Consider the following 115,343-nt stretch of genomic DNA (forward strand, 5'->3'; position numbering starts at 1 on the left):
GGATGCAAGTCCAGTCGAAAACGAGCAGCCGGTCCAAGATGCTAAAGACAAGCTCCAGAACACCGTTGATGATCCAAACAGCACCACGGAGGACATCAAGAAGGCAGCCGAGGATTACACCAAGGCTATCGATGATGCCAAGGATGCACGTGACGATGCTAAGGATGCCGGCAACACGGCTCTGAACCAGGATGCAAGTCCAGTCGAAAACGAGCAGCCGGTCCAAGATGCTAAAGACAAGCTCCAGAACACCGTTGATGATCCAAGCAGCACCACGGAGGACATCAACAAGGCAGCTGAGGATTACAGCAAGGCCATTGACGATGCCAAGCAGGCTCGCGATGATGCGAAGGATGCCGGTAATACGGCTCTGAACACCGATGCCAACCCGGTATCTAACGAGCAGCCAGTTCAGAACGCCAAGACTGCGCTCGAAAATGTTGTTAATAATGCAACCAGCACGACTGCAGACGTTAACAAGGCGGCTGAGGACTACACCAAGGCCATTGCCGATGCTAAGCAGGCCCGCGAAGAAGCTAAAACTGCCGGTGACGAGGTGGTTGCCAGTGCCGGAAATGTTGCCCAAAATGCAACCGTGGCCCAGGCAATCGCGGATTACCACGCTACCACGACCGCAGCTGATAACAGTACCAAGACTACTGCCGACATTAAGGCAGCTGCCGACAAGGTCGCTGCTGCGATTAAAGCCGCTAACGAAGCGGGTAACCAGACTGACAACGGCAACACTGACAACACTGGTAATACCGGTAATGGTGGCAATACGAACACTGGCACCGATACCGATACAGGCACCAACACCACTCCTGACGGTCTGCCGGACACGAACACGCCAGGCACCCTGCCAGACACAAATGGCAACAGCACCAACCAAGGGGATACGGATGATGGCAGCGAAAACATTAACCTGCCGGACACCTTTGGCCCAGATGATGGCGATGCAACACTGCCAGACACCAACGCTGACGGTTCTACAATCAGCAACGGTCAGCACAAGGACGGCAAGAAGCTTGTCGCTGCGGGCAAGGCTCAAAGCAATACCCGGATTGCCGCGGCGCAGCAAGCAGCTGGCACAACCAGCAGATCTGCTAACCAGCAGGCTGACCTGCCGCAAACCGGTGACGGCGATGCAACCCGGACCAGTATGATCGGTCTTGCCCTCGCAACGCTGCTCGGTCTGTTCGGACTGGGAGCTAAGCGCAAGCGCGATGATGAATAGTAGTCAGTCCCCAATTTTGTGAGCAAAAGTAGTAGGGCCTCTCGCCAACACGGTGAGGGGCCCTACTTTTGCATTTCTCGCCTGAGAGCAGAATAAGTGAATCCTTGCTGCAGGCCTTAATTAAAATGAGAAGTGCACAAACTATTATGTCACTTTCGACTGCAAACGGCCCGTGTAAGCGGGTGCTGTGACAGATAATATTAGAAAAATGCTTAGATGTGTGAAATCTACGCACATTTACGCGGAATGGGCTAAAAAGTCGGTACGAATGCCGATAAGACGGGCTTTTGGCGTGGAACCATGAATGCGACAAATTCGGTTAATACGCCGTACAATGAACACCAGTCATGTCATCATGAACAAATTGTGACGAAAATTGTGGGAAAATTGCAAAAATTAGTATACATCTTGGTAAATGTGAGGTATTCTAATCCTATCAAATATTCCTAAGGGGGAAATTCTCATGAAGAAGAAACCATTGTGGCTTGGCGTCATGGCGACGTCACTGACACTGGTCCTCGCCGCTTGCGGCAGCTCCAGTTCAAGTGCAAGCAAGACCCAAACCATTAACCGTATGTCTAAAGATGTTATCGCAACCATGGATCCACAGATGGCGACCGATGCTATTTCCGGACAGGTTCTGCAGGATACTGGCGCGGGGCTGCTTCGCTATGACGGTAAAAAGCTTCAGGCTGATGTTGCTAAATCATTGCCTAAGGTTTCTAAAGACAAGAAGACCTATACATATACCCTTCGTCCGGGTACTAAGTGGTCTGACGGTAAGACCGTTACTGCAAAGGATTTTGTTTACTCATGGCGGCGTCTGGTCGACCCTAAGACCAAGTCCGAATATGCCTACATTGCTAGTGGGATCAAGAATGCCGATGCCATCACGGCCGGCAAGAAGGCTCCATCAACTCTGGGCGTAAAGGCAACCGGCAAGTACACATTCCAGGTTACCTTGGAACGCGTAATGCCATACTTCAACAAGATGATTACTCTGCAAGTATTCAACCCTGTTGAAAAGTCTACTGTTGATAAGTACGGCAAGAAGTTCGCAACGAGCTCCAAGACCTTGACCTTCAACGGACCTTACACTTTGAGCAAATGGAACGGTTCATCTAACACTTGGACCGAAACCAAGAACCCTAAGTACTGGAACGCTAAGAACGTTCACGTTGGTAAGATCAAGACCCAGGTTGTTAAGGACACCACTACTGCCCTTAACCTTTACCAGGATGGCAAGCTCGATGACGCTGTTATCTCCGGTGACACAGCTAGCCAGATGCGTAACAACGCTGACTACAACACCGTTGAACAGGGCCGGACAACTTACCTCGAAATGAACGCTAAGCGGGTTCCAGCTCTCGGCAACGAGAAGATCCGTGAAGCTATGTCCCTGGCCATCAACCGTAAGGAATTCATCAAGAAGGTCCTCGGTGATGGTTCTAAGCCAATCAGCCAGGTTGTTCCTGAAGGTCTCTTCAGCAACGACAAGACCGGCGAAGACTTTGCTACAGCCGCATCCAAGAAGTACGCTTCTGAATCCGACTACGATGTGAAGAAGGCCACCAAGCTTTACAAGGAAGGTCTCAAGGAACTTGGGACTGACCACGTTCAGTTCACACTTCTCGGCGACGACACTGACGTTGCTAAGAAGACCAGTGAATACCTGATCGGTGCATGGACCAAGGCTCTTCCTGGCATCAAGGTTACTAACAAGTCTGTACCATTCAAGACTCGTGTTCAGCTTTCTCTTGACCACCAGGCTGACGTCGTTGTTTCCTCATGGCAGGCTGACTTCCCAGACGCAATCAGCTTCCTCGACCTGTTCACAACTGGCAACAGCTACAACATGGGTGAATGGAGCAGCGCTAAGTACGATGCTGACATCAAGGCTTCCAAGACAACTGATGCCGCTGACGTTCAAAAGCGTTGGGATGACCTCAAGGATGCTGACGAAACTCTTGCTGGCCAGCAGGGTGTCATCGGTCTCTACCAGACAGGTGAAGCTCACCTGACCAAGAAGACCATCAAGCACATGCCTTACAGCCCAGGCAACATGATCAACTTTGTCGGCACAACCAACAAAGCTAAGTAATCATTGAAATAGGACTAGCAGGAGACCTCCGAAGTGATTCGGGGGTCTTTTTGCGCGGTCAAAAAAAGGCCCGGCTGCGTGAGCCGGACCGTAATTATTGCCGATTATTTTGTCGTCCACCGTTTCATATACTTGCTATTGCTCTGCTTACCCATTTTGACCAGCAGGCGGTCACGGTGGTCGGGCTTGCCGAGGCGGACAATCAAGATTGCCGCCGCAGTTTCAACCACGACCAGCACGAGGAGGAAGACAATTTGTGCGATCGACAAGGTGGCGTTGCTGTGGCCACCCGGCATGCCGATTCCGATTGTGATGTAATCATAGGAAAAATGGTAGGCCATTGCCGCCAGCAGGTTGCCGCTGCGCTCGTAAATCGCGGCCATCAGGAAGCCGCTACCCAGTGCGCTGATCATCTGGATGAGGACCGCGGTGAAGTTTTCGCCGGTCAGGTTGATCAGGTGCAGGAGGGCGAAGAGAACCGCCGAGATGATGAAGGCGTTAATCTGGGCGTGTTGCCCCTTGAGCCGATTCAGCAATGCGCCGAAAACGACGCCACGCATCCCCAGCTCCTCAACGAAGCCGGGAATCAGCGCCATGGTGATGGCCCATGGCAAGTGGCCAATGCCGTGGATCTGCGTCAGCAGCGCGCTCTCCGCGAGCCACAGCACCACCAGCAGCACCCAAGTTAGCAGGTGGAAGTTGCCAAAATAGATTTTCTGGCCGATAAACAGCCAGTTCATTCCGATAATGAGCAGCACCGCAAAGAATTTGTACACGATCAGGCTCAGCATGCCTGGTGCGATGAAAGTTCCGGGTGCGATGATGGTACGGAAGATGATGCTGAAGCCGAGTTCGCCGATGATTTCGTAGAGAAAGGCGAAGACGATTGCCTGCCAGATCACTGGCATTCTGCGTAACTTTTCCATTATTAATGCCTCCAAAGTAAACGAGCTTTATACATTGTTAACGCTATCACAAATTGCGAAGTAAATCAGTAAAAATAGGCAGCGCTTTCAAAAAATATGGACTTATCCGTTAAGACGCAACTAATATTTGCTTCAGTTGCGGCTATAAAAGCAAATGTTTCACAAACTAGCACTTAGCAAGTCAAAATCACTGTTTGTTGGCCCTTGAATTTTGCATATTTAGCCATTATTGTGCTGCCCGGGCCCATTTGCACGTGCAAAAAATCATAAATTAGTTTAGATATTTAGAATCATAAGCAATTGCCTTCTGCTTTACACTGTGCGTGGAACATAGTTAATCAGGTAATCCGATATGCAAGATATTGCAGGGGGCCGCAATTATGGATGGAGAAGTTAAGAAGCGTTATAAGATGTACAAAGCCGGAAAGCTATGGCTTGTCGGCGCAACTTTGTTTGTGAGCGCGGGCGCAATTGCCATCGCAACACCACCAGGCAACACGGTAGCCGCCGCGGAGGAGAGCCCGGTTCAGGTTGCAACTAGCAATACTACTGCGAGCACTGCGGCGGCTGGGACCGCAAGCGGTGCGCAGACGGATACAGCAGCCACAAGTAGCAAGCCGGTAACGCAGGCGGACATCGACGCTGTTAAGGCCAGCAACATGGCAAAAGGGCAAGCATACCAGCAGGCGGTGCAGCAGTATCAGAGTGACCTTGCGGCGTACAAGGCTGCCCAGGCCGATTACCAGACCAAGCTGGCGGAATACAACGCTGCCATCGCCGCAAACAAAACGGCAACTGAGCAGAACGCCCAGCTGAAGCAGCAGTACGAGGCGGCTAAGGCGGAATACGATGCAAAACATCAGGCTTATCTGGATGCTGAAGCAACCTACGAAACGGCTAAGCAGAATCAGCAGGCGGTGACGGATAGCAACGCAACCAAACAGGCCGCATACGACCAGGCCCAGACGACTTACCAGCAGAAACTGGCTGACTACAATCAGGCCCAGGCAACACATGATGCCGAAGTGGCAGCAGCGGCGCAGCGGAATCAGGAAATCACTAGCGCCAATGCCGAAAACATTGCGAAGGAAGAGCAGTATCAGCAGCAACAGGCCGCTTTTGAAGCCGCAACGACCAAGTACAACGCCGACAAGGCAGCGTATGATGAAGCCAAAGCGGCGCATGACAAGACGGTTGCTGACAACACGAAGAAAACCACTGATTACGTTGCGGACCTGGAAGCGTACAATGCCGCAGAAAAAGCCTACAACACAGCTAAGGACGCATTTGATAAGGCAACGGCTCAGAATGACCAAATTGATAAGGATAATGCGGCCCTAAAAGCCAGTTATGATGCCGACCAGACGGCTTACCAGACCGCACTTGCGGATTACAACACCAAAGAAGCGGCATACGAAACGGCAAAGGCAGCTGCCGACACCGCAGCTACTGATTACGCTGCTGCGCAAACGGCCTACACGCAGGCCATGGAGCAGTACGCAACCAAAATGGCGCAGTACCAAGCTGATGTCGATGCGCGGAACGCGATCATCACGCAAAATACCGCCACACAGAAGGCAAATGATGCCGCAACTGCAGCCTACAACGCGGCCAAGTCAGCTTACAATCAGCAGCTGGCTGACTACAACGCTGCCGTTGCGGACAAGCAGGCTAAGGAGACGGCCGCTGCGGAAGCGACCGCCACGAACGAGAAGCTGGCGGCTGACTACCAGCAGGCACTTGCCGACTACCAGACGGCCAAGGCTGAGTATGACCAGGCTGTTGCGGCTAAGACAGCTGCAGAAGCAGAAAACGCCAAGATTGATGTACTCAACGCAAATGCAACCGCCGCGCATAAGGCTGCCGAAGTGTTGTTTAAGCTGGCTCAGAATCATTACCAACCTGAAAAAACGGCATACGATTCTGCGCGGTACACGTATGAGTCTGCGCAGCATGCATATGATGCTGCCGTTGCGCGGAATGATGCGAAGACGAAAAAATACCAGGATGCGCTTGCCTACCATGAGACTGATGAAGCGAACTACAAGGTGGCCAAGGCGGAGTACGACAGTCTGTTGCCGTTATTTGAAGAAGATAAGACAAACGGCTCCTTTACGACACTGTCGGGCCTGCAGCCCGCTCTTATTTTGGATGAAATCGCGACGAACTTGCTTGATTTCCAGCAAGCAACGACGGATGATGCCGGCAGCACTTCATTTGCTGACTTCCGTGCCGGAAAGCTGGACCAGCTGGATCCAAGCACGCTGGCTACGCTCAAGGACTTGATTACTAAGGTAAGTGCTGTTCGGCAGGATTTCAAGGACCGCATTACCGCTAAGTACGGAGCGTCAACAACAGTCAAAGGTGATACCTGGTACTTAGACCGGGGCTACGATTACGTCAATGACATGTCGGCAACGTATAATACCAATCCTGATCCTAAAACTCCGGCAGTAAATGGGACCCTCAACATTGACTACTCGTATTCTGTAACGGACGCAGACGGCAAGGCTGTCACTACTGATTTAACGAAGAGCAATGTGCCGACAAGTTTGGCAACCGTTACGAAAGCCAACATCGACAAGGCCATTCAAGACTACTTTGCAACCAACGGAACGGATTCGTTTGATGCTAGTGCCGCCGATCCGACTGCAACCGCGCCGGCGACAATCACCGCGGAGATGGTCAAAAACTACGATGATGCACTAACAGCCGCGAAGACGAGCATGACTACCAAAATCAAGCAGACGCTGCAAGATATGAGCACTGCTTTGGATGCTTACAAGGCCGATCCAACTACCAGCAGTACTATGATTGCCCAGCTCAATGCTGATGCTAAGACCTTAGCAGACGTTTTCGCTGAGAGCAGAAGTGGTGCTAATGCGCCAACCAAGGCAGATTTTGTCAATGACTTGCAGAATCAAAGCGGTGAGCAGTTAGTTCAGACATACGGCTACCGGGGCTTAATGGTCCAAATGGATAACGCCATTGCAAATGCCTATGCTGGTCAAACTAAAGCCGATTACCCAGCAGATTACAAGGTATCGCTGACAGCACCGATTCCGGCCAACACAGAAATTAAGCTCGGGGCGTTTACGCCGACAACCATCATTCCAGTACTGCTCCCGCCGTACGAGTCAACAGCGCCAACTGAACCAACCCTAGAGAAACTGCCAACGGTCCCGGAAAAACCGGTTGAACCGACCCCACCAGTTGAACCACTTCTGAAGCTGCAGAAGAAGGCAACTGTGCCAACCGTACCGGACGAACCGACCAAGCCGGATGAACCAAGCTTCGTTGATGTGCCTGAAGTGCCAACGGATGATCCGGTTGCGCCGACTGAACCGGCTCCAGCCCAAACTACACCATTAGCTGCGGTGCCGGACGAACCAATCCCACCGACCGAACCAACTCCACCGACGCCAACCGTGGTTACTGTTCCGACCCCGCCAACCAAGCCGACTGAGCCAACGAAACCTACCTACACAGCCCACGTGGAAGTGCCGGAAGAACCAACTGAACCAACTGCGCCAACCAAGCCAAGTCTGGCTGTGGTTCCAGATGTTCCTAGTGAACCCACTGCACCAAAAGCACCTGCTGCACCAACGTACACTGCGGTGCCAGATCCGATTACAGTTGGCGAAGCTCCAGTCGCGCCTACCGCACCAGATCCACTTGAACTAGACACGGTACCAACTGTTCCCGAAAAGCCGGTTGATGCAACTGCTCCGGTAGCGCCACAGTATGTCAAGCTTTCTACAGTGCCGGACAAGCCAGTTGCACCAGTAGCCCCAACTGCTCCGGAATTTCCACATTTTGAAGAGGTGCCAAGCCTGGCACAGACGCCGGACACGCCAGATACGGATACTGGTGCGGAGGCGCTGCCAGAGCAGACGGTGACCACGCCAGAATTACCCGCTACGGATGGCCCGGAAGCCGCAGCTGATACCGAAACCGCAGATATCCCTGAGCTGCCAGATACTTTTGGCGGGGAGACGGACAGCGCTGCTGATGAACCCGGCCTACCAGATACCTTTGGCGGCGATGAAGTAGTCACAGTCTCTGGCAAGCAAAATGCTGCTACGATTAAGCAGACCGCACTCCGCAACCGGACGAACGGCGCAGCAGGGCGCAAGGCAGATAGCCTGCCGCAGACGGGTGATGGGGATGCGCGCAGCACCAGCATCATCGGGCTCGCAGTTGCCGGCGTGTTCGCACTGCTTGGCCTTGGCGAGCGGAAGCGCGAACAGAATTAGAGACAAAATGGATTGAAGTTGTTACTGGGTTGATAATAAAGGGCAAGAAACGGGTCGTTTCCTGAATGAAGGGGACGGCCCGTTTTCTTGTTAACTGGCGTTTAAGCGAGCATCGTCCCTAAAGATGATGCCTAAGATAAGATTTAAATACGAAACAAACGTTATTCTGATTTAGCGTTGCTTATCTGTAAATTGCCCGTGTGGCGATCATAACGGAGCTACTCAGGTGGATACCAGCTCATTCTTATGGAATGGGTCCGTTTATAGTTCCAAAAAATCATAAATTAGTTTAGTTTTTTTGAACGATAAGTAATTACTGTCTGCTTTACACTATGCGTGGAACTTAGTTAAGGACTTATTTGAACACACAAAATATTGCAGGGGGGCCGCGATGATGATGAATGGTGAAGTAAAGAAACGTTATAAGATGTACAAGGCCGGGAAGCTCTGGCTTGTCGGTGCAACCTTGTTTGTGAGCGCAGGTGCAATTGCGCTCGCAACACCAAGCACCACCGCGGCCGCTGCTGCTGACGAGGGAACCGTTCAGGTAAACACTGATGGTTCGGCGGCCGCTGCAAGCGCGAATACCGCCCAACCGCAGGGTACGAGCGCTGCAGACACGGCGAAGACAAACACGAGTTCAGCTACAGATACCACGACCGCAGACAGTGCCGCAGCTACCGCCAGTGACAGCACCACCGCGGCGACTGATGGAACAGCAGCAATCACAACCGCCGATGCCACTGGGACCACAAACGGTGCCCAGACGGCGGCGGCAGCTACTACGCAAGCGCCAACTGCCGCGAGTGCTTCAACGTCAGCTGCTGCGACCGAAACCCCAACGCAAAGCAAGCCGGTCACGCAGGCAGACATCGACGCCATCCGCGCCAGCAACATGGCGAAGGGCCAGGCTTACCAGCAGGCAGTAGAGCAGTACCAAGCCGATTTTGCTGCGTACAAGACCGCGCAGGCTGACTACCAGACCAAGCTGGCGGCATACAACGCGGCCCTGGCTGCAAACACGGCCGCGACCGCGCAGAATACACAGCTGAAACAACAGTATGAGGCGGCCAAGGCGGAATACGATGCTAAGCACCAGGCGTACCTGACTGCAGAAGCAGCGTACCAAACTGCCCAGCAGAACCAGCAGGCAATCACCGCTAGCAACGCCGCAAAGCAGGCTGCTTACGACCAAGCTGAAGCAACTTACCAGCAGCAACTTGCTGATTATAATCAGGCGCAGGCAGCTTATGATGCCCAAGTCGCCGCAGCGGCAGAGCGTGATCAGGAGATTGCGACGACAACTGCCGCGAACACCGCCAAGGAAGACGAATACCAGCAAGCACAGCACGTCTTCACGGCGGCTACGGCTAAGTACAACGCGGACAAGGCCACTTACGAGCAGGCACAGGCCGACCATGATGCGGCAGTCGCGGCCAATAACCAAGCCAACAGTGATTACCTGGCGCAGCTGGAAGCATACACTACCGCAGAGGCAGACTACAACACGGCTAAGGATGATTACGATGAAGCAACCGCTAAGAATGAGCAAATTGATAGTGACAACGCTGCGCTAAAAGCCAATTATGAAGCCGCACTAACGGATTACCAGACCGCAGTGGCAGATTACAACGCCAAGAAGACTGCATACGATACGGCCAAAACCAACGCGGACAATGCCACGGCAGCCAACACTGAAGCCCAAGCAGCATACGCCCAGGCGCTACTGCAGTATGCACAACAATTGCAGCAGTACTACACGGATTCCGCTGCCCGGCAGGACATTATTGATCAAAACACTGCCAAAAGTCAGGCTAATGCTACGGCGCAGGCCGCATATGACGCTGCTCACGCCAAGTGGGAGCAGGATGAAGCACAGTATGAACAGGATGAGGCCAACTACAAGGCCCAAAAAGCTGCGTATGACGCGGCCGTCAAGGCGCACGATGACGCCGTCCAGCAGAACGCGGATGCGGAGGCTGATTACCAGGCAAAATTGGCCCAGTACAATGCCGATGAGGAAGCATATCACCAAAAGGTCCTCGCGTATGCCAAATTGCTGTTTGAGGCGGCGAAAGACAAGGCTGATGGGCAACTGACCACACTGCAAGGCTGGGATCCAGCTTACGCGATTGATGAAATGGGGATTGCGTTTCTTGATCTGCAGAATGCGCTCGCTGATAATTCCAATGGTAATGTACCCTTTGATGATATCCGAGCTGGTAAGCTGGAACAGCTGGATGCCACAACACTGGCAAATCTAAAGACCTTTCTGAGCAAACTCAGTACAGTTCGAGACGATCTCAGCGACAAGGTGGAGGCAAAGTACGGTGTCGGCGTTCGTGACGGCGACGATCCATACTATCCAGGCGGCGGCTATGATTATGTCAACGGCTCTACTAACAAGGGCGGTTTCGGTGGCACACTCAGCGGTCACCACGGTGGAACAACGGTTGATATCTCCTACACGGCTGTCGATGCGCAGGGTAAGACAGTAACCAAATCCATGGCGGACAGCGGGATTCCCGATGAGCTGAAGGTAGTGAACAAGGAGAATATTGACAAGGCAATTCAGGATTACTTCGCTACTTACAACACGGACACGATTGATGGTACCGCAATGGATGGGACTAAAGAAGCACACCCCATCACGAAGGACATGATTGCCAACTACGACAACGCGCTTGATACCGCCAAAGCAAACATGATGGCAACAATTAATCAAACCCTTCAGGACATGTCGACGGCACTGGATACCTACAAGGCTTCCGCTCAAAATACGGCTGACATCAATGCCTTGCATGATCGGTTGGATGCGGATGTCGATACAATGAACGCCGTCTTCATGGAAAGTACCACTACCACCAAACAGAGTGATTACATGACGCCGGAGTATGACATTGCTTTTGTTCAGAATCTGCAGAACCAGTCTGGTGAGGAACTTGTTAAAACGTATGGTTACCGGGGCCTGATGACGCAAATGGATGTTGTTTTGGCAAATGCATACGCAAGTTCCCACATGGATAAGCAGGAAAATCTTGGCGGTATAGCAACGAATCTTGTCGTATCTCCCACTGACATGATGCTTATTGGTGATAAGTTTACCTTGAACACCTTCATGCCGGACCTCACCGCACCAGTTGCCCCAACCGCACCTACCAAACCTACGCCAGTAACGGTGCCTGACCTTCCAGGCGAAGAGCCGGTTGAACCAACTGCGCCGACCGAGCCGCAACTGACATTGCAGGCGCTGCAAATTGTGCCTGGTGAGCCGACAAAGCCTACCCTGCCGACGCCGCCAAACCCGGTTAGTGTGCCGGCAGTCCCAGACGAACCGGTTGCACCAACTGAACCAGCACAGCCTGATTACACGCCAAACGTACCGGTGCCGGACAAACCAACGGAACCAACTAAACCGGGCGAGCCAATGCTAGAGGTAGTGCCGCAAGTTCCTGCAGAACCTAGTGCACCGACAGCGCCAAAAGCCCCAACGCTGGATCAGGTGCCAGACCCAATTCCAGTCGGCGATGCCCCAACCGCGCCAAAGGAACCGACTGCACCGAGCTTGGAGGTAGTTCCAAGCTTGCCAGAAAAGCCAACTGATGCTGTTGCCCCAAAAGAACCGCATTATGTTGATGTTCCCGAGGTGCCGGATAAACCAGTGCCACCTGTAGCACCAAAAGTACCGGAGTTCCCACACTTTGAAATGGTGCCGAACCTGCCGCAAACTCCTGACACTCCAGAAACCAGTACAACTACGGACGTGCCACCATACACGACACCAGAACTGCCAGATACAGATGGGCCGCAGACACCAAACACTGACGAACCAAATACCGATGAACCTGACGTCCCAGGTCTCCCAGATACTTTTGGCCCGGACACGGATCAGTCCAACACCGATGGGCCTGGCCTGCCTGATACCTTTGGGGGTACTGAGACGGTCGCAAGTAGTGGCAAGCAAGGCGGTACCACAATGAAGGACGCTGCATTCCGCAACCGGACAAATGGCAAGGCTGCCAGCTTGCCGCAGACTGGTGACGGGGATGCCCGCAGCACCAGTATCATCGGGCTCGCGCTTGCTAGTTTGTTCGCACTGCTCGGCCTCGGCGAGCGGAAGCGCAAGCTGAACTAAGTAAAATGAATTGAAGTTGTTCTTGGGTTCAGAATAAAGGACAAAAAACGGGTAGCCTCCTGAAAAATGGAGACTATCCGTTTTGTCGTGCGATTAGTGTTGCACGCTGTCGCTGGGGGGCCAGCTTTCTTCGGGGGGAGGGGATTGTGTTGCTCGATTATCTATAGAGTACGCAGTAGGTCTCGAATCTGCCGAAAAAAGTATAGTCCGGCCCCGGAACCTTGTGTGCAAAAAAAAGAGCGCCAACCAAAGCTCTACAGCCTTGGTCGGTGCTCTTAATTGTTATTACAGCTTGTTAACGTTGGTAGCCTGAGGACCGCGGTCGCTCTGCTCAACATCGTAAGAAACTGCTTGGCCTTCGTCGAGGGTCTTGTAGCCATCGCCCTGGATAGCTGAGAAATGTACGAATACATCTGTGCCATCCTGACCAGTGATGAAGCCGAAGCCCTTGTCAGCGTTAAACCATTTAACTGTACCTTGCTGCATTAGATGAATCTCCTTTATGAAAACAAATGTGACGGTAAACTAGTAAGCTTGAAAAGAAAATTCATTATGCAAAGCAAGACAAATCTCTGTTTAAGTTACGTTGGTGATAGCATACCATGCGCGCCAAGAAATAGCTAGCAAAATGTGAAAGTTTCTCGTAATCGCGATCAGAGCTGCTTGGTGATCATCTTTTGCGTTGCTTAGCTAGCTTTGCAACTCGTATTTGTATTTGTCGCTACGGATAACTTGTCTGGAAATGTGCAGTGGCTTTTTAGCTGGCCCGTATACATAATCCGTAATTTCCATCAGTGGCGTGTTGCGTTCAACTTGGAGCAGGAAAGCTTCGTTTGCTGACGCATATGCGATTGCAAAAGTTTTGTGACCGCCCGCCGGAACAATCTTGTAATCAGTCTTGAGCAACTTGTAGAGAGAGCCACTGAGGTTTTTGTTAATGAGTGACTTATATTGTGAAGTGAAGTAATTGGTCTCAACACAAAAAGGTTCATTGTCTATATAACGCAAGCGGGTCAGCTCCACTAATTGATTGGTAGGCTCAATAGTGAAAAACTCTTGCTGGCTCTTGGTCGGGCTTGTTAACCGTGCATCTACTAATTTAGTTGTCATAGTGACACCCAGTCGCTCGGCATTGCTGGTTAAACTGAGAAATTGTGTTCGCGGAGTATCTGAGCTAACGTTCTCGCGGACAAAAGTTCCTTTGCCGTGAATCTTAACTAGAGTCCCGTCATTAACTAATAGGTCGAGGGCGTGCCGGATAGTGCTACGACTTAAATTAGTCGCTCGTCGTAGTTCAAACTCAGTTGGGAGCTTGGATCCAGAATTGTATTTACCACTTGTTATTTCACTACGGAGCTTATCCGCCAGTTGTCCGTACAACGTATTTGATTTCAAAGATTCTTTGTCTGTAGCCTCAACCATTGTGACTAACCTCCTGGATAGCTAGTATCAGCGTAAGTATACAACAATGAGTGGCTAATATCTTCAATATTTTTCAATTTAAGAAAGGGCTTGCATTTTCTCTGCGCGGTGTATATCATGTAGCTGTTCTCAAAAGTTGTATGGCGTTGTATCTAAAATAGGAGGAAAAATCGTGAAAATTCAGGATGAAGTTCAAGATGTGTTGGGACAAGTCAACTCTACGATAAATGAACCGGTACAGAAGGTTGTCTGGATCGGAGCAGGTGGCTCATTTGGCGGCTTTTATGCGGCACAGTATTTTATGACCCATAATGCGGTTAAAATTTCTTCAGAAATGTTCACCAGTAAAGAGTTTGTACTGGCGGTACCGGCATATGTGGATCAGACAACACTCGCAATCGTTTGCTCGATGCGTGGGACTCCGGAGACATGTGATGCAGCCAAAGCGGCAAAGGATGCTGGAGCAACTGTAATTGCACTTTATGTTGATGAATCTCGGTTAACAGATGTTGCTGATTTCAAAATTAAGTACGAAAGTCTAGCCGTTGACGAGAGCCGTACTGAGCGCTCGAACACCAGCATTGCTTTAATGCTGGCCATGACCTTAGTTCATGAAACTGATGGATATGCAGACTACGAAGTGGCAATGAGCGCCTTTGATAGTGTGGATACAATTTACCGCCGTGCCGTTGAGAATACGACCCCGTTGGCTATTAAGTGGGCAAAGCAAAATGCTGAACGCAAACCAATTTTCGTTCTTGGTAGTGGCCCGGCATACGGTGCAGCATATATTTTCTCCATTTGTAATATCGAAGAGATGCTGCAGATTCCATCACCAACAACGAACAGTGCGGAGTATTTCCACGGTCCGTTTGAGACTTTAGATAAGAATACCTCAATCTTCCAGCTGGTTTCTGTTGGCCGCACCCGGGCAGCAGATGAAAGGGCACTCGATTTTTACCGGCGGTTCGGTGGTGATAAAGTGTATGTCCTTGATGCTAAGGAAATCGGCCTTAATGACATTGACGATCGGGTTTCGGAGTATTTTAATCACGTAATCTTTGCACCAGTCCTAAACAACGTCTACATGCGGGCACTGTCAAGAGAAATCAAGAAGCCGTATACCACTCGGCGGTACATGTGGAAAGTTAGTTACTAGATTATGGTTTAGTATCAGAATATTTGTTTCACCATATCCCCTTATTTGTAAACGGTAAGATCATGTTGTATGGTTGTTTTGAAACCGTTTTATATTTAAGGGGGTTATTTTTATGGCAGTGGACATTCAGGATGCTGTATTGGAAGAGATTGATCGCCTGTGCAGTGGTGATGATCTTCAGGATGTTGTGGTCACTGCCGATGCGATTGCAACGGCGGTGGCCATCAAGAGAAATACGGCCAGTCAATATCTGAATACATTGGTTAAGAGTGGTGCTGCCGTGAAGGTTAACACACGACCAGTTAGATTCTATGGGTACAAAGCCTTAACTCGGGTTCTAGGCGTTAAGCCGAATAAGGGTGAGTATGCATCCATAGAGGAGCTGTTTGCTCAGAAGAGGGCGCCATTAGATCCGTTGGGACAAGTCATTGGCGCCCAGCAATCGCTGTTTTCCCAGATAAAGCGCATGAAGGCGGCGGCTAGGTATCCGGGGGTTGGTTTGCCAATTCTGCTCACAGGGCCAACAGGTTCTGGTAAGTCATTTTTGGCAAAAATGTTCTATAACTACTGTGTGCAACAAGGTTATCTGGGCACCGACAGTCAGTTTGTGCATCTCAATTGTGCCGAATATGCCGATAATCCAGAGTTGTTGGCTAGTATTTTGTTTGGCTATAAACGCGGTGCATACACTGGTGCTGACCGTGATAGTGGTGGCTTGTTTGATCGTGCTGACAAAGGAATGCTGTTTCTTGATGAAGTGCACCGTCTTGGGGCTAAGGGTCAGGAAAAGCTCTTCGAGTACTTAGACAATGGGGTAGTGTCACCACTGGGTGAGACAAGGGCGAGCCATCACGTTCAGGTACGATTAATTTTCGCTACGACAGAAAATGTGCAAAGTACATTTCTACAGACTTTCATTCGCCGTATCCCCGTTCAAGTGGAAATCCCAGGCATTAATGACAGAACCCAGTTTGAACGTGAAGGGTTGACCAAGCTCTTCTTCCTTAACCAGGCTAAACACGTACATCGGACTTTAGCAATCAGTAAGCAAGTGCTTGGAATACTCACAGGTCAGCATTACGACAGCAATGTGGGTCAAATGAAGAACCATATTACGCTGACTGTTGCTAGCGCATTATCCAAAGCGGAGAACCTTGAGAATGACGGTAGGCTGCATATCAACGTTAGTGATCTTCCCGCCGAAATCTGGCGGGGTAGCAATGCTGATAGCGAAGGGACCCGTTTACGGTTGACTGGGGATAGTTCGACGGTCGATGTTTCACCAGATATGGACCTATCCGAACTGATAGACGACGACTCTGATCAAGATAATCAGATTCGGCAAACCTTTAACCGCATCGCTGATAATTATCAACACTTTGGCATGAACGATTCGTTCTTAGATACTAGTGCCGATTTAGTTAATGCTTTAACGGACGAAATGATTTTTAGTGAGGTAATTGACCGGGGTGAGGTCCCACTAAATCTGCTTAAAAAAATTATGAAGGTAAAGCTGGATTCACTGGCGGCGGATTATTCAGTTGAGTTTTCCGGTAACAGTCTGGTGGTCATCGCATACTTTTTCTACTACAGACAATTTTCGTACTGGATGCTTTCTGCTCAAGACCACGCCTTGCTGACAAAAATTAGCGATACATTGGCTGGGGTATCACCCCGAATCGCGAAGTTTACTGATGAAATCACTAAGATGGTCGAGACTTCGCTTTCCCTACCAATTGATGTCGTCGACCGCCTATTCTTGCAGCTATATCTACAAGAAGCAGTTAAGGTTAATCGAGATAATTCGATTCGCTGTATTGTGTTAGCACATGGCTATTCAACGGCAAGCAGTATTGCTAATGTGGTTAACCGGATTGTGGGCAAGCAAATCATTGGCTATATTGACATGCCACTGGACATTGATGTTGAAACTATCGGCCAGCGAATTTCCGATTATATTGCCAGCCACTCCATTTCATCGGGCATGATATTGATGGTGGACATGGGCTCTCTGGAGGGGATTCATAAGTACATTCATGGCACGATTGATTTTCCAATTGGGATTATCACTAACGTATCCACACAGACGGCACTGATTGTTGCTGACCAAGTGATGCACCAAAAGGATATCGCTACAATCGTGAACAGCACGGTGGAGGGCATTAAGAGTGATGGTCGGGTCATTTATCCTGAGAAGGTGAAGAAAAACCTGATTATTACCTGCTGCAATACCGGAATTGGGACTGCTAATCAGATCAAGAACTTACTAGATACGAGTTTCGCGGACAAGCTTGACGTGGTCGTAAATGCGTATGATTATCGAAGGATTCGGCAGGAGAGCCAGATTAAGGTTCTTGAAAAGGCCTATAACGTATTGGCAATTGTCGGAACGGTTAATCCTAAGGTTGATGGCGTTCCGTTCGTGCCGTTGGAAAAATTGATTGTTGGTGAAGATTCAGAGCTCCTTCAAGAGGCCCTGGGAAGTGTCGCTGATTCCAAGCAAATTGATGATGCTATCAAGACAATTCTGCACAACTTTACGATTGAACGCGTAATCAATTCCTTAACGATTCTGGATGCCAGTGGGGTAATGGACACAATTGATGTAGTCATGGAACGCTATGTCGATTTAGCTAAGAAGCCATTAACTAACCCTAAGCGGATGGCGCTGTACGTCCATGTTAGCTGCCTGATCGAGCGGTTGATCCGTAATGAACCAATTATGACTTATGACTGGGAACACAGTCAGTGCGACACTAAAGTTCTAGATAATCTCAAAACAGCGCTTAGTGTCGTGGAAGACAAATATAGTGTCACGATTCCAAAATCGGAGCTCGGCTATATTGACGATATTGTAGAAGGCTAAGCCTGGTGTTATAGGCTTTAATGAATTAAAGAATAATTTTTAAAGGAGCGGGCCGAAAACTGGCACGCTCCTTGCTTATATATAAGTGTAAGGCTGAAGGACATGAAGAAGGCGGCGATAACCACCATGATTCAGTTCGAAATTGAAGAAGGGAGGTCGTTACAATGCGAATCATTCTAGTTAGCCACGGGCGTTTAGCCCTAGGCATGAAAGACACAGTTAAATTCATCATGGGTGATATGCCAAATCTAAGTGCATATGCTGCGTACATTGACAACAACGAAACCGAATATGTTTACAGCATTGAGGCTGAATTGGAGCATTACCCAGATGAACAATTTGTGATTTGCACAGATGTCCTGGGTGGTTCTGTCAACACAACGATGGTGCAATTCCTTAAAGACTACAAGAACGTTGAAATCATCACTGGAATGAACCTACCGCTTGTACTGCAGTTGCTAGCACAAACCAGTGCGCTAGATAAAGAGTCGTTAGCCAACATAATCAAGCAAGCGCAAGGTGGCTTGGTTGATGTAAATCAGCTATTGGTTAATCAGCAAGGAAAGGAGGATTTGTAATGATCAAACTTGTTCGAATTGACCACCGTTTAATGCACGGTCAGGTGATGTTTTCTTGGACTAAGGCTGAAGGAATTGAGCGGATTATTATTATCGATACCGCGTCTGCCGAAGATGAATTTAAGCGGATGTCTCTGAAACTAGCCAAACCACAAGACATGAAAGTCAGCTTGTTCAGCGTGGACCAAGCAATTGAGCGAATTCCTAAGATTAAGAAGCTTAAGGACAACACGATGCTTATCTTTGGTAACGTCGCCGAGACCTACAAGTTCATTAAAGAATTTGGTGCCATACCAGAAATTAATTACGGCGGAATTCTTGATCGTCCCGGTGCAAAACGCTTTAGCAATGCTATTTACCTTACGGATGACGAAGTCGAAAAAAGTCGCGAGTTAGCCAATATGGGAATCACCCTTTACATGCAGCAAGTACCAACGTCCAGTAAAGATATTTTAAACGATAAATTATAAAGCTCGATGTAAGTATTGTCTCTCCGAAAACGGAGAAAGGAGCGTGAACAGAATGTTCTTAAAAGCGCTACTAATTGGCATTATTAGCATTATCGCTATGTTGGATTCGCGTATGTTGGGTCGTTCCAACCTCGAGCGTCCGCTGATTGTAAGTACGCTGGTCGCGATTGTGCTAGGTGATGTCACGAAGGGTTTGATGGTCGGCGCCTCACTGGAATTGATCTCAATGGGTCTTGTGAATGTTGGTGCTGCTGTTGCAACCGACATGGTCCTAGGTTCCATTATCGCAACGTCATTTGCTATCTTGTCTAATACAAATGCCCAGACAGCCTTGACTGTCGCAATTCCAATTGCTGTGTTTGGTCAGCTGCTCGGGATTGTTGTCCGGATGGCGATGTCCACCCTGTCACATATGGCTGAAGCTGATATCAACAAGGGTAAGTTTAACCGGGCACTTAGTTATCATGTTGTCTGGGGAAATGTGTTCTATAGCTTGATGTACTTCGTCCCAACATTCCTCGCGATTTACTTTGGTACCGGTGTTGTTGATCGAATTGTTAAGGTGATTCCTACTTGGCTGACCAACGGATTGACTCTTTCCAGTAAGATTTTGCCTGCCTTTGGGTTCGCGTTACTGATGTCTACCATGTTGAACAAGAAGAACTCAGTTTACTTGTTCTTAGGATTCTTCATTACCGCATACGCAAACCTATCAGTTACCGCTATTGCTATCTTCGCTGTGATTCTGGCTCTCATCGTTAATGAATTTCTGCCTAAAACCGGAAAGAGTGATAAGCCAGTGGTTTCTGCCGCTGAAGCTAATGTTAGCTCTTCAACCGAGAGTAACGATGGCGGAGACGATGACGACGATGATGACCTGGAAGAACTGTGATGAAAGGAGTGATTAGAAATGGCTGATTCAATTAAATCCATGACTCCAGCGCAGAAGAAGGACTTGCGCAAGAAGAGCTGGTCGTTCCTGTGGCGCTCATGGGCTATTCAAGCATCATGGAACTACGAACGGCAGATGAACATGGGTTTCCTGTGGGGAATCGCACCAACTCTAAACAAGCTTTACAGTAAGCCAGAAGATCTGGAAAAGAAAAAGGCAGCTTACCAGCGGCACATGGCTTTCTACAACTGTACCCCGCAGACCAGTTCTTTTGTACTCGGGCTAGCTGCCTCTATGGAAGAGCAGTACGCGAAGGATCCTTCATCGATTGATCCTGAGTCAATTAACGCCGTCAAGTCATCTTTGATGGGTCCATTATCTGGTGTTGGTGATTCATTCTTCCAAGGCACTATCCGGATTTTGGCATTCAGTTTAGGAATTAACCTGGCACGTCAGGGTAGTATTCTTGGCCCGATTCTCGCGATGATCATCTCTATCATTCCATCATTTGCAGTTACTTACTGGGGCGGCCAGTTTGGTTACACCGCTGGTAAGAAGTACTTAAAGGTACTGACGGGTGGCGGACTGATGAGCCGAGTTATGTATCTGGTTAACATCGTTGGGCTGATGGTTATCGGCGCCATGATCGCCAGCATGATTGGCATTACAACGCCAATCAAGATGGGGGCTGCGTTTAACCTGCAGAAGACTCTGGATAGTATCTTTCCCCAGATGATTCCACTGGCCTTTACCTTCCTGATGTACTGGATGCTACGCAAGAAGATCAACACCGGCTGGATTCTCCTGTTCTGCATCGGCGGCGGAATTCTTCTCAGCGTACTGGGTATTTTCAAGTAGTTTCGTTCAATTAATTAGGGTTTACGAATTTTAAAAACCATTATTTATAGCTTAGGAGGCTTTCTTATTATGAGTACATTGTCACCAAAGGAAATTATTGCTGCTATCAAGTCAAAGCACGCGGACATCAAGCAGGTTCTGTTTGTTGGGTGTGGTGCTTCCATGTCCGACCTGTATCCTGCATACTACTTCATTCTTCACGAAGCAAATGACTTGCAGACAGCCATTATCACCGGCAATGAGTTCAATTACGATGCACCAAAGAATGTTGGTCCACAGACGATTGTAATTACTGCATCACTCGGTGGGACTACACCAGAATCTGTTGAAGCGACCAAGAACGCTGTTAAGTGGGGTGCCAACGTGGTTACCCTCAGTCACAACCCAGATGCTCCAATCGTTGCGGCTGCAGAATACTCCATCGTGCACGGATTTGAAGAAAGCTACTCCGCAAAGGTCCAGAAGATGACGCTTGCTCTGAAGTTGGCCGTTGAAATCAAGCAGCAGTTTGAGGGCTACGATTACTACGACGAAGCGCAAAAGGGCTTTGATGGCATTTACGGATTGATCGATGAGCAGGTTCAGCACGTTGGTCCTGAGGCTAAGAAGTTTGGTGAATTGTACAAGAACGATTCAACAATCCATGTATTAGCAAGCGGTGCTACCTGGGGCGCTGGTTACGCAACCGGTAGTTTCCTGTTTGAGGAAATGCAGTGGATCACAGCACCAGTTCACAACTCCGGCGAGTACTTCCACGGCCCATTCGAACTCACCGAAAAGGACGCACCGTACCTGCTATTTGCTAACGATGGTAGCACCCGGCCAATGGACATGCGCGCACTTACCTTCCTGCAACGCTTTGACGCTAAGATTACCTTGGTTGATGCGAAGGACTTCGGTTTGAAGGATGTTGCTGGCCCACACGTCATCGACTACTTCAACCCAATGCTCCTGACTGGTGTATTCCGGGCATACGCTGAAGAACTGGCAGCACAGCGTAACCACCCACTTTCCAAGCGTCGCTACATGTGGAAGCTGACCTACTAATCAAAAAACTTTGCTAAAATTCTGAATAGGGAAACTAATGAAAAGGGGGCTGAGGCCCCTTTTTCTGGTGATATGTCTGATGAGAAAGGAGTAGCGGTGTACCGGAACTTTTTATGGTTGGTACCGCGAGTCTAGCTAATGAAGAAAGCATTGATATTTGACATGGATGGCGTTCTGGTCGATAGTGAACCCTTTTATTTCAAGCGTCGCATGAGGTTCTTTAAAATGCGTGGAATTAAACCAGATTCAACGGACATTCACGATTACTTGGGGATGTCCAACGACCAGGTTTGGGCGGCCTTAGTAAATGATCCAAGCAAAAGGCAGCAGCTTTGGCAGGACTACGCAGCATTTCAGGACGCAAATCCAATTGATTATCGGCAAGTGCTTAATTCTGGTGTTAAGGAGCTACTCCGGTACCTGAAGGACAATGGTTATGGCGTGGCATTGGCCTCAGCGGGAATTCCAGAAGAAATAATGCGAATGGTGAATGAATGCCAGATTAAGCAGTTCTTCGATGTGATTTTGAGTGGTGAAAAGCTACCAGCCAATAAGCCAGCACCCGACATCTACCTAAAAGCAATTGAGCAGTTAGGTGTGAGTCGTGAGGAAAGTCTGGTCATCGAGGATAGCTATAACGGGATTGCTGCAGCCAAAAATGCGGGAATTGAAACGTGGGCAATTGATCAGTCTGACATGGGTGTAGATCAGTCAGCTGCTGACAAAATTGTCGCGGATATTCCCGAAATCCAACAGCTACTTCAGAATTAGGAACCAGTATTGGAGGTGAGAAGTATGGCACTTGAACAGACATTGGGTCAGAAGCAGCGATTGTTGCTTTCCCAGTCAATGCAGCAATCTCTAGAAATACTGCAAAGGGATGGTGTCAGCTTGCATGACTACCTCCAAGAAGCGAGTCTTTCAAATCCGCTGTTCGAAGTTCCGGATACAGTAAGCACAGCTGTTGATAGTTTAGCGGGTGTTCCTGAGACGCAGGGGCCAAATCTATACGAGTATTTAATGAGTCAGATCGAATTGCGGTACACCGACCGACCTCTGCGTAAAGTGGTTGTTGATTTGATTAACAATCTTGATAAAGACGGTTTCTTAAAGCTTGATGTCGAGCGTTACTGTAAGGAGCAGCACGTTACAAAGACTGTATTTGACGATGCGTTGACAATCCTGCAAAGCTTAGATCCCGTTGGCGTGGGAGCACGCACACTGCAGGAAGCTTTAATTTTGCAGGCGCAAGCGGAACCGGATTGTCCGCCACTTGTTATGAATATTCTGCAAGAGCATTATTTAGATTTTCTGCACAATGATGAGCACCGGATTTTGGTGGCAACTGGTGCCACAGTTGGTGAGTATGGGCAAGCAAAAAAGTTCATCGGCACGTTTACTGCCCGCCCTGGAGCCCCATTTAACGGCGATGAAACTCAATATCGAGTTCCCGACTTACGAATCCGTCCTGATGGTTCGGGTTTCAAACTATATCTAACCAAATATGGAAAACCGCAATTGGTCTTCAATGAAAGTGAATTTGATGATTTAAAAGTGCAGGTGGACGCTGACTTAGAACAATATTTGCGAGACAAAGTCAGCGAATATCAGGCATTGGCACATGGTGTTAAAAGGCGGGAAGACACAATTCTGGCGATCGCGAAGTTGGTAGCGACGCATCAATGGCCGTACCTTAGTGGTGAAAAAGCGTTCATTCGGCCGCTAATTCTGCGGGACGTAGCCAACAAACTCAATCTGAGCGAATCAACGGTTAGTCGTGCGATGAGCGGTGAGTATATTGATAGTCCGCGGGGTGTGCTGGCGATGGACAGCTTGTTGACGAAACGAGGCAGTCTTCACAATGATGACGGGGTCGACAACGAAGCCATTGCTTCGATACGTGCGGTTGTGGGAGCTGAGGATAAGCGCAAGCCTCTAAGTGATCAGAAGGTTGCTGATGTTCTTAAGAACAAATTCGGAATAACGATATCGCGACGGACGGTTGCCAAGTATCGTAGCATTGCGGGCATCCCAGATAAGAAGTTACGTCGTGAGCAAAGTTAGCGAGGTAAAATCAGTGAGTTTGATAACGAAAGTATCAAGTTACCAGCAGAGCTGGCGTAAATTGACAGTGGCTATATTCTATGGGATCTGTCTTGGAGTTGCTTTGAACTTATTTTGGATTCCAGGGCGGATATCTGCCGGTGGGGTTACTGGCCTATCCCAAGTCATTGCCATCATCTTTGAGCGGTATCTGAATTTCACATTTTTGGGAATTCATGTGACCAGTATTATGTCGCCTGCCAATCTGATTTTTCTGATCAATGTACCCCTGTTTTGGATAGCGTGGCGTGACATTGGCAGGTCATTCACCATTTTCACCTTTGTCACGGTGCTCATGTCGTCAGTGATGATTAATATGTTGTCGGGGTTAAAGCCGGTGACAACGGATCCGATGATATGTGCTATTTTTGGGGCTGTAATCAACGGAGCCGGAATTGGTTTTGCACTTCGGAACGGTTTATCCAGCGGCGGTACAGATATTGTCGGTTTAGCTTTACACAAGCGGATGGGAATTACCGTTGGCACGGTAAATACAATCATTAACGCCGGCGTGGTCTTGATGACGGGTTTCTTGGAAGGATGGCCGCGGGCACTGTACTCAGTCATCTCAATTTTCATTGCCGGGAAGGTGTTGGATGTTGTCTACATCAAGCAGCAGCGTATTCAGGTAATGATTGTGACAAACAAACAGCAAACTGATTGCGTAGTTAAATCTATCCAAGAAAGCTTGGCACACGGCATCACGGTATTTAAGGATGCTGAGGGTGCTTATGCCCATCAAAGCAAGGTTGTCTTGCTAACCATTATCTCGCGTGCTGAACTAGACCAACTGGAAAATGCTGTTCATAAAGAGGATCGACATGCATTTATTTCTGGTACGCAGGTTGTCCAGTTGGACGGTAAATTTGTAGAACCACAGATTTGATTCATTTAGTATAGAATTACGGATTATAGGTCAAGTAGACGCGGAATGGTTTTTCGAATCTACTTGGCTTTTTTGTGCACGTGGTTAGTGTTATCAAGCTTATACAACTACAATCGCGGTCACAGCCGCTACTAAGCAAACTTTTCAGCAAGACGCTACTCGCGGCCGATTTTGCTATAATAAAGAAACTAGAACAAGCAGAAGGGGTAGCCATGTCAGCAATTACCGTATTAATGTCCGTATACAATGAGACCGAAGCCCAGCTCCGTGCCGCAATCGAGTCCATCTTGCAGCAGACCGAGGCCGATTTTGAGATGCAGATCGTGCTCGACCAGCCGAATGCTAGCGACTTGCTCGCGATTCTGAACGAGTACCAGGACCTGGACCCGCGCGTGCACGTGCTCGTGAACAAGCAAAATTCCGGGCTGCCGTTCTCCTTGAATCGCGGCATCGAGGCTGCGTCCGGGGATTACCTCGCGCGGATGGATGCGGACGACATTGCTAAGCCCCAGCGTTTCGCCACCCAGCTGCACCTGATGCAGCAGCGGCGGCTCGACGTGCTGTCGACCAACGCCCACTTCATTGATGAAAACGGCAAGAGCGTCGGCAACCACAACGCGATTCCCGAGAGCTCTAAGGCGCTAGCCGAACTGCTGCCGTATGGGTCCAACCTGATCCACCCCAGCGTCATGATGAAGACCGCGTCCATCAAGGCGGTGGGCGGTTACCGGCTGCTGCCGACCGCGGAGGATTACGACCTCTGGCTGCGACTCCTGAAGGCCGGCTACAAGATCGGCGCCACCAACGCCCGGTTAATGGATTACCGGTTGCGCGGCAACTCGATGACCCAGGGTGACCGCTACAAGGTCTTCCTCGTCTCCGAGTACCTGCAGCAGACTTTTGCCGCTGGGGACTTCCCCGATGCTGACACCGAGCTCAAGCAGTTGCAGGCTTACCTCGATCAGAATCAGCTCAGCAACAAGCAGCGCGCCGCCCAGTTCACGCGCCGGGTCAAAATGTTGTCGGCGGGCAAAACGGCTTTGCGCGAACGCAAGCCACTGCGGGCGGTCAGCCTGGTCAGCCGCGCGCTCGTCGATCCAGCCGTCCGGCGTTACGCCAAGCAGTCGCAAGCATACAGCAAGGTTTACGCACGCTTGATCGAAGCGGTCGTGCCGGCAACCGGGATCGAGAACGACAACCAGTAGCCGCAACGTAACTAACTGTTCAGGAAGGAACTCACAATGATTCTGATGCTGTCGAACATGTACCCATCCGCCAAGTACCCGAACTACGGCGTTTTCGTGAAGAACCTCTACGAAGCCATGGCCCAGGAACTGCCGATGGAGCAGGTGGTCTTAAACAAACACGTTAATAAGTGGCACAAGCTGCGCGCATACATCGCGTATTTTGCAAAATCATTCGTGCACATCATGAGCCGTAAAACGCAGATCGTCTTCGTCAGCTATGCCAGCTACAACGCCTTCCCAACGCTGCTCGCGCGGGCGCTCGGGCGACGGCCGCTGATCATCACCAACCTCCACGGCAGTGACGTCACGACTGAGTCCAGCCTGGCGCAGCACCTGAACTTCCTGACCGCAGCGATTTTGAAGCACTCAGACACAGTCATCGTGCCGTCCCCGAGCTTCAAGACCATGTCGGAGCACAAGTACGGCTACAGCGGCGCCATCGTTTCCCCGTCCGGCGGGGTCGACACGACTTACTTCAAGCCGCAGCCCGCGCAAAAGCAGCCCGGCGTGATCAACCTCGGCTACATCAGCCGCGTGGACGAGAACAAGGGCTGGAACGTGGTCCTCGGAGCGGTCCGCGACCTCATGCAGGACAATGCCGCGCCCAAGGTCCACCTGACACTGGTCGGCAGCGGTACCGCCGACGCCGAGTGCGCTCAGATGATCAAGGACTACGGGCTCAGCGATGTGGTGACGCGCATCGCAATGTTGCCGCAAGCCGAGCTGCTCGGTCAGTACAACAAGCTGGATGTCCTTGCCTTCCCCGGCGCCGGCACTGCGACCGGCGAGAGCCTCGGCCTCGTCGGTCTGGAAGCCATGGCCTGCGGGGTGCCCGTCATCGGGGCCGATTACGGCGGCATCGCCACTTACGTCGAGGAGGGCCAGAACGGTTACCTATTCGACCGCAAGCCTGGTGATGACAGCAGTAGCGCGAGTCTCGCGGCCAAAATCCGCAAGTTCGCGGGTCTGGACGCGGACGCTCGCGCTGCGATGGCGCAGAATGCCCGCGCGACGGCATTGCGTTACGACGCCAAGAAGGTCAATGCGGAGTTGGTGGCCAAACTCAAGGCCAAGTACGGCGAGCTATTACAATAGTAGAATTAGTTTTAGATACGGCAGCACTCGTTCCGCTTCGACGGGGTGGGTGCTGCCGTTTGTGTGCAAGCACCTAGTTTGCTTGCGCGCAGGTGCTGACAAGCAACACGCGGACGGTAAAACTAGCATATCAGGGTCAGGACATATTTTTACAAACGCGCAATATGTCGCAAAAAGTCAAGCGGGACAAGGGTTTCAGCGATTGCTAAAAATATGGCTTGATACAATGTTCACAAATTGGCTTGGAATTGCAGTTGAATCGGTCTCGGCACACCGCGGTTTCTGGGTTTGCTAAAAGATGGTGCGGCAATTTGCTGGATCCGGCATTTAGCGGGTTCGCAGGTTGGGCGCCCGCCGCACTCCATATTTTGACGTATTCGTGAAAGCCAGTGGTGACAAGGGTTTGCGGGCGGTTCTGCGCATATTTTATTATATGTCCCGACCCAGTTTTGGACCTTTGCGCCGTGCTCTGTTGCGAGTCAGCGGTCGATTGCGAGTTGCGCCGATGTTGGGGGCTTTGCTGACCACAACAAAATGACCACCATCCGGGGTCCAGATGGTGGTCAACAGGGGGAAAAGAACGCGGGAGTGAACCATTACTTGGCGGCGAAGTTGACGTATGCTGCGTCCACGTACTGGTCGCCGCCAAGGTTGTAAAGCTTGGTCTTCCCGATGTAAATGATTTTGCCGAAGCAGTGCCACTTGCTACCGTTGCGCAGCTTTTTGGCGGTGCCGTTCGGATTGCGGACCAACTTGCCTTGCCGCGTCCACACCTGGACCCCGTAGCCGGCCACGTACTTGATCGTGGCCGTGCCGATCATCGTGCTAGGAGCGATGTCCGGCTGCTTGGTTCCGGTGGTGGGGATGTGCTGGTCAGTCGCCGCGGTCAGCGTGAGGGGGGATGCATTGATTTCCGCGGTGGTCTGAACTGGTGTGGTTGATCCAGTACCCGTTGGCTTGTCAAAAGGTGGCGCAACGACAGGCTGCTGCGCCCGAAACGCAGCTAGCGTGCTGGTTAGCAGCGCCTGCCGCAGAGCTTTGCGTGCGGCCTGCAACTCACTGAGCAGTTGCGGTAGTGCTTCTCCGCTACTACCTGGCGTTTTCAGCTCGCTTTCGGCGCGCGCGTACGCCTGCAGTAAGTTGCCGTACTCCGGTAAATTCTGGGTAGTGCTGAGATGCTGTTCCTGAATGATGCCGAGAAGGAAGCCGACGTCCGGTGTTAATGTATGCAGCGCATTCAGGGCACTAGCATCTTCTGGGGTTGAACTGGTGGTTGCCGGTTCGGTGGTCTGGGCCGCCGCTGCTTGCGCAATGTGTCGCTGCAGTGTTTGCACCGCGGTGTTGAGCCGACTTGTCCAGGCTTGGGCGGTGGTTATGTCGGTGATTTGCTGATTGGCGAGAGCCGCACCGCAGGCATCTAGTTGTTGCTGGACGGCATTGATGTCGGTGGCGAATTCCGGAGAGCTCGGCGCGCGATTTTGAAATGCTTGGGCGAGACTGACCATTGTGCGGGTGTAATTAGTGGCCGCCTGTTTTGCGGCTTGGGCAGCCGCTTCCTGTTCAGCCTTGGTTTTGACGATGCTGCTTTGCAAAATTTGCACGGAGTCGTTCAACTTGGCAGCCCAAGCCTTGGCCATGGTCATATCGGTAATTTGCTGATTGGTGATGGCCTGTTCACACGCTGTGATCTGTGCATTGAGCTGCTGGTATTCCATGGTCGTTTGGTTCGTGGCCGCCGCTTGTTTGAGGTAGGCACTAGCAATCGTGATTGCATTCGTGGTGTAGGCAACTGCCATCTTTTGTTCAACGCGCGCTGCTTCTTGCTGGGCAGCTAGCTCAGTCTGGAGCTTGCTAACGCTGGTCTTGAGGGTCTGAACAGATGCGTTGAGTTGAGTAACCAAAGTTTTTGCGGCGGTCATGTCAGAAATCTGTTTGTTAGCGATGGCCTGCGCGCAGGTGGTGATTTGCTGGCCAAGATTCTGGTAGTCCTGCGCGTAATGGCTATCTACGGGTGTTTGTTGGTAGTAGGCACTGGCAACGGTGAGTGCGTTCTGGGTGAAGGCTACGGCCGCTTTCTGTTCAGCTGCCTTGGCCTGTTCTTGCGCGGTTTTCTTGGCTTGCGCGTCAGCAACTTCGGTTTTAAGCGTTTGGAAGACAGCACTTAGTTTTGTGGACCAGTCCTTGGCAATTTGTTCGCGGTCGATTTGGTCTGCAGGAGCTGAAGTGCCACGGTTTTGGAATGCTTGGACGGCTGCCCTCAACTTTGCGTCCCAGTCTTTGGCCGTTGCAAGATCGTGAACTTGCTGATTAGTAATGGCCTTTTCACAGTCAGCTATTACTTTGCTTAGTGCTTGGTACTCCGGGGTGGATCGATCCGCCATTGTCGTAGGTTTCAGGATAGCTTTTGTGCGTTTAACTGCAGCACGGGCATAAACGTTTGCTTCCTTTTGTTCATCGGATTGTTTGCTAGCTGCTGCAGCAACACCGTCTTTGAGTGCTTGCAGCGCATCGGCCAGTGTCTGATTCAGCTTCTGGAGCGTGGCCTCGTCTGCAGTATCTGCAACACCCTTCGCTGCTGATAATGCATCAGCAAAAGTCTTGTACTCGGGTGCACTCGTTGCAGTTGGCGTTTGCTGGAGGTAGGTCTCGGCGGTGGAGATGGTGGCCTGCAATGTGGTCTTAGCACTTGAAATTGGTGTCGTTGCGACCTTCGCAGTTCCAATTGGCGGTGTGTTGAGCGCAGCTACTTCCAAATTTCTTAGCTCGTCAGCATCAGCAATTGCTTGTGCCACTGTCTTGTAATAAGGTGCGGCTTGTTTCCTGTTTTCAACTACCTGTTGAAATTTGGTAATGAATGCCGCGTATTCTGGTGACTGTTTCTGACCAGGTGACAGTTGATCGATAAATTCATAGGCAACCATGTAGGCTTGATTAATGCAAGCTTTTGCCCGATTAAGCTCTGAAGCAGTGTCATGATACTTTTTCTGGGAAGCCTCAGCATCAGCGTTACGCGCCGCGTCTCCTTGCTGGATTATGCGATCAGCAGTTGCCTTTCCGGGTGATGTTGACGGATTGTTTGGTTCTGATTGAGCTAGGAAATTGTTGAGTTGAATGATTGCTTGTTCCAGCTGAGTGCGGGTTGAACTCCCAGCAGCCGTGTGCGTTGTGGCTAATTGGTTATTGTAGAGTGATACCCGAGTCATCAAGGTTCGGTAAGTTGTGAAATCAATGTTGAGGGCCTGCAACTGTTCCGGTGTAGCTAGATACTTATCTTGCTCTGGTATTTCATTAACGTAAAGGTATGCGTGTGCAGTCACGCAGCCAATCGCGGTTGGTGCGACTGCGAGTGCCGCCGCTAGCGTTGCCGCGATTGCCAAACCGTGGTGGTGCGGTCCATGGGGGTGTAGGATTTTCATCTATTATCTCCTCATCGTCTTTGACTTGAGTGTCAGCGCAAAAAATCCGGTTCATGCTTGGAACTCATGCTTTAATTTTATTTCCTCCAGGCGGGAGATAAAACAAGCCTCTAATTGCATCTTGGCAAAGAATAACGATTCTGCGCTATGGATTACCGTGGCCACGACGATAAAGAACAAAATTACGCTGCGACTGCAGCCCTTAAAAAGTTGTCATCCGGGTCGGAACTACCATCAGAGCGCATTCCGTAGTCAAAAGATGGCACTCTTTCTTACCGCATTTGCAGCCGTAAATATGAATCGATTGTTGATGGCCCATAAATTTGACCAAAAAAAGAGGATCGCAATCAGCGACCCTTAATCAGTGAGATATTAAATACTTACTTCTTCGGCGTGAAGTTGATGAAGTTGGCGTCAATGAACTGGTCGCCGCCAAGGTTGTACATCCGGCTGCCGTTGAGGTTCAGCACGCTGCCGAAGATCCGCCAGTTGGTGCCGTGTTGCAGCTTCTTCGCGGTCCCGTTCTTGTTGTAGACAACCTTGCCGTCCAGCGTCCACACCTGAATGCCGTAGCCGCGGACGTAATTGATGCGACCGTTGCCGGTGTAGGTGACTGAGTGGTTGACCGCGAGAATCATGGCTCTTTGGGCGCTGCGGAGGTGCTCAATTAACGTGCCAATTTTGTCACTCGTTAGTGAAGGGGTGTTTTTCAGTGCCTCGGTGGCCTCATCGATGGCGCTCTTCAGCTTGGCATACTCGCTGCCGCCTTTCAGCATTGCCGGCGCGGAGTCTAAGGTACTCTTCGCACTATCGCGCATGCCAATCAAGCCGACATCACCAGGGCTGCGGGTGCTTGTTGCGGCAAACACTGGCGTCGCGGTGGACAGGCTAAATGCGGTAGCGGTAATTGGTGCCATCATGAGGGCTGCGGAGATTGCCGCAGCGAAGTGAATGCCTTTGCGTGCAGTAGTTGACTTTGTCTTCATGGGAATCATCCTTTCCTTAACCTAGCGTAGTAAGCATCCCGCAGCCGCCTAGCTCCGGGCCGACATGTATGCACACAGCTGTGTGGTGATGAGTGCCGCGCTCATCGGGTGTTCCTTACATCTAAAATTTTACAGGGTTGAGGCACCTGATACAAACTATAAGCAGCAATTAAATCAGCAAAATTTTTGCGTATTTGGATCCAACAAAAAGTCCCCACAATCGTTATTGCCAACGACCGTGAGGACTCTTTCCCTGGAGATGAGGTCTACTAGCGGGGAAACCAGCAAACGTTCATCATTTGATTCAGTTAGTTCGGGCTTTGAAGTGGGGATTACTTCTTGGCTGCGAATGATACGTAGTTAGCGTCGATGAACTGATCGCCACCGAGGTTGTACATCTTGCTACCATTGATGTTCAGAATTGGGCCAAAGACCTTCCACTTGGTGCCACCCTTGAGCTTCTTGGCGGTACCGTTGCTGTTCTTGACCATCTTGCCACCAATTGTCCAGACCTGGATGCCGTAGTTCTTCGGGTAACGGATGGTACCGACACCGGAGTAAACAACGGAAGCTTTAACGAGGTCCTTCATGGCAGCCGTTGCGGCGTTAAGGTTTACGACATCCGTTGCAAGTTCCACAGCAGGAGTGGTTTTGTTGTTAATTTGGTCTGCGGTTGCATCAATCAAGTCGCCGAGCCTCTGGTATTGGTCACTGTCCTGCAGGAAGATTGGAACGGTGCTGTATTCCTTCTTAGCAGCGTTGGATGCATCGATAGCAGCTTGCTGATTGCTGGTTGTTGCAAGATTTGCACCAGTGATTGCTTTCAGGTAATCATTCATGTTGTTGATGATGCTGCTTGCCTGCATCTCCGAAACGGAACCGCTGTTGACCATGCCCGTAGCCGTTTGCAGTGCGCTCAGCAGGTATTTACCGTTCGTTGAGTTTTGCTGTGCGTACGTGAGCTTGTAGTAGGCATTGGTGAAGTTGGTTAGCTGAGTCCGCAGAGTTGTAAGTGCGGAAGCAGTGCTGTTAGTGGTTGGGGTCGAAGTGGTACTGAACTTTGCCAGTGCTGTTTGAACTAACTGATCGGCCTGCGTCAAGCTGGACACGATACCGGAGCTGGCAGTTCCAGCAGCTAGCTGGGCTTTGGCGAGATTGATCTGAGTCTGCGCATTTGAGTATGCTGACGAGACGGTTAGCTGATCAACGTAGCTAAGCTTAGAGAATGCAGTACTGGACTTTAATGTTTGCAGATTGTTGGCATCAGAATACAGAGCCGCTACTAAGGCGGAGGCTGTTGCTGCGTCGCTAACTGCTTGTGTGTTGATGGGTGATGTTGTGTCGGCAAAAGTGCTGACGGTTCCCATTGCCACGGGAGCCAGCATAATTGCGGAACTGACAACGGCAGCCAAACGGATACCGTTGTGTTTAGAATTTATTTGATGTTTGTATGATTTCATTGACAATTCCTCCAAACGTTCAGATTCGGCGTTTGCACACACTGGCCCAGCAGTGAATGTTGAGCGGCAACTCATCGTCCGCATAGTGATACGTCGCTTGTCACTACAAGTTGATTGTAACTGACTTTGTCGTTTTAGCAAACACTTTCAGGTAGCGCTATCAAAATGTCAACATTGACACATACTGGTAATGACATTCAGCTTAAGTTAATTCGTATTGAAAAATGCCCTCGACCGCATCACACGGCCGGGGGCATCGTTTCATACTACCTATTAAAGCTGGTTAACGAAGATGTCGGTGCTCTCCGTGTCGACCGCCCGGGCTGCGACTGCCTGGGCGTACATCTTCACCCCGTCTGGAGTGTAGAACTGGTCGGCATCGATCAGTGCCTGCATGAACTTCTGGGCTGCTTCTTGAGTGAGGTTACCCTCATAAGCGCTCAGGCGCAGGCTCTTGGACTTGTTATCGCCGGTTTTGAAACTGAAGTTAATACTCCGCATGTTAGTTCCCCCTTATTTATGAATGCCTGTTAGGCCTGGCTGCCGTCCGTGGTTGGTTCGGTAGCTGGGCTGGTGGTGTCAACAGGCGTTGTCGTGGTGTCTGCTGTTACGAGTGCATCGGTGGAGACGGTGATTGCAGACAGCTGCAGGTTCGGCAACAGGGCCTTGAATTCCTCCCCAAGCGCGAGCAGCTTCGCTTCATCGGGGTGCTCAGTTAAGCCGTTCAAGATGTGGTTATGCTTGAGCGCCTTGGGATCAGCTGGGTCGATGAAGGTGTAAGTGACAGATGCTGAATCGTAGTTAATAGCCATGATGATGTCCTCCTGATTGGTTGCTGCCGGTAGCCAGTCTGCCAGCAGCTAGCTGGGTAAGGTGTGCGGCCGCTTGCGCCTTACACAGATACAAAGCAGTTTGGTTGCGTTTTCGCCACAAAATGAGTCTGGACATTCAGTGCTTGTTCCGGCTTGATGCTTACAGCACTTTATTTAGCAGTTGCTTCAATCTGCGCACGTCAAAACTGACTAAGTAGCGCATGCAATCCTGAACAGATAGCTACTAGCATTAATGATTCCAATATTCAAATATTTATAACCAGCATGGATTGTGCAGTTATGCCGGAACTGACCTGTTTTATGGACACCGTACAGTCAGCCGGCACCGATGAAATGCCGTTTTGTCGGACCCAACAACACATTAAATGATGACCACGACACGCGGCCGATGCACCGCACCAATAAGCCACAGCTGGTGGGGGTACCCCATATCAACTTGGACTGGCCATTCCTTTATTTATAAGACTTAAACAGCTTATCAATGTTAGCTGCATATAATCATCAATCTGGATAACATTAAGCTTAAGGGGCGGGTACGACGTGCTTCTAGTGGGATTAGACTGAACTATTTTGAATAAACATGGGGGAATTTAACATGGAGCTAAAAACTTGTACGCAAGGTTTCGCAATGTACGAGGAACACAAGAAGGTGGTAATTAACGCGGTTTATCGCTGCAACAAAACGCCGCAAGATAGTGACTTTGAAGATTATATTCAGGAAGGCATGTGGATTTACATTGAGTATTTCCGCAGGTACCGGGATCCGATTATCTCGGAGGATGAGGTCATCAAGTTCAACCGTTTGGCTGGACGCTTTGTCTATCTGGACTTACGTCGCCACATGAATCGGGAGCGGCGGGGGCAACAATTGGCAGGTAATTCCCTAGAAGAACTCACGTTGAATGGGGATGAACCCGCCGCCAGTCGCCGGAGCGAGGAGACTGTGGAGATGCGAAGCCAGGTGAACCAGCTGTGGGAGGTTCTGAACGACCGCGAGCGCTCTGTGCTCAGCCTGCGGTATATCCGTTGCCTGAGTAATCGTGAAATCGGTCTGGTAATGGGCTTGTCTTCGTCATATGTAGGCGCGATCCGGCGCAGTATTCAAGCGAAGTGGCTCACTCTCGAAAGTGAGTCGGAAACTTTGAAATAGTTGTCGTTTCGTATACTGATAAAGGAGTGATATTCGATGCAAGCTAAGGAATTGGAACTAAAGCAGTTAGTAAACGTTGCCGAGCAGGATATCCTAGTCTGGAATAACAAGGCCTTTGCACCAACAATCGTTTTAGCTGTCCCTGCTCCGCCAGAATTGCGCCTTAATGGTTGGACCACAGTCTTGATGGACGTGTGGCACCGCGTCTATTGCTGCCGCTATCGGGTGGCAACTCTGCTGAACGCGACGTGTGCGGAGAATCAGGATGCCGCATCTGTATTTGCAGACCGCTTGGCTAAAGTGATTCGGCAAGCATATGGAGATGTTGACGATGGCACCCAAGTTTTTCTGGCTAAGTCTGACCTTTGCTTTGTTGCGCTCAACACAGATTTGAAGCGAGTGCAGGTGGCAATCAATTTGCGGTATCTAGCCAAGCTGAAATTGCATTCGAAGGCGACTCACCAGCTCAAGGCAGTCCTGCGTTTCAACACTCATCGTTGTGCGGTTCTTTGTTCCAGTAGCCTAACTGGTGAAAAGATGCAACGGATGCTCAATGCGGCTGGCGTCACGCTTTATACCTGCGCCCATGATTTCGGCGGTAGCAAGCGGCCATTACCGTCATATGTGGCAAACGACTATGGGGTCGTGATTCCCGAACTACCAGCAAGCTATTTCGACTGACGCCGAGATAAACAAAAACGTCGTTGCCTAAGAATGGCAGCGACGCTACATAATGAATGATTTAGTTTAGTTAAGCTTCTGCAGAATGGCGCCCGGCTTGATTCCGCCGCTGCCAAACCCGCAATAATAATAGTAGGATTAGCGCTAGCAGCCACGCAATGAGTGACAGGCCGATCAGAACACGGGTGATTGCGCGCGGAACGTAATGCAAGCTAATCACGTTCTTGCCGGCGCGTTGCCGGACCTGAATCGTGCCGATGATACTGCGCTTAGCAAGTGTTGGCTGTTGCGGCAGGCGCTTGCCATTCAGAACGACTTGGGTGCGCGTGTACATCACTAACGGTAGTTTGACCATTCCGGTGTGCTTGGCCGTCCACTTCATTGTTGTGCCAGTGCCATCCGCGTACTTATCAGCATGCAGGCTCGGGATTACGACCAGTTTCCGGTATAACGGGTCGGTTCCGTTCTTGGTACCGGCAGAAGTTTGCTTGTCAGCATAGTTGCTGACCATAGCACCGCCTTCACCGTTCTTATTAATAGGAGTAATGGGGATGGTTTGCTGCGCGTAAACGTGCAAACCGGTGCGGGCTTTGACCTTTGCGACATCTTTGTCAGGTACCGGTAAGTAGTCGGCTGAAACCTTGTTGATGTCGTTCAGTGGGGCTGCAAGATCACTGGAGGCAAAGTCTTTCTTGATGGACCGCATGTCCTTCGCATTCAGCACGACCCCGGTTGGATCAGCGAGTACTTGCGGGCGCTGCCAGGTATCAGCCAGTTGTTGCATGTCGCCAACCGTTTGCAGGGCTAGCAGCGCCACCAGCACTGCGGCAATCGTACTGGTCATGGTGCGCACGCGGCCCATATTCCACTGAAACTGGGATGCGGAGATTGCGGCAGCTGCAAGCAACAGGGCTGTCGCCACCGGTCGGAAGCGGCTTGGAAACTGCAAGTAACTGGCGAGGACCGGGTGCGCTGTAATCAGCTTCGTCCACGGGAAGACGTTTGAACTGAGCAGGAGAAACGCGGCCCCAGTTCCCGTCAGCATGACATCCAGTACGGTCCGCTTTTGCTTGAAACAACAGTAGGCAATTTGACCAATGAACAAGACCGAGAAGACCAAGCCGAGTTCGGCGGCGGCCCCGACCCCGTATTCCGTGAAGGAAACAGTTGTGGCATCGTAGGAGGACGCAATCGGCGCGAACGGTGCAACTAGGTGATTGCTACCGTAGACATCGAGCATTCCGCCCCAGACGTTGGCCGTCAGAAGTAGGCATAACAGCGCGGCCACAAGCACGTGCAGTGTGAACGCGGCGCGCTCCTTGCTGCGCCAGAAGCCATAAACAGCGAAGGGGATGATGGCCAGGAGGGTGATGGCTGCGGACAAGAGGTGGGTCTCAACAATCACGGCAACCGCGATGGCGAAGCCAAGCGTGTTGAAACGCCCCCGGCCGGAAATCATGCGCACGCCGTAAATAAGGACGTAGGGTAGCAGTGCGGCCCCCCAGGCAGTGAACTGCTGCGTGCTGAGCCAGGATGGTACCGCCCCGCCGGCTATGTAAAGTAATGCGGCTGCTGTCGACCAGCGGCGGGTGGCCCCACTGACGTTGGCGAGACGATACATCCCATAGCCAGCTGTAATTTCTAGAATTAGCCCCAGTAGGATCTCGAAGCGTAGCCAACTGCCGGCTAGTAATAGAACGAGCCCGGCTAGGTAGGCGAAGTAGGGCCCGTACAGTGCGTTGACGATGCGGGCACTGTGGTTGAAGCTGTAGTTCATCTGGAAATAGCTGAAGTGGTGCTCTTTGATTTGCATTGCTGCATCGTAGAAACGGTTTAGATGGAACATCCCATCAACACCGACCACCACATTGTGGGCAAACAATTGCGGCAAAATCAGACAAACCGCCATGATAATAATCAAAACAATATGTAAGTGCTTATGTACATAAGATTTCATCGTTTATTAGCTCCATTTAGAATAGGTTCATGCATATTCTGTGTTTGTGGTGCATAACAACTACCAGCAGTGGTAGTGCCCGCTCTAAACACAGTTTACACCAAAGTCTGTGTCGCTAGAAAACATCCGGTCGCCTTGCTAATGACGGCGCTGCTACCGTACTAACTTATCAGCACAAGCTTGGTTGTGGTTGCTGTAGGAGCTGAAGTGCGAACAAGCAGCACAAATGGAATGCGGCCTGTGATGGGGGCAACTTGAACCGCAGCGGGTGCCGTATCAGCACCTCCGAGGATATAATAATCGTAATAAATGAACGAAAATTAATGCCAAAATCGGGGAAAATTATACTTTTTTCGCAAAGGCTTTGTAATATTCGGGTACGAATCTGCAACGTAAGCAAAGCTTAAACATCTATAAAGCTAGGCATACCGCGGTCTTGCATGAAATAATGCCTGAAACGCAGTGAGACCGGCTATTTTACGTTAATTACACTTTACGGGGGTGCTTTCTTTTATTGACTAAACCGCCTATAATGAATGGTGTTCAGAGGACGTAGCGAGTGCATCGGCGTCACTATCATGGGAGCGAGTCGTCCAGGGATTTCGACTTGTTGGTAGTGATTCTCACCACTTGCCGCCGATGCGGTGGTGGTACTTCTGCCCCTCTTGAACGACAGCAATTATCCTTGGCGGGGGAAGCGATCCACAAAAGGCTGGGTCGTTCGCCAGACACTGATTGCTAGATGTTCATGTCGTTCGTTACTTATAAAACTTACATTTAATCGAGGAGTGAATCTTCAATGAAGAATTTCAAACACAGTTTTAAGTCAAACAACAAGATGAAGCTTGCTACGGTTGCTGCTTCAGCAATCATGCTCGCACCTGTTGCTATGACTTCAGTTTCTACTTTCGCTGATTTCCAGAATGGTAACACTCTGTACCCTGAATACAACATCGTTTTGAACACTGTTTCTGGCAACAACCAGAACGGTACTAACGGTGACGCTCAGTCTTCAGGTCTTGGTGCTACGATTGGTTTCGACACTTCTGATGTTACATCAGCAATGAACACTCTTAGCCAGATTCCTACCAGCACATCTACTACCAGTGCAAGCACCTACACAACAGTTCACCTCAACCTTGTTGCTGAAGGCAAGACTCTGTCAGATGCTGCTACAAAGGCTCAGACCGACTTCAACCACGTTTACAAGCAGTTGAGCGAAACCAACCAGAAGGGCTACGCTGCTGACGCTAAGGTTGTTAACGACAAGCTTACCAGCGTTCAGAACGATTTGAAGACAGCTGACACAAACCTGTTCAAGGCTACTCAGACTGCTAACACCAACGCTTCATACGCTGCTGCTCACCCAACTGACCAGACGGCTCAGGCAAAGGCTGCTGATTCACAGGCACAGTTTGACAGTGCTGTTTCTGCATACAAGGCAGCTGCTGCAAACTTCTCAACCTGGACTTCAGCTGTAAACAGCCTTGTTAACACATTTGCTCGCAAGACTGACAACGGTGCTGTTGCCGAAGCTGCTCGCGCAGCTCTCGATGCTATGAACAACATGCCTGCAGGTGCTGCTAAGAACGCTGTTTCTGCAAAGATCAACGCTGCTCAGGGTGCTTACTACCGTGCAACACGCACTAACTTCGGTGCACCTTCAGTTTCCGCTGCTGCTATCGACAAGGCCGCTGCTGTTGCAGTTAAGGCTTTGAACGATGCTGCTGGTATGGCATTTACCAACGGCGGTATCAAGGGCAGCAGCCAGGTAGGTGTTGCTAAGATCAACTACCCTGCTGGCTACGGTATCCAGATCTGGACCAAGGACGGTAAGGCTGTTCGTTACAACTCCAAGGAAGCTGCAACAACCACTGTTAACGGCAAGGCCGTTAAGACTGGTGATGCTAAGAAGCTCCCTGGCCAGAAGAGCTTCAAGGTCTTCGCAGTTGACGGTCAGAAGACCGTTACTATGAATGGCACAACTTACTACAACCTTGGTGGCGACCAGTACATCGACGCTGCTTACGTAACCTTCACCGCTGTTAAGTAATTAACAGCCTTTGAGGTTCATGTAGTATAGTTAAATGAAAAGTGTTCAGTTACGGGGGTCGCTACCCTGTGACTGAACACTTTTTTATTACATATGATCGGGTTTGAGCAGCAATTTTGAAGTTGATCGTGTTAACGGAAGTTCAGCAAAAGGCAGCAATGAAGAGCGCGCTGCTGTCGATAATTTGAATCGCTTCTCAGAGATTCACGATGATGAACGCGAAGATTCACTTAATGATTCACTTGTAGGTGTAAAGTCGTTAATTAATGAAGTGAAGCGACTAGCAAACAAGTATTGGCGAGAAGTACAGCCAGATTAAGGTTGAACGAGTCGATGCCAGCTGAGCGTAGTATAAAAGGCACCTCTCATATTTGGGAGGTGCCTTCATATTGTTTGATTGGGTGAAATTAGCTCCGTAACACTTCATTCGCCTGATCGAGAAGCCGGACCAGCTTGTTGAACTTCTTCTTGCCCATCTTGTCGGTCAGTTTTTGCACGGGTGCGTAGTACTGCTGGCCCAGCACGCCGTCAACAAGTGCCGTGCCACTTTTGCTGAGGGTTAGGGTGAAGCTACGGCCGTCGTGCTTGCTGTCGATGCGCTGGAGGTAGCCAGCTTCTTGCAAGACGTTGCTGTTCTTCGTGATGAAGGGGCGCGTGACGTGCATGAAGTCGGCGAGCTCGCTGGGGCGCATGGGTTCGGGGTTACTGGCGATGGTGAACAGCAGGTCCACCTGGGCGTCTGATAGCGGCACGTCAACGGCGCCGCGGATCTGGCGGCTGAACTCATCGGCAGTGCGCATGCCGCGGATAATTGATTTCTTCATATTCCTAATCCCCCTTTTGACATGGTATCGATTAATACTTCCTATAATTCCAGAATACAATCTTGCGGGGTCCAGAACAAGGATTCCTGCGCGATTTGCCAGAAAGCGTTATGATTAAGGTGATAGAACGTGATTATACTGGGTTATTTTTGATGGAAGAGGCAAATAAGAATGAGTACTAGCAAGATCGACGCCGCGTGCGCCGGGACTTTTGCATTTGATGATGACATGGTGGTCAACCGCCTTGGGTTCGGAATGATGCAACTTACCGGACCTGGGTTTTACGGACCATATCCAGAACCAGACGACGCCGAGGCGCTAGTGCGGCAAGCCGCGGTCTGGGGCGTCAACTTCTTCGACACCGCTGACTCCTATGGTCCGTGGTATGCCACTCAATACTTAACGCTGGGACTGCAGGGCCTGGCCGATACCAGCAATATTTTTGTGAGCGACAAAATTGGCTTCAAGCGCGAGGGCCCGGACGAGTGGGTCGTCAACGGCAAGCCGGAGCGGCTCCGTCAGCGTTTCTTGGAGTCACTCGATAAGCAGGGCCGGGACAGTGCCGACCTCGTCTTCCTGCACCGGATTGATCCGCACTACGCGATGAGCGCCCAGCTCGGCGTTTTCGCGGACCTCAAGAAGGAGGGCAAAATCAAGCACATCGGTGTCAGCCAGGCCAACCTCCAGCAGCTTAAGGGTGCCATGGCCTTCACTCAGATTGATGCGGTCCAGAACCTTTACAACGTTGGCCGCCACGCGCGTGAAGACGACCTGCTGAAGTTCTGTGAGCAGCAGCACATCGCCTTCGTGCCGTGGTTCCCACTCGGCGGCAAGGGCCTTGCGCTCGCTGACAACCCTGATATTAAGGCTGTCGCTGCTGCGCATGACGCAACACCAGCGCAGGTCATGATTGCCTGGTTGCTGCAGCGGTCACCAGTGATTCTGCCGATTCCGGGGACTACTTCTGAGCAGCACTTGAAGCAGAACATTATGGCTGCGCAGATTAAGCTCAGTGATGCTGAGATGGAGCAGCTGAATGGGGTCGAGAAGAAGATTGGGCGGTAACGTGGTGTCGCGGTAGTAGATATGATGATAGGTTAGTGCAGGCTTCGAACTCGTTGAGTTCGGGGCCTGTTTCCTGCAATACGATGATTTATCGCCCAGTTGATCTTGGGCAACGTAATTGTGCGAGGAGTCGTCATCATCTGACGAAAGCTCGCACTCACGGCTACAAGTACCGCGCACATCTGATATATATCGAAGTCATACCTTTCAGTGTTACTAGGTATGGCTTTTTTATTATGCGTTTTTGCAGGCTTTATGTACGTTATAAGCCCAGACGTCCGATAATTATCTAATAATTCGGTTAAAACGGGTAACTATAGTCCCAAAGTGCGGTATTTTAGACGAGTTGTTAACATTGTTAACGTTGTAAATCAACGGTTGAATACTAAAAAAATGATTGTTGTAAGCGCTGCACTTTTTAGCGCAAAGTCTTTTCTGTTATAACGAGAACCCGGCATTTATTATAAGGATGAGTAAGGGAGTCGACATGCGATGCGAACATATCAAATTTTAAAAGCATTAGCTCAATCAGATGCGTATATGCCACTCAACTATTTTGTTGATGACCTGAAAGTATCAAAGCGGACGGTTCAAAGCGAGATGGCGTTCATCAAGCAATCTGGCCGTGCGCATGGTTATCAGTTGCGGAACGCGTATGGAAAGGGATACGCCCTGGAGGTGACGGATAAGAGACTATTTGATGCATTCTTAAAGACGTTCGATAAGGACGAAGCCGTGTTCAATGAGGAACAGTTAGTCATTGATATCCTGGACATATTATTGACCGCCGACCATGAGTACACGACCGTTGCAGAGCTTGCTAAGGCTGTAGGTTACAGCAGTGCTTTACTCTACAACAAGATGCAAACAGTCGAGAATTTCGTTGGGTCCTATGGTGTGAAGTTGGAACGCCGCAGTCATTACGGAGTCCGCCTCGTTGGTTCGGGACGAGCAATTCGGAAGTTAATGCTCGAGATTTATTTGAAGGGCAGCAGCCAGTTTAAAAAGTTGACTGATGACCGTGTTGGCTCATTTGATGAGTATGACCGGATAGCCGAAGATTGTATCCGTGAAGAACATCTCCGGATTGGCTACTACGAATTCCAGGTGCTGATGGCTTGGCTGAGAGTTCTGGTCATCTACGCTAAGGTGTTCACGACCAGAACGAATGGCCCGGAAAACATCCTGACGATTCGCGAACACAGCGTGGGGCTAAAAAAGGTTCTTGAAGCTGTGGCTAGGAATTTTCAAATTGAACTTACTACGGATGTGGCGACAGAGTTTGATGAGCTGGTTAAGCAGTCAATTCAGAGCGAAAAAGCCGCACATTCCGTTGTTGATAAAGAACAACTGAAGGCGAAGTTGATCACGTTCTTCGATGCTGCCGATGTCAAGAATCACACTAACTACGGACAAGATGAGAAGTTTATCAATGCGTTGACGGTCCACTTAGCGTTCTTACTCGAGCGGATTGACAAGAAGATTACGTACAAGAACCCGCTCTTACTGGAATTATGTGTTCGTTACCCAATGGTATTTGATTTAGTACTTAAGTTTTCCAAGTTTCTTGAGAATGAGTTTGGCGTGCAAGTGTCAAATGACGAACTGGGATTCATCGCGGTGCACTTTTTGAACCACGTTACATCAGTCGAGAATGATCAGGTGCGGCGCTATGAACGAATTGCCGTGATTTGTACTACTGGTGGCGGCGTATCAAATTTGATTCGGACACAGATTCTTGGCATCTTTCCGCAATCAATCGTTCAGGCATTTTCTTTCTGGGAAGAGAATGACATCGCGGACTTCGACCCAGACTTAATCTTTTCAGTAGTACCACTGAAACAAGAGCCTAAGGTGCCAACGTTGTACGTTAAGGAGCTGTTAACTAACCGCGACATTGAGAATATCAAGCAGGTACTGTTCACGGATGGCTTAGACAATGAAGAGCCCGCAAAGATTGACGTTACGGCCCATGATATCGCCTCTGACTATTTGAACCTGATTAAGCCCGGTTTGTTCCAAGTTGTGCGAGTAGGTGATTATCAGCAGTTGATCACAGATATGGCTCAAGACATGGTTGATCAAGGCTATGGTGATACTGAATTCGTCCAAAATGTACAAAAACGGGAGGAGTTCATGAGCACCATTTATAACAACGGAATCGCGATGCCACATCCGATCGAGATGAAGGGCCGCTCAAGTGCGATTGCGGTCAGTATCTTGAAACCACAATTGCAGGTTGGCGAAAAGGTAGTGCGGCTGGTATTTATGGTTTGCCTTGCTAAGCGGGATTTTCAGTACTATAGCAGTATTTCCAATAGCATCTTCCAACTGATGCAAAGTGAAACAAAAGTTAGCCAAGTGTACAACGACCCTTCGTTGACTTCACTAGTTAGCACGTTAAAGGAAATAGGAGATTAGCAATGAGTTTTGAATTGTTGAGGAAGCTGTCGAACACGGATGGCGTTGCTTCGAATGAGCAGGACGTCCGCGCGATCATCAAGGATGAGTTGTCAGACTACACTGATAACTTTAGTTACGACGGGATTGGTAGCTTGATTGTTACCAAGTCCGCTATCGAGAAGAATGCGCCAACGATTATGTTTGCCGCCCATATGGATGAAGTTGGGTTCATGATTCGTTACATTTCCGATATCGGGATTGCGTACCTGCAGCCCCTAGGTGGTGTAGAGGAACGGGCTAAGCATAGTGAAATCGTGCGGGCAACCACGAACGCGGGCAAGAAGATTGAAGGGGTCCTGAACTCAACAGAAGATGCTGCCGGCAATATCGCCGACACTTACGTTGACTTTGGCTTCAGTTCGAAAGAAGAATTCCTAAGCTCAGGTCTGGACGTTGGCGACATGGTTGTCTTTGCATCAGATTATCGTGAGCTGACTCCTGATGGTGTCGTTGCTGGTAAGGCGATGGATGATCGTTCTGGTTGTTATTCACTTATCCGTGCGATGCAGGCACTCAAAGATGAGGAACTTCATGTTAATGTCGTCGCCGCATTTACTGGCAGTGAGGAAGTCGGGACCCGTGGTGGCCGCTTAACTTCCCACATCGTTAATCCAGATTTGTTCTTTGCTATTGACGTCGCGAAGAATCCAGAACTGGATCGTGGCTTTAAGAACACTCGTAAGATTGGTCACGGGCCGATGTTTGAGTTCTACGACAAGACCATGGTTCCGAATCCCAAGTTGCTGAAGTTGGTACGGAAGATTTCCGATGCTGCTGATTTGCCATACCAGAAGGACATGTTCAAGGGCGGCGGTACTGATGCTGGGACTGCTCATTTGGAGAATTATGGAACCGCTTCAATGGTTCTGGGTCTGCCATTACGGTACTGCCACAACCCGTACTCATTGGCTTCAAAGCGCGATCTGGAAACAATGAGCACACTGGTTCAGACGATGGCACACAAAATCGATCGTTCCGCGATTGATGAAATCTACAATTTTTAGACGGGGTGAAGAATATGGACGAATCAGAAAAGGACATCATGGGACTTATTTCGTCATCAGGCGAAAGCAGGTCAAAGGCATTTGAGGCGTTGCAGAAGGTTCGCAGTCACGATTATGATGCTGCGCACAAACTGTTGAAGGAATCACAGGACTTGGACGTTGAAGCACATAACATTCAAACCAAGATGATTCAAAAGGAGCTCAACGAGGGAGGGGATGCTAACCCGATTACATTGCTGATGGTGCACGCTCAAGATCACTACATGACAGCTCAGCTGTCACGGGACCTAATTGAAGAATTGATTACTATTTTCCAGGAGAGAGACAGAGAGGAGTAATTACAATGAAGATTGTCTTAGCTTGTGTCGCCGGACTATCAACGACCATGATGATGGATAGCATGAAGAAAGTTATCTCAGACAGTAAGAAGTTGGATTTGGATAACTTTCAATTGGAGGCAATTCCTGCTGAACAATTGCCATCCGAAATTGATGGTACCGATGTTGTTCTACTGGCACCGCAGATTTCTTACAAGAAGGATTTTGTTGAATCAGTTACCAAGCCGCTCAACATTCCGTACGTGGTCATCCCAAAGGAAACTTATGGAGCAATGGATGGCGCTACAGTTGTGAAGGAGGCACTGATTGCGCAACGGAAGCAGGAACTTAAGAACCAGCAGCAAGGGGGCAAATAAAGAATGTTCGAAAAATTCCAAGCCTTCATGAATAAGTATTTCACGCCTATTGCTGATTGGATGGACGCAAATATTTATTTAAGTGCGGTCAAGAAGGCCATGGTGGCCATGACCCCACTTCTAATTATTGGTAGTTTTGCCCTGATTCCTGCCGCCATTCCCAACATGATTGGGAAAAACAACGTTATCTCTCAATGGATCATCCATTACGGCGACGTGATTACGATTCCGTCAACCGTGGGGATGGGCATGATGGCACTGTATGTTTCGGCCGTCATTGCTTATCACTTGGCGGTATCCAAGAAACTCGACGTTCCTGGCTGTATTTCCATGGCTGTGATGAGCTTCTTAATTCTTGCCGTTAACTTCACCAAGGGCGAAGTTGTTGATGTTACCTACTTTGGGACAAAGGGCCTCTTTGTTTCCATGTTTGCCAGCATCTTTGCGGTTGAAATCTTTGGCTGGTGCAAGAAGCGTAACTTCACCATCAAGATGCCTGAATCAGTGCCTGACTTTGTTTCCAAATCTTTTGAAATGATTCCAATTTCCATTATTACGGTTGGTGTGTTTGTTATCATTCGGGTCATTTGTGTCGACTTCCTGCACACACTACCACCAATGATCTTCACCAACCTGCTGGCACCATTAGTTGGATCCATGGACAACCCATTTGCATACACCTTCTACAAGTTCCTGCAGACGATGCTGTTCTTCTTCGGGATCCACCCAGCTGTCATTTCACCAATTTCTTCACCAATTTCCACACAGTTCCTGGCTGAAAACATTGCGAACGCTAAGAACGGGCTTGCGCTCACTCACTTCTTCACTCCTGGTGAAGATTCAGCCTTCGGTAACTTTACGGGTACTGGTGTTACCTTTGGTTTGATTTTCTGGTACATGTTCTCCAAGGCTTCAGCACAGCGCAAGATTGGCCGTATCGCTTTGATTCCTGCTCTGTTTGGGATTAACGAACCAATTCTGTTTGGTGCTCCAGTTGTTCTTAACCCGATGTTCTTCATCCCATTCGTTATCATTGGACCAATCACCGCTTCATTCGGTGCCTGGGCAATGAACCTTGGCTGGCTGAAAATGTCGGTATTCACGCCACCATACGTGGGTGTCTTCCTAGAAGGCTATCTATCCACGTTTGATTGGCGCAGCTTCTTGGTAAATGGTGCGCAGATGCTATTCTCGATTCTCATTTGGTATCCATTCTGTAAGATGGCGGAACGTGATGAACTCGCAAACGAGAAGAAACGTGCTGAGAAGAAGTCAGCAATTTCAGATGCAGATGAATCCCTGATTGATGACTTACACCTAGACTTCTAAATGCTTTGCATAGATTAGGCCGGGTAACCTGCCTAATCTATTTTTGAAAGGGGAAACAACGATGGCCAAGAGAAGATTGAAAAAGCGGCAGATTGAAAAGCCGAATCAAGAGCTGTTGGCTGTGCCGAGTCAGCCAGATCACGGGAATGCCCGTGTTATCTCGGGTGTGATCGACTGGCTGCTTGGCGGCGTTGTGAGTGGATTACCAGCTGTCTTGATTTTCGCAATCTTAAGTGGCAAGAGTAAGCCAGTCACCAGTCTTTACGTGTACTTGTCTGCTGGAATCAGCCGACAGGTAACAATTTTTACCGCGTTACTTTGCTTGTTGTTTGGACTGTTCTATTACGTCTTCGTGCCGTGGAAAATTTTTCCGGGGCAGACGGTCGGCAAGCGGATGATGCACGCCAAAATTGTGCGGCGCGATGGCAAACCCTTAACTTTCGGTTTGCTGTTGGCAAGACAGTTTGGCTTCCTAGTATTGATTGAGGGGGCCGCTACTGCCACCTCAACTTACGTGAAGGTATTCATCACTTTAGCCGCAAGGTATTACGTCGATGCATATCTGACCATGTTTTGGTTTGTACTGACACTAATTTCAATGGTATTAGTTTTTGGAAATGGAAAACATTTAGCGCTGCACGACCGCGCACTTGGAACCATGGTTGTCGTGGAGCCGAAGCATAATTAACTGGAGGCGTTTCTTTTGCAAACAGAACGTTTGACGACGTTACGCAACAAGATGAAGGCAAATGGACTTGATGGTTTTATCGTTAACAGCAAGCCCAACCGTTACTATCTGTCAGGTTTCACTGGCACCTATGGCCAAGTCTTAATCGCACCGGACGCACAATATGTGATTGCGGATGGCCGGTATTTTGAACAGCTGAAGACGCAGTCACCGGATTTTGAAGTTGTTGATAACCAGATGCGGATGAATTCGACGATTAACAAGCTACTTGCTGATCACAATTACCACCGGCTGGGGATTGAGGAAGACGAAATGAACGTCACTGAATACCTGGCCCTCACTGCTGGTGAGCACGGGGCTGAATTGGTACCAACGCAGGACTGGATTGAGAGCCAGCGGATGATTAAGAGCGCGGATGAAAAGAGTAAGATTGAAGCAGCGGGTAAAATCTCTGATGCCGCCTTTAAGCACATTCTGACCTACATCAAGCCGGGGATGACTGAGAAACAAGTGGCCAACGAAATCGATAGTTGGGGTCTGGATCACGGTGCTGATGCCCGTTCATTTGAAACTATTGTTGCGTCGGGTAAGCGGTCTGCGTTGCCACACGGTCACGCGTCCAACAAGGTCATTGAAAACAACGAAATGATTATTCTCGACTTTGGCTTTGAAAAGGACCGCTACTTCTCAGACATCACGCGGACAATTGTCTTGGGTCATGTCGACGACGAGCTGAAGCACATTTACGATGTAACTCAGGAAGCACAGCGCACTGCGATTCGGGCTTCCCATGTCGGCGTTCCACTTAAGGACTTGGATAAAGCCGCCCGCGATTACATTAGTGATGCGGGACTTGGCGACAAGTTCTTACACGGTACTGGCCACGGCTTGGGTCTGACTGTTCACGAATACCCGCTGCTCAATCGGGACAGCACTGAGAAGTTGCAGAAACACATGACGTATACGGTTGAACCCGGCATTTACCTTGAAAATCATGGTGGCTGCCGGATTGAAGACGATATTTGGATTAACGACGATGGTGAATCTGAGCAAATGACCCATTCACCAGAACACATGATTGAACTTTAGTGAGGGTGGTAGAGCATGGAAAAAGTAGACTTTGACACCACAGTTGATCGTTACGGGACCTACTCAACGCAGTGGGATTACGTTAAAGACCGATTCGGTGAGGCTAATCTCTTGCCATTCACAATCTCGGATATGGATTTCAAGGCCCCACAGGGGGTAACTGATGTCCTCATTCGGGCAGCAAAAAAGGGTGTTTTTGGCTACACGCGCTGGAATAATTCCGAATTTAAAGGCGCTATCGTCAATTGGTTCAAACGGCGTTATCAAGTTAATGTTGATGCTGACGCAATCGTCTACAGCCCGAGTGTGATTTTTAGCCTTGCCAAACTGCTTGAACAGTACAGTCAGCCGGGGCAGAAAGTTCTAACCTTCAGTCCGTGCTACGACGCGTTTATCAACACAGTTAGTGCTAACAATCGACTACTGCTGCAGTTTGATGTTGATGATGGCGTTGACTGGGCAGCACTGCACCGGACCTTTGCCCAAGAGCATCCAGCCGTGTTCCTGCTTTGTAACCCGCACAACCCGCTAGGCATTGCCTGGACAGACCAGGACATGCAGAAGCTAGTTGCGCTGTGCAATGCCTACCATGTGGCCATCATCAGTGATGAGATTCACATGGACGTTGTGCGGAAGGGAACCAAAGTCCACTCATTGGCAGCGTATTTTGATCAGCTGACGGTGCAAAAGGCGGTCATTACCTCTGCCAGCAAGGCCTTCAACATTCCGGCGCTGGGTGTTTCCTACGCACTGATTCCGGATGTTTTGGACCGTGAACAGTTTCTATATAGCCTGAAGAAGAAGAACGCACTGTCATCCGTCCCGTACCTGGGAATGCTGGCAACGATTGAGTGTTATGACCATCAGGAGGACTGGTTGAATCAACTCAGTGCCTACATCGATGGCAATTACGCTTACATGCAAAAGTTCCTAGAGGATGAGCTGAACCTGAAATATCAAATTCCTGCGGCCACCTACCTAGGCTGGATTGACATCAGTCCCCTAGGAATCGACATGCGGGACTTGCAACACGAAATGGTTACCAAGCAGAAGGTGGCGATCATGGACGGCAGTGTTTATGGCAATGGAGGTCATAACTACCTGCGCTTCAACCTTGGTGCACCACGCAGCAAGATCGAGGACGGGTTAAATCGGCTGGCGAAGGCGGTTCACGCTTTGCAAAACAAATGATTCTAAATCCATGCGAGCTATCCAGCATGCAGTGTCCACTAGGATTGTGTGTGGAACTCGATGTATGACTATATATATTTTAGTTCACGAAAACAGAGCCCCCAATTTTGGAGGCTCTGCTTTTGATTATGCTGGTCACGATGACTTTCACATCGATTTCTGTGGAGACGATTTAGTTCTTGAGACTCGCCCCACGCCAGCCAGGCTCGTTTCCGGCTGGGTTCTGTACGTAGTTCTGGAGCTTAGGGTTGCGCAGGTATGGTAGGGACTGCTGGTAGATGGTGATGACGGATTCGTCAGTCGTCAGGATCTTCTGGGCCTTGACCATTGCGTTCCAGCGGGTGGTTGCGCTGGCGGTGGTGTTGGCAATCTTCATCTGCTTGTCGTATTCAGGGTTGGAGTACTTACCGAAGTTGTAAGTGTTACCGGTGACGAACATGTTGAGGAAGGTTGCGGGGTCGTTGTACTCAGGGCTCCAGCCGGAGATGATGACGTCGAAGTTGCCGTTCATCAGGTACTGGATGCGGGTCGCCTTTGGTACGGTCTTGATAACGACCTTCAGACCAGGCAGGTTATTCTGCCACTGGCCCTGCAGGTACTGGGAGATGGTCTTGTGCGTATCGTCATCGTCAGAAGTCAGGTTGAAGCTCAGGGTCTTGGCACCAATTTCGGCCATGCCTTTCTTCCACAGCTTCTTGGCGCGCGCCTTGTCGTAGTCGGTTGCGCTTGGCACGGCTGCGACATCGGCGAAGTCTTTACCGGTCTTCGGGTCGGAGGCCATGCCGCGGGAAACCATCCCCTTGGCAGCTTGTGAACCATCGTCGAGGCCATTCTTCACGAAGGACTTGCGGTCCAGAATGATGGAGAGCGCTTGGCGAATGTTTTCGTTGCGGAGTGCTTTTTCAAGTTCTGGGGAGCTGGCCTTAGCCAGGTTGAGTTGAACAAAAATGTTGGCGGCGTCAGGCACGAGCTTGAAGGCCTTGTCCTTGCTTTCGTTCTGGACCTGATCACCGTGCAGCTGCACTTGGTCGAGCTGACCGTCTTGGTACATGTTCAGGCCGGTTTGTGCTTCCTTGACCACCTGGTAGTTGACGGTGTCGATGTGGATGTTGTCCTTGTTGAAGTACTTCTGGTTCTTGACCAGATGCCAAGTGTCGCCCGTGCCATCCCAATCTTTCAGCTGGTAAGGCCCATCGTAAGCAATTTTGTCGGCGCTAGTACCGTACTTCTTACCGTACTTTTCAACGACCTTCTGTTCCTGCGGGTAGAAGGATGGGGTCGCAATCAGCAGGTTGAAGTAGGAGATGGGGTGTTCGAGGGTAACGACCACCTTGTACTTGCCATCCGTCTTGATACCGAGGGTGCTCGGATCCTTCTTGCCCGCGGTAATGGCGTCCGCGTTGGTCACGCCGGAGAACATGTAGGCATTCTCGGCTTTGGTCTTGGGGTCAACGGTGCGCTGCCAGCCGTAGACAAAATCCTTGGCAGTTACTGGTGTGCCATCGTTCCATTTGGCGTTGTGGCGCAGGTTATATGTATAAGTTAAACCATCTTTGGACTTAGTGAAGCTCTTCGCCACCCCGGGCATGACCTTGGATTTCTTGCCCAGATAAACCAGACCTTCTTCGACGTTGTTCAGGATCTCACCGCTGGTCGTGTCGACGGAATGGTCTGGATCCATTGTCTCGAGGGCACTCGGGACGGAGGTGGTGATGCTTTCCTTGTTGGCGGCCGCATCGGTTTTATTACCGCAGGCGGCGAGGAGGAACATGGTTGCTCCCATTGCGGTAATGGCCATAATTGGTTTCACGACGTGCGTGGTAATGGTGCTAATTGAGTTATGTTTCATGATTTTGGACTCCTCTGGATGTGTAAGTGGCGGACATTTGACTGCAAAAATGTTTCTAGACATACACAAACAGCGCGTATCAGATTTTTTCTCAATACGTGCTGCTGTGATTATTACAATTCCGACGCGGGGACAACTTTAGGGACTATTGGCCTAAAATTCGCGCTTTCCGAACTTGTACACTTGTTTGTCTTCCTGCTGGACAGCGGTAACGTCTGCCAGTGGGTTCCCATCGAGGACGAGGAAGTCGGCGAACTTGCCGGTTTCCAGCGTTGCGTAGTCCTGCGTTAAGTGCATGAGTTCGGCGGAATTGTAGGACGTCCGCAAGGCTTCGAATGGGGTGGCGCCCTGTTGAACCATCAGTTCAAGTTCTTTAGGGGTCATGGAGAAATCGTTGAACGGTGTGCCGGCATCGGTGCCGAGCGCAACCTTCACGCCGCGCTGCCAAGCCCGGCGAATATTGTGGTAGAGGTCGTCGAGCGCATCGGCGGCCTTTTTAACTTCCCAATCGGGGAGTTTGCCCGGGCCGTATTCAGGAATGGCCCAGTCGGCGACCATGGTGGCCACCAGATATGTATTCTGTTTGATCATCATGTCGGCTTCTTCATCGGTCACGTAGAAACAGTGCTCGACGGAATCAACGCCAGCTTTGATCGCGTTCATGATGCCGGGGTTACCCTCGGCGTGGGCGGCAACGGTGCGGCCGCGCTTATGTGCTTCTTCAACAGCAACGTGCATTTCGTCCACGTTCAGCTGGGCGTCATCCATGAAGTCGTCAGGAGTCATGACCCCACCAGTCGCCATGACCTTGATGTTCATGGCACCCTTCTTCATGCCTTTGCGGACCTTCTTACGCATCTCGTCGGGTGAGTCAACGCGGTGGCCGAAATGTTTGGAGTCACCGTGACCACCAGTCATGGAGTAGGCCATCCCGGATGGCATCATTTCTGGCGTGTGCGCCATGGCGCCGGTGCGGGGCTCGTGGACGAGGGTCAGGTCAATGTCGTAACCGGTGCCGCATTCGCGGATGTAGGTGACCCCAGACTTGAGGAGAGCGTGCAGAGCGTTGATTGCACGCACTGTCGCCGCCGCCTCGGTATCCTTGCTGTCGAGACTGCCGCTGTTAGGTTCAGAGGTGATGTGCGTATGGGCGTTCATCAGTCCCGGCATTACGTACTTGCCGTGGAAGTCGACAGTGTTGTCGCTTGTGGTAGGGGCGGTGCCAGTACCAGTTGCGGTAATGCGGCCGGTACTGGCATCGACCGTAAACCAGGCGTTATCAGTAAGTGTGTCTTTGGTGCCGTCAAACATGTTGCAGTTGCTATATGTAGTAGTGGTCATTTGGCTTACCTCTTTCTTTTGGAGTTGCGTTAACATTAACGTCCCCTGTGAATTTAGTCAACCGTAAATTAGAAATATTTTGCTGGCCCACCGTCGCTGTGCCTCGCCATCATAGGAACTAAACTTAATAAATTGTTTTTACGCCTGGCTTTTCCCAGCGTAAAATAAAATAAAGTTGCCCAATTATTAGAATTTGACTTGATTTTTTTAAACTTGCAGCGTATCTTAACCCTCACGAGGCAAATGTCTCAACATATTGCACATGAAATCCGGAGTGGGTTACTTTTGTCCGGTGACTCGCTCTTCAACCAAGAGGAGAAAATACATATGACAGAAAAATTGAATAGGTTTGCTAAGCCCTTGCTGGTGCTGGCAACTTCGACCGCTGCGGTCTTGATGCTTGCGGGTTGCGGAAACAAAACCGCCAGCAAGAAGGCGATTACGGTTGGGATTGCCAGCGAAATCCAAACAATGGATGGGCTGCATAGTGTTGACTCGACCAGCTCGGAGGTGCTGAACAACACCGAAGACGGGCTGATCATTCTGGGTAAACATAGCAAGGTGACCCCTGGAATCGCCAAAAGCTGGCACGTTTCGAAAAATGGTTTGACCTATACATATACGCTCCGCAAGAACGCAAAGTGGAACGATGGGACGCCAATCACCGCTAAGGATTTTGTTTATTCCTGGCGGCGGGCGGTTAATCTTAAGACGGCTGCCGAGAATGCCTACATGTTTTCGGGAATCAAAAATGCCGATGCAATCGCTAAGAGCAAAAAGCAGCCCAGCTCACTTGGGGTTAAGGCTGACGGCAAGTACAAGCTGACCGTTACGCTGGAACACCCAATCTCCTACTTCAACATGATGGTCGCGAACGCCTGGTTCCACCCGCAGGAAAAGAAGGTCGTTGAGAAGTACGGCAAGAAGTACGGGACGACATCTTCTAAGACTGCCTACTCTGGGGCATACGTGCTGAAGGGTTGGGATGGTTCTGGCAGCAGTTGGACTCTCGTTAAGAACAAGCACTACTGGAACAAAAAGAACATCAAGCTTGATGACGTTAAGTATCAGGTGGTCAAGGATCCTTCAACCGGTTTGAACATGTTCGATGACGGTCAGCTTGATCAGGTGCAGCTTCAAGGTGAACAGATTGCCAACGAGCGCAAGAGCAAGAACTATGTACAAGTTGAAGATGCCCGGACCGCCTACGTGGCAATCAACTTTACCGGTAAGACCAGTAGTCCAGAAGCCAACAAAGCGCTGCAGAACCTGAACGTACGCAAGGCCATGTCCGTCTCACTGGACCGGAACGCATTCGTGAAGAACGTTTTGGCTGACGGCTCCCAGCCGGCACTCGGTTTTGCATCCCGTGACATGATGAAGGACCCGAAGAACGGGAAGACTGACCTGACGCAGGCTGGCCTGGTCAAGAACCTGGTTAGCTACAACAAGACGGCGGCTAACAAGTACTGGAAGCAAGGCTTGAAAGAAACCGGCCTCAGCCAGCTCACACTGACGCTGCTGAGCGATGACGATGAGACCAGCAAGGCCATCACGCAGTACCTGCAGGGTCAGTGGTCCAAGAGTCTGCCAGGGCTAACTGTCAAAATCAAGACGGTGCCTAAGACGACCCGAGTTCAGTACATGATGGATGCCAATTTTGACGTCGTTCTAACTAGTTTTGGTCCTGAATACAATGATCCTGCGGCGCTCCTGAACCTGCAGGACATGGGCAACACCTACAACTTCGGTCACTGGAACAATCAGACCTACCACAAGGCGATGGCAACGGCGAACAACACGGCTAATGCGGAAACGCGCTGGCAGGCACTGGTTACCGCGCAGAAGACGATTGTCCAGGACATGGGCGTTGTGCCTCTTTACCAGAGTTCAGACGCATTCATGCGCAACACGAAGCTGAAGGGCGTGGTCATGAACCCAGCCGGGATGGATCCAGGTTGGCGTGACGCATACCTGAAGTAGATTTTGCAAAATTAACTATAAGGAGGGCGCCGTGGTGAGCGGCGATCGGCTGCGGCCGATGACGTGCGATGAGCAGACAAGATGAGATTGAACAATTCGCAGAGGATTATTTTCCCCAGGTAACTGATTATCAGCGGATTCCCAGTGTGTCCGCAGAGGGGACCGGCATCAAGGAGACCGCAGCCTGGTTGCAGCGGGCCTTCAGTGACTTGGGCGCGGAGACGGTGACCGCCTGGGATGACCAGGGCGGCAACCCCGTCGTCTTCGCGGAGTTCAAGTGGGCCAGCGACAAAACGGTGCTGTTCTACAACCACTACGACGTGCAGCCACCGGCACCACTTGATGAATGGAACACGGAACCTTTTGAACCAACGCGCAAGGGCGACCAGGTTTTTGGCCGTGGCATTTCGGATGACAAGGGCGAACTGATGAGCCGCCTGACCGCGCTGCGTTACATGAAGGACCACGGCGGCTTCCCCGTGAACATGAAGTTCATGGTCGAAGGCGAGGAGGAAATTGGTAGTATCCACGTCGCCAAGTATGTGCACGCCCACGCGGCCGAACTGACCGCGGACGTCTGCATCTGGGAAGGCGGCGGCAAGAACGAGCTGGAGCGCTTCACCATCAACTTGGGGGTGAAGGGGATCGTCAGCTTCGACATGGCCGTCAAAACGGCGGACTACGATTTGCACTCGTCTATGGGTGCCTACGCCGATAACGCGGCGTGGCGCTTGGTCGAAGCAATGAACTCGCTGCGGGATCCGCAGACGAAACGGGTGCTCGTGGATGGCTTTTACGATGGAATTGAGGAATTAAGCGCAGAGACAAAGCAGGCGATTGAAGCAATGGATTTTGACGCTGACACCATCAAGACTGCGAAAGGCCTGAAGCGCCCGTTCATCACGGCTGACCCCAAAATGGCGCTCGTGAACGCACCGACCATGACCATCAACGGCCTGACTTCCGGCTACGAGGGCGAGGGCGTGAAAACCATCATCCCGAAGTACGCGCGCGCCAAGTTCGACTGCCGCCTGGTTCCGGGTCAGGACCCCCAGGACATTTTTGCCAAAATCCGTAAGCAGCTCGACAAGAACGGCTACGAAGACGTCGAACTGCACTTCATCCTCGGTGAAGATGCCTACCGCAGTGATATTAGCGACGCTTATGTGCAGGCGGCCAAGGGCGTTGCGGACGAGGTCTACGGCGCTGAGCACACCGGTTTTGAGCCCAATTCCGCTGGTTCCGGCCCCGAAGCCCAGTTCGCTGAAGACCTGCACGTACCGATCATTTCCGTCGGGATTGGCTGGTCCGGTGCCGGTGCCCACGCACCCAATGAGAGCATTCGCATGAGCGACTACCGCCAAGGGACGTACTACATGGTGCGGCTGCTGGAGGAGTTCGGGAAGTAAAATAGCCATGAATGTTAGAAAAGCGCGTTGCCAACTGCTGGTTCAAGCAGGGGCGACGCGCTTTTTGGTAGGCAGAGTTCAAATAAGGAGTAGGACCTGAATTGTATTTCTGGAGCGAGGCACATATAATCCGTTTGTCACCACTGGCGGTGATAACTTTCCGGATATGCCAATTCTGAATCACCATGGGTCAAGTCATATTTGTTACGAGATGCCTTAAGATGGATTCGCCAAAGCGAACAGGAGGATTGAACATGGCTGATGACAAAGAGTTCGATTACTATATGAATCTGCATTATAAAATTACGATTGGTTATGATGATGAGTACAACGTATATTTTGCAATGATTCCTGATTTGCCAGGACTCAAAGTATACGGTGAAACAATTGCTGAAGCGTTGGATGAGCTTGATGATGCTAAGCAATCTTGGATCTCGCTAAACCTTGATCAAGGCCACGATGTTCCATTACCTACGATGAACTCTATGGATGACAACGATTATTCAGGTCACTTCTCTGTGCGGACGACTCGCAGCATGCACCAGCAATTGGCAACCAATGCTGCAGCCGAGAATGTTAGTTTGAATAGCTACGTTCAGCTGGTTTTGCAGCGGGGGCTAGATACATTGGCAGTCGAACGGGTTGCGCAGCACCGACTGGTTGCAAAGCCAGCTAACAGCTCAGCTACCGCAAAGCGGACTGGTGAGAAGTCGAATAAGGTCGAGAAGGGGACAGTCAGAAAAGTCTCTGCGGAATAGCGGGGGGGACAAGTGACAAAGAAGAACTAGTAAAACGCCGTAATCTGAACTGCTGAAAAGTAAAAAGATCACGATTCATTCCGCTGTAGCAGGATGAGTCGTGATCTTTATTGATTTATGGATAATTTGTTAGACTGCAAGTTATTTACCATATCAATACACTGGCTACTTGGGCATACGCTTTTCATAGTGGGACCAAGCTGACCAAATTTTTACCAGCCGTTTTTCTTTGTCGATGGTGTACACACATCGGTGCTGATCATTAATGTGCATTGAATAAATGTTTCTAGAATGTGGGTGCAGTAATTCCTGATTATGCTCACGACTGTATGGATTTTGTTTCAGTGTCTCAATCACAGCCATGTAGTTTTCGTGAAGACCAGCTCGTTCTAGTAACGGCTCATCTTTTTTACGTACTTCACGATGAGGAACTACTTTCCAGTTGTTGGTGCTCAATAAGCATCATCCTCGTTAAAGTCATCAGGCTTTTCGTTTTTCATACGTTCAAGGACCACGTCTAAAGTGCCAGTCCGTTGCAGAAAATCTAATTCCGCAAGTTGAGTATAGCGTTCCTTGCTAATTAAGACGACACCCTTATTGGGGCCATCAGGTTGCTGGATGGTCACTTCTAATTTTTTGTCCTTATCTGCAACCTGATTTAGCAGGTCATAAAGATTTTTTCTGAAGTTTGTAGGTGTGTAAGTGTCCATGCAATCAACTCCTTCTTTATTTCACGTACATAATAGCGTACGCTAGCTTGTACGTCAATTGAAAGAGAAGCTTCTTTAAATCTAGCTACTTGATGGTCGCGTACGCTGCATCAAGGTACTGTGTACCACCAAGATCATAGTACAGGTGGCCGTTGTGCTTCACGATGGCGAAGACTTTCCAGCTGGTTCCATGCTTGAGCTTCTTGTTACTACCGTTGGCGTTCTTGGCAAAATTGGCGAAATTCTTGCCCCAAACTTGAACGCTGTAACCAGGCTTGTACTTGATAGTTGCCTTTGTTTTGACGGGGATGCTGGTGTCGGCTTTGCCCTTGATCGTGGTTGCGTGCAGGGGGGCTGCGCTCACGGGGATGTACTGCCCGCCGCCAATGTTGAAATAGGCGTGACCGTTGCTGGCAACGACGATGCCGAAGACCTTCCACTTGGAGTTCACGTTCAGTTTGCGGCCAGTTTTGGCAAACTTGCTGTTGTAGACGGTAGCCTTAGCACCGGAAACCGTCGCTGTACCGGTAATTGATAGCTGCTTTGTGGTGGCCTTGCTGCCGTACTGGAGTGCGGCAATTTCTGCCTGCATTGTGGCCATTTGTGACTTCAGGCTAGCGAGCTCCTTGGCTAAGGACGCAACGTCGGTGGTGTTCAGGGCGTTGTACTTGGCGAGGAGATCGTTGTATTGGGACTGGAGGGCGCTGGAGGATGCATCGTGAGAATTATTTTCAGTGTCTTGCGTTCCGGAGACGTCCTTAACCTGAATCACCAACCCATTCGCATCGTAAGATTCTGGTGATGCAAAATTATACTGCATGTAATAATGGGATGGAAGTGTGCTTGAGGTCATGCTTTCATTGCTATCAAACGTGACAGTTCCAGAACTAACTAGCTTACCTTTAGAATCAACAAACCGGGCAGGAACAGTTTTATTTGATAAATCTGGCCGCACTTTAACAACAGTTGTGCCATTCACTGAGGAAATGAGTTCACCATAGCTGCCTCCAAATGCGTAACTTCCTTGATCTAGTAATGTCTTGTAACCGTCAACGCTGGGAAGAAGGCGCCGTGAGTTATCGTAACGTCCTGTGCTTACGGTTGTATTTTGCTGAACGCTGACAAATTTAACGTTATCAAATCCAGATTTACTAACATAAAAATCTGTTGGACCGCTTACATTTAGACGGCTCTTTGGAATTGAATCGCCGATTATATAATCAGCTGAGTATCCAGCAGGAAAGTGGGCTGAAATTCTTTGGGCGTCAATACTTGGATATTTTGAAGACAGGTTTACTGTGATCTGCTTGATTGTCTTACTTGTTGCAGAATCAACTAAATTAACCTTGTATGAAGTTATTGGAATCACTCGTACTTTTGTTGACGAAGAATTGCCAACGCTGATTTTTGCTGTGTTGGCATATAGATTATTACTGAAACCATAACCACTAGGAAGCTCACTCTTTGAAATCGTGATTGTATTATCACTATTCGTTGTTTTGGCAAACGTCGTGATTACGCGGTTGGAATATTCGTCAATGAGTGAGACGGTTACGGTTGTATCTTGAGCAGCTTGTACAATCTGCGGAGCTTCCGGAACTGTGAGCACAACACCGCCAGCCGCTGACAATGCAGCCGCTGTGGCTAGAGCAATGGTAATCTTTTTCATATGGTTCTCCCCCGATACTTTAGTATGATCTGATTATAGCGTAAATGTAAGCGATGCCACTGATGTGCTCACGCCTACACTAATATATCCGCGAAAATAAGCCAATATTTCAGAATGTTTTTAAAAAGTGGGTGAAGTAGCACAAACAAGTTCCAATTAAACGCAAAAATGGCCGTCCAATGACCGCCATTTTGCAACAACTATGCAACTACTTCCGCCGTCTCGATATCAGGCGGTTACAACTAGTTTTAATTTAAGTCCAAGCCCAGCTGCGTATCGATTCAACGTGCTAAGTGAAGGGATAGAGTCCAAACGTTCGATCTTAGCCAGTTGCGGCTGCTTCATGTTCATTCGTTCTGCTAAATCGTGCTGTGACAATCCCTGACGGATTCGTTCTGCGTACAACGAGGCCATTGCGTCTACAACGTCTAGTTCATCTGCGGGCATTACCGCATCCATTTTCTTTTCAAAGCTCTTCCAGTTCGCCATTAGATTTTCCCCTTTCGTTCAAGCCAATCGTTCAGCAGACTTATCGCACGGGTTATTTCTCGTGGATCAGTTTTATTTTGACGTTTGGTGTAATGATTCAAGATAACATACCGATCAGCGTCCCAAAAAGCAAAAAAGACTCGTTCAGGCATTGGCCTAAGTTCAAATAACTTGTGGCTGTATCCTTTGAGTTCTTTAACTTGAGGCTCGCGTAATGCTGGTCCGAGTTTTTCGAGCAGCTTCATCTGATACCGGATTTTTTTTAAGGTAGTGGCATCCTTTTTATCGTTGCTTCCAAGCAGCTGGTCGAGATAAGCCTCGAATTCACTGTATCCGTCTTTATCTTCGTAGAAGTCGATCTCGTACATGGCTAAGTCCTCTCTTAACACGGTTGCTATGCATGTATCTTAACACGTTTGCTATATTGGCACAAATAAGATACCAGGCCACTGTGGTAAATCTGATGTTGAAAATTGCGCATATCGTTCTTTATTGATTAAGACGATACATTGTTTGAGAGCATCAGGTTGCATAATGGTCACTCATGATTTTTTGCTCATATTTTAGCGATAACACCTCCACGTTCATGCCTACACTAATATGTTCGTGAAAATTGACCAGATGTATGCTTGATTTCAAAAAAGTGGAAGAGAATGATAACCACTGTTTCTATAGAACACAAAAATGGCCGCCAAATGACCGCCATTTTGCAACACCTATTCAGTTTCACTCAGGCCAATCAGCCCTGCCGATTGCCCTTTTTCATCAAGTTAAACAGTCCGTACAGGTACGCCACAATCGCGACGATGCCGAAGAACAACATGTTGTCGCTGAAGAAGAAGTACCCAAGCAGTGCCATGATGACGATAAATATTGCGGTGTATCCAGCAATCAGTTTATACAAACTACCAGCCCCTTTAATCGTTTGCTGCGCGTTTCGCTCTACCAAAATTCTACTACTCCGCGGATGAAAGCACTACCGGCGATTGCTAGCCGATCCGGTCCTTATCCATGTCCAACACGAAATAATTAAAATCCCCGCGGTATCGTGCCTGCGAGAATTCCACGATTTGCTTCTTGCTGGTGGACCCCAGCGTCTGAAAATAAAACAGTGGCGCGCCGGTGGCCACTTCCAGCAACGCGCTAGTGGTCTCGTCAGCGGCAAGGGTCTCTAGCTTGCGGTGAACGTGGGTGACGGGGTAGCCGGACTGCTCCAGTTCATCGTAAAGAGAACTGACGGTAAAGTCGATCTGTGCCAGTTCGGGGAGCGGTTGGGCGGGGATGTAGGTGGTGACGAGGACGATGGGGTCCTTACCCGCGAAACGCAGCCGGGTCAGTTTGTAGACTTTTGCCCCGAGCGCCAGTTGCAGCGCGTCTGCAACCTCCTGCGTTGCGGGCTCAGTGGTGAAGGCGAGGACCTTGGTCTGCGTCGCGAGACCCTTTGCCTGCATCTCCTGATTGTAGCTTTCGATCACGTGGGTGAATTCCTGCGCGATTTTGCGGTTGCGCACGATGGTCCCGTAGTGGCGCTTCTTCTCCAGCAGGCCCTCGTTGACCAGTTCCTGAATCGCCTGGCGCACGGTGGGCCGGCTAACGTGGTACGCGGCGGCGAGCTCGAGTTCCTTGGGGATGAGCGCGTTCTCGGGGTACACCCCGTCCTGGATTTTGCTGCGTAATTCGTCTTCGATCAGCTGATACTTGGGCTTGCTCATAGTCTAACTTCCTTTTGCAAAATTAAGAGAGTGGACCATAATGCGATTAGCTCCTGAGCATTAGCGGAAAACACGCCTATTCCCGCACTTTGGGAGTAGGCGCGTTTTAGGCTAAGCGGAAGGAGCTGCATTGTGGGCCACGTTTACATGCTGGGTTTGCGCCCAGGCTGGCGGTTCTACTTGCCGTCGTGGATTGTGATGGTGCTGACGCCGTCGTCTTGCATGCGCTGCTTGAGCGCGTTGATAATTTTGACGCCAGAACTGGTCCCGATGCGCTCCGCCCCGGCTTCGATCATCGCGATGAAGTCGTCGGAGTTGCGGATGCCGCCTGCTGCCTTTACTTTAACACCATCCCCGACCGTTTCCTTCATCAAGCGCACATCGGCCACCGTTGCGCCGCTGGGGCCGAAGCCGGTTGCCGTCTTGATGAAGTCCGGCCGCACGCGCTTGGCGATGAGGGCGACCCGCTTGATCTCGTCCTTGGTGAGGTAGGGGTTCTCAAAAATCACCTTGCATGGTACCCCGGCCGCGTGGCAAATCGCGACGATCCGCCGCATTTCGTCTTCGATGTAGTCGTAGTTTTTGGCCTTCAGTTCGGTGATGTTAATGACATAATCGATTTCGTTGGCGCCGTTCTTGAGCGCGTCCTTGACCTCGTACTCCTTGGCCTCAATCGTCGTCTGGCCCAGCGGGAAGGCGATGGCCGCGCCGGTGTCGATGTCGGTGCCCTTGAGGTATTCAGAGCAGCGTTTGGACTGCACCTGGTTGATTGCCACCATCTTGAAGTGGTATTCCTTAGCCTCGTCGCAAAGCTTCTTCATGTCCGCCGGCGTCGCGTAGGCGTGCAGGTTCGTGTGGTCGATCAGGCGGGCAAAATCATCAAGCGTGTATTCAGACATTAGTAGATCCTCCATTTCAATCTTTTGCATAGGTAATTACATAAGCAATTATGCGAGCGCTGCCAGTAAAAGTCAAGGCCCACGTTAAAACTGCTTTGACATAATTGTATCCGGATACATATAATTGAGGCGGACAGTGAAACGTCGCTGATAGGTTAATATCTATGGAAAGGACATGCTGATGCTACTATTACAATCATTTTCCGCCCCGCGCGTGTGGGGCAGCGAGCGCATGCGGGATTACGGCGCGACTGCGCCGAGCACGGGGTCAGTTTACTCGGTCGCCGGCACGTCGAAGTTGAACGTGGGCGCGATCGACACCGAGACCGGCCGCCAGAAGACGCTGCGGGATTTTGTGAACGAGAATCCCGCCCAGTTTGGCCTGCAAAAGGGTGAGGTGTACCCAGTCATCGTGGACATGCTCGGCGCCGACCAGGACCTGAGCATCCAGGACCATCCGAGCGATGCCTACGCGCGGACGCAGGGCGAGCCCTATGGTAAGGATGAGTCGTGGTTATTCCTCACCGCACCCACGTCGGGCACGGTGTACTCTGGTTTGCAAAATCCGCAGGTCAAGCCGACCGCCGCTGACTTCAGCAGTGGTGATCCGCTGCCGCTTTTGGGCACGGAACCCGTAGCTGCGGGCGATTATATTTTCGTTCCGAACGGCACTCTGCACGCGATTCGCGCCGGGTCGTTGGTCTACGAGATTCAGCAATCCACGGACATCACCTACCGCTTTTACGACTACCAGCGGACCGGCTTGGATGGCCAGCCGCGGCCATTGCAGCTGGACCAGGCGTTGGCAAACTTAGTACCAACGAACAAGGTCAGCAAGCAGCACCCGGCCGCCAACGCGGTGATTGAGGAAAAAGCCTACACACTCGACATCCGGATCACTGCTGGGGACGGCGACTACACTGCACCCGCGGGGATTGCGAGCTGTATGACTGTTATTCAGGGGCAATTGGACCTGAAGAATCGCCGCATTCGCCAGGGCACCAGCGTCATGATTTTGCCGCGGGAAGAAATCAGCTTCTCCGGGCAGGCACGAGTGGTGATTGCGACGCCGAAGCGGTATTGGGAATAAGCATTATTTGAATAGACAGCAAAAGCGCACGGCTGGCCTCCAATCTGGAGACCGGCCGTGCGCTTGTTTGTGGACTACCACCAATCCGGCAGTTTACGAGTTCTTCTTGGCGAGCACCTTAGTCTGCTTGTGCAGGTAGGCGAGCTTCTTGTCGTAGTCGTCGATCACGGCGTTGACATTCCGCTGGCCCTTCCAGCCGGCATAACCGAACGCCATCATGCCCAGTACACCGAGCACCAGGAGCGCAATGCCCAAGATGTTTAGCCACAGATTGCGAGCGTGGAAGTAGTAGACCAAGACGATGCCAATTCCGCCAATGACGGTTGCTAGTTGAAAAAAGTAACCGATATTGTCCAGCATGTGCTTTTGGTAACTAACTTCTTTTTCATAGCCAGCCTTTAACTCTTCAAGTGTCATGGTAGTCCCTCCTTACGTGGAATTATTTTAGTAGGACAGGCCTGGGTTGAAGACGCCGAGCAGAACGCCGACGAAGGAAATCACAACCAGAATGACCATGGTCCAGATAGCGGAAACGTGCTTCTTGGACATGAGCCACCAGCAGAACAGCGTTACCACGATGGTCAAAATGCCAGGGAAGATGCTGTCGAGCTTGTCTTGCAGGTTCAAGAAGACCTTGCCGTCAGCGCCCTTCAGCTTCAGGGAAGTCGTGACGTTGACCCAAGATGCGAGAACCCCACCAACAACCATGCTCCCGACGATACTAATTGCGGAACGAACGGCGGCACCTTGTTTGCCGACTAGGAAGCTAACGGCTTGGTCACCGAACTTGTAACCGCGGAAGTAGAGGAAGCGCTGGCCGAAGTAAGCGATGAGGACCCAAGCGATGATGTAGAAGATAGCACCGAGTGGGGAACCACCAGTAGACATCCCGAGGGCAATCCCAAGGAGGATCGGAATCAAGGTCCCATCAATCAGGGAATCCCCGATACCAGCAATTGGGCCCATCAGGCCGGCACGCATGTCGTTGATGGTACTGCCATCGATGTCATGACCGTTGGCGCGCGCTTCTTCCATACTTGCCGTAACCCCAACGATGACGGTCCCGAGCATTGGGTTCGTGTTGAAGAAGGCGGTGTAAGCCTGGATGGCCTCGACCTGGTCATCGTGGTTCGGGTACAACTTGCGCAGGATCGGCAGCATGGAAGCCATGTAACCAAAAGTCTGCATGTGCTCTTGTGAGAAACAGGTCAGTGCGCCCCAGAACCAGCGGTGGAAGGAACTGGTGAGGGTTTTGTGATCTAGCTTTTTTACTACGTTATCGGCCATGATTAGATATCCTCCTCTTCATCGTCGTCATCAACACCACCGGAACCGCTGGCCTGAGCAGCTGCTTTAGGACCAGAGCCGGAGTTGCCACCTTGCGCCATCTTGATTTCGTACATAACAATTGCAAACATGAGGGAAATAACGGTAACGGCAACCAGGTTCAGGTGCAGGGATGCACAGAACGTGAAGCCAACGAAGAATGGTACGAAATCAGCAACGTTGTTAATGATCTGCCGGAGCAAAATTGCGATCCCGACACATGGGAGCATGCCCCCAACGGTGAACAGGGTCTTCATTGCCAGACCGTCCATTGGCAGCGCGGTCCGCAGTGCGGTAACGGCGGTAGCACCGTAGTGAGTCAGCAGCATGGTTGGAATGAATGAGAACATTGCGTGGGAGATCCAAGGCCAGCCGAAGTTAACTGCGGTCAGCTTGTCCAGCTTGCCGGACTTAACGTCTTTCCAGCCGAATGACTGCCAAACCAGGTTCATGGTTGCGACGGCGTAGTAGAGCACGGTGCCGACAGTTCCAACCAGTGTCCCCACGGATTTTGCCAAGTTAGCGGCAGAACCACCGAGTGGGTTCAGACCCTGGGATGTGATGGCAACCATTGCCAGAGGAATCCCGATGTAAGAAATCGCCCGCACATCGGCAGAGACAGTGCCACCTGGGGTAACCAGCGCGATGTAAACCAGCTGCATCGCAACCCCACAGGCAATCCCGAGTTTCATGTCACCCATGACCAGGCCACAGACGAGGCCCCCGACTAGTGGCCGGCCGATGGTGTAGTTACCAACGGCTTGGCCGGCCATACATGAGTTTGAGCAAAGGCAAGCGAACAGTCCGAAGACGGCGGCTTGCACCCAACTAATTGTCATGATGTATACCTTCCTTTTTTATATTTGAATGGGTTCCGAATTAATAGCCGAAGCGAGACTTGAACTTGTCCCAGTTGCCGATCTTCTGGTCGGGCAGCAGGGCGAATTGAACGGTGTAACCGGCTTGCTCGATAGCTTCGAACGCGTCGGCTTCTTCTTGAGTGAAGGACTGGTTGTCACCAAGCTTGGTGGCGTTTGGCCGGTCGTTACCAGGACCAACGTTGACGGTCTTGATGTCGCTAGGCACGAACTTCTCGTCAACCAGGATCTTCTTCATGTCGAGCGGGCTCTTGGTGATCAGGAAGTAGCGGGTGTCGGAATTAAGCACGCGGTCCTGCACCTTGAGGAAGTGCTCCATGGTCCAAACGAAAGTCTTCTTGCCTGATGCAGCCTTGTAAGCCTCTTTCAAAATGGGGTTCTCGGCTGCTTTGTCGTTAACGGCGATGATGCCGTCGCAAGGGTACTCTTTGCCCCAGCGGGTAGTGATCAAGCCGTGAATCATCCGGTCATCAATACGTACAAAAGAAACGCTCATAACTGATCCTCCTTAAATATCGTCTTCGTCGTCATCCGCAGCGCTGGCTGCAGGGAGATTGAACTCTTTCATTGCGGCACCGGCCTCTTGCAGAGCCTGAGCCTTTAAATCCTCGTTACTCATCGTGTCCTTGCCCATTAAGGTCGTTAATGCCATTGGGAAGTTCATCCCGCCAAGTACCAGCGTGCCATCGAGCTTGTTCCGCTTGCTAAGTACCTTGCAGACGGTCGTTAGGGGACTGCCACCGATGATGTCAGCGAGAACAACGAAGCTGGTGTCATCAGGCAGGTTCTCCAACATGTCATTGAAGCGCCATTCCAGACTGTCGGCTGACTCGTCAGGATTCAAGCCGATACTGATGACGGAATTTGCGGCGTCACCGGCGAACATGGACAAGGTCTGCTTGAGACCAGCAGAGAAGTTACCGTGACTGACTAGCAGCAAATATTTCAAGTTACATACCTCCTTTCTCAATGAACTTGTACTTGTGTTGAAGCTTCTGCTCAGTTAGCGATGCGAACAGCGCGGTGGTTCGTGAACGATCAAAACTGACCTTATATAAATTGCTGTCGTAATTATACGAACGTATCGCCATGAGCACGATACAAAATCTAATTATTATCCATCAGTAGTTCTTTCATCCGAGTTGTTCGCAGCGGGTGGACAGATGCTGCTGCTCATTCACAAGCACGCCGTTAAATTAGCATTGTGAGCGTTTTCTGTCAACACGATTATTCAGAAAGCAGGCAGTCATCCGCATGACTGTTTTCATTGAAACGCTCATGCAAGACGGAGTCGGTGTATAAATGATCGTAAAAAGCAGCTGATTATAAGTAAGCACACGTACCAGAAAAGTATAGTAAGCATACATACATAAGGGTGAAGACGATTCATTGTTTGTATTAAATTGTTAATAATTTGGTCGATTTCGCATACAATATGCACCGACAACTGAATGCTTTGTGTGAACAGTTGTGACTGGTACCAAGAAAAATAGTCGTCAAAAACTTTCAAAAATATTTTTTGCTTGGCAGATAATGACTGGTCTTGGCATAGACCAAGTACCCGAGCGTACGCAACCCGCTGACAAAATGTTCACTATTTGCAATTGTCATGAACTCGCTGGATAAGAGACTTTGGCGGCAAAGTACTGTGCCTCATACCAACCCAAAAAGGCAGCTACTCGTCTCCGAATGGCTGCCTGGCAGCTTGATGCTGTGCCTAATTTTACTTCTGAATCTGCGGACCGACTGCTAATTCCAGTTTGGTCAAGTCGCGGACAGAATCAGCAAGCAGGGTCCGCAACTTTTGCTGCGCTTGCCAGCTTGTATAAGCAAAATTCAACATGCCTAACGCACCAGCGACAAACAGTGCGTAAGCAACAATTCGAGCCCAAATGGTTGCGGCGCGAAGGATGTACACGAGCACCAACGCCACGCCACTGACCAGAGCCGCCACCTGGAACCGGCGGGCCAATCTGCGGACGGATCGTTTTTGCTTGGCAATTTCTTCTTCGTATCCATAACGCAACTCCTTAATTGTCATGACTGTTGCCTCTCAGCTGTTAGTACTGAAACGGTGCCTTAATGTTGCCGCCGGTACATGCTGGCTATTCCCATAATGCCCAGTAAGAGCGCAACGCCAGCGAGAATGATGCCGTCTTCTTCCTCGAAGCCGGTTTGCGGGAGAATCCTGTTGCGCGACCGGATTTGGGATTGCTTGGGCGCGAGCATCTTGGTGGCACCAGCGGGAGTGGTGGCCGGTGCGTAAGTGTTGGCTAATTGTTGCGGTGATTTTGCCGGGGTGGTTGTGTCCAAATCTGCCTTGTTAGGTGCTTCCGGTGTGTCAGTTTCCGGTTCCGTTGGCGGCGTTTTTGGGGGGTCATCATCCGGAACTGGCTCTTCAGGAGTGGTCGGTTTGTCTGGCTGCTCAGGGGTGTCGGGCGTACCGGTGACAGGGGGTGGGGTTTCGCCGGTGTCAGCTGGGTTCTTTGCGTAGACGACGGTGTAGACGCTGTCCTTGTCGTCAAAATGGGTCGCCTGTTGCTCCGCTTTTGGCAGATTGTCCTGAACGATGTGGTAGCCTGCGATGCTTGGGTGTGCGGGGTGGGAGTAAGCCTGCTTGTCCCGGGAGTGAACAATGACGTTATCGCTGTCCTTCAATGTCCGGAGGAAGGTGACGGTGTCGGTGTGTGCTGTGGCAAGTTCATTACCATTCTCGTCCACGTAGCGCACTGTCTGTTTGATTTCGCGGTGCGTGACTTTTGCGGGTAATGGGGCGTACAAGATGTCGTACTCCTGGTCGGGGTCGTCAAACTTGATGTTACTGTGGTCATCGCCAGAGTTACGGGCAATGTGATGGTTCGGAATGTGGAGATGCTCGTTCCACGGCGCCACTGGCTGGATCACGGTGTCACTGTGTTCGCCAGTGGCCGGGTCCGTTTTACGGATGACCGTAATGGTGTGGGTAATATCTTCGTGAATGGGCTGGTTGTGGCTGATGCTCCAGTAATGGTAGGTGTGGTGAATGTCCCGGTGGGTAACGATGGGGTCGTCCTTCAGGTAAACAACCGTGTACTCCTGATTGGTGGAACCGTACTGGGCCTTCTGGTCGCTAGTGGCGCCGGCGGGACTGCTGATCACGTGGTATCCCTTAACGTAAGGGTTGTCCTGGTGCCCGAAGACGGGAGCAGTTTGCTTGTCGTGGAATTCGTCGGTGACTGGATCCTGGAAGCGGTCAAAGGTGACGCTGACGACAAAATCTTTTGCCAACTCAGTGCCCTGTTCATCCTGGTAGTGCACGGTCTTCGTGGCGGTGTACTCGTTGATGAAGACGTCCTGCTCCTTGGCGTAGTAAACCCAATACTCTTGATCTGTGCTGCCGTAGTGCGCGGGCTGGTCTTCAGTGGCTTCAGTGACGACACCGGAACACATCCAGTAACCCTTGATGTCAGGAAGATCTTGGTGCCCGAAGACTGGGGCGGTTTGCTGGTAACTGATTGCGCCAGTCAGCGGGTCTTCCAGCTTGGTGAAGGTGACCTCGCTGATGAAGTCATCTGCGAGCAGCGTCTTTTTGTCGGCAGTATCGGCGTAATGCACGGTCTTAGTCGCCGTGTACTGGCTGATCACGGTCGGCGCATTCTTGGCGTAAACAACCTTGCAATTGAAGCCGCTTGCCCCGTATTCGGCCTTTTGGTTGCTGGTTGCGGGCTCTGGACTACTGATCACGTGGTAGCCGAAAATCAGCGGGTTGCCCTGGTTACCAAAATACGGACTGGTCTGCGTGTAGGTGATTGCGCCCGTAATCGGGTCCTCTAACTTGGTGAAGGTGATTGCACTGACAAAATCTTTTGCCAGGCGGGTGTTGTTGACGCTGACGTATTGCACCGTTTTGGCCGCAGTGTATTGCTCGATCACTGTCGGCGCGTCCTTGGCGTAAACAACCGTGTACTCCTGATCAGCGACTCCGAATTTAGCCGTTTGGTTTGCGGTTGCGGCAGCTGGGCTGCTAATTACGTGGTAAGCGAAGATAATCGGGTTATCTTGGTGGCCAAACTCGGTGCTGGTTTGGCTGTAACTGATTCCGCCGGTGACGGGGTCCATGAACTTGGTGAAGGTAACTGAATCCGTGAAGTCGTGCGTCAGCTGCAGCCCGTGTTCATCGATGTAGTGGACGGTCTTCGTGGCGGTGTAATTACTGATTTTGATGGGATCGTTCTTCGCGTACACCACACTTAAGTCGCTGTCCTTGTCGCTGCGGTGCGCCACTAATTGGTCCGCTGTCGGCGCAGAGACAATGTGGTAGCCCTTGATATACGGGTTTTCCGGATGCGCGTAGCCGTGTTTATTCTGCGTGTAGGTCGCAGTGTGCGTGCTGGCAGCAAAGGTCCGCGTGAAGGTGACTGTATCAGCGTTTTTGGGGTGGAGGATGTTGCCATCAGTGTCGACATAATGGATAGTTTGTGTGGCCTGATGCTGAGTGACTTCCGGCGGCAGGAACGCGTAGATCACGGTATATTCACCGCCCGCAGCGCCGAAGTGGAAGGAATCCTCATAGCCCGGCGCGTCTTGGATAATGTGGTAACCGGCAAAGTTGGGATTCTCTTGCCGCATTCTATCCGTGGTGATTTTATCCTTGATGGCATCGTTTTTGAGGTCGAATTCCCGCACGATTGTTGTGGTGTTGCTGTAGTCGGGAGCCAGTGTCTTGCCGGACACATCAACATAGTGGATGGTGCGGTTAATTGTCGTGGTGACGGCGTCCTTGTGGTAGACAACGGTCACAACGATATCTTTGGCGCTACTGGTAACGGTTTGCGCCGTTGTTGCCGCAAGTGGCGAGTCCACAATGGAGTAACCAGCTTTTTGCGGCACGTCCTGATAGCCCAAGCTTGCTTCCTTGGGATTGGCAGTCTGCTCCTGCGTCACTTTGTTGGTGTGCACTTCAAAATTGGCTGTGTCTGTGTAGTCAGCGAAGAGCGGCTGGCCTGCTTCATCGACATAGTGGATGGTCTTGGTGACCTGCTTCGTCTCGACGAGTTCGCCGGCAGTGAAGTGGACGTAGATGTCGCCGGGGATGGTGGTGAAGGTCAGTGCCCCGGAATTTTGGTCGTACTGCGTTCCTTTGCCTAGGGTGATTCCGTTCTGGAGATATTTACCATCGCTGGTCAAAAAATCCGTTGCATCTGCGATCATCTGGCCAACATCTGGATTGACGCTGTGCACTGGCCCAGTCAATTCCTGACTTGCAAACATTTCTTGCTCGTTGTTCGTGTCATCGACAAAATGCACCTGCACGACCCCGGTTGCGGTGTAGGTGAAGCGATAGATGCGGAACTGTTGCAAGTTGCGACTCTCACCGGTAGCGCCAGCAACGAAGAAGGCTAAGTCCTTGTTAGCTACGTACTGGCTGATGTTTTCCGTCCAGGTCTGTCGATCGTACCTGACCGTCAGATTTTTACTTTCGGCATCGTACACGATGCTGATGTCATTGAAGTCATTATCCTCGGGCTCCGCGATTGGTTTGGGTGCAGCAGCTTTGGGGTGGTCATCTTCATGCGTGAAAATTTTGTACTTTCCATTGACCTCTTCAGTGTGCACGAACGCGCCAAATGCGGTGCCGTTTCTCCGCGAGTGGAACTGATCAGGGTCGTGATCGAAATAACCTTTGTCACTACCGGTGCCATCTGGATCCCAGAAAGTGTCAGCCTTCCAGCCGAACGCGTCCGCAAGTCCGGCAAAGCCGAGGCCACCACCATCATGGCCAACATCTTGCGTTTGCCCGACATGGAAGCCAAAAGAGATTCCGTCCGCGCCCTCGGGTTGCGATTTATCGCCAAGGTTAATTTGCCCAACGAGCTCAAAACTCTGGTCACTGCTGATTTTGTTCTTGAGGGTCACGTTACCGCTCTGGTGCTTTCTGTCCGGAGTCAGCGTGACGATGCCTTCGCGTTCGTTGTAGTGCGCATCGCCAGAGACGTTGAAGTAGTCGGTGAAGTTATCTTTATCGACTGTGACGCGGCCATCACTTGTTTCGTCAGCGGCGGCGCGAGTTGCCTGCTGCGGGTCAAGTGCAGCATCACCAGCTGTACTTGCTGGTGACTGGGCGCCGGTGTCTGGTTCTGCTTGCTTTGCTTGGGTATCCGCTGCGGGTACTGCTAGCGTTTGCGGATCAGTAGCAGGCTGCTTCTTCTTGTTGTTGGCATTATCCTTAGCGGGCTTGTACTGACCTTTTTGCTGATCACGATTGCATTGTGCAGCCGCGCTCGGTTCGTTTTCACCACCAGCGGTTTCCTCATCAGTAGCGGGTGACTCGGATTCGGGTGTTCTGGCCTTCTGCTTGTCTTGACCATGATTCTGGGTGACGGTTACTGTTTCCGTTGCGGCTTCCGTTGGCGTTAGTTCGCCGCAACCAACGCCAAGTGTGGCTGCGAAGATGGCCGCGAAGAGCCAGTGTTTGCCTTGCTTGTACATTTTATAGTGGATCTTGGGTTCGCCTTTGGGTTGTTGCTTGTTCATGTTGATCTCCCTCACAATCTAATCTGGTGGACAGTCAGCGGCTTAGTTGTGCGCAATACAATGACGGATGTTATTAACAGGACTAAGGAAGGTGCCCGCTTGCTCAAAAACAGCCCCTTGAATTAATTAACTAATTGTCAGAAATTAATAACAAAGTTTGATGTTTAAATAGCAGTGATGCTTACATAAGTAATGCTTGCGTAAGCACTAATCAACTGCCTGTATTACGTAAAATGCTGCTCATTTCTAAACTACGAGTGAGTTTAACGAGGATTATTCAGGGGGTCAAAGTACCAAAATAAATAACCTTGTCAATTCAAGCTTTGTGGTATTTAGTTCGAAGCAATGGTTCAGGGGCTGTCATAAATTGCCGCAGAAGGAGCCCCGAAAATTCACCATTTTTGCATGTACGCAAAAAAACGCCCCCACCGTTATCAGTGGAGACGTTCGTGTCGCCGAAATGATTGTTCTAGTGTTCCCGTTTGCGGAATCCGAGCAGACCTAGCATGCTCATGAGCAGTGCCAGTCCGGCGGCGATGAGGCTAGGCTGCTTTTGCTCACCAGTCTGCGGGAGCTGCTTCGAAGTGGTAGCAGCATCCTTCATAGTCGAGGTGTCGGTGCTGCTACCAAACGTGTCCGCAAGCTGCTGCTGCGGATTGTCATTCTTCGTGCCAAATGTGTTTGGCAGGTCTGGCTCGTTTGGTTGGTCAGTACTTGGCTGCTCTGGCTGGTTCGGCACGAAGGTGTTCGGTAGCCCTGGATCTTCTGTTACCTGCGGGGTTGACGTTCCCGGCTGGCCGGGTTCAGATGGGTCCTTCGGTGGTAATTGAGGCGTGTTATCTGCTGGCATTGGATTCTTTGCGTAAACAACGCGGTAGGTCCGGCTTGCATCGCCGAACTGAACTGTTTCATCGGTGGTTGCGCCAGCGGGGATGATGAACGCCGTGTAACCTGGAATGTCCGGTACGGCCTGCCCGCTCAGGATCGCTTCACCCGGCTTTTGGCTCAGCACCGTGTTCGTAACGGTGCTGTCAGTTCCTGGCTGGCCGGTCCGCAAAAGCGTTACAGAAGTCGTGAATGGTTCGTGCAGCATTTTGCCAGACTCATCAACGTAGTAAACCGTCTTGGCGATGGTGCTGACGCTGTGTTCAGTTGGCAGTGGCGCGTAGACGACGGTGTATTCAATATTCTGACTGTTGAAGTCCACTGCCTGACTACTTGTCGGCGTGGCTGTGGCCACAACCTTGTGCTGGCTATCATCGTAAGCCGTGATGATTTGGTAGCCAGTAATGAACGGGTTGGTGATTCCAGCCAGAGTGGTCTGGCCATCAGCGACTGGCTGGCCGTTGATGGAGTAAGTGCTTGCTCCGGTGACCGCATCGACTGACTTGGTGATGGTGACGGATTCGGTGACGGGCGTTTGCAGCTCCGTGCCGTCAAGTTGCTTGTAGTTAACAGTCTTGGTGATGGTCGCGGTCGTGACGGTTGGCGCGTTCTTGGTGTAGACCACGGTGTTCACTGTAGTTTGAGCTTTACCATCAAAGGTAACGCCAGCGAAGGTGATTGTTTTGGCAGCCTCAACTGCTTGTGCTGGATTGGTAGCCTTTGTAAGTGCGTCGGCTTTTCCGGTCAGGTTCTCGGCCGCTGAACCTTTTGCCGTGTAACCAGTGAAATCCTTGATTTTTGGCGTTGCGTCGCTGTTCAGCGGCAGCTTGATGTCCGTGACGTCTTGGCCGTCAACTTGGTAGATATAGGTGTCATCGGCAACATCGTGCAACTGGGTGACCTCGATACTACTGGTGTCAGGGGTCGTGCTCAGTGAAGTTCCCTTGTCATCAACGTAGTAAGTCGTGCGGGTGAAGATTTTCGTGCCGACCTTGACTGGCACGTCCTTGGTGTAGACCACGGTGTAGACCACGTTCTGAGGCTTGCCGTCAAAGGTAACGCCAGCGAAGGTGATTGTTTTGGCAGCCTCAACCGCTTGTGCTGGATCGGTAGCCTTTGCAAGTGCGTCGGCTTTTCCGGTCAGGTTCTCGGTCGCTGAACCTTTTGCCGTGTAACCAGTGAAGTCCTTGATTTTTGGCGTTGCGTCGCTGTTCAGCGGTAGCTTGATGTCCGTGACGTCTTGGCCGTCAACCTGGTAGCTATAGGTGTCATCGGCAACATCGTGCAACTGGGTGACCTCGATACTACTGGTGTCAGGGGTTGTGCTCAGTGAAGTTCCCTTGTCGTCAACGTAGTAGGTTGTGCGGGTGAAGATTTTCGTGCCGACCTTGACTGGCGCGTCCTTGGTGTAGACCACGGTGTCGACCACGTTCTGAGGCTTGCCGTCAAAGGTAACGCCAGCGAAGGTGATTGTTTTAGCAGCCTCAACCGCTTGTGCTGGATTGGTAGCCTTTGTAAGTGCGTTGGAATCTCCGAGCAGCTTACCATCTGCCGAACCTTTAGCTGTGTAACCTGTCGGGCTCTTAATCGTTGGCTCCTGGTCTCGGTTTAATGGCAAACTGACGTCAGCGACAGCTTGATCATTGACCTGGTAGGTGTACTGGTCGGTTGCCACATTGTACAACCTAGTGACCGTTACGTCTGAAGTGTCTGGAGTCGCAAGTTGCTTACCCTTGTCATCAACGTAGTAAGTTGTGCGGGTAAAGGTTTTCGTGCCGGCCGCAATTGGCGTAGTGCTGGCGTAGACAACTGTGTTCTCGATGATAACTGGGTTGCCGTCAAAGGTGAGCTTGTCAAGACTGTTGATCAGGTTGCTAGTGACGGTAACCGTATTGGGATTGAGTTTAGTCAGGTCGACGGGCTCACCAGCTGGAAGTTTGCCATCAGTGTAGCCTTTGACGACTGCAGCAGTGATAATTGGGTTTGCAGCACCATCCAGCGTGACGGTATTCGTCTTCGCATCATTTGTAGCATTTGTCGCTTGCTCAAAGGTGTAGGTTTTTGCACCAGTCAACTTATCAGTGGTCTGGTGAACCGTGATGCTGCTTGTGTAGTCCGGACTAACAGTTGCGCCGGTCGTGTCAACGTAGTGGGTTGTCCGACTGATGGTTTGAGTGGCTTGCGCTGCTGGGTGCTTTAAGTGGATGAAAATCTCACTTGGTTTGTCGCCGAACGTAAATTTGCTGCCGTTGAACTGGGTGTTGGCGCCCAAAGTTGTGCTCTTGCCAACATCAGCGCCAACCAACTCGTAGCCTTTGCTTTCCAGTAGACCAACAGCTTTGCTGATGTCGTCATCAACTGCTGTCGACTGCGTTCCGAGTTCACCCTCGACTTGAGTGGTGATGTCTGTGCCGCCATCAATGGTGTCGAGCTTGATTTCATTGTCGGTGGGTAGGGTGGTCACATCGACATTGCTGTCGGTAATTAGCCCATTGTCGATGTAGTGAATGGTTGCGGTTGGCTTGGCGGTGAGAATCATGTTGACGGTGACGGCTTGCTGGTTCGTAGCGTTACCAGTTACTCCAGAAATGAAGAAGTAGAGTGTATCCGAGCCCGATTCAGCTTTAGCATTCGCGAGGTAATCAGCGAAATTGTGCGTCCACGTCTGGTTGTCGAACTTAACGGTCATGGTTCCATCAGGATCGTATGTGATTGTGTATGGGTGCCATGGAAACTTAGACGTGTCCGTCGGCATCTCTTCACCTTGATTGCCAAAAGGATAGTGGGGGCTGACAGCGCCAGGAGTCGGATTGCCGAGTTCCTGAGGGTTGGCTGCTTTGTCGGCATCACTAGTCCCGTAAATTGTGAAGACTTTCTGCTTTGTTGTTCCTTGATACGTGTATGGGTTTGTTTCGATGAAGGCCCCAAAAGGCGCGGCAATACCATGGCCCTTGTCGGCCGGGATTATTGGTTCACCGTAATGCAAGTCGCTTGGATCGCTCGTGATGGGGTAGGGATTTCCTTGATCATCAAATGCGGGATCCGGGGTGTATAAACTGAGATCTTCACTGCCGTCCCGGTAGGTATCGGCTTTCCAGCCAAAAGCGTATGGCAGGTCTGCAAAACCCAATGAACCACCGGCTGAACCGATATCTGTTGTTTTCCCACCGATGTGAAAACCGAATGAGATTCCATCTGCACCCTGAGGCCAGCTGCTTTGCCCCTTATCGCCCAGGTAGACCGCCCCGGAAATAGTGAAAGGCTTGGTGGTATCAATGCCTTCTTTTAAGGTCACGTTACCAGATTGCCACTGGACATCAGGAGTTAATGTGATGATACCGGTCTGGCTGTCGTACTGCGCTTTGTACTGACTGTCTGTGCTAGTGATATTGTTGTGATAATCTGCCAGGTAGCCGTTCTGTGTGAAGTACTGCAGAAAGTTGTCCTTGGTGATTTCAGTCTCGCCACCATCAGCCTTGACGCCAGCAATCTGCACACTTGCGTTTGGGTGCGCAGCCAGGTAGGTGCTGAGTGCTGCCGCGGTCGCACTGAAATCATCACTGCTTGAATCGACGGGGAGGTTGACCTGGATGTTTCCGTCAGCGTCCACGCTTGTTTTGGTACCGGCAGGCAGTTCCAGAAGGACAGTGGGCGCAGTTTTGGCACTAACGTCCGATGTGGCGGGGGCAGTCGTTTCAACTTCTGGAGTAGCGACTGACTGTTCGGCCTTTGCTGTAGGAGTTGGGGCAGGAGTGGTAGTGGTAGCCGCGGTTGCGGCTGCGGCTGTGGTACTGCTTGCAGTTGCAGCTTTGTCAGTCGTTGTCGTTGCGGCACTTGTCTCTGTTGGTGCTTGCGTCACTGCCGCCGTCTGCTTGACTTCTGATGTAATACTTGCGTTTTGTTCAGTGATTTCTTGCTGTGCGTTCGCGTTTGGCTCTGGCGTTTGCTCAGCATCACTATTGCTGTTCAGGTCGCTTGCGGCTGACTGGTCCGGCTCAGTGGCTGTAGTGCTAATAGTTTCATTGCTTGCGGATGTAATTGCCGCAGCAGCTGCTTGACTGCTTTGCAGTTGCTGCGTGTTGTTTTGGAGCCCATTATCACTCGTGGTGGCCGCGTCATCACTAGGCGTGGGGGCTTGTTCCGCCGCGTTAGCGCTAATTACTTGGCCCCCGCCCATGCCAACGCCGAGCACGCAAATAGCGGCAAACAGCCAGTGCTTACCTTGCTTGTACATCTTGTAGTGCAATTTCGAATCCCCAGAAAATACAATTTTCGACTTTCTCATAGTTAATCCTCCCAGCTCTGTGAATTGTCCATAGATAGTAATCAATCAAAGATAGCGGGGCCAAAAATTTGGACTCACAAAGATAAATAACAACAGTCTGACAAAGGTGGCTTTCTTAACAGCAACGCTGATTCAGAAGAGGAACGGTTAAAGCCATTAGTGTTTGTTATTAACCACTTAATATTTTAAGCTACCCGTTTTTAAATGGTGGTCATAATTGCCATAGCAAAATAGTTGAAAGCGCAATATTTACTATTAAAATTAATAAGTATCTTAAGCAATCACTAATTGCAAACGGCAGTACATTGGGCATCCTTGTTTCTAACATGGGTTTATGGGGTAGGTGAAAAATCGGGGGTGTGGTTGAACTGATTTTGACGTTAATAATTTGCTCTTGCTGTCGTGACACCGCAAACAATCGTTTAAGCTTTATCCGGCTGCAAACAGGGCTTCCTAGAATGTTTGCAGGTGGATCAGCATTAGTGGATAACACTGATGCGCATACACTGATATACACAAAAACACCCCCGCCAACATTTGAAGTGCCCCATAATTGTTAGACAAACAAATCTAACGATTGTGGGGTATTTCTATGACCAAATATTCAACCGAATTTAGAATTGAAGTCGTTCAAGCCTATTTGTCTGGGAAGTATTCATATCGATATTTGGCTAGCCATTATAAGATACCGAGTAATAGGACAATTCGTGAATGGGTCGCGCTAGCTCGTGCTCAAGGCTTGGAGTCCCTTCAACGTGCAAAGCATAAGCGTACTTACTCATTTGAAGAGAAGCTGGCCGTGGTAGACTATTATCAAACTCACGATGAGGGAATTGCCAAAGTTGCTGCTCACTTCGCAATCAATCCGGCGCAAGTATCAGTTTGGAGTCGGATCTTCAACGAAGTTGGACCGGCCGGTTTACGTCCTCGTCCCAAAGGGAGAAAGTCTAGCATGACCCAACGAAAACGCCAGGACGACGGTGATAAGCTGACGCCAAACGAAAAAGATAAGTTGGTCCAGGAGAACATGCGTCTTCGTAAGGAACTTTATCAGACGCAGATGGAACGGGATATTCTAAAAAAATTGAGGGCCGTATCGAAGAGCAAACAGCGGCCGCAAAAGCGGCAGTAGTGGATACGCTACGGTCTCAATATTCACTCAAGGCGTTGCTTGAAGCGACGCAGTTGCCTCGTGCAACGTTCTATGATCGACTGCACCGAAATCATAAACCAGACAAATATGCGGATTTAAAAGCCTTTATCTCAAAGAGCTTTCAAGATTCTCACGAGATTTATGGTTACCGTAGGATCTATAAACTCGCCCAGAAGGCACATTACAAAGTGTCACCTAATACGGTGCTTAGACTGATGGGAATGCTTGGCCTGGCGGTCACCATCTATTCACGGCATACCAGCGGCTATCATTCATACAAAGGTCATGTTGGGACTGTGAATGATAACCTGCTGCACCAACAGTTCAATGCTACTAAACCAAATACGGTTTTCCATACTGACGTGACGCAAGTCAAGTTACTAAATCATTCTTGGGGTTATATTTCCGCCATTATTGACGAAGCCAGCCGCGAGGTGGTTACGGTTATTGTTTCATCCCATGCCAATAAGGCACAGTTGAGACTTACAATTGATGACTTTGCCCTGAAATACTCATCGGATGCTATGTCGATAATGCACTCAGACCAAGGATGGCAATATCAAACGATGGAATACCAGACCGCGATGCGAAAACTCGGCGTTGTTCCAAGTATGTCTCGTAAGGGAAATTGTCACGACAATGCGCCAATAGAAAGCTTCTTTAGCTTGATGAAACGTGAGTGTCTGTACCGGCACATCATTCATTCTTTAGACGAACTGCGGGAGCTCGTTACAAACTATGTCAGTTGGTACAACACAAAGAGAATCTCTTTAAACAAAAATGGCCTGACCCCGGTAGAATATCGGGAACAGGCCATAGCCTAACTGCTATTGAATTGTCTAACTTTTTTGTTGCACTTCATTTTTGATGGCGGGGGTGCTCCTGTCTGCGCTGAGGCAAGTTAGCAGCGACTGCGATTTTGCTTGGAGCCGCATTCATTGCCCAAGCCGCTTGGTGTATCATTAAGGTGAACAATATGGAAGAAGGCAACATCATGGACTTAAATACAAAAGTAGAACTGAACAACGGCGTGAAGATGCCGATCTTTGGCCTCGGAGTCTGGAATACGGACAATGCGACCGCTGCGAAATCTGTTTACGCGGCTATCAAGCATGGCTACAAGATGATCGACACGGCTAAGCAGTACGGTAATGAAGCCGGCGTCGGCCGCGGCATCAAGCAGGCACTTGATGACGGGCTGATCAAGCGCGAAGACCTCTTCGTGACCTCAAAAGTCTGCAATAGCGACCAGGGTTACGATTTGGCGCTCGCCAAGTTCAGGGGTACCCTCAAGCGCCTGCAGCTCGACTACCTGGATCTGTACCTGATTCACTGGCCAGTTGATGGCCGCTACCTGGAGACCTGGCGTGCGCTGGTTGAGTTGCAAAAGCAGGGGCTCGTTCGCGCCATCGGGGTTTCCAACTTCGACGTGCAACGCCTGTCCGTAATTTTGCAGAACAGTGATGTCGTTCCGGCTGTGAACCAAATCGAGTTCAACCCGCAGATGCAGGAGAAGGACATGCTTGCGTACGCCGCTAAGCACAACATCCACATCGAAGGCTGGTCACCACTTGGCCACGGCAAGGCGATGAGTGACCCAACGATTGCGCTGGTTGCCGCCAAGCATAATGTCACCCCAGCCCAGGCCATCTTGCGTTTCGATGTCCAGTCTGGTGTCATCACGATTCCAAAGACCGTCCGCGAGCAGCGGATGGTGGAGAATGCCGACATTTGGAACTTCGAACTCGACGCTACCGACATGGCCGCCATCAAGAGCATCGACAAGGAAGAGCGGTCGCTCTGGTACGAATCCTTTGGCTGGTACGGCACCGACACGGATTACGGCATGCACACGCAGAAGTGGCCGGATTCAGCTGCCGATTATGACGACTAAGTAAAGTTTGCGGTGGGCTCGCCTTGGCGGGCACACTGCCTACATATATAGGAGAAACAAGATGACTGCAGAACACAAAATGCACGCATTATACGAGTACGCACTGCGCGTTCACGGCGGTGACAGCAGTGGCCACGGCATGGATCACATTGACCGGGTCCGCGCCAACGCGCAGGCGCTGCTGCAGGAGACTCCAGCCGCACCGGCGGACATTGTGATGGCGGCCGCGACGTTGCACGACACCTACGACGACAAGTTGGTGCCGGACGTGGCTGCGGCGCGAGCGCAAACGGAGCGGGTGCTGCTGGACAGCGGCTTTAGCGCGGCGGAGGCGACTGCTATTCTGACGATCATTGACCAGATGTCCTTCCACTACGGTCTTGACCATGAGGTGCACCTGACGCTGGCCGGGCAGCTCGTGCAGGACGCGGACCGGCTGGACGCAATCGGTGCGATCGGGATTGCCCGCGCCTTCGCGTACGGCGGGGCGCACGGCCGGCCACTGGCAAGCAAGGAGGCGCCGCAGAGCCACATGACCGGTGCCCAGTACCGCCAGGAAAAGAGTGGCACCATCAGCCACTTCCACGAGAAACTGCTGGGGCTGGCGGACACGTTAAACACCCCTGCTGCGCGCAAAATTGGAGCGCAGCGGACGCAGGTAATGCGTGACTTTTTGGCTGAATTCGCAGCTGAACAGGCGGGTTTACGTTAACACAAGTTATGCTATCCGCTGGCGCTTTGTGAATTCACAAGCATGCTTAAGCTTCCTTAATAGTCGTACCCACAACGGGTGCGGCTATTTTTGTGGGTGATTGTTTAGTTAGCAATTTTGCTTGTGGAATTGTAAAAATCGTTAAATTAGTTATTGAATCTCGCACGAGGCAATTTGGGAACCCTTCTATACTTAAACATATAAGAATAAGCATATTGAACAAACTGACGAGGTGATGAGGATGGCTGAAGGTCAGTTTGGGGCGGCGTTTCGGGAGTTGCGCCGTGCCAAAGGGTTTACCTTAAAGGAGGCGGCGGGGGATGTAGTCTCGCCTCAGTTTTTATCCCAGTTTGAACGCGGTGAGTCGCAGATTAGCTATGCACGGCTGAACGATGTCCTGACCAACATCCGCGTCAGTGTGAACGAGCTGGCGGCGATGAATGCCGTCAGTGGCCTGAACTGGGTCGATTTGTGGGCGGGCCAGCTCGACGCGGTGCAACGTGGCAATGACGGTAGCACGCTCGATAGCAGCATTGCGCCCGCTGGTCTGCGCGGCGTTGTGGGGGCAATCAATCGGCTTGCGCTCGTCTCACCGGGGCAAAGGCGGGGGCTGCTCAACAAAACGGAGCTGGCGGCGCTGACGCGGGTGGTCATGGTCCAGAAACACTACGGGGTGTTTGCCAACCTGGTGATTTTTTACGCGGCGCATGCACTGCCGGGAACCACGCGGCGGGTGGCTGCACAGCGGCTGGGCAATGCCAACGTCTGGGCGGAGACGCGCTACTTGCGGTCCGGCACAACTGTAGGTGCATTGTTCGCACTAGCAGAGACCGAAATTTACCTGCGCAATTATCTGCGGGCGGAGCTACTGATTAGTAATATTCGTGAACGCCTCATTATCAGTGATGTGTACGAACGGCTGGCGCTACGGCTGTTGGACGTCGAGCTAGCCCGAGTGCGTGGGGATGAGGAGCGGGCCTTAGCGATTCGCCACGGCATTTTGGCCACCTTGCAACTACTGGACGACCCGCGGGAGTACCACCGCTTCTCCCTGCACATGGACCGGGTGCTGCGCGAATTGACCCCAAGAAGTAAATAAGTAGAGTGTAAGTAGGAGAAAGGACGAAGGTATGCAAGATGATGGATTACAACTATGGAGCTGCCTTCAGAGAGCTCCGGCGTGACTTTGGTTTGCGCCAGAAGGACTTAGTTGTGGCTGGGCTAAGCGCGCAAACTGTTTCCCGTTTTGAAAAATACGACACTGGACTGAGCATTACCCGGGTTGCGGGTTTGCTGGGGCAGGTGCCGGCGACGATTTATGAGTATACGATCGTGCTCGAGACCGCCCCAATCGACGGCTTTGATGGCTTTTTGAATTACGTCTCACACCTTTCCACCCGCCCTGATGCACACGCGATGCTGGAAGCACTCGGTTTGCGGAACCGGATTCGCTACGCCGCGACGGGCAACATCGAGTTTCGGATGCGGGCGGTGATGCTGTCCGACAGCAAGGATGTGCATTTACGCGCTAGTGAGCGGAAGTCTGTCTTGGATTATCTGCAGCGGGTGCAGCACTGGACCAAGCTGGAGTTTATCCTGTTGCGGCGCAGCCTAGACACCGTGCTGGAGCTTACGGACGTGTTGCGGGTGTGGACGCAACTCACCGAGGATTTTGCCCACACCCAGGATGAACCGCGGCTGACGCAACGCATGACCGCTGTTCAGGCGCAGGCGCTACTGCACATCACCACGATGGCAATCAACAGCGACAACTTTTTCCTGGCCCACCGTTGCATTGATGTGCTCCACGGCCTGGATGCACTCAGCGGGGACACCAACAAGCAGTTCTGGTTGCGCAGTCTCGAAGCCAACCTGATGATGCGTGATCCGCAGTCGTCAACGCGTAGTGGCCGGGAGCTGTTAAAAGAGCTGATTGCGGCGAGTGAATTCGTTGAAGAACCCACTACTACTAGGCGATTGGAGAAGCTACTCGCGGACAGTGAAGAGTACCTGCGGAATTTGCCACAAAATGCCTAATAGGGGCTTGCCATATTCCCTAATCCGTTGTACTATATTTAAGCAGTTGTTTTTCAGAAACGGCTGAGGGAATGCCGTCTTAGCTCAGTAGGTAGAGCGCAGCCATGGTAAGGCTGAGGTCGCCGGTTCGAATCCGGCAGACGGCAGCAGATAACGATTTGAGGACCGATGCGCAAGCAGCGGTCCTCTTTTTTTGCGCCTGCTCGTACTCAGGGAACGTGGGGACTCAGGTGCTGGGGGGTAGTACTTATGTAGAAACTGTCGGTGAAAAAATGGTGGTGAAAACGTAGGGGCGATTCGGAGCGGGGCGAATATGTCACGGTGGGGCGGAAATGAGGCGCTTGGCTTCTGTCCGCGGGCCTCCGCTCTGTTTACAAAAATACCCAACCATCCGGGGGAATCGGACGGTTGGGCTTGGGAATTTTGGCGGTCGCCGTGCGTCCACGGCTAACCGTAACGTAAAAGGCAATCCCCAGATGGTGCTTTGCTGATTTTCTTAACACATAATCACCTGGAATCTTCAATATTTTCTTCTGCAAGGATCTTATCACCTCCTTACAAGTATTATTATACCAGCTTGCCACGGGTCTGTGCAAACGCTATCATTAGTGCTGAAAGTGATTTGTTATTATAGCTAGCCCCCACGACGGGTGCGTGCTATACTCTGCGTAAATTAAGCACATCTGGGGGTGTTATCCATGACATTATTCAATCTGGACGACGAACAAGCGGTTGCCAAGTATGTCGAAGCGTGTGGCGTGCAGCCGGACCACAATTACCTGATTATGCAGCGGCGGGCATCCAGCTGGGTGCTGATGGCCAACATGTTTACTGGCAGTCAGTATGAGGATATCGACAACAAAATGGCGCGGATCGAGCGCTATTACATCCTCATCTTCACGCCGCACAAACTCTACCTGCAGGACCTGACCGCCGCGCCTGGAACCGACGCGCAGGTAATTCCTACCGTTTTGATCAAGCAGTTCAGCACGCCGGTCGTGAAGGATCAGTACTGCCTGCGCTTCAACCTGAACGGCAAGTGGCAGAACTACTACTGCTCCACCCTGCAGACGCAGGAGCGCGCCTACATCCTGCGTAACTTCAAGACGCTCAGCCTGAACGGTTTCTGCGGTCTGACCGGTGGAGTGGGGGCCAAAATGCGCCAGACCGCACGCAAGCAGCAGCCTGTCCAGCAAGCGGACCCGCAGCCGTACGCGCCGTCACGCCGGGCCAACACACCCAGTCGCAGCAGCCGCAAACCGGCAGCGCCGACATCTAAACCCGCAGCCAAGGCGCCTGCAAGTGATTTTCAGGCGGAGACGCACGCCCAGCACACGCCAGTCGCCAAAGCGGATTACATTCCCGCGGAGGGGCGGCCGGAGCGGCCCTATGTCAGTCCGTGGGGAAAGCTGTTTGGCGGCCGCAAGCGCGATTGACTAGCCAATTTTGCCTGAAAAAGATGTACATTTACGCATTACCCCTTTACTTTCACTAATATAGTAAGTACAGTTACATTATTAAATGGGGGTGGCTTTATGGGTAATGACGGCTACATGTTAATGAACGTTGCTAAACGGATGCGTTATGATTTGAACTCGTCCTTGGCGGCGGCGGACCTGACCACGCCGCAGTGGGCGGTAATCGCGCAGGTGCACCGCTCAGCTGCGGCTAAACGAACGATCAGTGCGGCCGACATGACCACACTGCTGGGGATGGACAAGCCCACGGTCTCCGCAATTGTCCGGCGTTTGGTCCAAAAGGGCCTGCTGGAGCGGCGGCCGCGACCAAACGATGCCCGGGCCTATGATCTGTACCTGACGCCGGCTGGCAAGGATGCCGGGCTCGTCGCCATGAACCTCAGCGACAAGGTGCTGGCTCAGTACATGAAACTATTGACGGCAGAAGAGCAGCAGCAGTTCCATTCAATCCTGACGAAACTAGGCGGCGATTTGTAATGCGCGCTACGATTTTGGTACTGGGTGCTGACGGTAACATTGGCCGGCCATTAGTTCAGGAGCTGCTCAAGACGGGCAAGCATATCGTTGCGGGGGCGCACAACCCGCTGCACGTGCCCGAACAGTTCAAGACGGAGCCACTGATTGACGTGCGCCGCTTTGACTTCCTCAATGCAGCAACTTTTGCACCCGCACTGGCCGGAGTTGACCAGGTCTTCTTCGTGCGGCCGCCGCAACTGTCCAAGCCGAAGCAGGACATGTTCCCCTTCCTAGACGCGGTGAAGGCCGCGCACGTGCAGCAGACGGTCTTCGTGTCGATGATCGGCGTGGAGAAGAACGTGGTCACCCCGCACCACAAAATCGAGAAGTACATCGAAAAGATCGGCTTGCCGCACACCTTTATCCGGCCCAGCTTCTTCATGCAGAACCTGAGCACGACGCACCTGGCGGACATTCGTGACCGGCACGACCTGTTTATCCCTGCCGGCAACGCGCTCACTAGCTTCATTGATGCGCGCGACATCGCCGCGGTGGCCGCCAAGGCGCTTTTGGACCCCAAGCAGTACCTGGGTCAGAAGCTGGCAATCACTGGCGGGACGGCGATCAGCTATGAACAGGCCGCTGCGATCATGACGAACGTTCTGGGCGTCAAGTTCACTTACACTCACCCGGGCCTGCTGCAATTCCGCCGGACGATGCTGAAGCGCGGCATCAAGAAGGACTTCGTGAACGTGATGGTCATGCTCTACGTGATTACGCGCATGGGTAACGCCAAAACGGTCACGGACACGGTTCAAAAGGTCCTTGGGCGCGCGCCGATTTCCTTTGCCCAGTTTGTTGCCGATAATGCAGATGTGTTCTTGGGTAAAACTGACCAAGCAAAATAACTGCGAATAATCAAAACGGACCCTTGCCGCGCTGGCAGGGGTCCGTTTGTGTTATAGCGATGCAACTAAATTGTTAATGATGTGCATGACCATGCCGTACCTGACGTCGCGCGTGCGCACGTAGGTCAGTGCCAGCGCAAAGCCCAGGCCGGCGTAGATTACAAAATCAAAGAGGTTGGTCGGTCCGTGGACGATTGCGAAGGCCACCGTGCTCAGGATGATGTTGAAAATATCACTGAAGCGGTTCCGCTCCTTGAAGGCGACGTTCATCAACAGGCCGCGGAAAATCAGTTCCTCGACTAGGGGCGCGGCGACATTGACAATTAGTAACATCACCACGCGGCTGGAGCGCATCAGGTCATCAATGGCCACCTCGTTGCCGGAGTTCGGCACGATTCCGCGGTTGACCATGATTGAGCCGATGACCTGAACGACGATCATGATGACAATGCCGGGTAGCGCCCCACGGATTTTGGCCCAAGAGAAGGCCGGTGTGGTGGCGTCCGGCGGCTGCATGCCGGCCTGGAAGCGCCGCTGCATGCGCCACAGCCAGCCAATCAGGAAGCTGAAGAGCAGGATGACCAAGATGACGCCGCTCATGGTGGCGTAAGCCAGGTGCAAACTGCCAGGCAGGATTGCGATGAGCTCGGCGGCCTGGTAGGCCAGAAATGCGAGTAGGACGGCGATAGTTCGTTTCAAAAGGTGTTGCCGCATGGAATCCTCCTTTGCTTAGTGACGCCAGATGTTGATGATGATGATCACGATGGCGCAGATGAGGATGCCCGCCATCGCGACCAGCGAGGCGATGCCCACCCAGATCCGAATGTCATCAATCATGACTGGCCTCCCGCACGCCGCTGCGCTGGACATCGAGGAACTGCTGCGTTTCCGGAGCGCTTAGCATCGGGGCCGGTGTGTCCCGGGCAATCAGCAGCAGTTCGTGCAGCGCCCGCGTGGCGACGGTGTACAGAATGTCGCGGTCGCTAGCAGCGCCGTAGTTAGCCGCGGACACATCATAAGCAATCACGGCGTCAAACTCCAGCCCCTTGGCCAGGTACACCGGCAGTACCAGCACGCCGTGACCGAGTTTCTGGTCGTCGGCCTTGAGCTCGCTGGCATTTAGTTCCGGCGCGGCCAAGTGCAGCTGTGCGGTGAGCGCCGCGGCCTGCGCGCTGGTCTTGGTGATCAGCGCGACGGTGTGGTACGCGGCGGCTAACGGACGCAGGGCCTGCAAAAGGGTCTGCTGGAGTTCTTCCCGCGGTGCAATGAGCAGCCGCGGCTGGGCCCCATCCCGCGCGAAGGCTTGGATTTTGCTCCCGCCCGGCAACAGGCTGCTGGCGAACTTGGTGATGGGGGCGCTGCTGCGGTAGGCCCGGTTCAGCGTGATCACGCGCTGGCGCAGGTCTGGGAAGGCGCGCTGCAAGGAGTCGATGTAGCCGCTCTTCGTGTAGCGACTGGAGAACACGTCTTGTGCCTCGTCACCGAGGAAGGTGAGCGTGGCGCGCGGAAAGGCGTGGTGGATGTAGCGCAGCAGGGCCGGTGAGTAATCCTGCATTTCGTCAACGAACACGGCCATGATGCTGTGGTTCTGGCCGCTGCCGGTGAGGATGTCGCGAATCAGCATGATCGGCGCGGCGTCTTCGAGGCGCAGCTTGTGCTCCTCCAGGCCGCGGGCGAACGCGCGGGCCATTTCCTGCCAGGCGCCGCGGGATACTAGGTCCTGCTCGGTACTATTCAGAAACTGCAGGTATTCGGCGTAGGGGTCGATGAAGTAGTCGTCGTAAAGCGCCGTGTAGACCGGGCTGAACTTCTCGGCCACCACCGCCCGGGCGACGGCCCGCAGCTCATCGCCGCTGTCTTCAAAAGTCTCGGTGCCGATGTAGTGGCGCACATCCGCCTCGGACAGCCCGGCGAGAACCTCGTCGACCCAGTCCTGGTGGGCCTCGATGCTGATGCGCAGGTTGAGCCGCTTCATCAGCGTTTTGCGCACCGCGGCGAACTTGTCGGCGGGCGTTGCCGCTGCCGGCTGCTCGGCGTAGATGTGCGCCATGGTCTCCTTGCTGAAGAAGGTGCTGCCGTCCAGTTCGATATCTTGGAAGCAAAGCTCATGTTGCGTTTTGGCAAAATGCTCCGCCAGATCCATAAACTCGGCGCTCTCCTTGAAGCGGCGCATGGCGGCGGTGCTATCCGGCAGGTTGGTCTCGTCGGCCTCGAAGCGGTCAAAGAGTGTCTCCACCTGCAAGCCTGTGAAGCGCTGGGTCAAGAACTCACTGAGCGTGGTCTGAATCATGTTCTTTTCGCCCAGGCTCGGCAGGACCGCGGAGATATAACTGGCAAAAATTCGGTTGGGCGAGAAGAGCACCATCTGGTCGGATTCCAGCGTGTTGCGGCTGTGGTAGAGCAGAAAGGCGATGCGCTGCAGGATCGCGGACGTTTTGCCGGAGCCGGCCGCCCCCTGGACGATCAGCAGCTGGCTGCTGGTGTCGCGGATGATGGCATTTTGCTCGCGCTGGATGGTGCTGACGATGCTGCGCATGTACTCGTCGCTCTGTTCGCCGAGCACTGCCTGCAGCATCTCGTCGCCAACCGTCTCGCTGGTGTCGAACATGTGGACGATTTGGCCGTCCTCGATGCGGAACTGGCGCTTGCGGGTGAGGTCGACGGTCTGCTTGCCGCTGACGGTATCGTAACTGACGCGCCCCAGCGTGCCGTTATAGTAGATAGAAGCAATCGGTGCGCGCCAGTCGTAGACGAGGAAGTGCCCGTTTTCGTCCTGCAGGCTTCCGGTGCCGATGTAGAGCGGTTCGCTGGTCTTGCTGCCGGCTTCCTGCACGTCGATCCGGCCAAAATACGGAGCCGGGTCGAGCCGCTTCAGGGTGCTCTGCTCGTGCTTCAAGATGCGCTCGTTTTCGGCGGCGGAGGTGACCAGCATCTTCTGCTGCTGCACGGCCGCGTTGGTTTCCATCGCGTCATCGACTTCGGTGGTGTTGACCTTAGTGTTGTCACCATAGTTGCGTTCAACTTGCTGCGTTTCCGCGTGGGCGGTCGCAATTTGGTCAGCAACTGTCACCAGCCGCCCCTTAATGTAGGTGCGCACCCGGTCGACGCGTTTTTGTTCTTGAGTTTGATCCATGTTTATCCCTCCGCGCAGCCAATCCGCCAATTAATACTTTTAAGTTAAACAATTGTACGCCCGTACTTGCGCTTCTGCAAGAAGGAGCGGGCTGACTGCAGGCAAATCGGGAAAATTAGTTATTTAAACTGTGAATTTATTCACGAAGCGGGCAATTAGTCCCCGCTTTATGCGACAGCAGGCGCCGGCACGGACCCTTCAACCGCTAAATCTGGGCTAAATAGCTAAATAAAACTTTGAATCGGTATAAGTTAGTGCACATAACTAATCAGTTTTAATAGGTGCGGGCGAGCACCACAGTTCCCCAGATTAATTCAAGTTGGATGCAAAAAAACACACCGGGGCTTGCTAGCCGCGGTGTGTCGCGTGAACTCGTCCTGCCGTGCAAACAGGACGTCTGTATAAATGATCAATAGCTTGTTGCCAGCTCATAAGTAATAAACATAGCAGCACGTTGCGTTACCTAAACTTTGCACTCACCTGCAACCGATACCCCCCAGTATCGCCACACATGTGCGGAGTGAAAACTGGTGCATTGACTCCGCGGACCTATTTATATTACAACAATTCCAAGAAAAATCAATAAGAAAAATGATTTTGCACATTATATGTAGCTTATAGCTAGCTTGTGTTATATATTCGACGTTTTGAGAACACTTGTATTTTGCCTATGAACACTGCGGAGCGGGCTTGCTTTTTGCCCCAGCGCCCGCGGAGTCCCGTGGTATAATACGCAGGTAGACTACATACAATTAAGGAGTAAAAAATTAGCATGACAAAGAAAATTATCCTGACCGGTGACCGCCCAACTGGCCGCCTGCACATTGGCCACTACATTGGCTCCCTGAAGAACCGCGTTGAGCTGCAGAACTCCGGCGACTACGACTCATACATTATGATTGCCGACATGCAGGCGCTGACCGATAACGCCCGTGACCCCGAGAAGATCCGGCACTCACTTTTGCAGGTGGCGCTCGACTACCTCGCTGTCGGTCTGGACCCCGAGAAATCGACCATCTTCGTGCAGTCCCAGATTCCGGCACTGTCCGAACTGACGATGTACTACCTGGACCTAGTGACCGTTGCGCGCCTGAATCGCAACCCAACTGTGAAGTCCGAAATTGCGCAGAAGAGTTTCGGTGAATCAGTTCCCGCCGGCTTCCTGGTTTACCCAGTCAGCCAGGCATCTGACATCACCGCCTTCAAGGCCAACACTGTGCCAGTCGGGGATGACCAGGAGCCAATGCTCGAGCAGACGCGCGAAATCGTTCGCACCTTCAACCGCGTCTACAATAGCGACGTTCTAGTTGAACCAGAGGGCTACTTCCCACCTAAGGGTAGCGGCCGCCTGCCCGGCATCGATGGCAACGCCAAAATGAGCAAGTCCCTGAACAACGGGATTTACCTCGCTGATGACGCCGACACCGTCCAGAAGAAAATCATGAGCATGTACACCGATCCCGACCACATTCACGTCGAGGATCCCGGCAAGGTCGAAGGCAACGTTGTCTTCACTTACCTTGATATGTTTGGCACCGACAAGGCCAAAATCCAGGAGCTGAAGGATCAGTACCGGGCTGGTGGCCTGGGCGACGTGAAGCTCAAGCGTTACCTGGTTGACGTCATGGAAGCCCTGCTCGAACCGATCCGCACCCGCCGCGAGCAGTACGCTCAGGACATGGGCGCGGTCAGCGACATGCTCAAGGCCGGCTCCGCGAAGGCCAACAAGGTTGCGGCACAGACTTTGGCTGAAGTCCGGGCGGCAATTGGGGTCAACTACTTCTAAACTTGATGATGTTTGTGGGCTCAACTCCCTTCGTGGGGGTTGAGCCTTTTTGGTGTGGTTGGAGGCCGGGCGGCGGGCGCATTTTCCTCCACTGGCGCCGCCGGGAGTGACGGCAGGCATGCTGGGGCCGGGTTCAAGCCTCGGAAGTTCGCCGAGTCTTGACCCTGAACTGCGAGCCCGCTGTGTTGTCTAATAGAGCCACGGTAAGCTTGTCTAACAGTTTCTGAATTACTAGCGGTCTCTCCGTTCTCCCCGATAATCAGCGAAAAACACGCTGATTATCGCGACAGCATGGTCACTCCCGGCGGCTTGTTCCGGAAAAGGCGCCCGCCGCTTTACGAAGGATGTGATAATCTGCACTAGTTTGGGCCCACAGACATTGCACACTAGTAGCCACCCTCAATTGTCGCTGGCGTTTATGTAGCTCATAATAGCGCAGAGGTGATTATCATGGCTGAAATTAAATCAAAATGGCGCGTTGTTAGACGTACGAATGACCATCGTCACTTTGCTATTTTGGAAACAACCTGTGAACGGCTTAAACTAACGAAGAGGGCTCCAAACGCAGCTAACTTGCATGAAATCGATGAGAAGATTGACAAGTATATAGACGCAATGCAGTATTTGGCGGATAAGTAGCGTGACATATTTTATCTGTGTGCTGATTGTTCGTTACGGTTGAATAGATAACCCATTGTGCATGAGATAATGGGATAAGTAATCGCGTGCGAGTTAAAACTGCCCGAATTGATTGATAAGCTTTAACACGTGCAAATGCGCAGGTTTTTGCCATTTTGTGCTTATGCGGCTGCGCCATTCTTGTGATTTTGTTAAATCGTAATTGGCTGTGAAATAACGCTTGCAATTTTGCCACAAACACGATACTATACATTTGTAAGTAAATTAACCGTTGGCACTCACTATAGGAGGTCCCGTCTATGACAGAAGTAAAATTGACCGCAGAAGCAGCAAGCAAGCTCCGCAACCTGAGCGCTGGTGGTAAGAAGCTCGTTTTGGACCTGGACGATGGTGTTGGCCCATTCTCCAGCCTTGGTTCTTGTGCGCTGAACACACACTTCAACGTTGTTGCGGCGCCTGCTGATAAAGTTGGGGCTGACTTCAACCAGGAACTTGATTCAGAAGTTGGTCCGATTTACATCAAGGATTACTCCACCGACTACTTTGGCAACCAGCCAAAGATCAGTCTCGGTATGGGCAACGCCTTCAGCATCAGTGACGAAACCGGTTTGCTCGACAGTACTGTTGGTACCGTCGAGATTCAGGAAGACACACCACTTGCTGTTGGCCAAAAGGGTCCAGCCGCTAGTTGCTAGATCATAAAACTAAATAGTTGTACCACACTCTTTAGAGACGTGATGCAGCAACAACAACAAACAGTGCCCCGGAGTCGCAGCCTCCGGGGCATTTTTGATATTAGCGACTAAATTAGCCCCGTACCAGTTCGTAATCGTAATGATTGCAGACCGGTGCGGAGCTAATTTTGGCCTGTAAAGGTGATTAGAAATAAATCATAGTGGCTGTGCAGTAGAAACTGGTTAGGTGTGCTTGCCGATGTGCTCGAGGAGAGCAACTGGAATTCTACCAACGTCAAGACTGCTGACGGTGCGTTATTTGTGAGCTATCGCGGGCAAAATCACAGTCAGTTGCAGGTCATGCGCTACTTCAAACAGCCCCGGGTGCCCATGATTTTGATTACTGGCCGGCCGGAGTCCCTGATGGCCGAGCTGGCAACGGTTTGGACGTTTACGGGGATGAGTACGACTTCATGAAGATGGGAACGATCGCCTCGCAGTTTGCCATTGATTACTTGTTGACGGTGCTATTTGCTGGTATCTACGCGTATAATTACCAAACTAACTTCAGTTCATTGAAAGAACGTCAGGAAATTCTGACTACGGGCTTGCTGGCGGAAGGGGGCAGGTAGGTAGTGACGAATGTCTTAAGTCTGTGGCTGCAATGTTGGCTGTTTCTGTCAAAACAAACGCCACTCACAAAAAATGTGGGTGGCGTTGAAATAGCTGAGTAGGATTGTTGACGATTCGTTACTTCGCGGTGATGATGCAAGTCCAGTGTTTCGGATCCGTTCCGTTCAGTACCGCTTTGGCCTTGCCTAAGTTCACGGTTTTCTTGGACATGTTCTTTGCCGTGCTCTCAGCGGCAGTCAAGAGTTTAAGATGATCTTGGTGTGCCATCAATGTAGCAGCGGCCATCATTACTGCCATGGAATACGTGCCTTTAGACGGAGTGTCAGAGACAAATTGGTTTCTAGTGGCAGTGATATCGATTGCGGTTACTTGCTTGTTGAATGTGTGAACGATCACTTTGTCGCCCGCACCGGTTGGCGATACGGTGCGCGCAGGCGTGGTGGCGATCCGGGTACTATAATCTTCCTGGTCAGCAATTGAGTTATAGGAGCTGGCAAGTTCGGAATACTTACCAATTGGTTTAGCAAAAGAACAAGCGGACAAGCCGACCGCGATTAGTATTAGTGCCAAGAACAGGGACATGGTCTTCTTTATAATATTTCTCCCAGAAATGTATTTTGAAACAATACCCAGAGGTGAAGTCGAACCCCAAAATCCAATCTGGGTAAAAGTAGCGATTAACTGAACATGGGCCGATGATGATTATAGGCCATTTTAAGCCACTTAAAAGGTCGGATTAGTTATTTTTTGCGTGATATCGTTGCTGATACGGAAAAGATTTGTGGCAGTGCGACTATGTTAATTCGATTTTGTTATTATCATGGTGTTAATTGAACATGTTGTGTAATTATAGAAAAATGTTCCTGTCTCCGCACTTTTGCGCTGGTAAGTAAGCAAAATTGTCGGGTTGTAAAAGATGGACTTTCTTTGGAGGAAAACTATGAAATTATCGACTAAGCTCAGTGTCTGTGTGGCTGCACTCGCGCTGGTTGCACCGGTTGGAATGACTGCGGTTAATACTGTTAGTGCGGTTACGGTCACGACTGCGACCCCAGCTGAAGACGCGGCGGTCCAAAAGTGGTCCCGTGACGAGATGGTTATCGGTGATATTTATACTGCTAAATACAACCTTGGTTTTGGCGTTACTAGTCCGAAAGCTAATCCCTACAATCCTGCTGGCCCGTTATTGAAGGGCTCACCAGCTGAAGAAGCAGCACAAGCAAAAGAGGAATGGTTGGCCGAAGCAGCAATTCTCGCAGTGGAGAAGTTAAGCTCATTTACCACAATGAACGCTGTGTTAGCAGCCAAAGACGCCGATCGGGATGTTATTGGTGAAGCAATATTCCAGCAAGCTACCAAGGCAAAAGCGGAAGCAGTCACGGAGGCGATTCTCAAGCAGCCGACCCTCGCAGCCGCGATTGCACTAGCCAAAAAGATTCTTGCCCAAACAAAGCCAGCAGCCAAGCCGACTTCTAAATCGACAAAAGCGCGCCGAGGGACTGCGCACATTAAGGGCAGTAAGAAATATGGCATCCAAGTTTGGACCAGAGCTGGCAAGCCAGTTCGCTATGGTGCAACCGAAGCCAAGAAGACAGGGCATAAGGTTGGTGAACTTAAAAAGTTGTTCGGCCAAAGTAACTGGAAAATCTTCAATGCGACTTACAAGGCCGATGGGACAACGTATTACAGCCTCGGCGGAGATCAGTACATCGATGCCAATTACGTAAGCTTTCACTAGCAAAATTTAGAAAACATAAAAGCTCTTAGCCGCAAACGCTGGCTGAGAGCTTTTGCGTAATCATACAGAAATGGCGCCATGGAAGCGATCCGCAGATTAGCCCTATAGCGCCCAGTTATTGTCGAGTTACTTGTTCCAATTGTAGGTAAGATGTTTGACGATTCTGCTGAAAGACGATTTGATATAGGTCCTGGTTCTAGTTGTGATGGATCATCTAACGACGGAGGCTTACGTTTATCGGTTAAGGTTGCTGTTTAAATAGCGTATTGCGCTTTTTCATATTCTGGGCGTACCAGATAAACAAGCCTAGGTAGACGATAAGTCCGGCAGTGGTGATGAGAATCCACTTGATATTACCGGAACTCGATTTTCCCAGTGCAATTGCTAAGAGTTGTTCAATTGGACCTTCCTTGGTTGAAGCACCAATTGGCATGATGTGGCCGGCTACGGACAATGCACGGGTAGCATGGGTGACAAAATTGGCAGAGAATGAGCCGGCCCACAGGAACAGAGGCATTTCGATGGCACCGATGACTACCATGCGAATTACTTTACCACGGGTAACGACTAGTAACGCTGGTGCCACCCCCATGGCGATAATGCCGCCAAGGGGAATGACTTTGTTGCCAGGCAGCAGTAAAGCTTCAATGAACATAATTGGTGCCAAAATGTTCGCGGTTGCCCAGATGTCGGCGTTTGCGGACAGGAATGCCCAGTCCAGACCGATATTTAGTGGCTGCTTATTTTCCGTCCAGCCATTGAGGGTGTTGGTTAAACCCTGAGTGAAGGGGTCAACGGCGGCCGTGAACCATGAGCCGATAATATTGAATAGTTCAAGCGTTGTTGCCAGCGTGAAGCCGAGGGTCAAGGTTTGCACCAGGGGCAGGCGCCCTAATAGGCCAACGAAGAGACCAATGTAAATCCCGATGGCAAAGCGGCTGCCTGCAAAGCCGATTTTGTTGTTGAGGGCAGCTGCATCGATATCAAAGTGGTCTAACCAGCCAAATAGTAAGGAGTAGATGCGGTCGAGGAGCATCACGATTGGGTTGATCATGTAGTTCAGGTGCGTGGTGGTCATCATGCTGGCGGGATTACCGAGCAGATCGTCGAAGGTCGGCTTCATCAGGTCGGCATTGATAAATTTAAGCACTGCGATAAAGCCAACGAAAATCAACGTCACGATAAGTGGGGCCCCAGTGTACATTGCGAGTAAGCCAGTAAAAGACAAGTGCCAGATGTCGAAAATATCGATGTCGAGAGTTTTTGTCCAGTGGCGGCGAATCATAATCAGGTTAATTGCAATCGCCAGGGCCAAGAATAGTAGCGTATACTGGGATGACCAGGTGATAGTGGCAATTGGTGCCCAACCGACATCGGCAACGGGTAAATTGATGCCGGTCTGCTTTGCGAGTGCGTGCAGGGCTGGCTGATACAGAGATGACATCAGACTGACTGTTGCGGCGATCCCGGTGATGGCAATCGCTAGCTTTAGGGCGCCTTCTAATGCGTTAGGGAGATTATGCTGGACGATTAAGGTTGCTAGTAGGAGAACAACGGCCATGGTTATGACGGCATTATGAGTAATGAAGTTCGTAATTATCTGCATTTTTAGGTACCCCCTTATTATGTACCGCAAAAGGAATCGCCCGGAATCAAAGTCTGCGGTGATTTCTTTTACGTTAATGCGTTCATTGTTTTGCTGCTGATGGATAAATAATTCATTGGTGAACAATGGCCTTGGTGTGAGGTGATAGCATCAAGCTCGTGGGGTGTCAGCCGTAATGGATTCCTTGAATAACTGATGGTATTAGGTAGGACCCGCTGCGTTAGGTCACCTGTGTCAGTGGGAAGGAATGCGCGTCTTGGTAATTGAAATTCAGAAAGCTTCTAGACAGTGAGTCTTGGCTATCTTTGGTCTTTGAAAAAAGAAATGACCATGGCACGTCCCGTTTATAAACGGAACAGCCATGGTCACGCCTAATTTAATAGTCACGTTCCACTGGTACTATCACTCTCAACACTAATTAGGATAACAGCTGGCACCTCTTGTGTAAACGCTTTCCAATTTTAAAAACAAATCTCTTGTTTTCGACTTAGCGTGATTAGTACTATTTTGGCGTTTTGTATCCAGACTGTAAGTGAGTTTAATAACGATGTGTTTACGGTCGCAATACTAGTACATTTCAGGTGCGTAAGAAACGACCTAGCAATTGGACGGCTAATTATTGTGTAGTTTTCGCACTAGCCGCTAGTAATCTAAGTGCCAACTAGTTTGCGCTGTAAATGTCTCGCCAGGTAATAGCGTGATGGCGTTTAGCGTTGAATCGGATGTTGGCGGAAATTGAGTCTCTAGGGCAACTCCAGCGTATTGACCAAGGTTTGCGGTCAGGCCAGCATGGTGGAAATGGTTACCCGTATAAACAACAATTGCTGGTGCGGTTGTTTTGAGTGTCAGGCGTTGCTGTTTGTCGCTGCTGGTTAACGTGGCAGCAATCGGATCACCATCTAAGATGAACGGATGATTGAGCCCGTGTTGCCGCTGAATATCTGGGTTGGTACTGCTGATTGCCTGGCACAGAGGCTTACCACTGCGCAAGTCAAATGCCGTGTTCGCTACAGACCGTAGTCCCTGATCAGGGATGCTGTTTTCGTTGAGTGGTAAGTAATTCGAAGCGGCAATAGTTAGTTCTTGGTTTAAAATATCGCCGGTTCCATCCAGGTTGAAATAGGTGTGATTGGCGGGATTACACAACGTTTTGGCATCGGTTGTGGCATGCAGTTGGTACGTCAGAGTGTCTTGATCGTCTAGTGTGTAAATGACGGTTAGGTGTAGATTGCCAGGATAGCCAGCAGTACCGGCTGCATCAACCAAATCGAGTACCACAGACGCTGAATGGTCGTTCGAATGCACGCGAAAACTGAAAACACGGGTGTCGAAACCCTTGGGACCACCGTGTGCATGATTAGGGCCATCGTTTAGTTCAAATTGGTGCATAGTGGTACCATCATTCCACTTGCCAGCTCGCATTCGGCCGATAATTCTGCCAACGGTCCCGCCAAGGTAGTTCCGGCCTTTACTATAGTCAGTGGGATTTTTCAGGCTTAGAATCACACTGCGGTTTTGTGCGGATCCTGGCAAGGAGAACTTTTCCAAAGTGGCACCATAATTTAGAATGGTGGCTCGAACACTGTGCTTGTTGACTAGTGAAATTTCGCAGTAAGCGCGGTTGTTGACATATTGATATTGAGTTACCGTAATCCTCTGCATTCTCTGTTCCTCCATTTTAATTTGGGACGCACAACCGCCAACATTTATGCAGCGACAAATGTTGGCGGTTATTGTGTTATTGCTTCTCGTCAATCATCCGTTGGTGTCTGATTACACCTTGATTGCTATTACTTAATTCTGTGGCCTTGGCGAATGCGTCCGCGGCCTTTTGCAAATTGTTCAAACCAAGGTAGCCGAGACCAATCAAATAGTAACAATTGACTGAGTTGCGGTCCTGATAATTCTCATCGAATAGCAGGGCATCAGGCAATGAAACAGCGAAGTAGTCTTTTTGGAACTTAGTAAATAAGTGCTGCTCGCCGTAATTAATGAGTTTGTGGTAGCGGCCGGCCGCTTTTTCGGGCTGGTTAAGTCGTGCGTAGGCTAACCCTTGATAGAAGATAGTATCGGCGGGTTGATCGTTGTAGTACATCATATCGGTAGGCTCGGCAAGGCCAACGGTAGCTTTTTGCCAATATTTTGCTGCTTGTGCCGTATCGCCCAACTCAGCATAGGCCTCTCCCATGTAATAGTTGATGATGGTGTCATTGGCAATTGGCAATTTGCCTTCGCCGAGAGAGCGCGGATAGGTTAGTGCAGTCGTTAGCTTTTTTAGGGCAGCCTTGCCATCGTGCTTCTGTAGGTCTTGCTTGGCCATTTCAACCAATGAGTATTCATACTGGGTGCTGACCTTACCCTCGCCACCTTCCCACGGGTGGAAGGTGTGCTGCATCATTTTCGCGTAAGCATCCGCAAAATGGCCGGTTTCGTTCAGTAGGATAACTAGCTGAATGTAACTGTCATCGCGTTGTTCGACCAGATTCATGTGTGATTGCAGGAATTCTAGCCGCTTAGTGAGGGGATAATTGAACTTCTGGTAGAGTGAGTCTAACTCGAATACGAGGCGCGCGTTGGTGGAATCAAGCCGCAATGCAGTTTCGAGTTGCTGCAGGGCATCTTGTTTGCGGTCGAACTTATTGAAATAGGCAATTGCAAGGTTGCGGTGCGGCATGGCGTATTCAGGATTAAGTGCGACTGATTTTTCCCATGCCTGGGTTGCCTGCGCATAAACGCGGCGGTCGTAAAAAAGGTTACCCAGGAAGTACGGTGCTTGACTGTCTGCCGGATTCAGCTGGGCAATGAATTGGAGGACTTGAATGTCAAACAAGTGATTAGGAAAAACAAAATCCGGAGACATTTTGGCACCGGCCTTGGCTGCGGCTAGTGCGGCCTGTTTATCGCCAAGCTGAGCGTAGCTATAAGCCAAGTAATATGCCGCCATTGGGTTTGATTCTTGGTAGCAGTTGAGGATATTGATGGCGTCTTGGTACTGGCCAGCACCAATAAACGTTTCTGTGAGCGCCAGGGTATCGTTTAACCTGTGCCCAATGAATTTGATCAAGGTATTCTTCGTGTCATCAGTGTCCACGAGCAATGTTTGCTCATACAACAACGCAGCAGCACTGGCGTCAATTTGTAGGCTGGCGGTTAATAATGACTGCGCGGCGGCAGTGCGGTTGAGCAAGCGGAGTGCGTGGATTTTCAATGCACGAGCTTCAATGTCATTAACGTTGTGCTGCAGCGCTAGGTCAAGAAATGATAATGCATGGTGGAAATCACCGGCCCGCATTTTAATCTTTGCCAGTGCGAGAAAACTAACTTCTTGAGTATCGGCCGACCAAGTTGCCTTATAAAGCGCATCGTAGGTCGCAGCGGATTTACCCTGCTTATCAAGGCTCAACGCTAGGTGATAGTTAACCGCACCTGACTTGGGGTTGGTATTGTGTTCATTTTGCCGGCGAAGGGCGGCGCGGAAATATTGCTCGCTTTCGCTGAACAAGCCCCGACGATATAGCAGCAAACCATAAGCGTCGTTTATCCTTTGATCAAGTGGGTCCCGCTTGAGTCCTTCGCGATAATAATCTTCGGGGCGGAAACTAGCGTGCCGGTACTGCTCAAGGTGCTGACCAGCAAAATACAGTTCGTCGTTTGTTTTGATTTTGGCTGGTGCAGGAATTGCTGTAGCAGCCTCAGGAATACGGTCAATCTGATCGGCTTCCGGCGTGTAGCTGACCAGAGTACGGCCATGCGCATCTGTAATGACGACTGTGAGTGATTGTTCCGTTCCCGAAACGCCAGCTTTGGTAGTTGCATATGGCCGGGTGGGACTGATTGTACAAGTATCATCAATCAGCACATTATCGTTTTGAATTAGTTGCACGTGCGCATCAGTGAATTCTGCTGTGGTGTACGCCAAAATGTGAACGGAATCTCCATCTTTGGTAAAATTAACGGCGGCATCGATGGTGGCATTCTTGACTTGGCCGACCGCCTTGTAGGGCATGAAGTACTCAGTAGAGTGCTTCTCTTCATGTGGATTTAACCACGTGAAGTCAGGCTGATTATCGGTAAACGTACCGACCATCAATTCGATGTATGGTCCATCGTTGTCAGTCAGTTGGTGATCCCAGGACTGACCAAAGTCACCATTACCCCAGGTCCACTGCTTCTTACCTGGTGAGGTGTGGTGATCCGCCACGTGTAGCAGACCCGCCCCCTTTTTGTAGTCATAGTTACCAAGGAAGTCGTAGTTGGAGTGTGCCGCCATGTAGCTTGTAGGCACGGGAACATTTTTGTAGCGCGAAATATCTACCCCAGAGGAGTAATCTACCTTGTAGTATTCGCCAGTAGCAATTGGGAATGTGGAGACGGCCCGTTTGCCATGGTCAAAGACGGCATGAACGTCAGGCGGGAAGATAGACTGAGTGTTGTCGTTGACGGGAACGGCCGGATTTGCCCACCATAAGAAGGTTTGTGGTAAATCAGTTGGGTTGGTGAAGGTTTCATCAATCTTGAGGTAAGCCTTATCCGGAAACATGGTGAAGCCGACCAATATCCTTGTGCCGTACATCCGGTCCGTATCGCTCATCCACAGCGTTTTGGAGCCGTCATCGTGATCCTCGGAGTAGAAGTTAATGGGCAGAAATGTGTCCGGACGGTGGTGCTGCGGCCAGTTAAATTCAATCCCGCCAGAAATCCAAGGCCCGCTGAGGCCGACTAGGGCTGGCTTAATGACGTGGTTGTAGTAAACAAAGTCGTAGTTGTTGGTCTTGTCGAGCATGCGCTGGATGCGGCCACCTAATTCTGGTAGAAACGTTACCCGTAAGTATTGATTCTCCATGATGATGGCGTGGTATTCTTGGTCGTGTTTGACGTCAAGAACGTGTTCCGTAACGGGGAAGGGGTAGACTTTGCCACTGCTGCCCTGGTACGCGCGATTCTCCAGAAACAGCGGATTTTTCTCGGGTGCCCCAGTACCGTATGTTGGAATAGTTAATGTTTTGTGTAGTAAGGTGACGGGTTCGTTTTTGTGCTCCATGATTATGTCTCCCTTTAAGCTTTGATGGCTTAAACATACTAGCGAAAGCGGTTACTGTGAATGCACGAATTTGCTAAATAAATGGATTATTGTGAACCTAATTGATGCTTAGAGGGGAGACAATGGGGTACAATAATCGTGTGTTCGGGGGTGTTAATTGATGGCTAAACAGCAGGGCTTTCCTGATGAATATCTGTATGTGCTACCCGCAAGTATTATTAAAAACTTCGCCGCATCACCGGCGTTGCAGCAGTTGTACATAACCGACCTGGGCTTTTACCCTAACGCAAAGGACCACTATGTTCATCGGCAGAATGGTACCAGTGAGTGGATCTTAATTTTGTGCGTTCGCGGTCAAGGCCATGTGAAAGTTGGCAGAAAAACCGTGGACGTCGGACGGGGTTCACTAGTATTGCTACCACCTAATCAGGAGCATACATACTGGGCATCAACGATGAACCCGTGGGACATTTTTTGGGTGCATTTTACGGGCACAAATGTTACTGATTATTTGCCACAAACAGTTGCCGATAATCCAAACCTGTTCATCCAGACACACATTAAACCGCGGGACACTGATTTGTTGATGACGCAGTTTAAACAAATGATGGACGCACTCACAAAGGGCTTTGCGTACAATGCCATCTTTTTTGCATCACAAACACTGGGGGCAATGTTGGCTTATATTTGGATGCAGACGCAGGACGATAGTGATGCGGTACTTGTTGGTAATCCGTATATCAATCAAGCGGTTCAGTATATTTATGACCATCTAGACGACAAAGTTTCGCTCAGCGGCGTGTCGCGACAATTAGGAGTGTCGGCCAGCTATCTGAGCAGAATCTTTCGGGATACGGTCGGCGTTAGCGTTAATCAGTTTATTGTTGATGTGAAGCTGCGGCAAACGGTTCATTATTTGCTCGATACAACGATATCGATTAGGCAAATTGCGAGTGGCGTAGGGTTCACGGACCAATATTATTTTTCTCGCGTGTTTAAAAAGAACATGGGGATGTCACCGTTAGAGTACCGTAAGCACGGAGCAGCAATTACAACTAAATAAGCAGTCGCGTCTGCTAGGTGCTTCTTGTGGTCGTGGCTTAATAGATGCTTTCCATCTTATGGTATGCTATTAGAGTATGCACACGTTAATCATAATTGGCTGAAAACATTTAACATGCATCTATCTTGATTCATAAAACGCTTTTTTACTAATTGCTTGGTGCCTTATTTCATTGTCAAACTGTAAGGCATAGTGGTAAACGATAATTAGCTCTGAAACGTCTTTTGAAACGGGCAGTTATTTGTTTGTAATCAGATTTGTTTTTTGTGATTTTGGCGTGGACTTAATCCTTGTCAAGTCACCATAATGATGTCGATTTTTTGAACGCCAGCCCGCTTATTAACAGCGTAAGTTGCTAACAACCGTTTTTTTATCAGCCAAGTTGTAGCTAATCACTAGTTGTTGAAAACCACTCGTTCTCATTTTTTTCATCAAAAAAAGCGTTTACAAATATTTTGTTCGTGCTAAACTGAAGTTGTCGATGGGATATCGATTGTGGATTGTGACTATTAAATTAGGCAAGACCGCAAATTACCCATGCCTTTAGTGGCAGGTGGTTTGTGGCCTTTTTCTGTGCTCGGAGGTGATTTCCATGTTGAGAATTGCTCAGGTCTTTAATAACAACGTTGCACTAGTTAATCTAGATAACAAGCGCCAAGCCGTTGCGAAAGGCAAGGGCATTGCATTTAAGAAAACGCGTGGAGATTACATCAAGGCGAACAGGGTTGAAAAGCTTTTCACCTTGGAAACTGAAACGTCACGCCAGAATTTGTACTTCCTACTGAAGGATATTCCAATCGATGTGGTGACGACCACGTATGAAATTATTGATGTTGCGCAGCAAAAGTATCATGTCAAAACTTTAGATTATGTCTACATCACGCTCAGTGATCACATTTTCAGTGCCGTTAAGCGTTTGGAAGATGGTTCCTACCTTGAAAGTTTGGTCCCGGATTTGCACAAGCAGTACCAAACGGAATACGCTGCGGCGTATGAAGCACTAGCAATTATTAATAATAACCTTGGGGTTAATTTTCCAAGGTCCGAAGCTAAAAATCTAGCGCTCCACTTTATTAATGCCATTGGGCAAAGTGATGAAGAACAGCGTTTTGATCAAACCTCTGAGGCAACTGTTAGCGAGATTGTTCAGGATGTTTTATCAAAACACGGAATCTTACGGTCAACAAGTAATGACAATTATTACGACAGGTTCATGATCCATTTACAGTACTTAGTTGATAGGATTAAACATTCTGATCATTCCGGTACTGTGATTTTACCGAAAGTGATATCCGAACTCGAAAATAGTTATCCAAAATCATATGTCATTGCTTCGGAAATTTTTAACGAAATCAAGAAAAAGATTTATCCAGAAATAAGTGAGGATGAACGTCTCTACTTTGTCATTCATATTCAGCGGTTAATTGCTGAAACACCAATGACAGAAGTGTGAGCAAGATACCTCACTATGAGTGACGAGGGCAGGACGTTCAGCGCAGCTGAGTGTCGGCCCCATCAATAGGAGGATTAAGTCATGAACAAAGCGTTTGAAAAAGTAAAGCCGGCGTTCCAAGCTTTCGCTGCGAACAAGTACGTGTCGGCGGTGCGTGATGGGTTTATCGCATGTATGCCAATTATCATTTTCTCCAGTATTTTCATGATGATTGCTTATGTACCAAATGCCTGGGGCTTTCACTGGCCAGATGCCGTAACAAACACCCTGCTAATTGGGTACAACTACTCAATGGGTTTGCTGGCACTGTTTGTCGCTGGGACCACTGCGAAGAGTCTCACGGATAGTGAGAACGTAAACCTACCGAAAACTAATCAGATTAACCCAATCGCGGTAATTATCGCCGCGGAGATTACGTTTATTATTCTGTCCATCATGCCTCTTAAGACAGGTGTTGATCTTACTTACCTTGGTTCTCAAGGCTTGGTATGTGCTTACATCGTTGGACTGATTGTTCCAATGATTTACAATTTCTTCATTAAGAACAACATTACCGTTAAGCTGCCTCCACAGGTTCCAGGCAACATTGCTCAATCATTTAAAGATTTAATTCCACTGGGCGCTTCCGTAACAATTTTCTGGTTGTTTGGTGTTCTCTTCAAGATGGCAACTGGTACCGTTCTTCCGCGTTGGATCATTCAAGTTCTTTCACCAGTATTTACTGCCAGTGATTCATACATTGGTCTGTGTATTATTGCCGGTGCGATGGCGTTCTTCTGGTTCTTGGGGGTCCAAGGCCCTTCAATCGTTTCCCCAGCCGTTATGCCAATCATGATTGCTAACACGGCTGCTAACTTGGCCCAGTACCAAGCTGGTGTCCATGTATCCCATGTGTTTGCTCAGAACGCTATGGACTACATTATGAACTTTGGTGGGACTGGATCCACGTTTATCATTGCATATGTTTTGATTTTCGCAGCAAAATCAGCCCAACTTAAAGCAATTGGTAAAGCTGCGGTTATTCCTGCAACGTTCTCAGTTAATGAGCCAGTATTATTTGGTGTTCCACTCATTATGAACCCTATCTTCTTCATTCCGTTCATCATTACACCAATGGTTAACATTTCCTTGTTCAAGTTCTTTGTCACTACATTAGGTATGAACAGTATCATGTACTACCTGCCATGGACGATTCCAGCACCAATTGGTATTATCGCCGCTACGGGGTTCGCACCACTTTCATTCTTACTGGTGCCATTGCTTCTTGCAGTTGACGTAGTAATCTTCTGGCCATTCTTCCGTCAGTACGACAAGCAGTTGGTTGCTGAGGAACAGGCCAAAGCTGCTGAAGTAGCTGCTCAAAACGCTGCAGGTTCTATTCCTGCAGGTGCTGGTGTTGCAGCAGTTCCCGCTGGCGCTACAACTGAATCCGCAGTTGCCGTTGCTGAATCTGCTCCAAGTACTGTTACTAATACCGGTTCTACTGCAGCGGTCACGAATAAGACGCTCAAGGGCGAGCAATACTTTAAGGACAATGAAGTCAATGTATTGGTTCTTTGTGCCGGTGGTGGTACAAGTGGTATCCTCGCTAACGCACTGAATAAGTTGTCCAAAGAGCGGGAATTAAAGCTTTCTGCGACTGCTCGTGCCTATGGTCAAGATATGGATCTGATCCAAGATATGGATATGGTTATTCTTGCCCCACAAATGGATAGTATGAAAGGCAATCTGCAAAAGATTACCGATAAGTATGGAGTGAAGCTTGTAACCACGACTGGTCGTCAGTACATTGCTTTAACAAACGATGGCGACATGGCACTCGATTTTGTTGAGAGCAACCTGTAACCTGAGTGAGGAGGAATATTTGTGAGTAAGACATTTCCAAAAGATTTCATTTTCGGTGGCGCTAGTGCCGCGTATCAGGTTGAAGGTGCGACTAAAGAGGACGGCAAGGGCCGTGTTCTTTGGGATGACTACTTGGAAAAGCAGGGGCGCTTTAGCCCTGATCCTGCCGCTGATTTTTATCACCACTATGATGAGGATTTGACTTTGTCTGAGAAATACGGTGTCCGGGCACTCCGTCTTTCGATTGCGTGGTCAAGGATTTTCCCAGATGGTGATGGTAAGGTTGAGCCACGAGGTGTTGCTTATTACCACCGGGTATTTAAGTCATGCCAGGAACACCACGTTGAACCGTTTGTTACTTTGCATCACTTTGATACTCCTGAGAAACTGCATGAAGAAGGCGACTGGCTGAGTCCGCACATGGTTAATGCATTTGTTGACTATGCAAAGTTCTGCTTCAAGGAGTTTCCTGAAGTTAAGTACTGGATTACGATTAATGAACCAACATCCATGGCAGTCCAGCAATACACTAGCGGCACTTTCCCACCAGCAGAAACCGGGCGCTTTGATAAGACATTCCAAGCCGAACACAACGAAATGGTTGCTCACGCCAAGATTGTAAATGCATACAAGGATATGGATTTAGGTGGTAAGATTGGCATTGTCCACGCAATCCAGACAGTATATCCGTACAGCGATACCGAGGCGGATAAACATGCTGCGGCATTGCAGGACGCTTTCGAGAATCGCCTGTACCTCGACGGAACGTTAGCCGGTAAGTATTCGCCTGAGACGTTGGCATTGGTAAAGGAAATTCTGGATGCTAATGAGCAACCGATGTTTAATACCACACCAGAAGAGATGGACGAGTTAGACAAAGCTGCGCACCAACTAGATTTTGTCGGCGTGAACAATTACTTCAGTAAGTGGTTGCGGGCTTACAACGGTGCATCGGAAACTCACCACAACGGTACTGGTGCAAAAGGGACTTCAGTTTCCCGCCTGCATGGTATTGGTGAGGAAAAGCGTCCAGATGGAATTGAAACTACCGATTGGGATTGGGCAATTTATCCACGTGGTATGCATGACACCTTGATGCGGATTCACAATGATTACCCGTTAGTACCTGAAATTTTCGTCACTGAAAACGGAATTGGGATGAAGGAGTCACTACCTGAAGGGGCGACTGCTGACACAATCATCCAAGATCCTAAGCGAATCGATTACTTGAAGAAGTACTTGAGCGCAATTGCTGACGCAATTAGCGAAGGTGCTAACGTCAAGGGTTACTTCATCTGGTCGCTTCAAGATCAGTTCTCCTGGACTAACGGCTACAGCAAACGCTACGGATTGTTCTTCGTTGATTTTCCGACGCAGAAGCGGTACATCAAGCAGAGCGCACTCTGGTTTAAGCAACTTAGTGACACGCACGTAATTCCAGATTGATGTTGTAGTCAACTGGTCTTAGAAAAGCATCACTCAGCTATCGGTATGGCATCGAGCTGCGGGTGATAGAAGTTCATGTCGCGTGTGGCATCGAACCATAACAATATTTGGAGGTAATATCTATGGCAACTAAAGAAGAAATCTCAATGGTTGGATTCAAATTGGTAGCGTACGCGGGTGATGCTAAAACTGCAGTGTTACACGCTCTGGATGCTGCGGAAGCAGGCGACTTTGACAAGGCGGATGCACTTGTTAAAGAAGCACAGGATGATATCAATGACGCTCACAACCAGCAGACTGACATTTTAGCCAAAGAAGCTGGCGGTGCCAATATGGATGTTACCTTTATCATGGTCCACGGGCAGGATACACTGATGACTACCATGCTGCTCATTGATGAGACCCGTTACCTGATCCGCATGCTCAAGCGGATTAAGACGCTTGAAGATAAGGTTAAGTAAGCCAGATTCAAGCTGGTGTTGCGACTAGATGAGATTTAGGAATAGGGAGGCATATCATGAAAGTCGGTTTGATAGTTATTGGGGCAATACTTTTGATAATACTGTATGTTGCCACAATTAAGCCACACGGCAAGAATAAGAAGAAACAGCCTACCTATTCCAAAGCTGAATTGGTAACGTTGGCCGTTTCAGCTGCTATTGCCTCCGTTTTACTTTTCATCAAGTTACATTAATCTAGCATTTAAACAACGAGTCAGTTTGAAGACGGAATCTTTTGAAAATTGATTGTTGAGTTTTAGCAAAAAAATGAAGTCGTCTAATCTGGAGAATATCCGGGCTAGGCGGCTTTGTTGTGCTTCCAGAGACAAAGAGTGCGCTATGACTGACAAAAACTCCGGACGACTTCTCAATCAGTATGCGAAGCTGGCCGGAGTTATAGTGGTGCATTTTTAAAACCAGATTATCGTGTTCATACGACGCGATGGTTTAGCTGCCCGATGCTTATTTGTTGCTCAAAGCTCTTGCCGCAAGCTCGAAATCCCCGAGTGTTGCTGAGCCATTATTTGGAATGCTAGTGAAGGTAATTAGGCTTTCAAGTGCAGGCGTAGCTACATAATCATTGTTAAAGTCTGAGAAGTATTTGCGAACCCGCGGCATATCTTCTGGCTTCAGCACTGAGCCGCCAAACACAATCTTGTCGGGCCGCATCTGCATGTAGGTGTTGTATGCCATTTCGGCTGCGTAGTAGGAGACAAGGTCAAAGACGGGGTCAGTACGGGATAATTGCTCACCGGGTTTACCAGTCCGAGCTTCGATTGCTGGGCCGGATGCCATGCCTTCGAAGCAACGGTTGCCATGGAATGGACAGTTACCTGCGAAGTCATCGTCCGCTCTCGGGGTAATTAATGTGTGCCCCATTTCTGGGTGTGCGCTACTACCGATAAAGTGACCGGCCTGGACAGCGCCACCACCAATTCCGGTGCCAATTGTAAAGTAAACAACGGTGCTCTTGGCGTCACACTTTGTGTATTCACCGTATGCGCTGGCGTTTACGTCCGTGGTGAAGGCGATTGGAACATGCAACTGTGTTTGTAGTGGCCCAACGAAGTCTGTGTTGGACCAGTTTGGCTTTGGCGTTTTGAGAACGTAACCGTAAGTGGTTGAGTCAGGATTGATATCAATCGGGCCAAAAGAGCCGATACCAATTGCATCAACAGGATTTGCTTTGAAAAAGTCGACACAATCGCTGATTGTAAGTTCTGGCGAGCGTGTTTCAATCCGCTTACGTTCAATAATATGCATTTGATTATCTGCGACGGCGAGAATAAATTTAGTCCCGCCAGCTTCAATACTGCCTAATTTCATTATTTGTCATCTGCTTTCGTAAAAGTTAAGCGTGCCGCGTCAAAGTCGCCACGCGCTTGTGGAAGGGTAATACCAGAGAGGTTCAACTCATCACCAAAAAAGCGTTGGTGATTACTGTCCAGATATTGGACGTTTGGATTCAGATAATGCAGAGATTCGCGGCGGTTACGATGAACTGGTGACACGACTCCAGCTGACCATAGGCAAATTGCTAGTGTCCGTTCTGTATTTACGACTAGCCAAGCAACCTCGTGTTCGCGATGAGGCCATGTTGTTAGTCTGTATAGATGGCCGTACTGGTTGAACTGTCGATGGATTTTGTATTGCTGGAAGAATTCGGCTATTTGATCTTGTTCATCCTTTGTTAGGGATTCAGGTGGGCATTCTAAGCCGCTAATGCCAACTGAAGAAAGTAACATTCGCGTCCTCAGCGGTAAGAGGCGGTAATCTTGTTCGTTTGGCGATGGTGTGATGTGGGAGACAAAGATACTGGGTGGGAATAGCAGGCTAAAACCGTCCATGGTTTCCATGCGGAGAACTGAATCAGATAAGTCACTCACCCAGGTTTGGTCGGTATAGTAGAGCATTCCACCATCAAGTCGGCCACCACCAGCTGAACAATTTTCGATAATCAGCTCCGGGAAGCGGGTACGTAATACACGCAGAACATGGTATAGGCCCGTCATGTAGCGGAATGAAACCTCGCCTTGTTGGACTGCTGGCCATGCGCTACTTCCAGGTTGAGTGAAATGCCGATTGTAGTCCCACTTCAGATAGTCCAGACTGTTGGTGCTAATCAGATTCGTCAGCGTTTCGATTAGATGTGTCTGCACAGCCTGACGGGACAAATCAAGTACGAGTTGATTACGGCTGGTAATTACATCCCTACCCAGATATTGCAAAACCCAGTCAGGATGTTGCTGATACAAATTGCTGTTTTGAGTTACCATCTCTGGCTCAACCCATACGCCAAAACGTAAGTTAGATTGATGACATTCTTGAGCGAGGGCAGTAAGTCCGCTCGGGAATTTAATCGAATCGACAATCCAGTCACCCAATTGACCGTCTTCACCGTTTCGGTTAATGAACCAGCCGTCGTCCACAACCACAAGTTCTACACCTAGGCGCTTGAGCGCAGGCAGCTGCTTTTCCACTGTATTCGCATTAACTTTAAAGTACGATGATTCCCAGGTGTTGTAGGCAAGCAATTTTGGCTTTTGGTTGGGGATGATGTAGTTATTAAAAAAGCTGTGAAAGGCTTGCGAAAGTCCGTTAAAACCATCCGTAGCAAAACTCAGTACAGCTAGTGGCGATGAAAATTCAGTTTCTGGTGGTAATCGCCATGAAAAAGTTTCTGGATTAACACCCGCCGTTACGCGGGTTCGTTGATATTGATCAACCGTAGCCGTGATTTTCCAATCACCACTCCACAGAAGTGTCACACCGAGGACATTACCGTTGAATTGCGTAGCTGCTGGTTCGCACAAGCCAAGAAACGGGACTGCTTGTGGGCCGCTTGCACCGCTATTACTAGAAATAGTGAATTCGCCTGAAGAAAGCGCTGTTATTTGAACGTTGGCTTCGTGGGCGTGTGTTCCGGTTAAGTAGAGCGCTTGTAGCTCATCATCATCGAGTTCCAGTTGGAGGCTGGCGGCCTTTTGGAGTATTAGTGTGTCTTTGCCATGGTTAGAAAAACGGACGTTGCGAACAACCGTGGGCAGGTTATTTAGAATGGTGTATTGCAGGTTGAGTTGAAGGCCACTGAGCTGATCCTGCAGGGTGATAATCAACGTTTCGCTATTATCGGCTGCATTGCGTAATTGTGGTAGGTCGATTGGTTGCTTACCAGATCCAGAAATAATACGGTGACTGGCGTAGCGCAGAGGCGGAATTAACTGATTGTTACCATCGTTTACTTGATAGCCAGGAGTTCGGTAATCACCGGTCCCCGACGTACTGTATTCAAATGGCAAAGTCGTCATTGAATATGGGGATGCATCGGAGGCGACTGCGAAGGCGTGATTAAAGTCTTCCAGACGTGCGCTGCCATTGAAGGCCTTAAGTCGGGGGCCAAAGTAGCGTTTAACAGGATATCCGTGGATCAACTGAATAATATAGCTAATTTGCTTGTTTTGTAGGGTGAAAATTTGTCTTTGCTTGTCGTAATGAATCAATACGTTGACTCCTTTCCAGTTAGTTTGTTAAACCGTGGAGCCGTTTGAGAGTCGAACGGGCAGTGTGTAGTCTGACTTCAGTGGATACTCCGGATTTTTAATTTTTGTCAGGAGTAGTTCAATGAGTAGCTGGCTGATTTCCGTAATCGGCTGAACGACAGTAGTTAAATCAGGGTTATAGTCTTGAATTAATTTTGTGCCGTCATAACCAATCAACTTAAGATCATCTGGAATGGCAATACCGGTACTTTGTGCTGCGTTTTTTACCTGCAGGGCTGTCAGATCATCACTACAGAAAATGCCGTCATACTTTTTTGATTTGACAATGTCTGTAAGGCGTTCCTGCTTGAGAGCGGGGACGGATTCAAATGGTAACTCAATCACTTCCGGAGCGATATCGAAGGGCTTAAGGCCAGATTTAAAACCAAGTACACGGTTGTTTGTGGGCGAGTTGGCACTCTGAACCCCGGTAATCATAGCGGGATGGCGTACGCCGGCATCGTAAAGGGCTTTGGCCGCTAGCTTGCCCCCAGCAAAGTTATCAGAGCTCACAATCGGAATCGTCTTTGACAGGAACCGGTCGAAAGAGATAATTGGCAGTTCTGACTCCTGGTATTCCTTGATATCGGTATTGTGCGCCCCTGCAATAATTCCATCGACTTGGTTAGCGGCAAGCATGTTGATGTACTCGCGTTCCTTTTCAGGGTTGTTGGCACTATTACAGAGAATCGTTTTATAGCCTTGCTCGAATAAAAGGTTTTCGAGTCTGGCGACGAGTTCACCGAAAAATGGGTGGCTGATGTCGAAGAAAATCAAACCGATAAGGTGCGAAGATTTGCCCTGAAGCGAGCGCGCCAAACTATTTGGTTGGTAATTAAGTTGGGCCATTGCTTCATGGACCCGAGTTCTAGTTTTCTCACTGATGTGACCATAATTGTTAATGACTCTGGAAACGGTGGTGGGCGAAACGTTTGCTATCTTGGCCACGTCTTGTAGTTTTGGTTTCATATTAGTGATTACTCCTCTCCAGACGCCAACCGTGACAGCTGGTGTCGGTGCCATTTTCTTTTATAATAGCCGAATCTGGAGCCGATTGTGGGAAAAACCGTCCGGTCAGGCATACTTCACCGTCGTCTACATAGCATTCATATGCTGAGCCATCAATAAAAAGTCGGACTATGTGGTTGGTGTTGTTAGGCAGTTGTACATGGCGGGTAGCGTGAGCTGAAATGATTGATAATTTTTGTCCGGTCACACTCAACTTGAGACTTTCCAGTCCCTTAGCGTACACGCTGAATTCTGTCTGTGAAGTGGTATTAAACTCGAATTCTGCTGTAGCGCTAAAATTGAATGTTGTGGCATCAGGCACTATTTCATCTTCACGCAGCTGTTCTAGTTCAGATAATGGCGCAAGTTGCAGTTTGCCATTTTTCACATGGAGTTCACGGGGGTAGCTTAAGCAGTTGGCCCACTGATCGCGGTCGCTGGGATACTCACTTTCGGGCATCCCCATCCAGCCAATCAGAAGATGGCGACCATCAGGAGCGACGGTTGTGCGGGAGGCGTAAAAGTCGCAACCATAATCAACGAGTTGCAGATGCATTTCACCGCTAAATTGTCGCGTTGACGGGTCAAAGTCATCTGCAATCATTGCAACGTTTGGATAGCGATTGGTGTAAGACAAGGTTTTATGATCTAGGCCCTGGGGACAGAAGGTTAACACCACATGATTATCAACCCAGTCGATATTTGGACATTCGACCATGTAGCCAGTCATAGTAGTCGGGATAGCTAGAGGGCCAAGAAACTTCCATTCTTTATTTGGTTCTTGATGGTAAAGCAGAATTGCACCGTGGCCAGTAGTCGTTTGCCCGCCGATTAGGCAGTAGCGCTCATTATTATTTGAAAAGGCAAATGGGTCTCTGAATTCTGCTGTGTATCCAGACGGCGGGGTAGCAATAATCGGTTGCGATGATTTGGTGATAACACCGTTACGGTCCATCTGCGCATGCATCTGGTAGGAGTGGCGGTTCCAGTCGGAATCACGAACATTACCAGTGTACAGAAGTTGTAGATGGTTGTCGGCAACATACCCACTTCCCGTGTAAACTCCTTGATGGTCGAAAGGCCCGTCTGGCAATAGTTGCTGCTCTGAAGGCTGCCAGTGCAGCAGATCGGTTGAAACGAGATGGTACCAAGATTTTAGTCCATGTACCGGTCCAAATGGGAATGACTGGTAGAATAGGTGCCATTGGCCATTAAAGAAGTTAAAGGCGCAAGGATCGTTCAGTAGCCCCGTCACTGGTTGTATATGAGTATTAGTCCGCCAGATGCTCTGCTCAACCTTTTGTTGAATGGTCCGTAAGTAGTTTGAAGACCACTGAATGTAAGGACGATAGCGTGTTTGTTGATTCCAAACGATTTGCGTCATAATGTGTCACCGCACTCTCTATGAAATAAGTTAGCTTAATAATAGCGCTTTCTTTTAAATTGTCAAACGGATAACATTTCTTGACAATTTTGCAGGCAGCAAACGCATCAGCACAGAATTTAAATTGTCAAACGCTTGACAACTAATTGTGAAGCCGCTATCATTCGGAATGTAAAGCGCTTTATAAAAACTTGCGAGGTGATGAACATGAAACATAAAGAAGTTGCACAGCGCGTCATTAATGCTGTTGGGGCAGATAACATTCAGGCGGCTGCACATTGTGCCACCAGATTACGGTTGGTGCTCAAAGACGATAAGGCAATTAATCAGAAAGCTCTTGATCAAGACCCAGATGTTAAGGGGACATTTGAAACCGATGGTCAGTATCAGATAATTATCGGGCCTGGTGATGTTGATAAGGTTTATGCCGAGATGATCAAACTCACTGGCCTCAAAGAAGCAACTACCGACGATTTAAAAAAGGTTGCTGGAAACAAAAAGACGAATCCATTAACTTCTTTGTTCAAGCTATTGTCGGACATCTTTATTCCGTTAATTCCAGCCTTGGTTGCTGGTGGGTTGCTAATGGCACTGAACAACGTTTTGACGGCTGAACACCTATTTATGGCGAAGTCGATTGTTGAGCAGTGGCCAGGACTTGCGGGCTTCGCAGAAATGGTCAACGCGATGGCCTCCGCACCATTCGCTTTCCTGCCAATATTGATTGGCTTCTCCGCTACCAAGCGTTTCGGTGGTAATCCATATCTTGGGGCAACGCTTGGAATGATCATGGTCTTGCCTTCATTGGTGAATGGTTACAGCGTTGCTGTTGCGATGGCAACACATAAGATGCTCTACTGGAATGTATTTGGCTTAAAGATTGCGCAAGCTGGGTACCAGGGCCAGGTTCTACCAGTTTTGGGTGTGTCCTACATTCTGGCCAAGCTGGAGACATTCCTGCACAAACACTTGCATGGGGCCATCGACTTTACCTTTACACCAATGATTTCGGTCATCGTTACCGGCTTTTTGACCTTCACGATCATTGGACCAGTTCTCCGGACGGTTGGCGATGGTCTCACTAACAGTCTCGTATGGCTATACAGCACCACTGGTTGGGTTGGCATGGGTATCTTCGGGCTTTTCTACTCCGCAATTGTCATCACCGGCTTACACCAGATGTTTCCCGCAATTGAAACCCAGCTTCTCGCCAACGTTGCTAAGACTGGTGGCTCCTTTATCTTCCCAGTTGCAGCAATG

General features: G+C 50.3%; 93 protein-coding genes and 1 tRNA gene (1 of these 94 running past the window's edge). 55 read left to right on the top strand and 39 right to left on the bottom strand.

The window, feature by feature from the left end; genetic code table 11:
* Both GN107_RS05035 and GN107_RS05040 read left to right on the top strand, forming a co-directional pair.
* Positions 1–1,237 (top strand): LPXTG cell wall anchor domain-containing protein (locus tag GN107_RS05035; protein WP_155286918.1); only part of this gene is annotated, 1,237 nt, incomplete at its 5' end.
* Between the two features lie 463 nt (positions 1,238–1,700).
* Positions 1,701–3,338: a peptide ABC transporter substrate-binding protein gene (locus tag GN107_RS05040; RefSeq protein WP_155286917.1), complete on the top strand. Its 1,638-nt coding sequence runs from the start codon at positions 1,701–1,703 to the stop codon at positions 3,336–3,338.
* Positions 3,339–3,442: 104 nt separating this feature from the next.
* Here GN107_RS05040 and GN107_RS05045 read toward each other — a convergent pair whose 3' ends face one another.
* Entirely contained in the window at positions 3,443–4,264 is an 822-nt protein-coding gene (locus GN107_RS05045) for a CPBP family intramembrane glutamic endopeptidase (protein WP_155286916.1), read from the bottom strand.
* A 380-nt stretch (positions 4,265–4,644) separates the two neighbouring features.
* Here GN107_RS05045 and GN107_RS05050 point away from each other — a divergent pair, with 380 nt between their 5' ends.
* On the top strand, positions 4,645–8,520 hold the full coding sequence (locus tag GN107_RS05050) for a KxYKxGKxW signal peptide domain-containing protein (RefSeq protein WP_155286915.1): 3,876 nt from the start codon (positions 4,645–4,647) through the stop codon (positions 8,518–8,520).
* A gap of 391 nt (positions 8,521–8,911) precedes the next feature.
* A complete protein-coding gene (locus GN107_RS05055) occupies positions 8,912–12,655 on the top strand; it encodes a KxYKxGKxW signal peptide domain-containing protein (RefSeq protein WP_155286914.1) in 3,744 nt (1,247 codons plus the stop codon).
* 285 nt (positions 12,656–12,940) lie between these two features.
* On the opposite strand, the gene GN107_RS05060 is transcribed toward GN107_RS05055, so the two are convergent.
* Complete coding sequence (locus tag GN107_RS05060) at positions 12,941–13,141, bottom strand: cold-shock protein (RefSeq protein ID WP_155286913.1); 201 nt, start codon at positions 13,139–13,141, stop codon at positions 12,941–12,943.
* Positions 13,142–13,345: 204 nt separating this feature from the next.
* Positions 13,346–14,077, bottom strand: a complete 732-nt coding sequence (locus tag GN107_RS05065; protein ID WP_155286912.1) for a GntR family transcriptional regulator — start codon at positions 14,075–14,077, stop codon at positions 13,346–13,348.
* Positions 14,078–14,249: 172 nt separating this feature from the next.
* Here GN107_RS05065 and GN107_RS05070 point away from each other — a divergent pair, with 172 nt between their 5' ends.
* The 12 genes from GN107_RS05070 (at position 14,250) to GN107_RS05125 (ending at position 27,278) form a co-directional block, all read left to right on the top strand.
* On the top strand, positions 14,250–15,236 hold the full coding sequence (locus GN107_RS05070) for an SIS domain-containing protein (protein WP_155286911.1): 987 nt from the start codon (positions 14,250–14,252) through the stop codon (positions 15,234–15,236).
* Positions 15,237–15,348: 112 nt separating this feature from the next.
* Positions 15,349–18,102, top strand: a complete 2,754-nt coding sequence (locus GN107_RS05075) for a sigma 54-interacting transcriptional regulator (RefSeq protein ID WP_155286910.1) — start codon at positions 15,349–15,351, stop codon at positions 18,100–18,102.
* Between the two features lie 164 nt (positions 18,103–18,266).
* On the top strand, positions 18,267–18,680 hold the full coding sequence (locus GN107_RS05080; protein ID WP_155286909.1) for a PTS sugar transporter subunit IIA: 414 nt from the start codon (positions 18,267–18,269) through the stop codon (positions 18,678–18,680).
* The gene (locus GN107_RS05085; protein WP_155286908.1) at positions 18,680–19,150 is read left to right on the top strand and encodes a PTS sugar transporter subunit IIB; all 471 of its coding nucleotides are present in this window, start codon (positions 18,680–18,682) and stop codon (positions 19,148–19,150) included. Before GN107_RS05080 ends, GN107_RS05085 begins: the two co-directional genes overlap by 1 nt.
* A 52-nt stretch (positions 19,151–19,202) precedes the next feature.
* Complete coding sequence (locus GN107_RS05090; protein ID WP_155286907.1) at positions 19,203–20,042, top strand: PTS mannose/fructose/sorbose/N-acetylgalactosamine transporter subunit IIC; 840 nt, start codon at positions 19,203–19,205, stop codon at positions 20,040–20,042.
* An 18-nt stretch (positions 20,043–20,060) separates the two neighbouring features.
* Positions 20,061–20,900 carry a PTS system mannose/fructose/sorbose family transporter subunit IID gene (locus GN107_RS05095; RefSeq protein ID WP_155286906.1) on the top strand — a complete coding sequence of 280 codons (840 nt, stop codon included), beginning with the start codon at positions 20,061–20,063 and terminating at the stop codon, positions 20,898–20,900.
* 66 nt (positions 20,901–20,966) lie between these two features.
* Positions 20,967–21,947, top strand: a complete 981-nt coding sequence (locus GN107_RS05100) for an SIS domain-containing protein (protein WP_230678562.1) — start codon at positions 20,967–20,969, stop codon at positions 21,945–21,947.
* Between the two features lie 138 nt (positions 21,948–22,085).
* Positions 22,086–22,718, top strand: coding sequence for an HAD family hydrolase (locus GN107_RS05105; RefSeq protein ID WP_155286905.1), 633 nt, complete (start codon positions 22,086–22,088; stop codon positions 22,716–22,718).
* A gap of 24 nt (positions 22,719–22,742) precedes the next feature.
* Positions 22,743–24,011, top strand: coding sequence for an RNA polymerase factor sigma-54 (rpoN, locus tag GN107_RS05110; RefSeq protein WP_155286904.1), 1,269 nt, complete (start codon positions 22,743–22,745; stop codon positions 24,009–24,011).
* Positions 23,998–24,936, top strand: a complete 939-nt coding sequence (locus tag GN107_RS05115) for a YitT family protein (protein ID WP_230678560.1) — start codon at positions 23,998–24,000, stop codon at positions 24,934–24,936. The genes rpoN and GN107_RS05115 overlap by 14 nt, the downstream gene beginning before the upstream one ends.
* A 212-nt stretch (positions 24,937–25,148) precedes the next feature.
* A complete protein-coding gene (locus tag GN107_RS05120; RefSeq protein WP_155286903.1) occupies positions 25,149–26,141 on the top strand; it encodes a glycosyltransferase in 993 nt (330 codons plus the stop codon).
* A 36-nt stretch (positions 26,142–26,177) separates the two neighbouring features.
* Positions 26,178–27,278 carry a glycosyltransferase family 4 protein gene (locus GN107_RS05125; RefSeq protein ID WP_155286902.1) on the top strand — a complete coding sequence of 367 codons (1,101 nt, stop codon included), beginning with the start codon at positions 26,178–26,180 and terminating at the stop codon, positions 27,276–27,278.
* Between the two features lie 596 nt (positions 27,279–27,874).
* On the opposite strand, the gene GN107_RS05130 is transcribed toward GN107_RS05125, so the two are convergent.
* The 5 genes from GN107_RS05130 to GN107_RS05150 form a co-directional block, all read right to left on the bottom strand.
* On the bottom strand, positions 27,875–30,694 hold the full coding sequence (locus GN107_RS05130) for a hypothetical protein (RefSeq protein WP_155286901.1): 2,820 nt from the start codon (positions 30,692–30,694) through the stop codon (positions 27,875–27,877).
* Positions 30,695–31,074: 380 nt separating this feature from the next.
* A complete protein-coding gene (locus tag GN107_RS05135; protein ID WP_155286900.1) occupies positions 31,075–31,680 on the bottom strand; it encodes an SLAP domain-containing protein in 606 nt (201 codons plus the stop codon).
* A 332-nt stretch (positions 31,681–32,012) separates the two neighbouring features.
* Positions 32,013–33,140, bottom strand: a complete 1,128-nt coding sequence (locus GN107_RS05140; RefSeq protein ID WP_155286899.1) for an SLAP domain-containing protein — start codon at positions 33,138–33,140, stop codon at positions 32,013–32,015.
* Between the two features lie 273 nt (positions 33,141–33,413).
* Complete coding sequence (locus GN107_RS05145; RefSeq protein ID WP_155286898.1) at positions 33,414–33,641, bottom strand: DUF2922 domain-containing protein; 228 nt, start codon at positions 33,639–33,641, stop codon at positions 33,414–33,416.
* A gap of 29 nt (positions 33,642–33,670) precedes the next feature.
* Positions 33,671–33,952 (bottom strand): hypothetical protein, encoded by a 282-nt coding sequence (locus tag GN107_RS05150; RefSeq protein WP_155286897.1) that lies wholly within the window; start codon positions 33,950–33,952, stop codon positions 33,671–33,673.
* A 649-nt stretch (positions 33,953–34,601) separates the two neighbouring features.
* Here GN107_RS05150 and GN107_RS05155 point away from each other — a divergent pair.
* Entirely contained in the window at positions 34,602–35,123 is a 522-nt protein-coding gene (locus tag GN107_RS05155; RefSeq protein ID WP_196246637.1) for a sigma-70 family RNA polymerase sigma factor, read from the top strand.
* Positions 35,124–35,159: 36 nt separating this feature from the next.
* Positions 35,160–35,804, top strand: coding sequence for a hypothetical protein (locus tag GN107_RS05160; protein ID WP_155286895.1), 645 nt, complete (start codon positions 35,160–35,162; stop codon positions 35,802–35,804).
* Positions 35,805–35,874: 70 nt separating this feature from the next.
* On the opposite strand, the gene GN107_RS05165 is transcribed toward GN107_RS05160, so the two are convergent.
* Entirely contained in the window at positions 35,875–37,761 is a 1,887-nt protein-coding gene (locus GN107_RS05165; RefSeq protein WP_155286894.1) for a putative glycosyltransferase family protein, read from the bottom strand.
* Positions 37,762–38,560: 799 nt separating this feature from the next.
* Here GN107_RS05165 and GN107_RS05170 point away from each other — a divergent pair.
* Entirely contained in the window at positions 38,561–39,814 is a 1,254-nt protein-coding gene (locus GN107_RS05170; protein ID WP_155286893.1) for an SLAP domain-containing protein, read from the top strand.
* Between the two features lie 407 nt (positions 39,815–40,221).
* On the opposite strand, the gene GN107_RS05175 is transcribed toward GN107_RS05170, so the two are convergent.
* Complete coding sequence (locus GN107_RS05175) at positions 40,222–40,638, bottom strand: MarR family winged helix-turn-helix transcriptional regulator (protein WP_155286892.1); 417 nt, start codon at positions 40,636–40,638, stop codon at positions 40,222–40,224.
* Between the two features lie 171 nt (positions 40,639–40,809).
* On the opposite strand from GN107_RS05175, the gene GN107_RS05180 reads away from it, so the two are divergent.
* From GN107_RS05180 to GN107_RS05220, 9 genes are all read left to right on the top strand, one after another.
* Positions 40,810–41,703, top strand: a complete 894-nt coding sequence (locus tag GN107_RS05180; RefSeq protein WP_155286891.1) for an aldo/keto reductase — start codon at positions 40,810–40,812, stop codon at positions 41,701–41,703.
* 492 nt (positions 41,704–42,195) lie between these two features.
* Entirely contained in the window at positions 42,196–44,124 is a 1,929-nt protein-coding gene (locus GN107_RS05185) for a BglG family transcription antiterminator (protein WP_155286890.1), read from the top strand.
* A gap of 2 nt (positions 44,125–44,126) precedes the next feature.
* Positions 44,127–45,170, top strand: a complete 1,044-nt coding sequence (ypdE, locus tag GN107_RS05190) for an aminopeptidase (RefSeq protein ID WP_155286889.1) — start codon at positions 44,127–44,129, stop codon at positions 45,168–45,170.
* Positions 45,171–45,184: 14 nt separating this feature from the next.
* Positions 45,185–45,508, top strand: a complete 324-nt coding sequence (locus GN107_RS05195) for a PTS lactose/cellobiose transporter subunit IIA (protein WP_155286888.1) — start codon at positions 45,185–45,187, stop codon at positions 45,506–45,508.
* Positions 45,509–45,513: 5 nt separating this feature from the next.
* Positions 45,514–45,864 (top strand): PTS sugar transporter subunit IIB, encoded by a 351-nt coding sequence (locus GN107_RS05200; protein ID WP_155286887.1) that lies wholly within the window; start codon positions 45,514–45,516, stop codon positions 45,862–45,864.
* A gap of 3 nt (positions 45,865–45,867) precedes the next feature.
* Entirely contained in the window at positions 45,868–47,193 is a 1,326-nt protein-coding gene (locus tag GN107_RS05205; protein WP_155286886.1) for a PTS sugar transporter subunit IIC, read from the top strand.
* A gap of 61 nt (positions 47,194–47,254) precedes the next feature.
* Positions 47,255–47,881: an RDD family protein gene (locus tag GN107_RS05210; protein WP_155286885.1), complete on the top strand. Its 627-nt coding sequence runs from the start codon at positions 47,255–47,257 to the stop codon at positions 47,879–47,881.
* Positions 47,882–47,896: 15 nt separating this feature from the next.
* Positions 47,897–48,970: a M24 family metallopeptidase gene (locus GN107_RS05215; RefSeq protein WP_155286884.1), complete on the top strand. Its 1,074-nt coding sequence runs from the start codon at positions 47,897–47,899 to the stop codon at positions 48,968–48,970.
* Between the two features lie 15 nt (positions 48,971–48,985).
* Positions 48,986–50,161: a MalY/PatB family protein gene (locus GN107_RS05220; RefSeq protein ID WP_155286883.1), complete on the top strand. Its 1,176-nt coding sequence runs from the start codon at positions 48,986–48,988 to the stop codon at positions 50,159–50,161.
* A 172-nt stretch (positions 50,162–50,333) separates the two neighbouring features.
* Here the strand turns inward: GN107_RS05220 and GN107_RS05225 are convergent, their stop codons facing one another.
* A complete protein-coding gene (locus tag GN107_RS05225) occupies positions 50,334–52,010 on the bottom strand; it encodes a peptide ABC transporter substrate-binding protein (protein ID WP_196246266.1) in 1,677 nt (558 codons plus the stop codon).
* Between the two features lie 153 nt (positions 52,011–52,163).
* The gene (locus GN107_RS05230) at positions 52,164–53,351 is read right to left on the bottom strand and encodes a metal-dependent hydrolase family protein (RefSeq protein ID WP_155286881.1); all 1,188 of its coding nucleotides are present in this window, start codon (positions 53,349–53,351) and stop codon (positions 52,164–52,166) included.
* Between the two features lie 327 nt (positions 53,352–53,678).
* Here GN107_RS05230 and GN107_RS05235 point away from each other — a divergent pair, with 327 nt between their 5' ends.
* The 3 genes from GN107_RS05235 (at position 53,679) to GN107_RS05245 (ending at position 57,501) form a co-directional block, all read left to right on the top strand.
* A complete protein-coding gene (locus tag GN107_RS05235; protein WP_196246265.1) occupies positions 53,679–55,334 on the top strand; it encodes a peptide ABC transporter substrate-binding protein in 1,656 nt (551 codons plus the stop codon).
* Between the two features lie 68 nt (positions 55,335–55,402).
* The gene (locus GN107_RS05240; protein WP_155286879.1) at positions 55,403–56,743 is read left to right on the top strand and encodes a M20/M25/M40 family metallo-hydrolase; all 1,341 of its coding nucleotides are present in this window, start codon (positions 55,403–55,405) and stop codon (positions 56,741–56,743) included.
* Positions 56,744–56,997: 254 nt separating this feature from the next.
* Positions 56,998–57,501 (top strand): type II toxin-antitoxin system HicB family antitoxin, encoded by a 504-nt coding sequence (locus GN107_RS05245; protein WP_196246264.1) that lies wholly within the window; start codon positions 56,998–57,000, stop codon positions 57,499–57,501.
* A gap of 165 nt (positions 57,502–57,666) precedes the next feature.
* Here the strand turns inward: GN107_RS05245 and GN107_RS05250 are convergent, their stop codons facing one another.
* From GN107_RS05250 to deoC, 8 genes are all read right to left on the bottom strand, one after another.
* On the bottom strand, positions 57,667–57,957 hold the full coding sequence (locus GN107_RS05250; RefSeq protein ID WP_230678559.1) for a type II toxin-antitoxin system RelE/ParE family toxin: 291 nt from the start codon (positions 57,955–57,957) through the stop codon (positions 57,667–57,669).
* Positions 57,954–58,211, bottom strand: coding sequence for a type II toxin-antitoxin system Phd/YefM family antitoxin (locus GN107_RS05255; RefSeq protein ID WP_155286877.1), 258 nt, complete (start codon positions 58,209–58,211; stop codon positions 57,954–57,956). Before GN107_RS05255 ends, GN107_RS05250 begins: the two co-directional genes overlap by 4 nt.
* An 85-nt stretch (positions 58,212–58,296) precedes the next feature.
* A complete protein-coding gene (locus GN107_RS05260; protein ID WP_155286876.1) occupies positions 58,297–59,880 on the bottom strand; it encodes an SLAP domain-containing protein in 1,584 nt (527 codons plus the stop codon).
* 228 nt (positions 59,881–60,108) lie between these two features.
* Positions 60,109–60,369 carry a helix-turn-helix domain-containing protein gene (locus tag GN107_RS05265; RefSeq protein WP_155286875.1) on the bottom strand — a complete coding sequence of 87 codons (261 nt, stop codon included), beginning with the start codon at positions 60,367–60,369 and terminating at the stop codon, positions 60,109–60,111.
* Positions 60,369–60,737 carry a type II toxin-antitoxin system RelE/ParE family toxin gene (locus tag GN107_RS05270; protein WP_155286874.1) on the bottom strand — a complete coding sequence of 123 codons (369 nt, stop codon included), beginning with the start codon at positions 60,735–60,737 and terminating at the stop codon, positions 60,369–60,371. Before GN107_RS05270 ends, GN107_RS05265 begins: the two co-directional genes overlap by 1 nt.
* A 371-nt stretch (positions 60,738–61,108) precedes the next feature.
* Complete coding sequence (locus GN107_RS05275) at positions 61,109–61,318, bottom strand: hypothetical protein (protein ID WP_155286873.1); 210 nt, start codon at positions 61,316–61,318, stop codon at positions 61,109–61,111.
* Positions 61,319–61,358: 40 nt separating this feature from the next.
* Positions 61,359–62,081, bottom strand: a complete 723-nt coding sequence (locus GN107_RS05280) for a GntR family transcriptional regulator (RefSeq protein WP_155286872.1) — start codon at positions 62,079–62,081, stop codon at positions 61,359–61,361.
* 176 nt (positions 62,082–62,257) lie between these two features.
* Positions 62,258–62,980 (bottom strand): deoxyribose-phosphate aldolase, encoded by a 723-nt coding sequence (deoC, locus tag GN107_RS05285; RefSeq protein WP_155286871.1) that lies wholly within the window; start codon positions 62,978–62,980, stop codon positions 62,258–62,260.
* Positions 62,981–63,161: 181 nt separating this feature from the next.
* On the opposite strand from deoC, the gene GN107_RS05290 reads away from it, so the two are divergent.
* Positions 63,162–64,070 carry a class I mannose-6-phosphate isomerase gene (locus GN107_RS05290; RefSeq protein ID WP_155286870.1) on the top strand — a complete coding sequence of 303 codons (909 nt, stop codon included), beginning with the start codon at positions 63,162–63,164 and terminating at the stop codon, positions 64,068–64,070.
* A gap of 93 nt (positions 64,071–64,163) precedes the next feature.
* On the opposite strand, the gene GN107_RS05295 is transcribed toward GN107_RS05290, so the two are convergent.
* The 8 genes from GN107_RS05295 to GN107_RS05330 form a co-directional block, all read right to left on the bottom strand.
* A complete protein-coding gene (locus GN107_RS05295) occupies positions 64,164–64,487 on the bottom strand; it encodes a DUF202 domain-containing protein (RefSeq protein ID WP_155286869.1) in 324 nt (107 codons plus the stop codon).
* A 27-nt stretch (positions 64,488–64,514) separates the two neighbouring features.
* Positions 64,515–65,357 carry a PTS system mannose/fructose/sorbose family transporter subunit IID gene (locus tag GN107_RS05300; RefSeq protein ID WP_155286868.1) on the bottom strand — a complete coding sequence of 281 codons (843 nt, stop codon included), beginning with the start codon at positions 65,355–65,357 and terminating at the stop codon, positions 64,515–64,517.
* Positions 65,358–65,359: 2 nt separating this feature from the next.
* Positions 65,360–66,235 carry a PTS mannose/fructose/sorbose/N-acetylgalactosamine transporter subunit IIC gene (locus GN107_RS05305; RefSeq protein ID WP_155286867.1) on the bottom strand — a complete coding sequence of 292 codons (876 nt, stop codon included), beginning with the start codon at positions 66,233–66,235 and terminating at the stop codon, positions 65,360–65,362.
* A gap of 40 nt (positions 66,236–66,275) precedes the next feature.
* On the bottom strand, positions 66,276–66,770 hold the full coding sequence (locus GN107_RS05310; RefSeq protein WP_155286866.1) for a PTS sugar transporter subunit IIB: 495 nt from the start codon (positions 66,768–66,770) through the stop codon (positions 66,276–66,278).
* A gap of 12 nt (positions 66,771–66,782) precedes the next feature.
* Positions 66,783–67,223, bottom strand: a complete 441-nt coding sequence (locus GN107_RS05315) for a PTS sugar transporter subunit IIA (protein ID WP_155286865.1) — start codon at positions 67,221–67,223, stop codon at positions 66,783–66,785.
* 774 nt (positions 67,224–67,997) lie between these two features.
* Positions 67,998–68,315, bottom strand: coding sequence for a DUF202 domain-containing protein (locus GN107_RS05320; RefSeq protein ID WP_155286864.1), 318 nt, complete (start codon positions 68,313–68,315; stop codon positions 67,998–68,000).
* A gap of 38 nt (positions 68,316–68,353) precedes the next feature.
* Complete coding sequence (locus GN107_RS05325; protein WP_155288053.1) at positions 68,354–72,787, bottom strand: lectin-like domain-containing protein; 4,434 nt, start codon at positions 72,785–72,787, stop codon at positions 68,354–68,356.
* A gap of 469 nt (positions 72,788–73,256) precedes the next feature.
* Entirely contained in the window at positions 73,257–77,957 is a 4,701-nt protein-coding gene (locus GN107_RS05330) for a lectin-like domain-containing protein (RefSeq protein WP_155286862.1), read from the bottom strand.
* A 592-nt stretch (positions 77,958–78,549) separates the two neighbouring features.
* Here GN107_RS05330 and GN107_RS11520 point away from each other — a divergent pair.
* The 7 genes from GN107_RS11520 to GN107_RS05365 all read left to right on the top strand — a co-directional run bounded on the left by GN107_RS11520 (position 78,550) and on the right by GN107_RS05365 (position 83,899).
* Positions 78,550–79,089, top strand: coding sequence for a helix-turn-helix domain-containing protein (locus tag GN107_RS11520; protein WP_155286861.1), 540 nt, complete (start codon positions 78,550–78,552; stop codon positions 79,087–79,089).
* Entirely contained in the window at positions 79,089–79,934 is an 846-nt protein-coding gene (locus tag GN107_RS05340; protein WP_196246263.1) for an IS3 family transposase, read from the top strand. The genes GN107_RS11520 and GN107_RS05340 overlap by 1 nt, the downstream gene beginning before the upstream one ends.
* Before the next feature lie 170 nt (positions 79,935–80,104).
* Positions 80,105–81,004, top strand: coding sequence for an aldo/keto reductase (locus GN107_RS05345; protein WP_155286859.1), 900 nt, complete (start codon positions 80,105–80,107; stop codon positions 81,002–81,004).
* A 61-nt stretch (positions 81,005–81,065) separates the two neighbouring features.
* A complete protein-coding gene (locus tag GN107_RS05350; protein ID WP_155286858.1) occupies positions 81,066–81,716 on the top strand; it encodes an HD domain-containing protein in 651 nt (216 codons plus the stop codon).
* A gap of 241 nt (positions 81,717–81,957) precedes the next feature.
* A complete protein-coding gene (locus GN107_RS05355) occupies positions 81,958–82,815 on the top strand; it encodes a helix-turn-helix domain-containing protein (protein WP_155286857.1) in 858 nt (285 codons plus the stop codon).
* Between the two features lie 38 nt (positions 82,816–82,853).
* On the top strand, positions 82,854–83,753 hold the full coding sequence (locus tag GN107_RS05360; RefSeq protein WP_155286856.1) for a helix-turn-helix domain-containing protein: 900 nt from the start codon (positions 82,854–82,856) through the stop codon (positions 83,751–83,753).
* A gap of 73 nt (positions 83,754–83,826) precedes the next feature.
* Positions 83,827–83,899 (top strand) — tRNA-Thr (locus GN107_RS05365).
* Positions 83,900–84,124: 225 nt separating this feature from the next.
* Here GN107_RS05365 and GN107_RS05370 read toward each other — a convergent pair.
* On the bottom strand, positions 84,125–84,292 hold the full coding sequence (locus GN107_RS05370; protein WP_155286855.1) for a hypothetical protein: 168 nt from the start codon (positions 84,290–84,292) through the stop codon (positions 84,125–84,127).
* A 159-nt stretch (positions 84,293–84,451) separates the two neighbouring features.
* Here GN107_RS05370 and GN107_RS05375 point away from each other — a divergent pair, with 159 nt between their 5' ends.
* The 3 genes from GN107_RS05375 to GN107_RS05385 all read left to right on the top strand — a co-directional run bounded on the left by GN107_RS05375 (position 84,452) and on the right by GN107_RS05385 (position 86,595).
* Entirely contained in the window at positions 84,452–85,189 is a 738-nt protein-coding gene (locus GN107_RS05375; RefSeq protein ID WP_155286854.1) for a hypothetical protein, read from the top strand.
* Positions 85,190–85,288: 99 nt separating this feature from the next.
* Positions 85,289–85,708, top strand: a complete 420-nt coding sequence (locus tag GN107_RS05380; RefSeq protein WP_155286853.1) for a MarR family winged helix-turn-helix transcriptional regulator — start codon at positions 85,289–85,291, stop codon at positions 85,706–85,708.
* Positions 85,708–86,595: an SDR family oxidoreductase gene (locus GN107_RS05385; protein WP_155286852.1), complete on the top strand. Its 888-nt coding sequence runs from the start codon at positions 85,708–85,710 to the stop codon at positions 86,593–86,595. The genes GN107_RS05380 and GN107_RS05385 overlap by 1 nt, the downstream gene beginning before the upstream one ends.
* Before the next feature lie 51 nt (positions 86,596–86,646).
* Here GN107_RS05385 and GN107_RS05390 read toward each other — a convergent pair whose 3' ends face one another.
* Together GN107_RS05390 and helD are read right to left on the bottom strand one after the other, a co-directional pair.
* The gene (locus GN107_RS05390) at positions 86,647–87,309 is read right to left on the bottom strand and encodes a CPBP family intramembrane glutamic endopeptidase (RefSeq protein WP_155286851.1); all 663 of its coding nucleotides are present in this window, start codon (positions 87,307–87,309) and stop codon (positions 86,647–86,649) included.
* A gap of 115 nt (positions 87,310–87,424) precedes the next feature.
* Positions 87,425–89,728: an RNA polymerase recycling motor HelD gene (gene helD, locus GN107_RS05395; protein WP_155286850.1), complete on the bottom strand. Its 2,304-nt coding sequence runs from the start codon at positions 89,726–89,728 to the stop codon at positions 87,425–87,427.
* 772 nt (positions 89,729–90,500) lie between these two features.
* Between helD and trpS the strand changes: the two genes are divergently transcribed.
* The 5 genes from trpS (at position 90,501) to GN107_RS05420 (ending at position 93,459) form a co-directional block, all read left to right on the top strand.
* A complete protein-coding gene (trpS, locus tag GN107_RS05400; RefSeq protein WP_155286849.1) occupies positions 90,501–91,514 on the top strand; it encodes a tryptophan--tRNA ligase in 1,014 nt (337 codons plus the stop codon).
* A 450-nt stretch (positions 91,515–91,964) separates the two neighbouring features.
* Positions 91,965–92,153, top strand: a complete 189-nt coding sequence (locus tag GN107_RS05405; RefSeq protein ID WP_155286848.1) for a hypothetical protein — start codon at positions 91,965–91,967, stop codon at positions 92,151–92,153.
* A 299-nt stretch (positions 92,154–92,452) separates the two neighbouring features.
* Positions 92,453–92,848, top strand: coding sequence for an iron-sulfur cluster biosynthesis family protein (locus tag GN107_RS05410; protein ID WP_155286847.1), 396 nt, complete (start codon positions 92,453–92,455; stop codon positions 92,846–92,848).
* A gap of 240 nt (positions 92,849–93,088) precedes the next feature.
* Positions 93,089–93,304: a phosphoheptose isomerase family protein gene (locus GN107_RS05415; RefSeq protein WP_155286846.1), complete on the top strand. Its 216-nt coding sequence runs from the start codon at positions 93,089–93,091 to the stop codon at positions 93,302–93,304.
* A complete protein-coding gene (locus GN107_RS05420) occupies positions 93,301–93,459 on the top strand; it encodes a hypothetical protein (RefSeq protein WP_155286845.1) in 159 nt (52 codons plus the stop codon). Before GN107_RS05415 ends, GN107_RS05420 begins: the two co-directional genes overlap by 4 nt.
* Before the next feature lie 118 nt (positions 93,460–93,577).
* Here the strand turns inward: GN107_RS05420 and GN107_RS05425 are convergent, their stop codons facing one another.
* On the bottom strand, positions 93,578–94,030 hold the full coding sequence (locus tag GN107_RS05425; protein ID WP_155286844.1) for a hypothetical protein: 453 nt from the start codon (positions 94,028–94,030) through the stop codon (positions 93,578–93,580).
* A 370-nt stretch (positions 94,031–94,400) separates the two neighbouring features.
* On the opposite strand from GN107_RS05425, the gene GN107_RS05430 reads away from it, so the two are divergent.
* Positions 94,401–95,198 carry a hypothetical protein gene (locus GN107_RS05430; protein WP_155286843.1) on the top strand — a complete coding sequence of 266 codons (798 nt, stop codon included), beginning with the start codon at positions 94,401–94,403 and terminating at the stop codon, positions 95,196–95,198.
* Between the two features lie 241 nt (positions 95,199–95,439).
* Here GN107_RS05430 and GN107_RS05435 read toward each other — a convergent pair whose 3' ends face one another.
* The 3 genes from GN107_RS05435 to GN107_RS05445 all read right to left on the bottom strand — a co-directional run bounded on the left by GN107_RS05435 (position 95,440) and on the right by GN107_RS05445 (position 101,845).
* Positions 95,440–96,804 (bottom strand): PTS transporter subunit IIC, encoded by a 1,365-nt coding sequence (locus GN107_RS05435; protein WP_155286842.1) that lies wholly within the window; start codon positions 96,802–96,804, stop codon positions 95,440–95,442.
* Between the two features lie 642 nt (positions 96,805–97,446).
* Entirely contained in the window at positions 97,447–98,466 is a 1,020-nt protein-coding gene (locus tag GN107_RS05440; RefSeq protein ID WP_155286841.1) for an aldose epimerase family protein, read from the bottom strand.
* A gap of 76 nt (positions 98,467–98,542) precedes the next feature.
* Entirely contained in the window at positions 98,543–101,845 is a 3,303-nt protein-coding gene (locus GN107_RS05445) for a DUF5107 domain-containing protein (RefSeq protein WP_155286840.1), read from the bottom strand.
* Positions 101,846–102,005: 160 nt separating this feature from the next.
* Here GN107_RS05445 and GN107_RS05450 point away from each other — a divergent pair, with 160 nt between their 5' ends.
* The 6 genes from GN107_RS05450 to GN107_RS05475 all read left to right on the top strand — a co-directional run bounded on the left by GN107_RS05450 (position 102,006) and on the right by GN107_RS05475 (position 108,346).
* Complete coding sequence (locus tag GN107_RS05450) at positions 102,006–102,908, top strand: AraC family transcriptional regulator (protein ID WP_155286839.1); 903 nt, start codon at positions 102,006–102,008, stop codon at positions 102,906–102,908.
* Between the two features lie 592 nt (positions 102,909–103,500).
* On the top strand, positions 103,501–104,361 hold the full coding sequence (gene lacT / locus GN107_RS05455; RefSeq protein ID WP_155286838.1) for a transcription antiterminator LacT: 861 nt from the start codon (positions 103,501–103,503) through the stop codon (positions 104,359–104,361).
* A gap of 81 nt (positions 104,362–104,442) precedes the next feature.
* Complete coding sequence (locus tag GN107_RS05460) at positions 104,443–106,206, top strand: lactose-specific PTS transporter subunit EIIC (RefSeq protein WP_155286837.1); 1,764 nt, start codon at positions 104,443–104,445, stop codon at positions 106,204–106,206.
* A gap of 21 nt (positions 106,207–106,227) precedes the next feature.
* Positions 106,228–107,652 (top strand): 6-phospho-beta-galactosidase, encoded by a 1,425-nt coding sequence (lacG, locus tag GN107_RS05465; RefSeq protein ID WP_155286836.1) that lies wholly within the window; start codon positions 106,228–106,230, stop codon positions 107,650–107,652.
* A 122-nt stretch (positions 107,653–107,774) separates the two neighbouring features.
* Positions 107,775–108,113, top strand: coding sequence for a PTS lactose/cellobiose transporter subunit IIA (locus GN107_RS05470; protein ID WP_155286835.1), 339 nt, complete (start codon positions 107,775–107,777; stop codon positions 108,111–108,113).
* Between the two features lie 56 nt (positions 108,114–108,169).
* On the top strand, positions 108,170–108,346 hold the full coding sequence (locus tag GN107_RS05475) for a hypothetical protein (protein ID WP_155286834.1): 177 nt from the start codon (positions 108,170–108,172) through the stop codon (positions 108,344–108,346).
* Positions 108,347–108,614: 268 nt separating this feature from the next.
* Here GN107_RS05475 and GN107_RS05480 read toward each other — a convergent pair whose 3' ends face one another.
* The 4 genes from GN107_RS05480 to GN107_RS05495 are packed head-to-tail and all read right to left on the bottom strand — an operon-like array spanning position 108,615 to position 114,083.
* Positions 108,615–109,478: an ROK family protein gene (locus GN107_RS05480; RefSeq protein WP_155286833.1), complete on the bottom strand. Its 864-nt coding sequence runs from the start codon at positions 109,476–109,478 to the stop codon at positions 108,615–108,617.
* On the bottom strand, positions 109,478–111,652 hold the full coding sequence (locus tag GN107_RS05485) for an alpha-galactosidase (protein WP_155286832.1): 2,175 nt from the start codon (positions 111,650–111,652) through the stop codon (positions 109,478–109,480). The genes GN107_RS05480 and GN107_RS05485 overlap by 1 nt, the downstream gene beginning before the upstream one ends.
* A gap of 27 nt (positions 111,653–111,679) precedes the next feature.
* Positions 111,680–112,660 carry a LacI family DNA-binding transcriptional regulator gene (locus tag GN107_RS05490; protein WP_155286831.1) on the bottom strand — a complete coding sequence of 327 codons (981 nt, stop codon included), beginning with the start codon at positions 112,658–112,660 and terminating at the stop codon, positions 111,680–111,682.
* Between the two features lies 1 nt (position 112,661).
* Positions 112,662–114,083, bottom strand: a complete 1,422-nt coding sequence (locus GN107_RS05495; RefSeq protein ID WP_155286830.1) for a sucrose-6-phosphate hydrolase — start codon at positions 114,081–114,083, stop codon at positions 112,662–112,664.
* Between the two features lie 207 nt (positions 114,084–114,290).
* Between GN107_RS05495 and GN107_RS05500 the strand changes: the two genes are divergently transcribed.
* Positions 114,291–115,343 carry the 5' portion of a sucrose-specific PTS transporter subunit IIBC gene (locus GN107_RS05500; RefSeq protein ID WP_155286829.1) on the top strand. The gene runs 888 nt beyond the window's last position, so 1,053 of the gene's 1,941 nt are visible here — the first part of the coding sequence; the start codon lies at positions 114,291–114,293; the stop codon falls past the right edge of the window.

This window comes from Lacticaseibacillus zhaodongensis (assembly GCF_009687905.1).
GTDB lineage: Bacteria > Bacillota > Bacilli > Lactobacillales > Lactobacillaceae > Lacticaseibacillus > Lacticaseibacillus zhaodongensis.

What these genes read in the sequence shown, in the direction of transcription:
- GN107_RS05040 (WP_155286917.1), top strand. Translation starts at nt 1,701, where the DNA reads ATGAAGAAGAAACCATTGTGGCTTGGCGTCATGGCGACGTCACTGACA.
- GN107_RS05045 (WP_155286916.1), bottom strand. Translation starts at nt 4,264, where the DNA reads ATGGAAAAGTTACGCAGAATGCCAGTGATCTGGCAGGCAATCGTCTTC.
- GN107_RS05050 (WP_155286915.1), top strand. Translation starts at nt 4,645, where the DNA reads ATGGATGGAGAAGTTAAGAAGCGTTATAAGATGTACAAAGCCGGAAAG.
- GN107_RS05055 (WP_155286914.1), top strand. Translation starts at nt 8,912, where the DNA reads ATGATGATGAATGGTGAAGTAAAGAAACGTTATAAGATGTACAAGGCC.
- GN107_RS05060 (WP_155286913.1), bottom strand. Translation starts at nt 13,141, where the DNA reads ATGCAGCAAGGTACAGTTAAATGGTTTAACGCTGACAAGGGCTTCGGC.
- GN107_RS05065 (WP_155286912.1), bottom strand. Translation starts at nt 14,077, where the DNA reads ATGGTTGAGGCTACAGACAAAGAATCTTTGAAATCAAATACGTTGTAC.
- GN107_RS05075 (WP_155286910.1), top strand. Translation starts at nt 15,349, where the DNA reads ATGGCAGTGGACATTCAGGATGCTGTATTGGAAGAGATTGATCGCCTG.
- GN107_RS05080 (WP_155286909.1), top strand. Translation starts at nt 18,267, where the DNA reads ATGCGAATCATTCTAGTTAGCCACGGGCGTTTAGCCCTAGGCATGAAA.
- GN107_RS05085 (WP_155286908.1), top strand. Translation starts at nt 18,680, where the DNA reads ATGATCAAACTTGTTCGAATTGACCACCGTTTAATGCACGGTCAGGTG.
- GN107_RS05090 (WP_155286907.1), top strand. Translation starts at nt 19,203, where the DNA reads ATGTTCTTAAAAGCGCTACTAATTGGCATTATTAGCATTATCGCTATG.
- GN107_RS05095 (WP_155286906.1), top strand. Translation starts at nt 20,061, where the DNA reads ATGGCTGATTCAATTAAATCCATGACTCCAGCGCAGAAGAAGGACTTG.
- GN107_RS05105 (WP_155286905.1), top strand. Translation starts at nt 22,086, where the DNA reads ATGAAGAAAGCATTGATATTTGACATGGATGGCGTTCTGGTCGATAGT.
- rpoN (WP_155286904.1), top strand. Translation starts at nt 22,743, where the DNA reads ATGGCACTTGAACAGACATTGGGTCAGAAGCAGCGATTGTTGCTTTCC.
- GN107_RS05120 (WP_155286903.1), top strand. Translation starts at nt 25,149, where the DNA reads ATGTCAGCAATTACCGTATTAATGTCCGTATACAATGAGACCGAAGCC.
- GN107_RS05125 (WP_155286902.1), top strand. Translation starts at nt 26,178, where the DNA reads ATGATTCTGATGCTGTCGAACATGTACCCATCCGCCAAGTACCCGAAC.
- GN107_RS05130 (WP_155286901.1), bottom strand. Translation starts at nt 30,694, where the DNA reads ATGAAAATCCTACACCCCCATGGACCGCACCACCACGGTTTGGCAATC.
- GN107_RS05135 (WP_155286900.1), bottom strand. Translation starts at nt 31,680, where the DNA reads ATGAAGACAAAGTCAACTACTGCACGCAAAGGCATTCACTTCGCTGCG.
- GN107_RS05140 (WP_155286899.1), bottom strand. Translation starts at nt 33,140, where the DNA reads ATGAAATCATACAAACATCAAATAAATTCTAAACACAACGGTATCCGT.
- GN107_RS05145 (WP_155286898.1), bottom strand. Translation starts at nt 33,641, where the DNA reads ATGCGGAGTATTAACTTCAGTTTCAAAACCGGCGATAACAAGTCCAAG.
- GN107_RS05150 (WP_155286897.1), bottom strand. Translation starts at nt 33,952, where the DNA reads ATGGCTATTAACTACGATTCAGCATCTGTCACTTACACCTTCATCGAC.
- GN107_RS05155 (WP_196246637.1), top strand. Translation starts at nt 34,602, where the DNA reads ATGTACGAGGAACACAAGAAGGTGGTAATTAACGCGGTTTATCGCTGC.
- GN107_RS05160 (WP_155286895.1), top strand. Translation starts at nt 35,160, where the DNA reads ATGCAAGCTAAGGAATTGGAACTAAAGCAGTTAGTAAACGTTGCCGAG.
- GN107_RS05165 (WP_155286894.1), bottom strand. Translation starts at nt 37,761, where the DNA reads ATGAAATCTTATGTACATAAGCACTTACATATTGTTTTGATTATTATC.
- GN107_RS05170 (WP_155286893.1), top strand. Translation starts at nt 38,561, where the DNA reads ATGAAGAATTTCAAACACAGTTTTAAGTCAAACAACAAGATGAAGCTT.
- GN107_RS05175 (WP_155286892.1), bottom strand. Translation starts at nt 40,638, where the DNA reads ATGAAGAAATCAATTATCCGCGGCATGCGCACTGCCGATGAGTTCAGC.
- GN107_RS05180 (WP_155286891.1), top strand. Translation starts at nt 40,810, where the DNA reads ATGAGTACTAGCAAGATCGACGCCGCGTGCGCCGGGACTTTTGCATTT.
- GN107_RS05185 (WP_155286890.1), top strand. Translation starts at nt 42,196, where the DNA reads ATGCGAACATATCAAATTTTAAAAGCATTAGCTCAATCAGATGCGTAT.
- ypdE (WP_155286889.1), top strand. Translation starts at nt 44,127, where the DNA reads ATGAGTTTTGAATTGTTGAGGAAGCTGTCGAACACGGATGGCGTTGCT.
- GN107_RS05195 (WP_155286888.1), top strand. Translation starts at nt 45,185, where the DNA reads ATGGACGAATCAGAAAAGGACATCATGGGACTTATTTCGTCATCAGGC.
- GN107_RS05200 (WP_155286887.1), top strand. Translation starts at nt 45,514, where the DNA reads ATGAAGATTGTCTTAGCTTGTGTCGCCGGACTATCAACGACCATGATG.
- GN107_RS05205 (WP_155286886.1), top strand. Translation starts at nt 45,868, where the DNA reads ATGTTCGAAAAATTCCAAGCCTTCATGAATAAGTATTTCACGCCTATT.
- GN107_RS05210 (WP_155286885.1), top strand. Translation starts at nt 47,255, where the DNA reads ATGGCCAAGAGAAGATTGAAAAAGCGGCAGATTGAAAAGCCGAATCAA.
- GN107_RS05220 (WP_155286883.1), top strand. Translation starts at nt 48,986, where the DNA reads ATGGAAAAAGTAGACTTTGACACCACAGTTGATCGTTACGGGACCTAC.
- GN107_RS05225 (WP_196246266.1), bottom strand. Translation starts at nt 52,010, where the DNA reads ATGAAACATAACTCAATTAGCACCATTACCACGCACGTCGTGAAACCA.
- GN107_RS05230 (WP_155286881.1), bottom strand. Translation starts at nt 53,351, where the DNA reads ATGACCACTACTACATATAGCAACTGCAACATGTTTGACGGCACCAAA.
- GN107_RS05235 (WP_196246265.1), top strand. Translation starts at nt 53,679, where the DNA reads ATGACAGAAAAATTGAATAGGTTTGCTAAGCCCTTGCTGGTGCTGGCA.
- GN107_RS05240 (WP_155286879.1), top strand. Translation starts at nt 55,403, where the DNA reads ATGAGCAGACAAGATGAGATTGAACAATTCGCAGAGGATTATTTTCCC.
- GN107_RS05245 (WP_196246264.1), top strand. Translation starts at nt 56,998, where the DNA reads ATGGCTGATGACAAAGAGTTCGATTACTATATGAATCTGCATTATAAA.
- GN107_RS05255 (WP_155286877.1), bottom strand. Translation starts at nt 58,211, where the DNA reads ATGGACACTTACACACCTACAAACTTCAGAAAAAATCTTTATGACCTG.
- GN107_RS05260 (WP_155286876.1), bottom strand. Translation starts at nt 59,880, where the DNA reads ATGAAAAAGATTACCATTGCTCTAGCCACAGCGGCTGCATTGTCAGCG.
- GN107_RS05265 (WP_155286875.1), bottom strand. Translation starts at nt 60,369, where the DNA reads ATGGCGAACTGGAAGAGCTTTGAAAAGAAAATGGATGCGGTAATGCCC.
- GN107_RS05270 (WP_155286874.1), bottom strand. Translation starts at nt 60,737, where the DNA reads ATGTACGAGATCGACTTCTACGAAGATAAAGACGGATACAGTGAATTC.
- GN107_RS05280 (WP_155286872.1), bottom strand. Translation starts at nt 62,081, where the DNA reads ATGAGCAAGCCCAAGTATCAGCTGATCGAAGACGAATTACGCAGCAAA.
- deoC (WP_155286871.1), bottom strand. Translation starts at nt 62,980, where the DNA reads ATGTCTGAATACACGCTTGATGATTTTGCCCGCCTGATCGACCACACG.
- GN107_RS05290 (WP_155286870.1), top strand. Translation starts at nt 63,162, where the DNA reads ATGCTACTATTACAATCATTTTCCGCCCCGCGCGTGTGGGGCAGCGAG.
- GN107_RS05295 (WP_155286869.1), bottom strand. Translation starts at nt 64,487, where the DNA reads ATGACACTTGAAGAGTTAAAGGCTGGCTATGAAAAAGAAGTTAGTTAC.
- GN107_RS05300 (WP_155286868.1), bottom strand. Translation starts at nt 65,357, where the DNA reads ATGGCCGATAACGTAGTAAAAAAGCTAGATCACAAAACCCTCACCAGT.
- GN107_RS05305 (WP_155286867.1), bottom strand. Translation starts at nt 66,235, where the DNA reads ATGACAATTAGTTGGGTGCAAGCCGCCGTCTTCGGACTGTTCGCTTGC.
- GN107_RS05310 (WP_155286866.1), bottom strand. Translation starts at nt 66,770, where the DNA reads ATGAGCGTTTCTTTTGTACGTATTGATGACCGGATGATTCACGGCTTG.
- GN107_RS05320 (WP_155286864.1), bottom strand. Translation starts at nt 68,315, where the DNA reads ATGACAATTAAGGAGTTGCGTTATGGATACGAAGAAGAAATTGCCAAG.
- GN107_RS05325 (WP_155288053.1), bottom strand. Translation starts at nt 72,787, where the DNA reads ATGAACAAGCAACAACCCAAAGGCGAACCCAAGATCCACTATAAAATG.
- GN107_RS05330 (WP_155286862.1), bottom strand. Translation starts at nt 77,957, where the DNA reads ATGAGAAAGTCGAAAATTGTATTTTCTGGGGATTCGAAATTGCACTAC.
- GN107_RS11520 (WP_155286861.1), top strand. Translation starts at nt 78,550, where the DNA reads ATGACCAAATATTCAACCGAATTTAGAATTGAAGTCGTTCAAGCCTAT.
- GN107_RS05345 (WP_155286859.1), top strand. Translation starts at nt 80,105, where the DNA reads ATGGACTTAAATACAAAAGTAGAACTGAACAACGGCGTGAAGATGCCG.
- GN107_RS05350 (WP_155286858.1), top strand. Translation starts at nt 81,066, where the DNA reads ATGACTGCAGAACACAAAATGCACGCATTATACGAGTACGCACTGCGC.
- GN107_RS05355 (WP_155286857.1), top strand. Translation starts at nt 81,958, where the DNA reads ATGGCTGAAGGTCAGTTTGGGGCGGCGTTTCGGGAGTTGCGCCGTGCC.
- GN107_RS05360 (WP_155286856.1), top strand. Translation starts at nt 82,854, where the DNA reads ATGATGGATTACAACTATGGAGCTGCCTTCAGAGAGCTCCGGCGTGAC.
- GN107_RS05375 (WP_155286854.1), top strand. Translation starts at nt 84,452, where the DNA reads ATGACATTATTCAATCTGGACGACGAACAAGCGGTTGCCAAGTATGTC.
- GN107_RS05380 (WP_155286853.1), top strand. Translation starts at nt 85,289, where the DNA reads ATGGGTAATGACGGCTACATGTTAATGAACGTTGCTAAACGGATGCGT.
- GN107_RS05385 (WP_155286852.1), top strand. Translation starts at nt 85,708, where the DNA reads ATGCGCGCTACGATTTTGGTACTGGGTGCTGACGGTAACATTGGCCGG.
- GN107_RS05390 (WP_155286851.1), bottom strand. Translation starts at nt 87,309, where the DNA reads ATGCGGCAACACCTTTTGAAACGAACTATCGCCGTCCTACTCGCATTT.
- helD (WP_155286850.1), bottom strand. Translation starts at nt 89,728, where the DNA reads ATGGATCAAACTCAAGAACAAAAACGCGTCGACCGGGTGCGCACCTAC.
- trpS (WP_155286849.1), top strand. Translation starts at nt 90,501, where the DNA reads ATGACAAAGAAAATTATCCTGACCGGTGACCGCCCAACTGGCCGCCTG.
- GN107_RS05405 (WP_155286848.1), top strand. Translation starts at nt 91,965, where the DNA reads ATGGCTGAAATTAAATCAAAATGGCGCGTTGTTAGACGTACGAATGAC.
- GN107_RS05410 (WP_155286847.1), top strand. Translation starts at nt 92,453, where the DNA reads ATGACAGAAGTAAAATTGACCGCAGAAGCAGCAAGCAAGCTCCGCAAC.
- GN107_RS05420 (WP_155286845.1), top strand. Translation starts at nt 93,301, where the DNA reads ATGAAGATGGGAACGATCGCCTCGCAGTTTGCCATTGATTACTTGTTG.
- GN107_RS05430 (WP_155286843.1), top strand. Translation starts at nt 94,401, where the DNA reads ATGAAATTATCGACTAAGCTCAGTGTCTGTGTGGCTGCACTCGCGCTG.
- GN107_RS05435 (WP_155286842.1), bottom strand. Translation starts at nt 96,804, where the DNA reads ATGCAGATAATTACGAACTTCATTACTCATAATGCCGTCATAACCATG.
- GN107_RS05440 (WP_155286841.1), bottom strand. Translation starts at nt 98,466, where the DNA reads ATGCAGAGGATTACGGTAACTCAATATCAATATGTCAACAACCGCGCT.
- GN107_RS05445 (WP_155286840.1), bottom strand. Translation starts at nt 101,845, where the DNA reads ATGGAGCACAAAAACGAACCCGTCACCTTACTACACAAAACATTAACT.
- GN107_RS05450 (WP_155286839.1), top strand. Translation starts at nt 102,006, where the DNA reads ATGGCTAAACAGCAGGGCTTTCCTGATGAATATCTGTATGTGCTACCC.
- lacT (WP_155286838.1), top strand. Translation starts at nt 103,501, where the DNA reads ATGTTGAGAATTGCTCAGGTCTTTAATAACAACGTTGCACTAGTTAAT.
- GN107_RS05460 (WP_155286837.1), top strand. Translation starts at nt 104,443, where the DNA reads ATGAACAAAGCGTTTGAAAAAGTAAAGCCGGCGTTCCAAGCTTTCGCT.
- GN107_RS05470 (WP_155286835.1), top strand. Translation starts at nt 107,775, where the DNA reads ATGGCAACTAAAGAAGAAATCTCAATGGTTGGATTCAAATTGGTAGCG.
- GN107_RS05475 (WP_155286834.1), top strand. Translation starts at nt 108,170, where the DNA reads ATGAAAGTCGGTTTGATAGTTATTGGGGCAATACTTTTGATAATACTG.
- GN107_RS05480 (WP_155286833.1), bottom strand. Translation starts at nt 109,478, where the DNA reads ATGAAATTAGGCAGTATTGAAGCTGGCGGGACTAAATTTATTCTCGCC.
- GN107_RS05490 (WP_155286831.1), bottom strand. Translation starts at nt 112,660, where the DNA reads ATGAAACCAAAACTACAAGACGTGGCCAAGATAGCAAACGTTTCGCCC.
- GN107_RS05495 (WP_155286830.1), bottom strand. Translation starts at nt 114,083, where the DNA reads ATGACGCAAATCGTTTGGAATCAACAAACACGCTATCGTCCTTACATT.